This window comes from Vibrio porteresiae DSM 19223 (assembly GCF_024347055.1).
In the GTDB taxonomy this organism is placed as follows: domain Bacteria; phylum Pseudomonadota; class Gammaproteobacteria; order Enterobacterales; family Vibrionaceae; genus Vibrio; species Vibrio porteresiae.
Window position 1 is genome coordinate 2,475,681 of record NZ_AP024895.1, and the last position, 115,343, is coordinate 2,591,023.

General features: G+C 45.3%; 102 protein-coding genes, 1 tRNA gene and 1 pseudogene. 37 read left to right on the forward strand and 67 right to left on the reverse strand.

The genetic code is table 11. The features are described from left to right. Positions 1-90: 90 nt before the first annotated feature. Genes lolE through lolC form a run of 3 tightly spaced genes read right to left on the reverse strand, consistent with a single transcriptional unit; the run spans position 91 to position 3,223 of the window. Positions 91-1,335, reverse strand: a complete 1,245-nt coding sequence (gene lolE, locus OCV11_RS11330) for a lipoprotein-releasing ABC transporter permease subunit LolE (protein WP_261892958.1) — start codon at positions 1,333-1,335, stop codon at positions 91-93. Further along, complete coding sequence (gene lolD, locus OCV11_RS11335; protein ID WP_261892959.1) at positions 1,336-2,022, reverse strand: lipoprotein-releasing ABC transporter ATP-binding protein LolD; 687 nt, start codon at positions 2,020-2,022, stop codon at positions 1,336-1,338. Beyond that, complete coding sequence (gene lolC / locus OCV11_RS11340) at positions 2,015-3,223, reverse strand: lipoprotein-releasing ABC transporter permease subunit LolC (protein WP_261892960.1); 1,209 nt, start codon at positions 3,221-3,223, stop codon at positions 2,015-2,017. The genes lolD and lolC overlap by 8 nt, the downstream gene beginning before the upstream one ends. Before the next feature lie 197 nt (positions 3,224-3,420). Here lolC and OCV11_RS11345 point away from each other — a divergent pair, with 197 nt between their 5' ends. The 4 genes from OCV11_RS11345 (at position 3,421) to OCV11_RS11360 (ending at position 8,916) form a co-directional block, all read left to right on the forward strand. Next, the gene (locus OCV11_RS11345; protein WP_261892961.1) at positions 3,421-3,987 is read left to right on the forward strand and encodes a PilZ domain-containing protein; all 567 of its coding nucleotides are present in this window, start codon (positions 3,421-3,423) and stop codon (positions 3,985-3,987) included. 12 nt (positions 3,988-3,999) lie between these two features. Beyond that, positions 4,000-7,464 (forward strand): transcription-repair coupling factor, encoded by a 3,465-nt coding sequence (mfd, locus tag OCV11_RS11350; protein ID WP_261892962.1) that lies wholly within the window; start codon positions 4,000-4,002, stop codon positions 7,462-7,464. Between the two features lie 67 nt (positions 7,465-7,531). Then, positions 7,532-8,323 (forward strand): peptidoglycan binding protein CsiV, encoded by a 792-nt coding sequence (locus OCV11_RS11355; protein ID WP_261892963.1) that lies wholly within the window; start codon positions 7,532-7,534, stop codon positions 8,321-8,323. Positions 8,324-8,376: 53 nt separating this feature from the next. Then, a complete protein-coding gene (locus OCV11_RS11360; RefSeq protein WP_261892964.1) occupies positions 8,377-8,916 on the forward strand; it encodes a GNAT family N-acetyltransferase in 540 nt (179 codons plus the stop codon). Positions 8,917-8,988: 72 nt separating this feature from the next. Here the strand turns inward: OCV11_RS11360 and OCV11_RS11365 are convergent, their stop codons facing one another. The 7 genes from OCV11_RS11365 to hinT form a co-directional block, all read right to left on the reverse strand. Beyond that, positions 8,989-10,278: an NAD(P)/FAD-dependent oxidoreductase gene (locus OCV11_RS11365; RefSeq protein ID WP_261892965.1), complete on the reverse strand. Its 1,290-nt coding sequence runs from the start codon at positions 10,276-10,278 to the stop codon at positions 8,989-8,991. Between the two features lie 354 nt (positions 10,279-10,632). Beyond that, a complete protein-coding gene (gene ycfP, locus OCV11_RS11370; RefSeq protein WP_261892966.1) occupies positions 10,633-11,172 on the reverse strand; it encodes an alpha/beta hydrolase YcfP in 540 nt (179 codons plus the stop codon). 89 nt (positions 11,173-11,261) lie between these two features. After that, positions 11,262-12,113: a phosphotransferase gene (locus OCV11_RS11375; RefSeq protein ID WP_261892967.1), complete on the reverse strand. Its 852-nt coding sequence runs from the start codon at positions 12,111-12,113 to the stop codon at positions 11,262-11,264. Positions 12,114-12,147: 34 nt separating this feature from the next. Next, on the reverse strand, positions 12,148-12,738 hold the full coding sequence (gene lpoB / locus OCV11_RS11380; protein WP_261892968.1) for a penicillin-binding protein activator LpoB: 591 nt from the start codon (positions 12,736-12,738) through the stop codon (positions 12,148-12,150). 25 nt (positions 12,739-12,763) lie between these two features. Beyond that, positions 12,764-13,153, reverse strand: coding sequence for a YcfL family protein (locus OCV11_RS11385; protein WP_261892969.1), 390 nt, complete (start codon positions 13,151-13,153; stop codon positions 12,764-12,766). Next, a complete protein-coding gene (locus tag OCV11_RS11390; RefSeq protein ID WP_261896289.1) occupies positions 13,153-14,538 on the reverse strand; it encodes a COG3014 family protein in 1,386 nt (461 codons plus the stop codon). The genes OCV11_RS11385 and OCV11_RS11390 overlap by 1 nt, the downstream gene beginning before the upstream one ends. A 70-nt stretch (positions 14,539-14,608) precedes the next feature. Further along, on the reverse strand, positions 14,609-14,959 hold the full coding sequence (hinT, locus tag OCV11_RS11395; protein WP_261892970.1) for a purine nucleoside phosphoramidase: 351 nt from the start codon (positions 14,957-14,959) through the stop codon (positions 14,609-14,611). Between the two features lie 368 nt (positions 14,960-15,327). Between hinT and OCV11_RS11400 the strand changes: the two genes are divergently transcribed. After that, entirely contained in the window at positions 15,328-16,491 is a 1,164-nt protein-coding gene (locus OCV11_RS11400) for a DUF1887 family protein (RefSeq protein WP_261892971.1), read from the forward strand. A 78-nt stretch (positions 16,492-16,569) separates the two neighbouring features. Here OCV11_RS11400 and fadR read toward each other — a convergent pair whose 3' ends face one another. Next, the gene (fadR, locus tag OCV11_RS11405) at positions 16,570-17,409 is read right to left on the reverse strand and encodes a fatty acid metabolism transcriptional regulator FadR (protein ID WP_261892972.1); all 840 of its coding nucleotides are present in this window, start codon (positions 17,407-17,409) and stop codon (positions 16,570-16,572) included. A gap of 729 nt (positions 17,410-18,138) precedes the next feature. Between fadR and nhaB the strand changes: the two genes are divergently transcribed. Next, positions 18,139-19,728, forward strand: a complete 1,590-nt coding sequence (nhaB, locus tag OCV11_RS11410; RefSeq protein WP_261892973.1) for a Na(+)/H(+) antiporter NhaB — start codon at positions 18,139-18,141, stop codon at positions 19,726-19,728. An 81-nt stretch (positions 19,729-19,809) separates the two neighbouring features. Continuing rightward, positions 19,810-20,328: a disulfide bond formation protein DsbB gene (gene dsbB / locus OCV11_RS11415; protein WP_261892974.1), complete on the forward strand. Its 519-nt coding sequence runs from the start codon at positions 19,810-19,812 to the stop codon at positions 20,326-20,328. Between the two features lie 86 nt (positions 20,329-20,414). On the opposite strand, the gene OCV11_RS11420 is transcribed toward dsbB, so the two are convergent. Then, complete coding sequence (locus OCV11_RS11420) at positions 20,415-23,252, reverse strand: DNA translocase FtsK (protein ID WP_261892975.1); 2,838 nt, start codon at positions 23,250-23,252, stop codon at positions 20,415-20,417. Positions 23,253-23,435: 183 nt separating this feature from the next. Beyond that, positions 23,436-23,930 (reverse strand): leucine-responsive transcriptional regulator Lrp, encoded by a 495-nt coding sequence (gene lrp, locus OCV11_RS11425; RefSeq protein WP_261892976.1) that lies wholly within the window; start codon positions 23,928-23,930, stop codon positions 23,436-23,438. Positions 23,931-24,085: 155 nt separating this feature from the next. Here lrp and ald point away from each other — a divergent pair, with 155 nt between their 5' ends. Further along, positions 24,086-25,204, forward strand: a complete 1,119-nt coding sequence (gene ald / locus OCV11_RS11430; RefSeq protein ID WP_261892977.1) for an alanine dehydrogenase — start codon at positions 24,086-24,088, stop codon at positions 25,202-25,204. 37 nt (positions 25,205-25,241) lie between these two features. On the opposite strand, the gene OCV11_RS11435 is transcribed toward ald, so the two are convergent. Further along, a complete protein-coding gene (locus tag OCV11_RS11435; RefSeq protein WP_261892978.1) occupies positions 25,242-26,462 on the reverse strand; it encodes an SAM-dependent methyltransferase in 1,221 nt (406 codons plus the stop codon). Positions 26,463-26,525: 63 nt separating this feature from the next. Beyond that, positions 26,526-27,500, reverse strand: coding sequence for an HTH-type transcriptional regulator CysB (gene cysB, locus OCV11_RS11440; RefSeq protein ID WP_261892979.1), 975 nt, complete (start codon positions 27,498-27,500; stop codon positions 26,526-26,528). A gap of 303 nt (positions 27,501-27,803) precedes the next feature. On the opposite strand from cysB, the gene OCV11_RS11445 reads away from it, so the two are divergent. Together OCV11_RS11445 and miaE are read left to right on the forward strand one after the other, a co-directional pair. Next, positions 27,804-28,568 carry a DNA repair protein gene (locus tag OCV11_RS11445; protein ID WP_261892980.1) on the forward strand — a complete coding sequence of 255 codons (765 nt, stop codon included), beginning with the start codon at positions 27,804-27,806 and terminating at the stop codon, positions 28,566-28,568. 78 nt (positions 28,569-28,646) lie between these two features. Next, positions 28,647-29,417 (forward strand): tRNA isopentenyl-2-thiomethyl-A-37 hydroxylase MiaE, encoded by a 771-nt coding sequence (gene miaE, locus OCV11_RS11450; RefSeq protein WP_261896290.1) that lies wholly within the window; start codon positions 28,647-28,649, stop codon positions 29,415-29,417. 71 nt (positions 29,418-29,488) lie between these two features. Here miaE and pyrF read toward each other — a convergent pair whose 3' ends face one another. The 14 genes and pseudogenes from pyrF to tig all read right to left on the reverse strand — a co-directional run bounded on the left by pyrF (position 29,489) and on the right by tig (position 44,558). Next, complete coding sequence (pyrF, locus tag OCV11_RS11455) at positions 29,489-30,184, reverse strand: orotidine-5'-phosphate decarboxylase (RefSeq protein WP_261892981.1); 696 nt, start codon at positions 30,182-30,184, stop codon at positions 29,489-29,491. Between the two features lie 131 nt (positions 30,185-30,315). Next, positions 30,316-30,785 (reverse strand): annotated as a pseudogene (gene tnpA, locus OCV11_RS11460) (IS200/IS605 family transposase). 187 nt (positions 30,786-30,972) lie between these two features. Further along, entirely contained in the window at positions 30,973-32,142 is a 1,170-nt protein-coding gene (lapB, locus tag OCV11_RS11465) for a lipopolysaccharide assembly protein LapB (protein ID WP_261892982.1), read from the reverse strand. 25 nt (positions 32,143-32,167) lie between these two features. Then, positions 32,168-32,443, reverse strand: coding sequence for a LapA family protein (locus tag OCV11_RS11470; RefSeq protein WP_261892983.1), 276 nt, complete (start codon positions 32,441-32,443; stop codon positions 32,168-32,170). 138 nt (positions 32,444-32,581) lie between these two features. Then, the gene (gene ihfB, locus OCV11_RS11475) at positions 32,582-32,896 is read right to left on the reverse strand and encodes an integration host factor subunit beta (RefSeq protein WP_261892984.1); all 315 of its coding nucleotides are present in this window, start codon (positions 32,894-32,896) and stop codon (positions 32,582-32,584) included. A 206-nt stretch (positions 32,897-33,102) separates the two neighbouring features. Further along, a complete protein-coding gene (rpsA, locus tag OCV11_RS11480; RefSeq protein WP_261892985.1) occupies positions 33,103-34,773 on the reverse strand; it encodes a 30S ribosomal protein S1 in 1,671 nt (556 codons plus the stop codon). Between the two features lie 110 nt (positions 34,774-34,883). Continuing rightward, the gene (cmk, locus tag OCV11_RS11485; RefSeq protein WP_261892986.1) at positions 34,884-35,567 is read right to left on the reverse strand and encodes a (d)CMP kinase; all 684 of its coding nucleotides are present in this window, start codon (positions 35,565-35,567) and stop codon (positions 34,884-34,886) included. Positions 35,568-35,743: 176 nt separating this feature from the next. Further along, positions 35,744-36,037, reverse strand: a complete 294-nt coding sequence (locus OCV11_RS11490) for a ComEA family DNA-binding protein (RefSeq protein WP_261892987.1) — start codon at positions 36,035-36,037, stop codon at positions 35,744-35,746. A 143-nt stretch (positions 36,038-36,180) separates the two neighbouring features. Then, positions 36,181-38,031: a peptidylprolyl isomerase gene (ppiD, locus tag OCV11_RS11495; protein ID WP_261892988.1), complete on the reverse strand. Its 1,851-nt coding sequence runs from the start codon at positions 38,029-38,031 to the stop codon at positions 36,181-36,183. A gap of 152 nt (positions 38,032-38,183) precedes the next feature. Next, a complete protein-coding gene (locus OCV11_RS11500; RefSeq protein ID WP_261892989.1) occupies positions 38,184-38,456 on the reverse strand; it encodes an HU family DNA-binding protein in 273 nt (90 codons plus the stop codon). Between the two features lie 193 nt (positions 38,457-38,649). Next, a complete protein-coding gene (lon, locus tag OCV11_RS11505) occupies positions 38,650-41,001 on the reverse strand; it encodes an endopeptidase La (RefSeq protein ID WP_261892990.1) in 2,352 nt (783 codons plus the stop codon). 120 nt (positions 41,002-41,121) lie between these two features. Further along, positions 41,122-42,402, reverse strand: coding sequence for an ATP-dependent protease ATP-binding subunit ClpX (gene clpX / locus OCV11_RS11510; RefSeq protein ID WP_261892991.1), 1,281 nt, complete (start codon positions 42,400-42,402; stop codon positions 41,122-41,124). Positions 42,403-42,521: 119 nt separating this feature from the next. Continuing rightward, positions 42,522-43,148 carry an ATP-dependent Clp endopeptidase proteolytic subunit ClpP gene (gene clpP / locus OCV11_RS11515; RefSeq protein WP_261892992.1) on the reverse strand — a complete coding sequence of 209 codons (627 nt, stop codon included), beginning with the start codon at positions 43,146-43,148 and terminating at the stop codon, positions 42,522-42,524. A 105-nt stretch (positions 43,149-43,253) separates the two neighbouring features. Then, positions 43,254-44,558, reverse strand: coding sequence for a trigger factor (gene tig, locus OCV11_RS11520; protein ID WP_261892993.1), 1,305 nt, complete (start codon positions 44,556-44,558; stop codon positions 43,254-43,256). Positions 44,559-45,085: 527 nt separating this feature from the next. On the opposite strand from tig, the gene OCV11_RS11525 reads away from it, so the two are divergent. Together OCV11_RS11525 and OCV11_RS11530 are read left to right on the forward strand one after the other, a co-directional pair. Next, entirely contained in the window at positions 45,086-46,912 is a 1,827-nt protein-coding gene (locus OCV11_RS11525; RefSeq protein WP_261892994.1) for a sensor histidine kinase, read from the forward strand. 9 nt (positions 46,913-46,921) lie between these two features. Continuing rightward, positions 46,922-48,268: a sigma-54-dependent transcriptional regulator gene (locus tag OCV11_RS11530; RefSeq protein WP_261892995.1), complete on the forward strand. Its 1,347-nt coding sequence runs from the start codon at positions 46,922-46,924 to the stop codon at positions 48,266-48,268. A 108-nt stretch (positions 48,269-48,376) separates the two neighbouring features. Here OCV11_RS11530 and OCV11_RS11535 read toward each other — a convergent pair whose 3' ends face one another. The 4 genes from OCV11_RS11535 to OCV11_RS11550 form a co-directional block, all read right to left on the reverse strand. Then, on the reverse strand, positions 48,377-49,738 hold the full coding sequence (locus tag OCV11_RS11535; protein ID WP_261892996.1) for a TRAP transporter large permease: 1,362 nt from the start codon (positions 49,736-49,738) through the stop codon (positions 48,377-48,379). 2 nt (positions 49,739-49,740) lie between these two features. Next, positions 49,741-50,406 (reverse strand): TRAP transporter small permease, encoded by a 666-nt coding sequence (locus OCV11_RS11540; protein ID WP_261892997.1) that lies wholly within the window; start codon positions 50,404-50,406, stop codon positions 49,741-49,743. Positions 50,407-50,466: 60 nt separating this feature from the next. Then, entirely contained in the window at positions 50,467-51,465 is a 999-nt protein-coding gene (locus tag OCV11_RS11545; protein WP_261892998.1) for a TRAP transporter substrate-binding protein, read from the reverse strand. 244 nt (positions 51,466-51,709) lie between these two features. Continuing rightward, positions 51,710-53,164 carry a protein adenylyltransferase SelO gene (locus OCV11_RS11550; RefSeq protein ID WP_261892999.1) on the reverse strand — a complete coding sequence of 485 codons (1,455 nt, stop codon included), beginning with the start codon at positions 53,162-53,164 and terminating at the stop codon, positions 51,710-51,712. A gap of 127 nt (positions 53,165-53,291) precedes the next feature. Between OCV11_RS11550 and OCV11_RS11555 the strand changes: the two genes are divergently transcribed. From OCV11_RS11555 to OCV11_RS11570, 4 genes are all read left to right on the forward strand, one after another. Then, positions 53,292-54,659, forward strand: a complete 1,368-nt coding sequence (locus tag OCV11_RS11555) for an L-serine ammonia-lyase (protein WP_261893000.1) — start codon at positions 53,292-53,294, stop codon at positions 54,657-54,659. Positions 54,660-54,789: 130 nt separating this feature from the next. Beyond that, positions 54,790-56,331: a bifunctional GNAT family N-acetyltransferase/carbon-nitrogen hydrolase family protein gene (locus tag OCV11_RS11560; RefSeq protein ID WP_261893001.1), complete on the forward strand. Its 1,542-nt coding sequence runs from the start codon at positions 54,790-54,792 to the stop codon at positions 56,329-56,331. A 269-nt stretch (positions 56,332-56,600) separates the two neighbouring features. Further along, entirely contained in the window at positions 56,601-57,092 is a 492-nt protein-coding gene (locus OCV11_RS11565) for an oxidoreductase (RefSeq protein WP_261893002.1), read from the forward strand. A 33-nt stretch (positions 57,093-57,125) separates the two neighbouring features. Next, positions 57,126-59,048, forward strand: a complete 1,923-nt coding sequence (locus tag OCV11_RS11570; protein WP_261893003.1) for a putative bifunctional diguanylate cyclase/phosphodiesterase — start codon at positions 57,126-57,128, stop codon at positions 59,046-59,048. Positions 59,049-59,138: 90 nt separating this feature from the next. On the opposite strand, the gene grxB is transcribed toward OCV11_RS11570, so the two are convergent. Next, a complete protein-coding gene (gene grxB, locus OCV11_RS11575) occupies positions 59,139-59,837 on the reverse strand; it encodes a glutaredoxin 2 (RefSeq protein ID WP_261893004.1) in 699 nt (232 codons plus the stop codon). Between the two features lie 96 nt (positions 59,838-59,933). On the opposite strand from grxB, the gene OCV11_RS11580 reads away from it, so the two are divergent. Beyond that, positions 59,934-60,554: a LysE family translocator gene (locus tag OCV11_RS11580; protein WP_261893005.1), complete on the forward strand. Its 621-nt coding sequence runs from the start codon at positions 59,934-59,936 to the stop codon at positions 60,552-60,554. A gap of 84 nt (positions 60,555-60,638) precedes the next feature. Here OCV11_RS11580 and OCV11_RS11585 read toward each other — a convergent pair whose 3' ends face one another. The 5 genes from OCV11_RS11585 to OCV11_RS11605 all read right to left on the reverse strand — a co-directional run bounded on the left by OCV11_RS11585 (position 60,639) and on the right by OCV11_RS11605 (position 68,092). Beyond that, complete coding sequence (locus tag OCV11_RS11585; protein ID WP_261893006.1) at positions 60,639-63,404, reverse strand: beta-glucosidase; 2,766 nt, start codon at positions 63,402-63,404, stop codon at positions 60,639-60,641. A gap of 17 nt (positions 63,405-63,421) precedes the next feature. After that, positions 63,422-63,661 carry a hypothetical protein gene (locus OCV11_RS11590; RefSeq protein WP_261893007.1) on the reverse strand — a complete coding sequence of 80 codons (240 nt, stop codon included), beginning with the start codon at positions 63,659-63,661 and terminating at the stop codon, positions 63,422-63,424. 411 nt (positions 63,662-64,072) lie between these two features. Continuing rightward, complete coding sequence (locus OCV11_RS11595) at positions 64,073-65,008, reverse strand: glycoside hydrolase family 43 protein (protein ID WP_261893008.1); 936 nt, start codon at positions 65,006-65,008, stop codon at positions 64,073-64,075. 12 nt (positions 65,009-65,020) lie between these two features. Continuing rightward, the gene (locus OCV11_RS11600) at positions 65,021-66,412 is read right to left on the reverse strand and encodes an MFS transporter (RefSeq protein ID WP_261893009.1); all 1,392 of its coding nucleotides are present in this window, start codon (positions 66,410-66,412) and stop codon (positions 65,021-65,023) included. 369 nt (positions 66,413-66,781) lie between these two features. Next, on the reverse strand, positions 66,782-68,092 hold the full coding sequence (locus OCV11_RS11605; protein ID WP_261893010.1) for a CitMHS family transporter: 1,311 nt from the start codon (positions 68,090-68,092) through the stop codon (positions 66,782-66,784). 595 nt (positions 68,093-68,687) lie between these two features. On the opposite strand from OCV11_RS11605, the gene OCV11_RS11610 reads away from it, so the two are divergent. Next, entirely contained in the window at positions 68,688-69,464 is a 777-nt protein-coding gene (locus tag OCV11_RS11610; RefSeq protein WP_261893011.1) for a recombinase family protein, read from the forward strand. An 80-nt stretch (positions 69,465-69,544) separates the two neighbouring features. Here OCV11_RS11610 and OCV11_RS11615 read toward each other — a convergent pair whose 3' ends face one another. Together OCV11_RS11615 and OCV11_RS11620 are read right to left on the reverse strand one after the other, a co-directional pair. Continuing rightward, complete coding sequence (locus OCV11_RS11615) at positions 69,545-70,756, reverse strand: MFS transporter (RefSeq protein WP_261893012.1); 1,212 nt, start codon at positions 70,754-70,756, stop codon at positions 69,545-69,547. Between the two features lie 444 nt (positions 70,757-71,200). Then, positions 71,201-72,109 (reverse strand): LysR family transcriptional regulator, encoded by a 909-nt coding sequence (locus tag OCV11_RS11620; protein ID WP_261893013.1) that lies wholly within the window; start codon positions 72,107-72,109, stop codon positions 71,201-71,203. A 150-nt stretch (positions 72,110-72,259) separates the two neighbouring features. Here OCV11_RS11620 and OCV11_RS11625 point away from each other — a divergent pair, with 150 nt between their 5' ends. Genes OCV11_RS11625 through OCV11_RS11635 form a run of 3 tightly spaced genes read left to right on the forward strand, consistent with a single transcriptional unit; the run spans position 72,260 to position 75,154 of the window. Then, the gene (locus OCV11_RS11625; RefSeq protein ID WP_261893014.1) at positions 72,260-73,441 is read left to right on the forward strand and encodes a M20 aminoacylase family protein; all 1,182 of its coding nucleotides are present in this window, start codon (positions 72,260-72,262) and stop codon (positions 73,439-73,441) included. Positions 73,442-73,481: 40 nt separating this feature from the next. Beyond that, positions 73,482-73,694 (forward strand): DUF3311 domain-containing protein, encoded by a 213-nt coding sequence (locus OCV11_RS11630; protein WP_261893015.1) that lies wholly within the window; start codon positions 73,482-73,484, stop codon positions 73,692-73,694. Beyond that, the gene (locus OCV11_RS11635; protein WP_261893016.1) at positions 73,691-75,154 is read left to right on the forward strand and encodes a sodium:solute symporter family protein; all 1,464 of its coding nucleotides are present in this window, start codon (positions 73,691-73,693) and stop codon (positions 75,152-75,154) included. Before OCV11_RS11630 ends, OCV11_RS11635 begins: the two co-directional genes overlap by 4 nt. Positions 75,155-75,270: 116 nt before the next feature. On the opposite strand, the gene OCV11_RS11640 is transcribed toward OCV11_RS11635, so the two are convergent. The 3 genes from OCV11_RS11640 to OCV11_RS11650 all read right to left on the reverse strand — a co-directional run bounded on the left by OCV11_RS11640 (position 75,271) and on the right by OCV11_RS11650 (position 76,708). After that, positions 75,271-75,624, reverse strand: coding sequence for a hypothetical protein (locus tag OCV11_RS11640; protein ID WP_261893017.1), 354 nt, complete (start codon positions 75,622-75,624; stop codon positions 75,271-75,273). 177 nt (positions 75,625-75,801) lie between these two features. Continuing rightward, on the reverse strand, positions 75,802-76,416 hold the full coding sequence (locus tag OCV11_RS11645) for a TetR/AcrR family transcriptional regulator (protein ID WP_261893018.1): 615 nt from the start codon (positions 76,414-76,416) through the stop codon (positions 75,802-75,804). Positions 76,417-76,498: 82 nt separating this feature from the next. Next, positions 76,499-76,708 carry a DUF2986 domain-containing protein gene (locus OCV11_RS11650; protein ID WP_261893019.1) on the reverse strand — a complete coding sequence of 70 codons (210 nt, stop codon included), beginning with the start codon at positions 76,706-76,708 and terminating at the stop codon, positions 76,499-76,501. Positions 76,709-76,996: 288 nt separating this feature from the next. On the opposite strand from OCV11_RS11650, the gene OCV11_RS11655 reads away from it, so the two are divergent. Continuing rightward, entirely contained in the window at positions 76,997-78,196 is a 1,200-nt protein-coding gene (locus OCV11_RS11655; RefSeq protein ID WP_261893020.1) for an MFS transporter, read from the forward strand. Between the two features lie 86 nt (positions 78,197-78,282). On the opposite strand, the gene OCV11_RS11660 is transcribed toward OCV11_RS11655, so the two are convergent. Beyond that, positions 78,283-78,359 (reverse strand) — tRNA-Arg (locus tag OCV11_RS11660). 201 nt (positions 78,360-78,560) lie between these two features. On the opposite strand from OCV11_RS11660, the gene folD reads away from it, so the two are divergent. Next, positions 78,561-79,421 carry a bifunctional methylenetetrahydrofolate dehydrogenase/methenyltetrahydrofolate cyclohydrolase FolD gene (gene folD / locus OCV11_RS11665; RefSeq protein ID WP_261893021.1) on the forward strand — a complete coding sequence of 287 codons (861 nt, stop codon included), beginning with the start codon at positions 78,561-78,563 and terminating at the stop codon, positions 79,419-79,421. Positions 79,422-79,489: 68 nt separating this feature from the next. On the opposite strand, the gene OCV11_RS11670 is transcribed toward folD, so the two are convergent. From OCV11_RS11670 to OCV11_RS11680, 3 genes are all read right to left on the reverse strand, one after another. After that, positions 79,490-81,145, reverse strand: a complete 1,656-nt coding sequence (locus tag OCV11_RS11670; RefSeq protein ID WP_261893022.1) for a subtype B tannase — start codon at positions 81,143-81,145, stop codon at positions 79,490-79,492. 181 nt (positions 81,146-81,326) lie between these two features. Continuing rightward, positions 81,327-82,301: a lytic murein transglycosylase gene (locus tag OCV11_RS11675; protein WP_261893023.1), complete on the reverse strand. Its 975-nt coding sequence runs from the start codon at positions 82,299-82,301 to the stop codon at positions 81,327-81,329. Positions 82,302-82,384: 83 nt separating this feature from the next. After that, positions 82,385-82,666 carry a YcgL domain-containing protein gene (locus OCV11_RS11680; protein ID WP_261893024.1) on the reverse strand — a complete coding sequence of 94 codons (282 nt, stop codon included), beginning with the start codon at positions 82,664-82,666 and terminating at the stop codon, positions 82,385-82,387. Between the two features lie 200 nt (positions 82,667-82,866). On the opposite strand from OCV11_RS11680, the gene minC reads away from it, so the two are divergent. Genes minC through minE form a run of 3 tightly spaced genes read left to right on the forward strand, consistent with a single transcriptional unit; the run spans position 82,867 to position 84,632 of the window. Further along, positions 82,867-83,529 (forward strand): septum site-determining protein MinC, encoded by a 663-nt coding sequence (gene minC, locus OCV11_RS11685; RefSeq protein ID WP_261893025.1) that lies wholly within the window; start codon positions 82,867-82,869, stop codon positions 83,527-83,529. A 20-nt stretch (positions 83,530-83,549) separates the two neighbouring features. After that, a complete protein-coding gene (minD, locus tag OCV11_RS11690) occupies positions 83,550-84,362 on the forward strand; it encodes a septum site-determining protein MinD (protein ID WP_261893026.1) in 813 nt (270 codons plus the stop codon). A gap of 6 nt (positions 84,363-84,368) precedes the next feature. Next, positions 84,369-84,632 carry a cell division topological specificity factor MinE gene (minE, locus tag OCV11_RS11695; RefSeq protein ID WP_261893027.1) on the forward strand — a complete coding sequence of 88 codons (264 nt, stop codon included), beginning with the start codon at positions 84,369-84,371 and terminating at the stop codon, positions 84,630-84,632. A gap of 70 nt (positions 84,633-84,702) precedes the next feature. On the opposite strand, the gene OCV11_RS11700 is transcribed toward minE, so the two are convergent. The 9 genes from OCV11_RS11700 to OCV11_RS11740 all read right to left on the reverse strand — a co-directional run bounded on the left by OCV11_RS11700 (position 84,703) and on the right by OCV11_RS11740 (position 94,470). Continuing rightward, positions 84,703-86,550, reverse strand: coding sequence for a M3 family metallopeptidase (locus OCV11_RS11700; RefSeq protein ID WP_261893028.1), 1,848 nt, complete (start codon positions 86,548-86,550; stop codon positions 84,703-84,705). A gap of 89 nt (positions 86,551-86,639) precedes the next feature. Next, complete coding sequence (rnd, locus tag OCV11_RS11705; RefSeq protein ID WP_261893029.1) at positions 86,640-87,755, reverse strand: ribonuclease D; 1,116 nt, start codon at positions 87,753-87,755, stop codon at positions 86,640-86,642. A 128-nt stretch (positions 87,756-87,883) separates the two neighbouring features. Continuing rightward, positions 87,884-89,569: a long-chain-fatty-acid--CoA ligase FadD gene (gene fadD, locus OCV11_RS11710; protein WP_261893030.1), complete on the reverse strand. Its 1,686-nt coding sequence runs from the start codon at positions 89,567-89,569 to the stop codon at positions 87,884-87,886. Positions 89,570-89,650: 81 nt separating this feature from the next. Then, positions 89,651-90,523: an alpha/beta fold hydrolase gene (locus OCV11_RS11715; RefSeq protein ID WP_261893031.1), complete on the reverse strand. Its 873-nt coding sequence runs from the start codon at positions 90,521-90,523 to the stop codon at positions 89,651-89,653. Further along, positions 90,523-91,071 carry a Slp family lipoprotein gene (locus OCV11_RS11720; RefSeq protein ID WP_373332827.1) on the reverse strand — a complete coding sequence of 183 codons (549 nt, stop codon included), beginning with the start codon at positions 91,069-91,071 and terminating at the stop codon, positions 90,523-90,525. The genes OCV11_RS11715 and OCV11_RS11720 overlap by 1 nt, the downstream gene beginning before the upstream one ends. A 31-nt stretch (positions 91,072-91,102) precedes the next feature. Further along, the gene (locus OCV11_RS11725; RefSeq protein ID WP_261893033.1) at positions 91,103-91,399 is read right to left on the reverse strand and encodes a chromosome partitioning protein ParA; all 297 of its coding nucleotides are present in this window, start codon (positions 91,397-91,399) and stop codon (positions 91,103-91,105) included. 52 nt (positions 91,400-91,451) lie between these two features. Then, positions 91,452-92,153, reverse strand: coding sequence for a tRNA (adenosine(37)-N6)-threonylcarbamoyltransferase complex dimerization subunit type 1 TsaB (tsaB, locus tag OCV11_RS11730; protein WP_261893034.1), 702 nt, complete (start codon positions 92,151-92,153; stop codon positions 91,452-91,454). Positions 92,154-92,161: 8 nt separating this feature from the next. Next, positions 92,162-94,090 (reverse strand): ATP-dependent DNA helicase, encoded by a 1,929-nt coding sequence (locus OCV11_RS11735; RefSeq protein ID WP_261893035.1) that lies wholly within the window; start codon positions 94,088-94,090, stop codon positions 92,162-92,164. Positions 94,091-94,260: 170 nt separating this feature from the next. Further along, entirely contained in the window at positions 94,261-94,470 is a 210-nt protein-coding gene (locus OCV11_RS11740) for a hypothetical protein (protein ID WP_261893036.1), read from the reverse strand. Between the two features lie 232 nt (positions 94,471-94,702). Between OCV11_RS11740 and purU the strand changes: the two genes are divergently transcribed. The 3 genes from purU (at position 94,703) to ansA (ending at position 98,957) form a co-directional block, all read left to right on the forward strand. Then, entirely contained in the window at positions 94,703-95,536 is an 834-nt protein-coding gene (gene purU, locus OCV11_RS11745) for a formyltetrahydrofolate deformylase (RefSeq protein WP_261893037.1), read from the forward strand. 336 nt (positions 95,537-95,872) lie between these two features. Continuing rightward, positions 95,873-97,726, forward strand: a complete 1,854-nt coding sequence (gene sppA, locus OCV11_RS11750; RefSeq protein ID WP_261893038.1) for a signal peptide peptidase SppA — start codon at positions 95,873-95,875, stop codon at positions 97,724-97,726. 217 nt (positions 97,727-97,943) lie between these two features. After that, on the forward strand, positions 97,944-98,957 hold the full coding sequence (gene ansA / locus OCV11_RS11755; RefSeq protein ID WP_261893039.1) for an asparaginase: 1,014 nt from the start codon (positions 97,944-97,946) through the stop codon (positions 98,955-98,957). 82 nt (positions 98,958-99,039) lie between these two features. Here the strand turns inward: ansA and OCV11_RS11760 are convergent, their stop codons facing one another. After that, entirely contained in the window at positions 99,040-99,330 is a 291-nt protein-coding gene (locus OCV11_RS11760; protein WP_261893040.1) for a YeaC family protein, read from the reverse strand. 127 nt (positions 99,331-99,457) lie between these two features. Between OCV11_RS11760 and OCV11_RS11765 the strand changes: the two genes are divergently transcribed. After that, positions 99,458-100,312: a DUF2989 domain-containing protein gene (locus OCV11_RS11765; RefSeq protein ID WP_261893041.1), complete on the forward strand. Its 855-nt coding sequence runs from the start codon at positions 99,458-99,460 to the stop codon at positions 100,310-100,312. A gap of 122 nt (positions 100,313-100,434) precedes the next feature. Here the strand turns inward: OCV11_RS11765 and msrB are convergent, their stop codons facing one another. Further along, positions 100,435-100,839 carry a peptide-methionine (R)-S-oxide reductase MsrB gene (gene msrB, locus OCV11_RS11770; protein WP_261893042.1) on the reverse strand — a complete coding sequence of 135 codons (405 nt, stop codon included), beginning with the start codon at positions 100,837-100,839 and terminating at the stop codon, positions 100,435-100,437. A 334-nt stretch (positions 100,840-101,173) separates the two neighbouring features. Between msrB and gapA the strand changes: the two genes are divergently transcribed. The 4 genes from gapA to OCV11_RS11790 all read left to right on the forward strand — a co-directional run bounded on the left by gapA (position 101,174) and on the right by OCV11_RS11790 (position 104,782). Continuing rightward, positions 101,174-102,169, forward strand: a complete 996-nt coding sequence (gene gapA / locus OCV11_RS11775) for a glyceraldehyde-3-phosphate dehydrogenase (protein ID WP_261893043.1) — start codon at positions 101,174-101,176, stop codon at positions 102,167-102,169. Between the two features lie 142 nt (positions 102,170-102,311). Beyond that, the gene (locus OCV11_RS11780; protein WP_261893044.1) at positions 102,312-103,196 is read left to right on the forward strand and encodes a D-hexose-6-phosphate mutarotase; all 885 of its coding nucleotides are present in this window, start codon (positions 102,312-102,314) and stop codon (positions 103,194-103,196) included. A 100-nt stretch (positions 103,197-103,296) separates the two neighbouring features. After that, positions 103,297-104,139, forward strand: a complete 843-nt coding sequence (gene rlmA / locus OCV11_RS11785; protein WP_261893045.1) for a 23S rRNA (guanine(745)-N(1))-methyltransferase — start codon at positions 103,297-103,299, stop codon at positions 104,137-104,139. Between the two features lie 256 nt (positions 104,140-104,395). Next, on the forward strand, positions 104,396-104,782 hold the full coding sequence (locus OCV11_RS11790; protein ID WP_261893046.1) for a hypothetical protein: 387 nt from the start codon (positions 104,396-104,398) through the stop codon (positions 104,780-104,782). Positions 104,783-104,882: 100 nt separating this feature from the next. Here OCV11_RS11790 and OCV11_RS11795 read toward each other — a convergent pair whose 3' ends face one another. Further along, complete coding sequence (locus OCV11_RS11795) at positions 104,883-106,244, reverse strand: sensor domain-containing diguanylate cyclase (RefSeq protein WP_261893047.1); 1,362 nt, start codon at positions 106,242-106,244, stop codon at positions 104,883-104,885. A gap of 392 nt (positions 106,245-106,636) precedes the next feature. Here OCV11_RS11795 and OCV11_RS11800 point away from each other — a divergent pair, with 392 nt between their 5' ends. After that, the gene (locus tag OCV11_RS11800; protein ID WP_261893048.1) at positions 106,637-108,175 is read left to right on the forward strand and encodes a methyl-accepting chemotaxis protein; all 1,539 of its coding nucleotides are present in this window, start codon (positions 106,637-106,639) and stop codon (positions 108,173-108,175) included. Between the two features lie 19 nt (positions 108,176-108,194). Continuing rightward, on the forward strand, positions 108,195-108,926 hold the full coding sequence (locus OCV11_RS11805; RefSeq protein WP_261893049.1) for a substrate-binding periplasmic protein: 732 nt from the start codon (positions 108,195-108,197) through the stop codon (positions 108,924-108,926). Between the two features lie 222 nt (positions 108,927-109,148). Here the strand turns inward: OCV11_RS11805 and tnpA (OCV11_RS11810) are convergent, their stop codons facing one another. Together tnpA (OCV11_RS11810) and OCV11_RS11815 are read right to left on the reverse strand one after the other, a co-directional pair. Beyond that, positions 109,149-109,610 (reverse strand): IS200/IS605 family transposase, encoded by a 462-nt coding sequence (tnpA, locus tag OCV11_RS11810; protein WP_261893050.1) that lies wholly within the window; start codon positions 109,608-109,610, stop codon positions 109,149-109,151. Positions 109,611-109,991: 381 nt separating this feature from the next. Continuing rightward, the gene (locus OCV11_RS11815) at positions 109,992-110,435 is read right to left on the reverse strand and encodes a YcgN family cysteine cluster protein (protein WP_261893051.1); all 444 of its coding nucleotides are present in this window, start codon (positions 110,433-110,435) and stop codon (positions 109,992-109,994) included. 171 nt (positions 110,436-110,606) lie between these two features. On the opposite strand from OCV11_RS11815, the gene OCV11_RS11820 reads away from it, so the two are divergent. Next, positions 110,607-110,855 (forward strand): YkgJ family cysteine cluster protein, encoded by a 249-nt coding sequence (locus tag OCV11_RS11820; RefSeq protein WP_261893052.1) that lies wholly within the window; start codon positions 110,607-110,609, stop codon positions 110,853-110,855. A 92-nt stretch (positions 110,856-110,947) separates the two neighbouring features. Here OCV11_RS11820 and recR read toward each other — a convergent pair whose 3' ends face one another. The 5 genes from recR to OCV11_RS11845 form a co-directional block, all read right to left on the reverse strand. Next, a complete protein-coding gene (gene recR / locus OCV11_RS11825) occupies positions 110,948-111,547 on the reverse strand; it encodes a recombination mediator RecR (RefSeq protein ID WP_261893053.1) in 600 nt (199 codons plus the stop codon). Between the two features lie 18 nt (positions 111,548-111,565). Continuing rightward, positions 111,566-111,895 carry a YbaB/EbfC family nucleoid-associated protein gene (locus OCV11_RS11830; RefSeq protein WP_261893054.1) on the reverse strand — a complete coding sequence of 110 codons (330 nt, stop codon included), beginning with the start codon at positions 111,893-111,895 and terminating at the stop codon, positions 111,566-111,568. A 77-nt stretch (positions 111,896-111,972) separates the two neighbouring features. Next, positions 111,973-114,078 carry a DNA polymerase III subunit gamma/tau gene (gene dnaX / locus OCV11_RS11835; RefSeq protein WP_261893055.1) on the reverse strand — a complete coding sequence of 702 codons (2,106 nt, stop codon included), beginning with the start codon at positions 114,076-114,078 and terminating at the stop codon, positions 111,973-111,975. Between the two features lie 21 nt (positions 114,079-114,099). Continuing rightward, positions 114,100-114,645: an adenine phosphoribosyltransferase gene (gene apt / locus OCV11_RS11840; RefSeq protein ID WP_261893056.1), complete on the reverse strand. Its 546-nt coding sequence runs from the start codon at positions 114,643-114,645 to the stop codon at positions 114,100-114,102. A gap of 143 nt (positions 114,646-114,788) precedes the next feature. Continuing rightward, positions 114,789-115,178 carry a YbaN family protein gene (locus OCV11_RS11845; protein WP_261893057.1) on the reverse strand — a complete coding sequence of 130 codons (390 nt, stop codon included), beginning with the start codon at positions 115,176-115,178 and terminating at the stop codon, positions 114,789-114,791. Between the last annotated feature and the right edge of the window lie 165 nt (positions 115,179-115,343).

Sequence of the window (115,343 nt, forward strand, 5' to 3'; positions counted from 1 at the left end):
CAAAAAAGGACCGAATGGTCCTTTTTTATTTTGCCTTTGCCCCAGCGAAATGGTTTGGCTAGGGCACACTGAGAGGGTATTTACAGTGAGCTATTTTCCGCTCAATACGCTAGCCGGATTCAACTTACTCGCTCGCTTAGCTGGATACCAAGTGGCTAACAGGCTTAGCATAATGGCCGTTCCCGAAACCAAAATCACATCGGAGAACGCCACTTGAGAAGGCAAGAAATCAACAAAATAGATATCGCCAGATAAGAAATGATGCCCGATCAGGCTCTCAATCAGCTTCACAATCTGGGTGAGATTCATGGCTAAAACAACACCAAGAATACTCCCCACTATGCTTCCAAGGACACCGGAAAACACACCTTGCCAGACAAATATCCGTTTGACTAACCCATCGGTTGCCCCCATGGTGCGTAAAATGGCGATTTCGGCAGCGCGATCTTTCACCGCCATCATCAAAGTAGAAACAATATTGAAGCTTGCTACGCCAATCACCAACACCATCACGAGATACATGATGGTTCGCACCATCTCAATATCACGATACAAATAGCCAAACTTTTGCTTCCAACTACGCAAGTAAACAATTTCATTTAACTGCTTACCCACCCGGCGAACAATGTCGGTTGCCATAAACACATCATCAACCTTAATCGACACCCCAGTCACTTTGTCGCCTAGATCGGTATATTGCTGGGCATCTGCCATAGGTAACAAAGCAATATTGTGGTCGATCTGGCCATTAAGTGTCAGAAGCCCAACCACTTTAAGGCGTACTCGTTTCGGCGCTTCTACCTTACTTTCACTATTCACTCGAGGGATCATTAAGGAGATAAAGTCACCGACTTTGACACCCAGTTTATCCGCAACCCCTTTACCAATAATCACTTGTTGCTGATTTGGTTGGAACTGTTGCCACACCTCTGCTGGGATAAACCGTGAAAGATCCGACACCTTATCTTCTTGCTGAGGGTCAACACCACGAACTTCTAGCGCTTTGAGTTGCTTACCTCGCTCGGCGAGTGCTGTAAATCGCACATAAGGAGCGGCACCAATAACACTAGGGTCGCTTTCAGCTTGAGATACCATTTGTGGCCAATCTTGAATTGGCGCACGTACCCCTTCAAATTCACCGTGAGGAATGACCGATAGCACTCGATTTTTTAACTCACGTTCAAAACCATTCATCGCTGATAAACCGATGATGATGACCGCAACACCAACCGCAATGCCAATGGTGGACGAAAGCGAGATAAACGAGACCATTTTGTTACGTTGCTTGGCTCGGCTAAAACGACCACCGATAAAAAGAGAAAGACCGCCTAACACTTAGGCCTCCTTATTTTCCAGCAACAGGCCGTCTTGCATAAACATGCGACGGTCCATTTTACCCGCTAACTCATTATCGTGAGTCACCACGAGAAATGCCGTACCTGATTCTTGATTGAGTTGACGCATCAAGTCGTAAATCGACAATGCTGTTTGGTGATCGAGGTTACCAGTCGGTTCATCAGCCAACACGAGATCGGGTTTGTTCACCAAAGCGCGGGCAATAGCAACACGCTGACGCTCGCCTCCCGATAACTCGGCAGGACGGTGCTCAATCCGATGTCCAAGGCCAACACGCTCGAGTAACTCTTTTGCCGCTTGCTTAGCTTCCGCTACCTTTTTACCACCAATCAAAAGTGGCATCGCAACATTCTCTAACGCAGTGAAGTCAGCTAACAAATGATGAAACTGATAAACAAAACCAAGATGGGTATTACGGATTTTTGCTTGGCGATTCGAGCTTAAGCTCGCCATGTCATGGCCTAAAAACTCAACCTGACCTTCGCTCGCATCGTCCAATGCGCCAAGAATATGCAATAGCGTACTTTTACCAGAGCCAGAAGAACCAACGATAGAGACCAACTCGCCCGGTTTAAGGGCAAAGCTGACGCCTTTTAATACTTGGGTTGTAAACTCGCCTTCTTTATAGGTTTTGCATACATTCTGACAAGACAACAAATTATTCATAACGTAACGCCTCAGCGGGTTTTACAGAGGATGCTCGATAAGCAGGGAAAATAGTGGCTAATAAACTTAACGCGATCGCTAGCAAAATCACCACTGTGATTTGCAGAGGATCAATAACAATCGGAAGTGAACTACCTAAAGCAAAAAAGGCCACGCCTAGTGCACTGAGTATGGTATTGAGATTATCGGCAACCACCACGCCCAATAAGCCACCGACCAGAGCGCCAATTACGCCGCTGCTCGCCCCTTGCACCATAAAAATGGCCAACACTTGACGATTGGTCATGCCTTGGGTTTTCAAAATAGCGACTTCTGCTTGCTTCTCCATCACCACCATAATTAAAGCGGAGATAATATTAAATGCAGCAACACCGACAATCAGTCCCAGCATCAGCCCCATCATGTTCTTTTCCATACCCACGGCTTGGAAAAGTTCACCGCGTTGGTCTCGCCAATCGCTCCAATGCCAACCGTCTGGCAACGACTGATGGGACATTTCACCGACAACAAAAGGATCATCAAAGAACAGACGCCAACCAGAGATAGTGTCTTGGCTGTAATGAAGTAACCGGCCAGCATCAGAAATATGTGTGATGATAAGCTGACCATCCACATCCGAGCCCGTATTGAAAATACCTGCGACAAGGAAATTACGTTGACTAGGGATTCGGCCAAAGGGGGTATATTGACTTGCACTCGTGACCATAAGTCGAACTTTATCACCGACGGTGACATTCAGTTCACGAGCCAGCATCTGCCCGATAAAGACTCGGTAGCTATCCGGTTGTAAATAACTGATTTTTCCGCCCAAAAGATATTGTTCAATCGGGTCATCTAAACGAGGCTCGATACCAATCATCAAACCTGCAGTTAATTCGCTGGAACTTTGAATCACCGCTTCGCTACGCACAATTGGCTCAGGAGCACGTGCCGTAGAAAGTTTTGCAATAAATTGTGGGGGGGTCGCGCTAGCGCGCGTCTGGTCATGATTTTGGCTAATCACAGCCTGTGGTAACACGCCCAATATACGGTTTTTCAATTCGCCTTCGAAACCGTTCATCACGGACAATACTGTCACCAGCGCCATCACTCCTATGGTGATGCCAGCAGTAGACATATACGAAACAAAGCGGCTAAACCTATCACCGGAGCGACCACGCAAATAGCGTAAACCAATAAAGGTTGAAATCGGGTGAAACATAATACAAACCAAACAACTAGAATGGCGCTACTGTAGCGGGAATCGTACGAAGGTTGTAGTTTTTCTTTGCTAAAACTGTGTAAGAATCGGATCATCTCACGTTTATTGACGGGTATTTCACTGGGATAACACTGAGATACCTTGATTACTGCACCAGTATGACGATAATCATCTCAAGCGTAACAAGGAATCAGATTATGACTGACCAAGAGTTTTTTTCGGTGCATCATGCACTCACGATCAATGTGCAACCCTTAGAGGACAGTTTTGTTCTGCCTTCCACTGAAGAATTTGCACGTGAAATACCCGCACCATTTATCGTTGCCAGTGAGTTTAGTCAGTTAGATCTACTTACCGATCAAGCGAAATCAGAAATGAAAAGCAATGATTTTCGCCATGTATGCCAGTTACTCGATACCCAAAACGCCAAACTGAACTTGATATTGAGCTTCTTGCTTTCTCAAGAAGATAGCCAAGCACATCGTTACAGAAGTTACTCATTTGGCGCCAGTCAATTTGCCTACTACGCACCAACAGAGATGAGTGTCGGAACAAAAGTACGCGCCAAACTCTTTATGGAACATCCTGCTGCCGCTATTTATTGTTATGGCAGCGTAATTTCATGTGATACGCAGGACACTGAGCATCTGGTCACGGTAAGATACGATTTGCTACGCGATGTTGACCAAGACCTGTTAATTAAAGCCGCGCTTTATCAACAACAAAAGTTGTTACGCCAACGTTCACTGGATCGAGAAAAATAATAAGCCTTACCGATGACGACACAGACATTACTTCCTCTGGCTGCTGCAACCAAAGCTGGAGATAAAAAAATCAATGGTAATTTGCCTGGCGCCAGTTTAGCCCTCGCGATTGCCGAACTCGCTAATCAGCATAAAAGCCATACGATTTTGGCCGTGCCCGACCCGCAAACTGCGTTGCGTTTACTCAATGAAACAGAGCAGTTTATTCAAGGTGAAGTGGCGATGTTCCCTGATTGGGAAACCTTACCTTACGACCATTTTTCTCCGCATCAGGAGATCATCTCTGAACGTATTGCTCGGCTTTATCAATTACCGAATCTGGGCAAAGGGCTTACTATTGTTCCAGTAAGTACCTTACTACAGCGCCAATCGCCACGTTCCTTCTTGCTGCAACACACTTTGATGGTGAAGCGAGGCGATCGTTTCTCATTAGAGAAACTGCGCCTGCAATTAGAACATTCTGGCTACCGCCATGTGGATCAGGTCTTTAGCCCTGGTGAATACGCTAGTCGTGGTTCCATTTTGGATCTGTTCCCAATGGGCAGCCAAGTGCCCTATCGTTTTGATTTCTTTGATGATGAAATTGATACGATTCGCACCTTTGATCCAGAAAATCAGCGCTCAATTGATGAAATCGATAATGTCTGTCTGTTACCTGCTCACGAATTTCCGACGGCAGAATCGGCGATAGAAGAGTTTCGTAGCCGCTGGCGGCAACGCTTTGAAGCTCGCCGCGAACCAGAATCGGTTTACATGCAAGTCACCAAAGGCACCTGGCCTGCGGGTATTGAGTATTGGCAGCCACTCTTTTTTGATCACACCGAAACTCTCTTTGACTATCTGCCTGCAGATAGCCAAATCATTACTGTCGGCAATTTGGAACCAGCGATTGATCAATTCCTTACTGACACCGCTTATCGCTACGAGCAGCGCAAAATCGATCCACTGCGCCCACTCTTGCCACCAGCAGAATTGTGGCTCAAGAAAGATGAACTGTTTGGCTTACTTAAAACCGTTGCCGTTATCCAACTAGAACGCGAACGTATTGAAGAGAAAGCCGGACGCGTTAACATGCCAATTTTGGCGCTGCCTGATTTAGCGGTAAAGCATCAGCAAAAAGAACCATTGGCGGCACTGCGCCAATTCACAGAACAATTTGCCGGCAAAATTCTCTTTTCGGTCGAGTCTCAAGGTCGCCGTGAAGCACTGTTGGAACTGTTACAGCCGCTCAAACTCAAGCCCAAAACAGAAGCCAATTTCCAACAGGCATTAGCAAGTAACAGCAAATACACTCTTGTTGTCGGTTCGGCTGAACACGGTTTTATCTTTGGTGATAATCAAGTCGCCTTGATTTGTGAGAGCGACTTGCTTGGCGATCGCGTTCTACAACGGCGTAAGAAAGATCGTAAAGTCACAACCAATAGCGATGCAGTTATTCGTAACCTTGCCGAGCTTAAACCCGGACAACCGGTCGTGCATATCGAGCACGGAATTGGGCGTTATCTCGGTTTACAGACTCTGGAAGCGGGCGGCATCACTACTGAATACGTGGCATTGGAATACCAAAATGAGGCAAAACTCTACGTTCCCGTCTCATCTCTTAATCTCATTAGTCGTTACTCCGGTGGCGCAGAAGAGTCAGCACCGCTGCATAAATTAGGCGGTGAAGCTTGGGTTAAAGCGCGTCGCAAAGCAGCGGAGAAAGTTCGCGATGTTGCAGCAGAGCTGTTGGATGTCTATGCCAAACGCGAACTCAAGCCTGGTTATAAGTTCCACTTGGATCGGGAACAGTACGCTACGTTCAAGAGTACCTTCCCATTTGAAGAGACCGACGACCAAGCGATGGCGATCAATGCCGTGTTATCTGACATGTGCCAACCCAAAGCGATGGATCGACTGGTGTGTGGGGATGTAGGCTTTGGCAAAACCGAAGTGGCAATGCGCGCTGCGTTTGTCGCCACCGATAATGGCAAACAAGTGGCAGTGTTAGTTCCAACCACCCTACTTGCTCAACAGCATTTTGAAAACTTTCGCGATCGCTTTGCCAATTTGCCGATTCGTGTTGAGGTGCTATCCCGCTTTAAATCAGCCAAAGAGCAGAAACAGATTCTGCAAGAAGTGGCCGAAGGTAAAATCGATATCGTTGTGGGCACACATAAACTGCTCTCCAGTGATATTCAATTTGCCGACTTAGGTTTGTTAATTGTCGACGAAGAACACCGTTTTGGCGTGCGTCAAAAAGAAAAAGTGAAAGCGATGCGCGCTGATGTGGATATTTTGACCTTAACCGCAACGCCAATTCCACGTACGCTCAATATGGCGATGAGTGGCATGCGCGATCTTTCGATCATCGCCACCCCACCAGCAAGACGCCGCGCGGTAAAAACCTTTGTTCGACAAAGTGAAGAGAGCGTAGTGCGTGAAGCCGTATTGCGCGAAGTGGCTCGTGGTGGACAAATCTATTTCTTACACAACCAAGTCGAAACCATCGACAAAGTGGCTGCCGATTTGGAAAAACTGGTGCCAGAAGCTCGCATTACCGTCGCACACGGGCAGATGCGCGAGCGTGAGCTAGAAAAAATCATGAATGATTTCTACCACCAGCGTTATAACTTGCTGGTGTGTACCACCATCATAGAGACCGGTATCGATGTGCCGACCGCTAATACGATCATTATTAATCGAGCGGATAGCTTGGGCCTAGCACAATTGCATCAATTACGTGGTCGTGTGGGGCGTTCACACCATCAAGCCTATGCCTATTTGCTTACGCCACCACCTAAAGCGATTACCAAAGATGCGATTAAACGGCTTGAAGCCATCGCCTCACTCGAAGACCTCGGTGCTGGTTTTACCCTAGCCACTCACGACCTTGAAATTCGAGGTGCAGGTGAACTACTCGGCGAAGAGCAGAGTGGTCAAATCCAATCGGTCGGGTTCACGCTCTATATGGAGATGCTTGACCAAGCAGTTGAAGCACTAAAATCCGGTAAAGAACCGACACTCGATGAACTGCTGCGCGAGCAAACCGAAGTAGAAATGCGTATGCCTGCTCTATTGCCAGAGGATTACATTCCTGACGTCAACACTCGCCTATCCATGTACAAACAGATTGCCAGTGTCGCGAGCGAAGATGAGCTAGTAGAGCTGAAAGTGGAATTAATCGACCGTTTCGGTAAATTGCCTGATGCGGCGCAAAACCTACTCGCCATAGCGCAACTTAAGCTGGATGCAGGCCAACTAAAAGTGCGTAAAATTGAAGCACATGACAAAGGCGGGTACATAGAGTTCTATCCAAATGCTGACATTAACCCAATGTTTTTGGTTAAACTACTGCAAGCACAACCTAAGCAATTTGCGATGGATGGCCCGACCAAATTCAAATTCACCTTGCCATTAGTGGACAGGCGCGAAAGAATGAGTTTTGTCGCAAACATGCTAAACGAATTTGAGCAGAATCTTCTGCCAGCAGCCTAATGCTGTTTTTTGAGCAACCTCTGTTGCAATCATACTGATAGCCTTTGGCACACATGACGGAGTCATAATGAAAAAGCTGATCCCTTTACTTCTTCTTTTGGTGGCAATGCCTAGCTTGGCACAGCGGCAATTTGACATCGAGGTGATTATTTTTAAACGTGCCGTAGACGCGGAAAAAGTAAGTGAATCATGGCCAAATACCTTGCCAACGATTAACGTCGATAATACAGGTAACTTTGCCGATAACGCTTATTTAGAGAAAAAGGGCGTGACTTTATTGCCAAGCAGTGAATATCAATTAAACGCTCAAGAGCAAACGCTAAAAGACCACGCAGGTTTCGAAGTTCTGTTGCATACGGCTTGGCGTCAAGGCGATGAGGGTAAATCGCAAGCACCGATTTTCCATATCCAAGCCGGTAAGAATTACGCTGATTCATTTAATCCAGATGGCAGTGCTCGCCAGCCGCAAAGTGACGCACCAGCGCCAGTTGAAGGTGTTGTTGAACAAACCATGCCTGCTCCAATTTATGAGCTCGATGGAACCTTGCAAGTCTATGTGCAGCATTATTTGTACGCAGAAACGACTTTGGATCTGAAAGAGCCAAGTACCCGTGATGTGGTTTTGAAAGACAAACAGCTGGAGTTGGAAGTCAGTCCTGATGATCAAGATGCCAATGTGCAACTCGGCCATTTAGAGTCGGTTTCTCCAACTCAAGAAGTAGAGACATTCCTCAAAAGCTATCGTATGGAACAAAAACGTCGCATGCGCAGTGGTGAAACCCACTATCTTGACCACCCTCTCATGGGTATGATTATTCAAGTACGCCGTGTCGACGATTCGACTCAAGCTGCACAATAATAACTGAGTGGCACCTAAGGGTGCCTCTCTCTTTTGTGCATAAAGGATTGGTGATGACACCTGATTTTCATATTGTGACCCCGCGATTGATATTACGCTTGATCGTATTGGATGAATCCGATCAACTAGAGCACTGTATTCAATCCTCCCCTTCTCTCCATCGCTGGATTGATTGGTGTCATAAGGATTTTTCTCATAATCAAGCAGAACGCTTTATTTTGGCGACGCGCTTAAACTGGGTCAAAGCAGAAGCCTACGGATTTGGGGTCTATCATCGCCGTACGAAACAGTTAATTGGTATGGTGGCGATCAACGAATTCTATCCCACGTTCAATATGGCAAGCTTAGGTTATTGGATTGGTGATGAGTTTCAGCATCAAGGCTATGGCAAAGAAGCGTTAAATGCACTGGTAGAGTTTAGCTTTAGCAAGCTTTCCCTTACCCGCTTAGAGATTGTTTGTGACCCAGACAATGAGCCAAGCCAAAAACTTGCCTTAGCCTGCGGAGCGGAGTTTGAAACCTTGGCTCGTCATCGTTTTCTCTACAATAACGAACCTAAAGTAGGTGCGGTTTATTCGATCATCCCTGAATAATCTAGGTAAAGCTGTTCAAGACAAAAAAACCGCCGATAGGCGGTTTTTTCATGTCATGCACTTTCGTTACTCTTAGTGTAACTTCAAGTTTGGACGTAATACGCGGTTAATGCGACCAACCAACATCATTAAGCCAGTTTTGAACATGCCGTGTAGCGCCATTTGGTGCATACGGTATAGAGAGATATACACCATACGCGCGATACGACCTTCAACCATCATCGATCCCTTAGTAAGGTTACCCATCAAGCTACCGACTGTAGAGAAGCGACTAAGAGAAACAAGAGAACCATGATCTTTATAGATATACGGTTTCATCTCACGACCATTTAGCTTAGCGATGATGTTTTTAAACGCTTGAGTCGACATCTGGTGTGCTGCTTGTGCGCGAGGCGGAACAAACTTACCGTCTGGTTGAGTACATTGCGCTAGGTCACCGATAACGAAAATGTCTTCGTCACGTGTGGTTTGCAATGTCTCTTTCACCACTAATTGGTTGATACGGTTAGTTTCCAAACCAGCGATATCTTTCATGAAATCAGGCGCTTTAATACCCGCAGCCCAAACCATGATTTTCGCGTGAATTTTCTCACCATCTTTGGTCGTTAGACCGTCAGCTTCCGCTTTGGTCACCATGGTAGATGTACGTACGTTAACGCCAAGCTTAGTCAATTCTTGATGAGCTGCAGCAGAGATACGTGGCGGAAGTGCAGGAAGAATACGCTCACCCGCTTCCACTAAGTTCACGTTCAATTTGCTGGAGTCTAAGTCACCAAAGCCGTAGTTACGCAGCTCTGCAACCGCATTATGCAATTCAGCAGAAAGTTCAACACCCGTTGCACCACCACCGACAATAGCGATATCGACAGTGCCGTTACCTTGATTGGCGTGCAGTTTTAGAAACTCATTGTTCATTTCAGTGCGGAAACGGTGTGCCTGTTCAGGACTGTCTAGGAAGATACAGTGCTGACGAACACCTTCGGTATTGAAATCGTTTGAAGTAGAACCAATCGCCAAAACAAGAATATCGTATTCAAGTTCACGTTGTGGCATCAGTAACTCACCTGCTTCGTCGTGCTGTTCCGCTAACACGATTTTCTTCGCGTCACGGTCGATCGACTGTAAGCTGCCGAGTTGGAATTCAAAGCTGTGATTACGCGCATGAGCACGATAGCTCAACGCATCAACACCTTCATCAAGAGAACCTGTTGCTACTTCATGCAGCAATGGTTTCCAAAGGTGGCTAGATTTACGATCAACAAGAGTAATTTTTGCGCGTTTTTTTCGGCCAAGAGTACGACCTAATTTGGTTACCAGCTCAAGGCCGCCAGCGCCTCCGCCTACAACAATAATGCGTGTCACTTTACAAAGATCCTCAAAAAATAAACATTAGTAATTTTTTTTCCATTCGACTTAGCCAAACAGAAAGAATTTTGTCAGGTGTGGTAAGAGCCACACTCTTATGAGGTTCATAAACAACCGATTGATACTGAGATGCCGTAACAAAGTTAACTAACATCAAAGTTTAGGCGAGTTTTTCGCTCGCTCTTAATTTTTTTTTGATATCTATCAATTTTTTTTGATGGCAGTCATTATATAGAGCAAATCGGGTCACGCAACTAAAGAATTCGTCGATTCTGTCTCTTTTTTAGGCAAACCCACAATAAAAAAGCGGCTATCAATGATTGCCGCTAATTACAAAACGCTAAGTTATGATTACGCGTTTTTGAACGCCTTTAACAACTGAAGATGGTGAGAAATTTTAGGGAATTTATGCGGCTGTTTTTCATCCCACATGATGGAATAGTAAGGTGAGAGTTCCGCAGCAGAGTCACGACTATTAAGAATGCCATCGTCGCGAGACAAAAAGACCAAACACCGGCTTGCATTATTATTACGAAAGCCCGCAATACATTTCGTCGCGATATCTTCATACTCTTCAGGACGATCGATTTTGTCACCCATGGTCAATTCTGGATGGAGATTGGGGTTAAACAAGGCTTGCTTTATCCCACACAGAAAACCGACTCGTTCTGACCAATAAGCCCCTAATCCAACACCACAGATTAATGGTGAGGGATCATCACTGGTTTCAATCGCTTTTTGTACTTCATTTAGCAGATGTTGCATATCATGTTTAGGATGCTGAGTGCTGTAACTAATGAAACGCACATCGTCATCGATAAACTGTAACTGCATTATTTTTTCGTGGTTACCAGGGCTGGTAGAATCATACCCGTGTAAATATAAAATCATGGCACTTCCCTGCTTTAACGTTCAGATGGAAGTCAGATCTGAGCTGACGCTCTTTTAATCTACCTGACTTTCATGATGAAACAGTGATCCTACTTACATAAATTCTCTTTGATTTGAATGGCTTGTTGCTCATATATGGGATCACCACGTAAATGAAATGCGAGTAAATACCACAGCAGTGCCAACATTTGCACCCGAATGGACCATTGCGTCACGCCTTCGATCCAAGCGTCAACAGTATCTATGTCGCGCAACTGACAATAACGAGCAATATGAGCGGGATTGAGTTTATCTTCTGTGGTCAACAGCATCGCAAGATCCAAGCGAGGATCAGCAATTCCCGCGTATTCCCAATCGATGACACGCAAGCCTTGCGCCGTTTTGACTAAGTTGTGTGGCCCCAAGTCAAAATGGCATAACGTCAACTCTTCAGGTTCGAGGGTCGGAACTGAACGCCAGCGCTGATATAACACCTTTAACGCCTCATCCTGAACCGATGCCGGTAATTGCATCCAGTAATGATCAACGCGAGCGGTATAGTTAAAAGGAGCGACTGGTATTCGCTTTTTATCAAGCAAATGGATGCGTACTAAGGTTTTCAGCTGAAGATCAAACTCAGCATCATTGAATTGGTCACCATCAATCCACTCAACGAGCAGGCCTTTCTCATTAATAAACACTGCCTTCGGGCCAATCACATCGTGCTCGATAGCTTTAAGAATTTGATATTCTTGGAAACGAGAAATGGTAAAAGCGTTGGTTAACTCAGAAATCGGCCGCCACACATAATTGCCTTTATGCGGCGCCACAATTTTCCAACAGCGGTTAGTTAACCCACCAGCGAGTGTTTCTGCAAACGCTGGCGGGACATCAAAGAAACGAGTCAATGACGATAAAGTAGGATCCAGCTGACACGCTTCTACCCATGCTATCTTAGCCATCACTCGTCTCCTTAAAGGGGGCTAGCGGAATCAATTACAAGCCAAATAGGCTCTTCTGTTCTTGCTTACGAATTTCAGTTTCGTCGGCCCATTCGATAAGACCTGTTTTGAGGTCCATTAGGCGCATGGTCATCTTGTAGTACACATCTTTGTCGCTACCTGCATTTTTCACAATGCTCGATAGGTTACCGTATAACATGTACTGAGCGCCGACCATTTTACCAAACTGAATTGCTGAGTTTTGATCGACCAATTCGTCGTTGTTTTGGAATTTAAGCTGTTGACGAACGGATTCTACTCGGTCCATATCAACAAAACGGAACTTACCAGAGTTCAACATTTTTGTACTGATTGAGTCGGTGATAGATTCAGTATCGATGTGCTCACTGGTTTTGTTTTTGATCCGTTCAACAAACACGATTGGACGTTTATCGTGTGTAATCGCAGCAACCGAACCTGACATCATCATGCTGTCGACCATATCTGCGGCAATTTTTTGCAAGTCAGTTGAACCAAAGTCAGCCGTCACAGTTTCGACGCCCTGTGCATCACCATAAGTGACTTTATTGGCACAACCACCAAGTAGGACAGTTAATCCCAGTACAGCCCATAAACCTTTGTTCATTTTTAAAACCTCAAACTATGTCAATTCATTGATTAAACTGGCGAATTTGCACACGAAATTGCGTACCGTTAGGTTTGATTGATACTTCAGACAAGGTCAGATCCTCTCCGCCACGGACAATCGCTTGTTGCCATGCACTTGGCTGAGTATTCACTTCTAAACCTTGGGCATCGTACCAATAAAAACGATACTGAATAAATTGGTCACCCTTGTAATGACTGGTTAGCCTCACCACGCCTCGTGTGTGACCATTAAGTTGAGTCGTCGTGATCTCATCAACTTTCAGTCTGTCACCTAAAACATGGTCACCAAACAACACGCGTTGATTTGCGCCATCGACTTGCAAACCTGCGGTATTTTCAGCACAACCGGCAAGAAGCCCGATTGCGAGCACTGCACCCAGCCATTTTTTCATCACAATTTCCCTAGTTGTTTATGCCAAATAGTGGCGTTGTCACCTTGGCGTGATAACCAAACCAGCGTCGTCCCTTCATCAGGCACGTTAAAAGTATAACTCTTTTGCCCGACCTGCAGCGTTTGTTCCCCAGCAGAAACCACATGACTCATCGCATCGACCTGCGCGGGCAAAGTTAACCAACTGCGGGTATCCGGCTGCTCAGTGAGCGTGTTCCAGATGTTAAAGACCAGACTACCAATATCGTTGCCTTGGGTGGTGGTCTTACGTAACTCATCTTTCGCGATCACTCGTAACACCTGTCGGACAACAAGTGCGGGCATACGTTCACTTAAATCACGTTTTGCCATATTGTTCACATCCGCCAGCAACGAACCAGCAATCACTTGTTGATTTAATACCAAGTCCGCTTTTTCATGATGAGGCCGAGGTGGGTAATAAGGCAAAGCAACAGAGTACAACGCCGCTTGCCCGCGACTGTCATACAAAGGTAAAGATAATCGCCAGCCATCTAATGCATCGACAACTCCTTGTTCATCGATAATGATGACACGGCCTTGGCCCTTTTTCAGTGCCGTATTGTTGCCATAGCGCTTCACGAGCAAACCTAGGTCTTCGTTCATGCCTAAAGCTTTGGCTACACGAATCGTCCCATCAATCACAGCCCGGTTATTGGGTGCAACGGCTAAAGCACGGCGATAATCGACGTAGGCATCATTTAAATCGTGTGAAGTCTCGTAAAGTAATGCGGAGAGAAAGAAAAGATACCCATTTTGCACCGCAGACAATTTTTTACCTGCATCGGGATAGTGGGATAACACCGCGCCAAGATTAGGACTCACACCTTCATCTTCCATCTGCTGCTGAGCATTTTCTAAGTCAGCTTCACGGCTTTTACGAGCTGCTTCTTGCACTTGATTGGCACGACGCATTTCAACTAAGGCATCTTCGAACTTTTGTTGTTGAAGATAATTTAAACCAAGGTAGAGATGCAAAAAGCCCAGCTCATAGTCGGGAGCAATGTAGTCTTTGAGATTGTCATTGACGGCGAGCGAGCCGACACTATTAGCACTGCGGCTAAGCGAGATAGTGGCTTCATCTTGCTGCTGTTTAACAGCTTCATCCGATTTTTCAAATGCGGCGAAGCTTTGTGGATACTGAGTATCGAGAAAGTAAACTCGTCCCTTCTCCATGTTATCGAGAACATCACCAGCAACAAAATCATTAAAATGGTCAGTCGCCTCTGTGTAGTTACCATCCGCAACTGACTGGTAGAGGTCTTTATTTTGTGCACTGTAGTGGCTAAATAAGTTGCCGGCAGTAAAGTTAGCGCAACCACTGAGCAGTAAACTGCACAGGGCTAACGAAACGTAACGTCGATGCATCGTCACCCGTCACTCCGTCCTTTCATATTTGCTATCGACACAGTGCCCGTAAACCGGGCACTTTAACCAATTAGCTCATCAATAATGGGCCAAGTGGACGACCACCAAGCAGGTGCATGTGGATATGGTAAACTTCTTGGCCACCAAAAGCGTTGGTGTTCACAATCAAACGATAACCGTCAGCCGCGATACCTTCTTGTTCTGCGATTTTTTTCGCCACAGTAAACATACGACCAAGCGCCAGTTCATCTTCTTCGGCAACATCATTGACCGTTGGAATCAGTTTATTTGGAATGATCAAAATATGGCTTGGCGCACGAGGGTTAATATCACGAAATGCAGTAACAAGATCATCTTGATACAGAATATCGGCAGGGATTTCTTTGCGGATAATTTTACTAAAAATGGTTTCTTCAGCCATGAATTCACTCCATTAGAACACTAGGATTTAACATGTTGCCAAAGAGTATGCGCTAAGGGGTTGTAAAGCTCAATAAAAAACAGTGTTCTTGAAATTTCATACCACGGATGAACTATTTATATGGGTGCGGTCTAAACTAGCGTTCGAGAAAAAATAAGATCAACAACTTGTTACAGAATGACGTACGTCGTTACCTTTTGTACTACTTATTGTTAATACCCCGTCAAAACACGCGGTTACAGTCAGTATTCTCACAAGAGAGTCTTGTTTTTTACTCAAGCCACCATTATATGAGTAACAAGCGCTTGCATCCTACCCTTTCGATACCTTCAGATTTTTGCAAGCCACACATGAGGATAATAAATTAGATGAGCATTCATGTTGGCATTATTGACCAAGACCCAGTGCGATTGGTCACGCCGCTACTCGACAGTCGCATCGACTCTTCACACATCATTTTTGTTGGCGATAGTAGTCAAGAAGCCATGTATCTTCGGTTGCATACAGTTCTTAGTCAACGCGGTATCGGCTCGGAGTTATTTGAGATCCCATCAGGCACCAACATAGCGGAAATTAAACGCAGTGTTCGCGGACTGGTCGAGAGCTTAAAAGAACGCAAGCAAGAAATTCACCTTAATGCGAGCTGTGGTCTGCGTCACCGCTTATTGGCAATATATGAAGTTTTTCGCTCTTATCATTGGCCTATTTTCGTCGTAGAACCTTGCAGCGACCAATTGTGTTGGCTTTATCCTGACTCCAACGAAGATACTCAAGTACAAGACCATATTACCATCTCTGACTACCTCACTATTTTTGGTGCTCGTGGTGAGTTTGCTGAACAAACCATTTCGCCTCAGCTTGATCAAAAACTGTACGAACTTGGCGAACGTTGGGCGGGTAATGCCTTGGAGTTGGGCCCAGGTCTAGCCACTCTCAACTACTTAGCAACCACGTGTCGTAAAGAGCAAAGATTGGATGTTGAGCTCTCTGATAAACAGCAAGGCTATCGTGAACTTAACCTGCTACTGAATGATTTAGTTGAAGCGAACATCGCAACCTACGAGAACGGCATTTTGACCTTCGCTAATGAAGATGCGCGCCGTTTCTCTAACGGTGAGTGGTTAGAAACATTGGTGCACAGTACCGTTAAACAGATTCAAGATGATATGCCCACTATTCAAGACCGTTCGCTGAACGTCCAAGTGTATCGTCAGCTCGGCGAACGTGAAGTACGCAATGAGCTGGATGTAGCAACGGTGGTGAATAACAAGCTGCACATTATCGAATGTAAAACCAAAGGGATGCGTGATGACGGTGATGACACTTTGTATAAACTGGAATCATTGCGCGACTTACTCGGCGGCTTACAAGCTCGTGCAATGCTTGTGAGTTTCCGTCCGCTGCGTCATAACGATATTACTCGCGCTGAAGACCTTGGTCTGGCGTTGATAGGTCCTGACGAACTCAAAGATCTAAAACCTCATCTTGCTCGCTGGTTTAAAGAAGCTGGCGGTCGCGAAGAAGAGTTATGATTGAATCGAAATAGCCATAAAAAAACAAGGCCCGCATTGAGCGGGCCTTATGCTATTTAATCCAGTAAAAACGTTAGATTAACAATCGTCTTCTGTGAAATTCGATGGCAATGTCTTTTTCATCTCATTCCACAAATGGGCACTCGCAATACCATAGTGACGAATCACATTAGGAAGTTGCTCGCTTGAGCCACTTTGACAAACTGACAACAGCTCTTTGTAGAAGTTAAGGGCTAACTCACAAGACTGTGGATTTGAAAAATAGTAGCTACCAACACGATCGTACAGTTTCTTCAAGCCATTAAAGATCAAACCATAAATCTGGTTACCTGAATGAAACGCTAAACGTTGAAACAGCATGTAATCGTAAAAGTTAAAGGTTTTAGCCACCAAAATTTGTTGACGTTTCTCTTCATCTTTTTCGCCATCGTCTTTCACTTCTTGTGCGATTTTATCCGCATAAGGTGATTGAGAGACAAACGCATCCCAAGATTCTGCACGGAGCAAAGCTTCACAGGAATCAATAACGTTTTTGATAGTGCGCTCAGCGTTATCGCGATTCACTTTAAAGGCATAACGCATAAAAATTGGACTGATATTAGTACGAGCAGCAAGAAGGTCTTCCACAATGCTCGTGGCATTGTCGGCGTCCAAAGTCATCAAGGTATCCAAAATATGAAGTCCAGAGGTTTCCATAAATTGGTTTACTTTAGTAGGCTTGCCGTGTTGGATGGTTAACCAACCATCTCGTGCCAATCGCTGTAATACTTCACGAAGTGTTGTACGAGTAACACCAATTAATTCTGAGAGTTCGCGCTCGGCTGGTAAAATTGAGCCAGGTGGAAAACGTCCATTCCAAATGCTTTCAATAATATATTTTTCTGCAAAACCTGCTGGGCTTTTTGCCTTAATGACCATTAAGTACTTTTCCGGTTTCTTTTAATTATCTATCGAATGAACTCATCATACCACTATAAGCCAACTAGCGGAAACGGCCCATCGATAAAGTTGTCAAAATGTCACACCCGTCATTGACAGATCTGATGATTTATTGCGATATTGTTAGTCTATGTAACTAAAATATAACGTATTTTTATGTTTCAAAATATTACACATTCACCGTTATGTGTTTACACTATAGACAACATTCACAATAACGCACCTATAAAAATACGATAACTCTCTCTAACTTAAAAAGTTTTTTGTGACATCAATCATAAGGATTGGATGCAAGATCACCAAATCGGTTTGGCGTGAACCGGCGGTTCAGTTTGTGATATGCTCGAAGTACTTTAGCAATGCTGTAGATAACAACAAAACGCTATAAAGCGGTTTTATTGTTGATTTTCTAGTCATTTCTCGCTCTTCGCGACGATATGTTCTACGTTTTATATAGCATCGCTTTTAGGGGTAGCTTGGGGCTAATCACTTCACATACACACTCAGGCTATTAATAGACCATTATTGTTTAGCAAACACACCGCTGATGTTGATGTACTATGCTTCGATATCTTTGGGTATTGCGTACGTTAGATGCTTCGCCAATGCGAAACGTCGCGGTGATATTCAACGATTAACGTCTCATCGAGTTCTCATAGTCAGTATTTAAGCAGTGTCTATTCATAACAACAGATAAGAGTAATCATCATGCCAATATCCCTAGGAAACGCTTTTATCAAGAATTTCCTTGGAAAAGCACCAGATTGGTACAAAGTTGCCATTATTGCATTTCTAATCATTAACCCTATCGTATTTTTCTTTATCAACGCCTTTGCTGCTGGCTGGTTACTGGTGGTGGAGTTCATTTTCACGTTAGCAATGGCGTTAAAATGTTATCCACTGCAACCTGGTGGCCTGTTAGCGATTGAAGCGATTGCTATCGGTATGACCAGCCCAGAACAAGTAAAACATGAGCTGGTTGCCAACATTGAAGTTCTTCTGCTGTTGGTCTTCATGGTGGCCGGTATCTACTTCATGAAGCAGCTACTGCTGTTCATCTTTACAAAGATTCTGCTTGGAATACGCTCAAAAATCGCTCTATCTGTCGCCTTTTGTGTGGCAGCCGCATTTTTATCGGCGTTCCTTGATGCGCTAACCGTTATCGCAGTGATCATCAGTGTGGCTGTCGGTTTTTATTCGATTTATCACAAAGTAGCATCGGGGCAAGGTACCAGTTCTAGCCACGACCATACCCATGATGAATCAATACCAGAGCTTACCCGCGACGACTTAGAGCAATACCGTGGTTTTCTGCGTTCTTTGTTGATGCACGCTGGTATCGGTACCGCGTTAGGTGGTGTAACCACCATGGTGGGTGAGCCACAAAACTTGATCATTGCAGACCAAGCAGGATGGCTCTTTGGCGAATTCTTGCTGCGCATGTCCCCTGTTACCGTGCCCGTTTTCATTTCTGGCTTATTGGTCTGTATCTTGGTCGAAAAATTCCATTTGTGTGGTTATGGTGCACAACTACCTGTTGCGGTACGCCAAATACTGAATGACTTTAACCAAGAAGAACGTAAAAACCGGACTAAACAAGACGTGGCAAAACTCATCATTCAAGCACTGATTGCTATTTGGTTGATTTTGGGTCTTGCGCTGCACGTCGCTGCGGTAGGCTTAATCGGTTTGTCTGTCATTATCCTTGCGACAGCCTTTACGGGCGTAGTTGAAGAGCATTCTCTGGGTAAAGCCTTTGAAGAAGCGCTACCATTTACCGCGTTGCTGGCGGTGTTCTTCTCCGTCGTTGCCGTGATTATCGACCAAAACCTGTTTACGCCAATTATCGATTGGGTATTACACATCGAGGATAAAGGTTCGCAGTTAGCGCTTTTCTATGTAGCAAACGGCCTGTTATCGATGGTATCGGACAACGTTTTCGTTGGTACGGTTTACATCAATGAAGTAAAAGCAGCGTTACTGCATGGGGTGATCGACCCAGATCAATTTGCCCTCTTAGCGGTTGCGATTAACACTGGGACAAACCTTCCATCGGTCGCTACGCCTAATGGTCAAGCTGCGTTCTTGTTCCTGCTGACCTCTGCGCTAGCGCCATTAATTCGCCTCTCTTACGGCAGAATGGTGATCATGGCATTGCCTTACACCATCGCACTTACTGTGGTTGGCTTGCTATCTATCGTCTTTTTTGTGGAACCGGCAACGGCGTATTTCTACGATTTAGGATGGATATCACACCACGCTATGCAAGCAGTAGGCACAGCAGTATCAAGTCATTAAAATTTGCCTTGGCAATGAAACTATTTCAAGATAAAAAGCTCTGAGATTTCAGAGCTTTTATTTTTAACCAAGGATGATCCTGTGAACATTCTCTCCACACTCAATACTTTTTCACGTCAGCGCAAAGCCTGGTTACTGTTACTCCTGTGCATTATTATTTTTGAATCTTGTGCGCTGTTTTTTCAACATGTTATGATGCTTGCACCTTGTGTGATGTGCATTTACGAACGCTTAGCGATGCTCGGTATAGGCTTAGCAGCTATAGTTGGTGCTATCGCTCCACAAAACAGCTTTTTCCGTTGGATAGGTTTGGCAGGTTGGGGCGTTGCAGCGATTAAAGGGTTAACCTTGGCGATGCAACATGTCGAATACCAGATGAACCCATCGCCATTCCATACTTGCGATCTCTTCGTTACTCTGCCTAGTTGGCTACCATTGAATCACTGGATGCCTTGGATGTTTGAAGCTTACGGCGACTGCAGCCAAATCGTATGGCAGTTTTTAACCTTATCTATGCCACAATGGTTAGTGGTTATTTTTGCGGGTAACTTAGTTGCTTTAGCTATCATCATCATCGCTCAATTTAGTCACAAGCGTTAATTGCAATAAGCCCCTACAAAATAAAAAGGGCGTTTATCTTCAAGATAAACGCCCTTTTATGTTTCTGAGTTTTAGCTTACAGACACTTAATCACGCATGGGTGCCGGAGCCAATACTTCTCGGTTACCGTTATGCCCCGGAGCACTTACTATCCCCTGAGCTTCCAGCTGCTCGACAATACGAGCGGCTCGGTTATACCCGATCTTAAAGCGACGCTGCACGCCAGATACTGAACCACGACGAGTTTCCACAACATGCTCTACCACTTGGTCAAACAGAGGATCAATCTCTTCATCTGATTCCATTCGCTCGCCCGGCAGCATCATCTCTGGACTTTGATCGCCGGATGTAATTTCATCGATGTAATTAGGTTTGCCGCGCGCTTTCCAGTTATTAACCACTGCATGCACATCATCATCCGATGCAAATGCACCGTGGACACGGATGGTATGGCTAGAACCTGGTGGTAAATAGAGCATATCACCCATACCAAGTAGCGATTCAGCCCCACCCTGATCAAGAATGGTTCGTGAGTCAGTTTTGGTTGAAACAGTAAACGCAATACGCGCTGGAATGTTGGCTTTAATGAGACCAGTGATGACATCTACCGATGGACGTTGAGTTGCCAAGATTAGGTGGATACCTGCCGCACGTGCTTTCTGAGCCAAACGTGCAATCAACTCTTCCACTTTCTTACCAACGACCATCATTAGGTCAGCAAATTCGTCAACGACCACCACGATATATGGCAGCTTTTCAAGCAATGGTGGCTCAGGATCCATACTGTCCCCTTCACGCCACAATGGGTCATGAATTGGATGACCGGCTTCTGCTGCCATTTTGAGTTTTTCGTTAAAGCCCTTAAGGTTACGTACACCCAATACAGACATTAACTTATAGCGACGCTCCATCTCGCCTACACACCATCTTAGTGCGTTAGACGCATCTTTCATGTCGGTTACAACTTCCGCCAAAAGATGGGGAATCCCCTCATAAACGGACAGTTCCAACATTTTCGGGTCAATCATGATAAAGCGAACATCTTCCGGCGTTGATTTATACAACATACTCAGAATCATGACGTTAACACCAACCGATTTACCTGAACCTGTGGTACCCGCGACTAACACGTGTGGCATTTTGGACAAATCGGTGACGACAGCATCACCGGCGATATCCTGCCCAAGTACCATAGTCGTGGGTGATTTAGAGCGTTCAAACTGTTCACTTGCAACCACATCTGATAGATAAACGGTTTGACGTGTGATATTAGGAAGTTCAAGACCAACGTATGGTTTGCCCGGAATCACTTCAACAACACGTACAGCAATTGCTGACAATGAACGCGCCAAGTCCATCGACAAACTCGAAATACGACTTACTTTCACACCCGGTGCTAAGTCGAGTTCGAAGCGAGTAATGACGGGACCAGGGAAAATATCCACCACTTTAGCTTGGATTTTGTAGTCGGCCAGTTTTGACTCAACCAGACGTGCGATTTCTTCCAACGCAGCACGGTCGATGAAATCTTCACGCTTTTCTGGGTGATAAAGTAGTTCAAGAGTTGGCATAGGTTCTGCGGGTTTCGGCAATACCGTCTGCTTTTGCATCAAAAATGGGTTTTGACTCGCTGCGGCATTGGTTTGTGCTTCTGCCACCAAGTTTTGGAAAGCTTTTACATCTTGATCCGGCTCGTCATCATCATCCGCTTGGTCTGCAATGTAGAAATCCGAGTCACTATCATCATCGATATCAAGATGGGAAATACTAGGTCCCACATCGTCATCGGCATCGATAGAAAATTCAGTTTTAGCAAGCTCATCCTCGTCGTCATGCCAAGGCATCTCTTCATCATACTGATTCGTTTGAGATTCGACTTGTTGAAGAGATTCAACAGCATAGTCATCGTGCTCACGCGCATCCATATCCAGTTCAGCGATAGTGGCATTGAGCTGCTTACTACGTGGCATCTCATCCTCATCGTCCTCATCATAGGTGTAAGTAGGCTCAGGTTGAGCATGCTGTGGCTCAACAACGGCTCTCTCTCTACGTTCAGGAACATGAATATTAAATCGACGCGCCGTCTGCACCACTTCTGCATACTCATCTTCATCAGCAACTGGAGCGACGCCATCCCCCTGCCCTTGCGCGACAAGTTCAGGTTCATCATCAAGATTGGCAGCGATAAGCGGATCATGTTCTGCAGGCGTATCAATAACAGCAAGGTCACCTGCAATGTTAGGTTCAGCAAGATGAGGGGTAATAACTTCTTCTTTTTCACCACGCATGCGATTGGCTAACCATTGGAAACCGCTGATGCATTTTTCACCGAGACGCTCAACAATACGTAACCAGGAAATCCCCGTTAGCAAAGTAAAACCTGCTCCCCATAAAAACAGCATGGCAAGCGTCGTACCTAAAACGTTCAGCGTTGGAATCGAGAGGCTGGTAATGACATCACCAATCACCCCCCCAGAAGAGAAATACCAAAGGTCATCAAAGTTGATGTCAGCTAGTGCGCAACTGGTTAGCATGAGCACAATCAGCCCCAGCAAACGGGTGCCCCAGAGCATCAAATCAACAGGTTCATCCACCGACCGTTTACGCAGAGTAATCCACGCACCTAATGTCAGCAGAAATGGAATTGGATAGGCCAGTGATCCAAAAACAAAAAACAACGTGTCCGCCACCCACGAACCTAGCAGGCCACCTGCGTTGTGGATATTGCTTCCCCATGCAGTTTGCGACCAAGAAGGATCGGCGGGGTTAAACGTAAATAGGGATACGGCCAATAGAACTGACGCCAATACAGCTAGAATCAGTCCACACTCTTTTAATCGTTCGACACCATTAAGACGAAAGATCGGTGATAGCTCACCGGTTTTCACTATGGTCTCTACTTTTTTCTTGTTCTCTTTGAACATAAACCAACTTGATTATGACTTGAGCCAATATGGTAAACAATATACGCATATTCTGGGTGTGAAAACAGTCCGAGCGGCCGAAGCCGCTCGATTTGTCAAAAGATTTAACCATACCTAGGTCAAAAACCCAATTAGCCAAAGTCAGAATGTGGCAAGAAGTTGCACTTTTTAGGGCAACTTCGCTTAACGAGTTTTAATTACCAGTTGGTTGGATTGTTTGACTTCTTCCATTACCACGTAAGTACGAGTGTCGTTCACGCCAGGCAAACGCAGTAGCGTATCCCCAAGCAGTTTACGATACGCACCCATATCTGATACGCGTGTCTTTAAAAGATAGTCGAAATCACCGGAAACAAGGTGACACTCTTGAATATCATCCAGCTTTTGCACTGCCGTGTTGAATTGTTCAAACACATCTGGAGCACCACGGTTCAGAGTAATTTCAACAAACACCAGTAACGAAGCATCCAGATATTGTGGATTCAGTAATGCTGTATAACCTGTGATATAACCTTGACGCTCAAGACGTCGTACACGCTCCAAACACGGTGTAGGTGAAAGCCCCACGCGCTTGGATAACTCTACGTTTGAAATACGACCATCTTTCTGCAACTCATTGAGTATATTGCGGTCAATACGGTCTAAATCCTTGGACGGCTTCTTATAGTTGTCTACCATTTTTTATTCCACCTTATTACTTCCTTGCAAACATATATGCTACAACTTATTAAAATTTAGCATCAAATATAAACAACCAGCAACTATACTAGTGTTAAATTCGTACTAACACTCTATAAATAGTTAATACAACCATACTTTTTCGAGGGGGCAGAATGATCATTGGCGTGCCGAGAGAAATCAAGAACCACGAATACCGAGTCGGAATGGTTCCTGCTAGTGTCAGAGAACTGGTCTCACACGGTCACCAAGTGTATGTAGAAACAAATGCCGGTAACGGCATCGGCATTTCAGACGATGACTACATCGCTGTAGGTGCATCCATTCTACCCAAAGCTGCAGACGTCTATGCGCTCGCAGATATGATTGTAAAGGTTAAAGAACCTCAAGCTATCGAAAGAACTTTGCTAAAAGAGGGGCAAATATTATTTACTTATTTGCACCTTGCTCCAGATTTTCCACAAACTGAAGCGCTTATCAAGAGCAAAGCCATCTGTATAGCCTACGAGACTGTAACAGATAATATGGGTCGGCTACCACTACTAGCCCCAATGTCCGAAGTCGCTGGAAGAATGTCCATTCAAGCAGGTGCGCAAATCCTTGAAAAATCCCAAGGTGGGCAGGGATTGCTACTTGGTGGTGTTCCCGGCGTCGCACCAGCCAATGTCCTTATTCTTGGCGGTGGGGTCGTTGGAGCTAATGCAGCACGAATGGCTGCGGGTTTGCGTGCCAACGTCACAGTACTCGATCGCCATCTTGACACATTACGTCGGTTAGACCAAGAGTTTCAGGGGCGAATTCAATTACTTTATTCCACAAAAGAGGCAATTGAGCAACAAATACTCGGTGCGGACCTCGTCATTGGTGCGGTTTTGATACCTGGAGCGGCAGCACCAAAACTTATCACAGCAGATCATATCCGCCAGATGAAGCAAGGAGCAGCGGTTGTCGATGTAGCAATTGACCAAGGTGGGTGTTTTGCAACCTCCCACCCGACAACCCACGATAACCCGACATTCATCGTTGACGGTGTCGTACATTACTGCGTCGCCAATATGCCCGGAGCTGTGGCAAAAACATCCACCTATGCACTTAACAATGCCACGCTCCCCTACATCATAAAGTTGGCAAACTTAGGCGTGAAAAAAGCTCTATTGCAAGATGAAGGATTACGTAATGGACTGAATGTCTATTTAGGACATATCACATGCCAAGAGGTCGCCGTCGGCGCTAATTTACCTTATGTGTCAGCATTAGAACTGCTCAACAATTAAAACGAACCAAAAGCTCCTGATAGCGACTCACTGCTTATCAGGAGCGTTTTATCCCTTGAATGAAAAAATTGCGCGGGGTAATGGCACGTGAGCAAAACTCACTGACCGTGACATCGTAACCATGCTCGTCAAGGAACAGCATGCGATCGAGTACTAACCACCACTCCAATAAACGACGAAATGCCCCTTGCACTGCACTCAACTTTTCCATCAATTGGAATTGCTGCTCGCCAATGCTTTGGTAATGACACCAATCCACTGCTGCAGGCAATGTCCAGCCTTTCTCATCACAAGCCCATCGGCAAAAATGCGTAAAGCCTAAATCGAGCAATGATTTTTTGATACTGGGGACTGTTTCATAATCGCCAAAACCAAGCACATCTTTGCCTAGTGCTTGAAACCCTAGGCGATACACCATTTCCGTTTGGCGATGACGCCGTACACGCTCTCCCCCAGTTACCGTCTCTTGTAGGGGAATACGTAATTCATTGCGCGACAGTAACAAAGCACTTTGCTGCGCCGTCACAGATAGGGGTTGATAGGATTCGCTCTTAATCAAATGGTAACAGCACGGAGAAAACGAGATTGCTTGACAGTGATGCTCAACCGCATGTTTGAGCATCACCGTATGTAAATCGCCACAAGCGTGCAAAGCGACAACGTGTGCTTTAGATTCAAAGAGTGTCTTGGCATTCGCATCAAATGCATCACCTTGCACAAAGCACATCGGCAAATGCTGCTGATCAGCAAATGCTTGCCCATCGTTACATAATGCTTGCTGAAATTCGAAACTGACTACCGGAGCTTGATAACGATAAGCCAGTAATCGGCCAAGATATCCTTTGCCTGAACACCACTCAAGCCATGGTCCTTTAACGCCAGATTGGCGATCAATTTCTTGAGTGATCGCCAGAATCTGAGCCATTTTACGCCCTGGAACACCGGTCAATAATCGAGACTCAGCACCCTGTGGCTGTTGGGCTATTTCTGTCGGCAAAACAAAACTGTTCAGAGAGTGTTGCAACTCAACTATTTCAGGAAAAAACGGACTTAACTCGGCAATGTGAAGTTTTGCGTCATCTTGTAATGCTTCAACGTGTTTGAGATCAAGCTTAGTGAGCCAATCGATCAATTGAGGCATGTTCTGCTGCCATGCGCTAGGATAGCCGAAATGCAGAGACTGTAAAAAAGGTTCAAAGCGCCAAAAATCTTGTTGTCGCAGCAAAAACTCAGTGAGTTGGTTAAAAGTCGCTTTCATACCGCCCCCAAAACGTCAGTGGCGGTATTCTAGAAGTCAGAAAAAAAAACTCAATCGAAATTGCTAGCGGGTCGGTAAAACAATGTCTTTAAACATCTCATTAATTTCTGAGTTTGATTTGAGTGTTATCGCTTGTTCAACCACGGGACGAGTTAAATGCGGCGCAAACAACTGCATAAAATCAAACATATAAGAACGTAAAAAGGTGCCACGACGAAATCCAATACTCGTAGTGCTATCACCGAACATATGCCGAGCATCGATAGCGACTAAGTCGCTGTCGGCAACCTTATCGATTGCCATACTGGCAACAACACCCACACCAATGCCCATGCGCACGTAGGTCTTAATGACATCAGCATCTGTCGCAGTAAATACAATGCGTGGTGTTAACCCTTCGCGATGAAATGCAGCATCCAACTCCGAACGCCCAATAAAACCAAAGACATAAGTGACTAAAGGGTATGCAGCTAAATCGGATATGGTCACTTTTTCTTTGGTAGCAAGAGGATGGTCTTTAGGAACCACAATCGAGCGATTCCAACGGTAACATGGGAGCATAACGGCATCTTCATAAAGGTGCATTGATTCCGTTGCAATCGCAAAGTTAGCTGAACCTTTAGCAATCGATTCAGACATTTGCGCTGGCGTTCCCTGATGCATGTGCAGTGACACGCGAGGATATTGATGAGTAAATTGTTTAATGGCGGAAGGAAGTGCGTAGCGGGCTTGAGTATGGGTGGTAGCGATGTGAAGTGACCCCATTTGCGGATGGGTGTGCTCTCCTGCGACAGACTTGATGCTCTCCACTCGTGACAAGATTTCCGTCGCTATCCGTACTATTTCATCTCCAGCATGCGTGACTTGCGTGAGATGCTTGCCGCTTCGTTCAAAAATCTGTATCCCCAGTTCATCCTCTAACATCCGAACTTGCTTACTAATACCCGGCTGAGACGTATAGAGACTCTCGGCCGTCGCTGAGACGTTTAGGTTATGATTAACCACCTCAACAATGTATTTTAATTGTTGTAACTTCATGAACTATCCCGATTTTCCCTAAAGTGGACACAATACTTATGACACCGTATTTATATGAAATAGTTATATCGTGTTCATGCTGCTTTTCAAAGGATAAACCGCAATTAGTTGCAACAATTCTTAATCTTTTTATGCATCCTATGGAAAAATTGCCAAGTGTCGCCCAAACTCAACATTCAGATACGGCTTTCTGTTGATAAAACAGTAATAATGAAAAATGTAAATTTGTGGGTGTGTTGATTAGCACGGATAGTGTATCCTTGCTAGTTGTTGGTCATTCGAAATAATGAAGACTTGGATTATATGAATATTGGTTTAATCATCGCTCTAGTTGCTGTATTGCTCATATTGGTGCTAGGTTACAACATTATGCTCCAGTATAAAGTGCGTCTAGAAACCACAAAGAAGCAGGAAGCGGCAAAATACATTGCTATTATCGATGCAACAGAAGATTTGATCGGTAACGCGCATCACATGCCATTTAGTAAAGATCTCCTCGTTTGTCTGAACACCAGAATATTGGATGCTCTCGAGACGATGTATGAGATAGATCCCAAAGACAAAAATTTGGAACAACGAATTGCCAATATGCGCAATCAAGTGGACCAACTAAAAGCGAATCATCCTGGCGGTGAAAGCACCTCGTTCAAAGTCCCAAGCAGCGATAAACAAGCGCTATTGATGCTGAAGTTGGTAAAACGCCTGCGTGACACCATTCGCAGCGAACACAATAAAGGTCGTTTTGATACTCAATCGTTCGTTGCTGAAAACGCACGTCTTGAAAACATTCAGATCAAAATCAACATTGAGAACGTCATCAAACGTTCCAATGATGCGATTGTGCGTGGCCAACCAGGAACTGCGTTACAACTGCTACGTAAAGGTATTGACGTATTGAGCGCAAAAAATGACGCTTACTCAAACCAAGCACGCGAAAAACTTCAGACGATGTATGACGAACTGGAAAAACGTCGTCAATCTAAGAGCGAAGCAGAACTTCACCAAATCGAAGCCAATGAACACGATAGTGACATGGAAGCGCTCTTCGGTGAGAAGAAAAAATGGTAACATTAAGCCTCGTTTAACAGGCATCATCACTTATTTAAAGGCCGTCAACGACGGCCTTTTTTACTGCTTATTATTATGATTATTCAAGAAGACGCTATCCAACAATTGCTCCAACCCATCAATCAGTTTTTGCAATGCTCAACCCCTGATGAATGGATCACTGAAGCGCGAAAACCAGAAAACTTACGTGTATTACTGCTCGATCACTTGCTGTGTGAACTCAAAGCAGGTCAATCCGCCATGTACCTTATTCGTAAATACGCTGTTGATCAGACCAGCCAACATTCATTGTTAGATTGGTTTAAGCCTTATGAGGATTTCGCCTACCGTGATTTAGGCTCGATTGAAACATTGAAAGGGAAAAGCCAAATATCCAAAGCTATCATGGCAAAATCGGATTCGCCCTATAGCCAAGATTTGATTGATAAAATGGTATTACTCATCAAAGAGGAGCTTCACCACTTCTATCAAGTACTTGAGATTATGGAGCAACGTGGTATCGCGTACGAATCGATTCCTGCAAGCCGATACGCTAAGGGCTTACTTTCTCATATGAAGACTCATGAGCCACAAACACTTATCGATAAATTGATAGTAGGTGCTTACATTGAAGCTCGTTCTTGCGAGCGATTTGCTAAGCTTGCCCCTTATCTTGATGAAGATATGGCACGATTTTATATCTCTTTGCTACGCTCAGAAGCTCGCCACTATCAAGACTATTTGACCCTTGCAGAACAAATCGCAGGAAAAGATATTAGTGAACGTATTGCTTATTTCGGACGTGTAGAAGCAGAACTCATTTCAACTCCCGATCAAGAGTTCAAATTCCACAGTGGTATCCCCGCATAATTTGCGAAGCACACCAATGAAAAAAGGGCAGTATGAATACTGCCCTTTTCGTTTAGTAATCAATACGAGAGTTACACTAGCGTTGCGTTAATATCAAGCAACACTTGGGCAGGGTTTGCTGCTTGAGTAATTGGGCGACCAATCACAAGGTAATCTGACCCTTCTTGTACTGCATCATATGGGGTCATAATACGGCGTTGATCACCAGCTGCAGAGCCTGCTGGGCGAATACCAGGGGTAACAAGCTTAAACTCTTTACCAAGCTGACTTTTCAGCAATGATGCTTCCTGGGCAGAACACACCACACCATCGAGGCCTGCGTTTTTAGTTAATGTCGCCAGTGTAATCACCTGCTCTTGTGGCAAACGGTCGATACCAATACCTTGCAGATCAGACTGTTCCATACTCGTTAGTACGGTTACACCAATAAGCAGAGGGCGATCTTTACCATACGGCTCTAAAATTTCACGTGACGCCGCCATCATGCGCTCACCGCCACTAGCATGCACGTTCACCATCCACACACCCAATTCAGCCGCAGCACGAACTGCTTTCGAACAAGTATTGGGAATATCATGAAACTTCAAATCTAGGAATACTTGAAATCCACGACGATGTAGCTCTTTAACAAAATCTGGACCGAATAAGGTGAACATCTCTTTGCCCACTTTAAGACGACAGGTCGCTGGATCGATTTTATCAACAAAGGCAAAAGCATCTGCTTGATTATCATAATCTAAAGCTACAATTACTTTTGGATCGTTCATTTGTACTCCTAACTTATTTACACTAAAAAAAATATCCTCCGGCATAGCCGGAGGTTTTTCATATGCGCCTATAAGGCTCTCCTACCAGCAGCGCCCTAGCAGGCGCATCGTGATCTGACATTTGCATATGACTATTTCTTGCGACCCGTAAACGGGTTACCTGAATATGGGATCGACAGTTGCTCTCCCATTTTATCTTGATCTAATTGATGCTTGATGTAACTTTGGATCTGGCTTGTATTTTTGCCGACTGTATCAACGTAATAACCCCGGCACCAAAATTCTCGATTTCGGTATTTGAACTTCAAATCCCCAAATCGCTCATAGAGCATCAAACTACTTTTACCTTTTAAATATCCCATAAAACCTGAAACACTCAACTTCGGTGGGATTTCTAAAAGCATATGAACATGATCTTTACAGCATTCAGCCTCGAGTATATTCACGTCTTTCCATTCACATAGCTTTCGCAAGATTTCTCCAACTGCTCGACGTTTTTCACCGTAGAACACCTGCCTTCTATATTTGGGTGCGATTACACGAATACTATATGATATTTACAGTTCCATCTTGTGTGAGCTAAGCTCTTCTCGTCCCCCATATTGGGACCCCCTTTCAATTTCTGATTAACTCTTGTAGTTGCCAGACCACAAGGTATTTCTAACAAATTGAAAGGGGTTTTATAACTGACTTATAGCTATAAGCTCAACGGAACCCCCCAGCCAAGCTGGGGGTTTTCTCTGTACAAAAAAATGCAGCCCATAGGCTGCATAATAATTTCAATACCATTATTCCCCATCCAATCCACGGATAGGTTTGATGCATCCCCAGCTCTTACATGAAGGGCAATGCCAATAAAGTGAATGTGTTGAAAAACCGCATTGACGGCAACGGTAATGCGGCTTCGCTTTAAGTTGTTCACCAACCAATTTTTGCAGCGTTAACAAACTCTCTTTGGCACGACCCTCTTCTGCCTCAGCAATGTGGTAATCAATCAGACGGTAGAACCCCTTCATCGTCGGGTTCTTAACTAACTGACGAGTCAACAGATCCTGAGCAGAAGCTGTGCTTTCATGCTTCGCAACCAAATGCGCTAACATCAGTTCCGCTGATACACCCGCATTATGAGCAATACATTCACGCAAGAAGCGAACTAACTCATGTTCTTGGCCTAAGTGATAATAACAGTCAGCCATAATCGGCAACACTTCCCCAATAAAATCGATATCTTGGGTTACCACTTGACGCAAATATTCCACGGTGTGCGAGTAATCTTCGTGCTCTAGATACAATTTACCTAAAGAGATACTGGCGCGCACGCACATAGGATCGATTTGTAACGCTTTCTTAAAGAGTTGAATCGCTTTGTCATGATGCCCTTCCCCTTTCTCTTGCATGGCAAGTTCACACCAGAAATGCGCGATATTGGTTTTGTTTTTATCTCGCCCCATCTTAACTAAGGCTTGAGCGCACTCAATGGCTTTATGCCATTCACGAGTCTGCTGATAAATCGCTGTGAGCTGCTGCAGAGCCGATTCACGATGCTCTGGTTCATCAACCAATTGTTCAAAAATGCGTTCTGCACGGTCCAAAAAGCCCGAAACCATATAGTCCTTAGCCAATTGTTGTAGCGCTAAGTTCTTTTGGTCAATCGTAAGACCGGTACGTGAAATCAAATTTTGGTGAATGCGAATGGCACGGTCAACTTCACCGCGGGACCGAAAAAGATTGCCTAATGCAAGATGGGTATCGATGGTATCGTTATCGACTTGCAAAAGTTCAATGAAGTGATCAACCGCCTTGTCCGATTGATCAGACAATAGCAAGTTCAACCCCGTCACATACTGACGAGAGATTTGGTGAGATTGTTTCTGTTTATCTTGCTGAGCACTGCGGTGCCCCATATACCAACCATATGCAGCAGCGATTGGTAATAACAAGAACAGTATTTCTAACATTAAAAAACAGCCTTATCCTATCAAATCAGTTCTGATCTGCAGAGACATCGTTCTTGGCAGTCTGCTTTTTTAATTGTTTATTCAGTTTACGAATTTTAAATTTTGATTTGAGATGCACACCCACAAAGAGTATCCACGCCAATACAAACCCAACAACAAAAACGCTTCCAAGTAATGTCGAAAGATGGAACTGTCCCTGAGCCAACAAATAGTTAAAAGTGACTACTTCTTGGTTTTGAGCTCCCAACGCTAACGCGATCAGAAACAGAGCCAGAATGAGTACAATTTTTATAATTTTCATACGCGTCACCTATTCAGGAATGAGCCCCCATGATTATGCAGGAAAATCGCGCCACAAACCACGTCTAATCGGCATTCATGCTATAAAAAAGCGGCACGCTTGTAATAGCATGCCGCTTTTAAGAAATGCGTTTAGTAATCAGAGACTTTCGTTTACACGTTCGCGCAATTCTTTGCCAGGTTTAAAGTGTGGAACGTACTTCCCTTCCAACTCCACTTTGTCACCAGTTTTAGGATTGCGGCCAACACGAGGCTCACGAAAATGTAAAGAGAAACTACCGAAACCACGAATTTCGATGCGCTCTCCATCTTCCAACGTAGATGCCATATGTTCAAGAATGTCTTTCACCGCATCTTCGATCTCTTTTGCAGACAAGTGAGTTTGTTCAGCGCAGAGTCTTTCGATCAATTCAGACTTAGTCATAGTTTCCCTCTTTGAGTTGTTCACACTCATTATAGTAAGTAATGCCAATTCCAACAAACACTTGAGAGCTATTGGTTAAAAACTTCACGCTTTGATATTGGAATTTTGATCCAGTTTACACAACTTTGCTAAACACGTGTGTAAAAAATGCGCAAAAGTGATGTAAGAACAGGAATTACTTCTAAATTATAGACAAAAAAAAGGAGCCAGGATGGCTCCTTTTTCATCAAGGTCGATTATTCGCCTTTAGCAGCTTTGAAAGCGTCAGCCATAGCGTTACCGAACGCAGCATCTTCTTGCTTGTTCAGAGTAGCCATAACTTCTTGCTCTTCAGCTTCGTCTTTCGCTTTGATAGACAGGTTGATTACGCGGTTTTTACGGTCAACGCCAGTAAATTTCGCTTCAACTTTGTCGCCAACGTTAAGAACTAGAGTTGCATCTTCAACGCGGTCACGTGAAGCTTCAGAAGCGCGGATGTAACCTTCAACGCCATCTTCAAGTTCGATAGTTGCGCCTTTAGCGTCTACTGCAGTAACAGTACCGTTAACTAGAGCACCTTTCTTGTTGTCAGCAACGTAAGCGTTAAATGGGTCGTTTTCCATTTGTTTAACGCCTAGAGAAATGCGTTCACGCTCTGCGTCTACTGCTAGAACTACTGCAGAGATTTCGTCGCCTTTCTTGTATTCACGTACTGCTTCTTCTCCAGGAACGTTCCAAGAGATGTCAGATAGGTGAACTAGACCGTCGATGCCGCCTTCAAGACCGATGAAGATACCGAAGTCAGTGATAGACTTGATCTTACCAGTAACTTTGTCGCCCTTAGCTTGCATTTCTGCAAATGATTGCCATGGGTTAGCTTTACACTGTTTTAGACCTAGAGAGATACGACGACGTTCTTCGTCGATATCAAGAACCATAACCTCAACTTCGTCGCCAACATTAACAACTTTAGAAGGGTGGATGTTCTTGTTAGTCCAATCCATTTCTGAAACGTGAACTAGACCTTCAACGCCTTCTTCGATTTCAACGAAGCAGCCGTAGTCAGTTAGGTTAGTTACGCGACCAGTCAGTTTGTGACCTTCTGGGTAACGAGCTGCGATTGCAACCCATGGATCTTCGCCAAGCTGTTTCAGACCTAGTGATACGCGAGTACGTTCACGGTCGAATTTAAGAACTTTAACAGTGATTTCATCACCAACGTTAACGATCTCAGATGGGTGCTTAACGCGTTTCCAAGCCATGTCAGTGATGTGTAGAAGACCGTCAACACCGCCAAGGTCAACGAACGCGCCGTAGTCAGTAAGGTTCTTAACGATACCTTTAACTTCAGTACCTTCTTGTAGAGTTTCAAGAAGTTCGTCACGCTCAACGCTGTTTTCTGATTCGATAACAGCACGACGAGAAACAACAACGTTGTTACGTTTCTGGTCAAGCTTGATAACTTTGAACTCTAGCTCTTTGTTTTCTAGGTGAGCTGTGTCACGGATAGGACGTACGTCTACTAGAGAACCTGGTAGGAACGCACGGATACCGTTAAGTTCAACAGTGAAACCGCCTTTAACTTTACCGTTGATGATACCAACAACAGTTTCAGCTTCTTCGTATGCTTTTTCAAGAACGATCCAAGCTTCGTGACGTTTTGCTTTCTCACGAGAAAGTTGAGTTTCACCGAAACCGTCTTCTACAGCGTCTAGAGCAACATCTACTTCAGAACCTACTTGAACTTCTAGTTCGCCAGCAGCGTTTTTGAACTGTTCAGCTGGGATAGCAGATTCAGACTTAAGACCTGCGTCAACAAGAACGTAGCCGTTTTCGATAGCTACTACAGTACCTTTAACGATAGTACCTTGTTGGAATTCAGTCTCGTTTAGAAACTCTTCAAAGAGTTGAGCAAAAGATTCAGTCATTTAAATAATCTTCAATTTAAGTAAACGTCCACGGGTATCCTACCTCATGGGGTTATTAACTTCGCTAGTCATCATCCTTGCGACCAACGCTCTTTACTTCCCCGATGCAATTAGGCTCGTGGAAGCTTAGATTCAATGTAATTCAGTGCTTGAACCACCACTTCGTCAATCGACATTTCTGTGGAGTCAAGTACTAGCGCATCCTCTGCGGGGCGTAATGGAGCCACCGGGCGATTACGATCACGATCGTCACGCTCTTGGATTTCGCTTAAAAGGGCGTCAAATTTAACATCTAAGCCCTTAAGTTGCAACTGCTTAAAGCGTCTGCGCGCACGTTCTTCTGCACTTGCATCAAGAAATATTTTGACTTCCGCAGCAGGGAAAACCACTGTTCCCATGTCACGGCCATCAGCGACTAAACCAGCACCATCAGCAAAGGCACGTTGGCGGCGAAGTAGTGCTTCACGAACACGTGGCAATGCGGCGACTTTTGACGCTGCCATACCGGTTTCTTCTTTGCGTAGTTCACCAGAAACGTCTTCACCTTCTAAGATCACACGCACAAGATCGCCTTCTGCGATAAATTGCACATCCAGGTGAGTCGCTAATGGAACCAACGCCTCTTCTGATTCAGTATCCACACCGTGGTGAATTGCGGCCAAAGCCAACACGCGATAAATAGCGCCAGAATCGAGCAGATGGAAACCAAGTTTTTTTGCCAATAACATACAGAGCGTACCTTTACCCGCTCCGCTTGGTCCATCGACGGTCACTACCGGTGTTTGAGAGGACATGTTTTACTCCACTTAGTGTTAATTACGCAGCCTCAACTGACAGCGTTTTACCGGCCCGAAATTATAATAACAATCGCGTCTATGTGCCAGTTTTGAATCATCGCAGTGATAGATTTTGTCAGATAAAAAAAGCCCAATCACAATAGATTGGGCTTTCTGTGTCAAACCGCTCAACATTACAGCAAAATGCGTTGCTCGTTTTTCTTGATGATCGATTTACCGATACCTTTCACTTTGGCGAGGTCATCCTTGGTTTTAAATGGACCGTTTGCTTCACGATATTGCACTATCGCTTTGGCTTTCGACAAACCTACACCTTTGAGTAACGTCGATAGCTCCTCTGCAGAGGCTTTATTCACGTTGACCGTGATCTGAACTTGTTCGCTTTTTTGTGTGCTATTGGTCGCGGCTTGAACACTCGGAATACCTAATAGCAACAAAGTACTGAGCAGTAAGTGTTTGTGGTTCATTGTTTGTTTTCCCTATTGTGTCTTAATGGACGAATGCATCCTACAAACAAGATGGAAACTTACCGACTTAGCCTGCTAGAAAATACGACGGGCTCCATTAGGAGCCCGTCTTTCATCACATCAACAACATAATATGCTGGGAATTACTTCACATAATATTTGATGTCAGTGTTAGCACGTAGAATGGCTAGAATACCTGCCATATCTTGCTGTACCGAAATTTGGGTCAATTGCTGACCAATTTGTTTTTGGTACTTGCTGTCTGCATGCGTAGTGACTTTTTCCAGCTTAACTACAACAATGTTGTGTTCTGCATCGGTAGCACGAGTGTATGTCGCTTTACCCTCTTCTGGTTTAGCCATCGCAAATACAGATTCAGCCAATGGTGAATTACGGTCGATCGTTTCCACATCACTGAAATTCAACTGATTCGCTTTTAACAGTGCATCATCACCCTTAGTCAAAGCAACAACTAACTGATCCGCTAATGTAGCCGCAGCTTCATTCGCTTTAACATCCGTTAATTGCTTAACCACTTGCTCTTTCACTTGTGTCAGCGGAAGGACTTGCTCTGGACGAGATTCTTCAACACGAACCACCACAACATGTTCAGGAGCAATCTCAATTACTTCTGAGTTAAGGCCGTCTTCTTTCACTTCAGGTGTTGCCAGTGCCTTCTGTACGTCGTCGCCTTGCAGTAGCTTTGGTGCATCTTGAGCTGAAACGAAATCAGTCGTCACCACTTTGCCGCCAACCGCTTTTGCTGCTTCGTCTAAAGAGTCTGGTGATTCAAATGCCACTTTTTCCAGCTTACTTTGCAAGTCGTAGAATTTATCCACTGCTTTTTGCGTTTCAAGCTCGGTGCGAATTTGAGCCGCAACGTCTTTTAGTGGTTTAACTTGACCAGCTTTAACTTCATCTAACTTGATGATGTGGTAACCAAATGCCGATTTCACTACACCTGAAAGCTCACCGACTTTAGTCAGTGCAAATGCCGCTTTCTCAAACTCAGGGTCCATAGTGTCATGTTCAATCCAACCTAAAGAACCACCATCCGTTGCGCTACCAACATCTTGAGACTCTTTCTTCGCTAACGTAGCAAAGTCCGCACCCGCTTTAAGTTGGCTTAACACTGACTCCGCTTTCTTCTCATCATCTTTGATCAAGATGTGGCTAACTTTACGCTGCTCAGCGGTCGAGTATTTGTCTTGGTGCTCTTTGTAGTACTGTTGAACGTCTTGATCAGTCACTTTAATCTGAGATTGAAGTGCTTGTGCAGAGAGTTCAACGTAAGAAATTTTTGCTTGCTCTGGACGAGTATAAGCTTCTGGATGTTCTTTGTAGTACTGATTGATTTCGTCATCGCTCAACTTAACTTTTTTCGCGAAATCGGCTGTTTTTAGCGTAATCGTACGAACATCACGAGTTTGGTTAATCAACGCAGCCTGTTGGTCAACTTCACCTTTTAAGCTGAAAGCACTGCCCTGCAGAGCTGACATCAGTTGGTTACGAACAAGGTCTTGGCGTAGATACTCAGCAAACGAGTCTGGCGTAAAGCCAACACGACGCAGTGCTGATTGATAAAGCTCTTGGTCGAATTTACCATCTTTTTGGAAAGCTGGGATTGCAAGCAATTGTTGACGCACTTGGTCATCACTTACACGCAAGCCAAGTTTTTCAGCTTGTTGTTCTACCAAAAGATTGTTGATCATGCGATCAAGAACGGATTTACGGAAAGAGGCAACGTAAGCAGGGTCACCCAGAAGATTAGAAAAATAATCGCCTAATTGCGCTTGCATGCGATTACGTTCGTTCTGATATTCCTGTTCAAATTCAGTACGACTGATTTGGCTGTCCCCGACTTTCGCCGCTGCATTGTTGCTACCAGTGACTAAGTAGCTACCGATGCCAGCAAAAACGAAGGATAGGATGATGAGTCCAAGAATAACTTTAATCGCGATGCTATTAGCGCCTTCGCGTAGTCGATCCATCATAGTGTTACTGCTCTCCGGATTAAGAAGTGAGATACTTCGTTCAAAATTGAATAGCGCGATAATAACAGAAAAAGAAATGCGCATCAGTAGGATGCGCATATTTTAAAAAGGTTCGATTTATTTGCTAGGAAAGGTAACTAGCATCAGTCGAATTAGTTGCAAGCGTCTTTAAGTGCTTTACCAGCTTTGAATGAAGGCACTTTAGCTTCTGCGATTTGGATTTCGTCACCAGTTTTTGGGTTACGACCAGTGCGAGCTGCACGAGTACGAACCTGGAAAGTACCGAAGCCAACAAGAGCAACTTGGTCACCTGATTGAAGAGTATTAGTTACTGCTTCGATGAATGCGTCTAGGGCACGACCTGCAGATGCTTTAGAGATATCAGCATTCGCTGCGATTTGTTCTACTAATTGTGTTTTATTCACTGTGATTCCCCTTTGGTCACCAATTATTATTTTGTTCGGTGCCTGTTCGTTCCATTATTTTCCAAAAAGCGGCGCAACCCTTGTCATTAAAGGGCTTGCGCCACAGGACTTAACGTTAGCTGGCAAAAAAAACGCTGACAAGCCTTTTTTTGACTGATCAGCGTAATCTTTTACTTATTTTTGCTGCACATCACTATTTTACAGGCTCTAACTCAACGCCTGTTGGGTCTTTAACCAGTGCAACTTTCAAAACTTCATCAATCCAACGCACCGGACGTACATCCAGATCAGCGATAACATTGGCTGGAATCTCTTCCAAATCACGTTCGTTATCTTTTGGAATTAGAACCGTTTTGATACCACCACGGTGTGCGGCAAGCAGTTTTTCTTTCAAGCCACCAATTGGTAGAACTTCACCACGCAGAGTGATTTCACCAGTCATCGCTACGTCAGCTTTAACTGGGTTGCCTGTTAAGCTCGAAACCAACGCTGTACACATCGCAATACCCGCACTTGGACCATCTTTAGGTGTTGCACCTTCTGGTACGTGCACGTGAATATCACGTTTTTCATAGAAGTCAGCATTAATGCCAAGCTTATCTGCGCGAGAACGTACTACTGTCATTGCTGCTTGGATAGACTCTTGCATCACATCACCCAATGAACCAGTTTGGGTCATCTTACCTTTGCCTGGCATCGATTGTGCTTCAATAGTCAGTAGGTCACCACCGACTTCTGTCCAAGCTAGACCAACGACTTGACCAATACGGTTATGCTCATCCGCTTTACCGTAATCAAAACGTTGTACACCTAAGTAATGTTTTAGGTTTTCCATGTTCACAGTCACGTGCGAAATCTCTTTGTTCAGCAGAATATTCTTCACTGCTTTACGACAGATTTTTGAAATCTCACGTTCCAGGCCACGAACACCAGCTTCTCGGGTGTAGTAACGAATGATGCCGACAATGGCGGAGTCTTCAATGGTAATCTCTTTTTCTTTCAGACCATTGCGCTCAATTTGCTTGCTCACTAAGTGACGTTTGGCAATGTTCAATTTTTCATCTTCTGTGTAACCAGAAAGACGAATCACTTCCATACGGTCAAGCAGTGGACCAGGGATGTTCATTGAGTTAGAAGTCGCAACAAACATCACGTCAGACAAATCGTAATCCACTTCTAGATAGTGGTCGTTAAACGAGTTGTTCTGCTCTGGATCAAGCACTTCAAGCAATGCTGAAGCTGGGTCACCACGCATGTCAGAAGACATTTTGTCGATTTCATCCAATAGGAACAGTGGGTTTTTGACGCCAACTTTCGCCATTTTCTGAATCAACTTACCTGGTAACGAACCAATATAAGTACGACGGTGACCACGGATTTCTGCTTCATCACGCACGCCGCCCAGTGCCATACGTACGTATTGACGACCGGTTGCCGCTGCAATAGAACGGCCAAGTGAGGTTTTACCTACACCTGGAGGACCAACAAGACAAAGGATCGGGCCTTTGAGTTTGTTGATACGACTTTGCACCGCGAGATATTCAAGAATACGTTCTTTCACACGTTCTAGACCATAGTGGTCTGAGTTTAAGATCTCTTCTGCTTTAGACAGATCTTTCTTCACTTTCGAACGTTTATGCCAAGGAACGCTCACCATCCAATCGATATAGCTACGAACTACCGTGGCTTCGGCAGACATAGGTGACATCATTTTCAGTTTTTGCAGTTCTTGCTCAGTTTTTTCACGAGCTTCGGCTGGCATTTTTGACGCTTCGATTTTCTGCTTTAACGCTTCGAATTCGTCTGGAGCATCGTCCATCTCACCCAGTTCTTTCTGAATAGCTTTCATTTGCTCATTCAGATAGTACTCACGTTGAGATTTTTCCATCTGCTTTTTCACTCGGTTACGAATGCGTTTTTCAACTTGCAGCAGATCGATTTCAGATTCCATTTGACCCATGAGGAATTCAAGACGTTCTGTTACGTCCAGAATTTCCAACACTTTCTGTTTATCGGCCAATTTCAACGGCATATGCGCAGCAATCGTGTCAGCAAGACGCGCGGCTTCGTCAATTCCGTTAAGCGAGGTCAATACTTCAGGTGGGATTTTTTTGTTGAGCTTGATAAAGCCTTCGAACTGATTAATCGCACTGCGAACAATCACTTCTTGCTCTTTATCATCAAGTTCTGGCGTGATTAAAAAGTCTGCCTCAGCAAAGAAGTAATCACCTTCGATGAATTTCTCGATTTTGGCGCGTTGTTGCCCTTCTACAAGAACCTTTACTGTACCGTCTGGTAACTTAAGTAATTGCAAGATTGTGGCAACGGTACCAACTTCAAACAAATCAGATACTGTCGGCTCATCAGTCTCCGCCTGCTTTTGTGCGACAAGGAGAACTTGCTTGTTGTTATCCATCGCCGCTTCAAGGCATTGGATGGATTTTTCACGACCAACAAACAAAGGGATAACCATGTGTGGGTAAACCACTACATCGCGCAGAGGTAGTACGGGGATCTCGATACGCTCGGAACGTTCCAAGTTCATATTTTTCTCTCTTCCGCTTCAATTCATATGGCAGTATATGGGGGCTAACTCACTGGAATCAATGACAGAACATAAAAAAAGGAGGTATTTCTACCTCCTTTGCTATTTTCTTAACCGAAGTTACTCAGCGCCAGCAGCTTGGCTGTCTTTACTTGAGTAAATCATCAATGGTTCAGATTCACCGTTAATGACGGATTCATCAATCACCACTTTACTTACGTCGGTCATGGAAGGAAGTTCGTACATTGTTTCCAAAAGTACATTTTCCAGAATAGAGCGCAGACCACGAGCACCTGTTTTGCGTTTCATTGCTTTAGCAGCAATCGCTTTCAATGCGTCTTCACGGAATTCCAAATCTACGTTTTCTAGTTCGAACAACGCGCCGTACTGTTTAGTCAGTGCATTCTTCGGTTCACATAGAATTTGGATAAGCGCAGCTTCGTCCAGTTCAGTCAGGGTTGCCGTTACAGGCAAACGACCGATGAACTCTGGAATCAAACCATACTTCACTAAATCTTCAGGCTCAACTTGAGTAAATAGCTCACTCAATGATTGACTCTGATCTTTAGAGTGCACTTCAGCAGCAAATCCGATACCCGTTCCTTTTGATACACGTTGTTCAACCACTTTATCTAGGCCAGCAAACGCACCGCCACAGATAAATAGGATCTTAGATGTATCAACTTGAAGGAACTCTTGTTGAGGATGTTTACGGCCACCTTGTGGTGGAACAGATGCAACCGTGCCCTCAACAAGCTTCAATAGTGCTTGTTGAACGCCTTCACCAGAAACATCACGGGTGATGGATGGGTTTTCTGCCTTACGAGAAATCTTATCGATTTCATCGATATAGACAATACCACGTTCAGCTTTAGCCACGTCGTAGTCACATTTTTGAAGAAGTTTTTGGATGATGTTTTCAACGTCTTCACCCACGTAACCTGCTTCAGTCAATGTTGTTGCATCGGCCATCGTAAACGGTACATCTAGGAAACGCGCTAACGTTTCAGCAAGAAGTGTTTTACCACTACCGGTTGGACCGATAAGCAGAATGTTACTCTTACCAAGTTCCACGCCTTCACTAGTAGTGTCACCGTTACGTAAACGCTTGTAGTGGTTATAAACCGCAACCGCAAGCACCTTCTTAGCTTGTTCTTGGCCAATCACATAGTCATCAAGGTGTTCACGAATCTGACGCGGCGTTGGTAATGCCGACGATTCCTTCTTAGGAAGAACATCTTTAATCTCTTCGCGAATAATGTCGTTACAGAGATCGACACACTCGTCACAGATGTACACTGATGGACCTGCGATTAGCTTGCGAACTTCGTGCTGGCTTTTGCCACAGAAAGAGCAGTAAAGCAGTTTACTACTACCACCCTCTTTGCTTTTATCTGTCATTCGCTAACCTCTTAGCCTTTACACATATAGGTCTGAGTGTATAACAATTTTATTCAAATTGCGTGAAGCAATTTGCAGAACTGCTACACACCAGACATCAAGTCTTTTACTTGCTATTTTTACTCACCACGGTGAGTTAGTACAGCATCTACCAAACCATATTCTACTGATTGAGTCGCTGACATGAAGTTATCGCGATCGGTATCACGTTCAATGACTTCAATAGACTGACCAGTATGCTCTGCGAGCAACTTATTGAGTTTCTGTTTGATAGAAAGAATTTCCTGAGCATGGATTTGAATATCGGATGCTTGCCCTTGGAAACCACCTAGCGGCTGGTGAATCATTACGCGAGAGTTTGGTAACGCATAACGTTTACCCTTCGCGCCACCCGCTAGTAAGAATGCGCCCATTGATGCGGCTTGTCCCATACATACTGTGCTAACGTCAGGTTTGATAAATTGCATGGTGTCATAGATAGACATACCAGCAGTAACGCTACCACCAGGAGAGTTGATGTAGAGGAAGATGTCTTTATCAGGGTTTTCAGATTCTAAGAAGAGCAGTTGAGCCACGACTAGGTTCGCCATGTGGTCTTCAACTTGACCCGTTAAGAAAATGACACGCTCTTTTAACAGACGAGAATAGATATCATAAGAACGTTCACCGCGAGACGTCTGTTCTACTACCATAGGTACTAGCGCATCAATAATTGGTGACATTGCATTTTTTTCTTGGTAGCTCATAGTCTTATATCCCTAAAATAAATGGCCCGGATGACGAATATCATACGGACCATTGTTAGCAGAAGAGTCAACGTTTCGTCAACCTTCTACGCTACATATTGCTTATTAAGCAGCAGTTTGAGGGTTCATTAGCTCATTAAAGCTAACTGCTTTCTCAGAAACTTTTGCGTCAGCAATGATCGCGTCGATTGCCTGATCTTCAAGAGCCAGGTTACGCATGTTGTCCATCATTTGTTGGTTTTGCTCGTAGTAAGCAATCACTTCTGATGGGTCTTCGTATGCAGTCGCCATTTCTTCGATAAGAGCTTTTACTTTCTCTTCGTCAGCTTTTAGCTCTTTCGTTTTAATGACTTCACCTAATAATAGACCAACTACAACGCGACGTTTTGCTTGTTCTTCAAATAGTTCGCGTGGAAGTTGTGCAGCAGCTTCTACGTTGCCACCGAAACGTTGTGCAGCTTGACGACGTAGAACTTCGATTTCTTGGTCGATCAGTGCAGCTGGAACTTCGATGTCGTTTTCTTTTACTAGGCCGTCGATAGCTTGTTGTTTGATGCTAGCTTTAACCGCTTGTTTCAGTTCGCGTTCCATGTTTTTACGAACTTCAGCTTTAAGTGCGTCAACACCGCCTTCTTTCACGCCGAATTTCGCAACGAATTCGTCGTTAAGTTCTGGAAGTTCACGAGCTTCAACTTTGTTTACTTTGATAGCGAATTTCGCTGCTTTACCTTTTAGATTTTCTGCGTGGTAATCTTCAGGGAAAGTCACTTCGATGTCGAATTCCATACCTTTAGTTTTGCCAACGATACCGTCTTCAAAACCAGGGATCATACGACCAGCGCCCATTTCTAGAGGGAAGTTTTCAGCTTTACCGCCTTCAAATTCTTCACCGTCGATAGAACCAACGAAATCGATAGAAACACGTTTGCCTTCGCCAGCAGCTTCGTCAACTTCAGCCCAAGTAGCTTGTTGTTTACGTAGAGTTTCTAGCATTTCTTCAACGTCTGCATCTTGAACATCAGCAGCTGGTTTTTCAACAGCGATGTTAGATAGACCTTTCAGTTCAACTTCTGGGTAAACTTCGAAAGTCGCTGCGAAAACAACGTCTTTACCTTCAGCAACTTCAACAGGAGCAAAAGTAGGTGCGCCAGCTGGGTTGATTTTTTCTTTTACGATTGCTTCGATGAAGTGACGTTGCATAACTTCGCCTAGAACGTCTTGACGAACTGCTTTGCCGTACATTTGAGCAACCATTTTCATTGGCACTTTGCCTTTACGGAAACCATCGAAACGACGGTTTTTCGCGATGTTGCGTAGTTCAGCTGTCACTGCATCTTCAACGTTTGCAGCAGGAACAGTAATGTTAAGACGGCGTTGTAGGCCTTCTAGCGTTTCAACAGTAACTTGCATTATATTTAAACCTCAAAACTTGCCCATTTCGGTGGGCATCGTGAGCCAAAACTTGGTTTGGCTGCATCCATGTAGTGTGCCCAAACGAGCACATAAATGTTTCAATTGAGTGTAGATATACACACCACAAGGGATCGTATATCGGACTAATGAGTGATATCTTGGCCAGCCCAAAGGCGGGGTAAAGGTATCTCCGATTAGTCTCAGAACCAAAATTTAGAGACGCGACATTCTAACGAGCTACGCTTTTCCTGTCGAGCGTCCACCCAAGATGAAGTGTTTTAAGTCCTAAAAACCCAATCAAGTGCTAAAAAAAACACCAAACTGACATGGCATGCGTTTAGAAATGGGGGCGCATTGACCTAATTCAAGCCACCTTACGCGTTTTTTTAATGAAAAATTGGTGAAATGTTTAAAAAGAGATCTCGCTCAGGTTTTAATCCGCAAATTCAGCACCTTTTCGCCAACGTTTCATGGCTTTGCAGTTATGCTTATTGCACACAGGAATTCGCAGTTGAGGCATCAGGATGCTGCCATTACGTCGTTTTAATGTCTATTTTGTGCTTATCTATCTGTTTGTGGCTGCACTTTCAGCGCATTGGGTGTGGCATTACAGTTATCAATCCTTACTGCGCGATCACACCGCTCAGTTGGAGCGTTTTTCTGCTCACATTGGCGCGAAACTCGATAAGTACGCGACCATACCTCGTTTACTCTCTAAAGATAGAGAGCTTATTGATGCGCTACTCAACCCTGCTAATTCTGCGCAGATTGAAGTCACCAACCGCTTTTTAGAACAGGTGAACGATGTGATTCAAGCCTCGGACACTTACCTACTTGACCAGCGGGGAACCACGGTTGCCGCCAGTAACTGGTCATTAGATCGTTCATTTGTCGGGCGTAACTTTGCTTGGCGTCCCTACTTTTATGAAGCCATTGTCGGTGAACGCAGCCAATACTTTGCCTTAGGCTCGACCTCTGGTGAAAGAGGTTACTACTACGCTTACCCTGTCATTTACGCCGCAGAAATCATTGGTGTGGTGGTAGTTAAAATGGATCTCGCGGCGATTGAAGACAATTGGCAAAGCCAAGACAGTTACTTTGTAGCGACCGATGCGAACAATGTGATCTTCATGTCTAGCCAGCCCAAGTGGCTATTTAAGAGCGTTTCTGATTTATCGCCGACGATTCGAGAAAAAATTCGAGATAGCCGTCAATATCTTAACAACACCATTCCGTCGTTAGGCTTTGTTGCCGACCTCACCGTCTCTCCATCTGAATGGACCAATCCTAAACAAGGATGGTTGACGGGCGATATGATCGTTACCAGCCGTCCAGTACAAGAGCTGGCACTCAACATCCGCGTGCTGACGCCTAAAATAGATCTGTTTTGGACTACCTTTGGCGCGGTGCTGATCATCACTATGATTTTTGCCATCGTGTATCTTGCTTTATTGCTCATTTATCACCGGTTAGCACGTCAACGACAAATCGAGCAAATTCAGCAGGAAGCGAAACAAAAACTGGAATTTTTGGTCATGGAACGAACTTCTGAGCTACACGCAGAAATTGAAGAACGCATTCGTGCTGAAGAGGCATTGCGTCAAATGCAAGATGAGTTGATTCAAGCGGCTAAGCTCGCCATGCTTGGGCAAATGTCTGCGAGCATCAGCCACGAGCTCAATAACCCTTTGGCAGCAATTCGTGGTTTTGCTGACAATGCCAGACGCTTTATCGCGAAAGGACAAATTGAGCGCGTTGACGATAATCTGGCTCGCATCTCCTCTTTAACAGATCGCATGGCAAAAATCAGCGACCAGTTGAAATCATTTGCGCGCAAATCGGATGCTCAAGAGCTGGTAACAGCACAACTGCTCCCCGTTATTTTGTCAGCTAAAGAGTTAGTGCAACCTCAATTTAAAGCGCATGAAGTGGATTTAGCGATTCACGCACCAGACCATCCATTGTGGGTCAGTATCAATCCTATCCAAATCGAGCAAGTACTGATCAATCTTCTCACTAATGCTCTACAAGCAATGGAAGAACAAGAGGTTAAACAAGTAGATATTCATTTAGAAGAGTATCACGGACAAGTATTGCTGTTTGTAGACGACAATGGCCCGGGTGTACCAGAAGATAAAAAGGTTCACCTATTTGACCCGTTCTACACCACCAAGAAAAACGGCTTAGGTTTAGGGCTCTCGATCTCGCATCAAATCATTACCGGACTCAATGGCAAACTGACCGTAGCCGATGCGCCTTTAGGCGGCGCTCGGTTTGTCATTGTACTGCCTTTAGTTGAAGTGCCAATCACCCTTTCATCCCCCGCTCCCCAAACTGAAGATCAACACTGAGGAGTCGTTATGTGTGACGTATTTTTTATTGACGATGAAAAAGATTTACGCGTGGCAATAGAGCAGAGCTTTGAGCTTGCTGACATTGACGCCCGTTTTTTTGCCTGTGCCGAGGATGCTCTCTTAGCACTTAAAGAGGGTGAAGCACCCGCGGTGATTATTTCTGATATCTGCTTACCCGGCTTAACTGGACATCACCTTCTTGCCACGTTAACCCATCAAGAACCTGATATACCTGTCATTTTGATCACCGGTCATGGGGATATTTCCATGGCAGTGCAAGCAATGCACGATGGCGCTTACGATTTTATTGAGAAACCTTTTGCCACTGAACGCTTAATTGAAACCACGCTCCGCGCGATTGAAAAGCGCTGCTTAACCATAGAGAACCAAAAACTCAAACGTAGCCTTAAAGCAAGTCAAACCCTAGGACCACGCATCATCGGTGAAACCTTGTGTATTCAACAGCTGCGCGAAACAGTCACCCACATTGCCGACACCAATGCCGACATTTTGCTGTTTGGCGAAACTGGTACGGGCAAAGAGCTTATTGCGAGATCACTCCATGAACAGAGCTCGCGACGCGAAAAAAACTTTGTTGCCGTCAACTGCGGTGCTGTGCCAGAAAACCTGATTGAAAGTGAGTTATACGGCCATGAAAAAGGCGCCTTTACTGGCGCGGAAGCGAAGCGCATTGGTAAATTTGAACATGCCCAAGGCGGCACGCTGTTTCTCGATGAAATAGAATCGATGCCAATGCAAGCGCAGATACGTTTACTGCGGGTATTGCAAGAACGAGTCATCGAGCGAGTGGGTTCTAATGAACTCATTCCTCTTGATATTCGCGTGATTGCGGCCACCAAAATCGATTTAAAACAGGCCGCAGCAGAAGGCAGATTTCGCCAAGACCTCTACTATCGACTCAATATTGTCACCCTCGACATTCCTCCGCTCCGTGAACGAAAAGAGGATATCCCGGCCCTATTTCATCACTTTCTGTTGGTTGCAGCGGCGCGTTACGGCAAAGCGGCACAATCACTGTCGCGCCATGATTTGCAATCGCTGCTCAATCATTCTTGGCCGGGCAATGTGCGCGAACTGCGTAACGCGGCGGAACGTTATGTCCTTTTAGGGAAACTCAGCCATCTTACCGATTCCCCTCTCGCCATGCCCGCACTCAACAGTCTTGCCGATCAAGTGGCGGAGTTTGAGAAAACCGTGATTGAGGAGGCGCTGATCGCCTGTGGTGGTCGCATCAATGAAACCATGGATAAACTGGCGATTCCGCGTAAAACCTTATATGACAAAATGCAAAAGTATCGCCTCGATAAAGATTTATACAAATCTGTTGAGTAACAACGCCATTCAAAAACACACCGCGCCGCGAATTATAACGTTAAGCTTATAAAAAAGCGCCTCATTGAGTGAGGCGCTTTCTTTTTCTCATTAGAGAAATAGGCGTGGTTATTTAGTGATGATTTCCGGCCCCATCAACATCGTTGGTAACCATGTTGAAATCAGCGGAACGTAAGTCACCAAGATGAGGAACAAGAACATAATGCCAACCCAAGGCAGCGCCGCTTTCACAACCCCTAGCATCGACATTTTCGCCACACCTGCCGTCACAAAGAGGTTCAGCCCCACAGGCGGTGTGATCATCCCTATCTCCATGTTTACCACCATGATGATACCGAGATGGATTGGATCAATGCCAAGCGCGATAGCAATTGGGAACACTAATGGTGCCACAATGATCAGTAGACCTGATGGCTCCATGAACTGACCACCAATCAGCAGCAACACGTTCACCGCAATTAGGAAGGTAACAGGTCCAAGCCCTGCATCCAAAATCGATTCGGTGATCATTTGTGGAACGCGTTCTTCCGTCAATACATGTTTTAAAATCAAAGCATTGGCAATGATAAACAGCAACATGATCGTCAGTTTACCAGCGTCAACTAAAGTCTTTTGTGTATCCTTATGAACTAGCGAGTGCAGCACTTTGACTAACGCATTGCTGTGATTCTGCTTATCGGCAAACGGCCCCATATCGCGGTAGATAAAATTGGCAATAAAGAATGCGTAGACCGCTGCCACCGCTGCTGCTTCCGTTGGCGTGAATACCCCGCCATAAATACCGCCGAGAATAATCACCACCAGCAATAGCCCCCAACTGGCATCTTTACCTGCCGCAAGCGCTTCTTTCCAGCCGACAAAAGGTTGCTTCGGCAGTTTTTTCACGCGCGCCGCAATATAAATAGCGACCATCAGCATTAATCCCGCAAGCAAACCGGGAATAACCCCGCCGAGGAACATGCGCCCCACGGAAACGTCGGTTGCCGCTGAATAAACCACCATCACGATTGAAGGAGGAATCAAAATTCCCAAGGTTCCTGCGTTACAAATCACGCCAGCCGCAAACTCTTTGGTGTAACCATTTTTGACCATCGCGGTAATCACGATACTCCCGATCGCCACGACAGTTGCAGGCGATGAGCCCGACAAAGCGGCAAACATCATACACGCGACCACTGACGCCATCGCCATCCCACCAGGGAACCAGCCTACCATCGCAATCGCAAAGCGAATAATGCGCTTTGCCACACCGCCGGTAGACATAAAACTCGAGGCCAAAATAAAGAATGGAATTGCTAAAAGCGTGTAATGCCCTTCAAAAGCGTTAAACAGGGTTTGCGCAACAGAAGCCATCGACGCTTCTGAATGCCACATCAAGAACACAATACTCGACAAACCCAAAGAAACAGCAATTGGCACACCAATCAACATAAAGCCAATAACCATTAGGAAGAGAATCAAAATTGCCATGGTTATTTCTCCTTACTTGTCGGCGAATGGGTCGTGAATGCCTCACCGGCATCGGCTAACTCGGCTTTCAGTTCGTCGAGGTCTTGTTCCGCTTCATGACCAGCAATTAAGCGGTCTGCACCACAAAATAGAATCATCCACGCAGCCTGAGCAAAGCGAAACGTCAGTAAAGCCATCCCTAGTGGTAAAGCGGTATAGGGAATAAAGCGCGGCAATTTTTCGTAGGCCTCTCCTTCATTCAACCAACCTTCGAAAAAACGCAAAATGTCTGGCATAGGAATATCGTCTGTTTCATACCAAGCTCGCTCGGAGACAAACGGATACCAGTAGTTCCAAGAGCCCACTAACAAGGTAATCGAGAACGCAAGGCAGCTTAGCGCTGAGAGTATCGCCAGCGTTTTACGCCACCCAGGGGAAACCATGTTGATCACCACATCAACACCAATATGAAAATGCTTTTTCACACCGTATGACGCGCCAACGAGCACCATCCAAGCGAACATAAACACGGTCAGCTCAACCGCCCACAAAATGTTGTCATTAAACAGGTAACGCATAATGACGTTGATAAACGTCAGCAGGGTCATCGCCCCAAGAAAGAACGCAATTAAGGTTTCTTCTACCTTATCGGTTACTGCGCCGACGCGACTAAAAAAGGATTTTTCCATGAGATACATCGCTCAATTGGTCATGGGGAATGTGGCCTTTCGCAAAAGGCCACCGAATGCCTATTTCTTGTTGGAATCCAACGCGGCTTTGATCAGGTCAGAACCGATGTCTTTTTCAAACTTCTTCCACACCGGTTTTAACGCATCCACCCATTGTTGACGCTGCTCTGGAGTGAGTTCGCGCACCACGCCACCCGCATCAATCACATACTGACGGTTCATCATTTCCACTTTGTTTGATTCAGCGTTACGCGCTTGCGTTACTTCAGTAATGATCTGCGTTAGCTGCGTGCGAACATCGTTAGGTAACTTGTCCCACCATTTCGATGAGGTCACGACTAAGTAATCGAGAATGCCGTGGTTGGTTTCAGTCGTACCATCTTGAACTTCAAAGAATTTTTTACCGTAGATGTTGGACCAAGTGTTCTCTTGGCCATCAATCACTTTGGTTTGCAGGCCGCCATACACTTCAGCAAACGACATTTTCTGTGGGTTAGCACCAAGCTGCTCAAATTGCGCCACCAGCACATCCGAGGCTTGAACGCGGAACTTCAATCCTTTCGCGTCAGCAGGAACCAAAATGGGTTTATTGGCTGAAATCTGTTTCATCCCGTTGTGCCAAAAAGCGAGGCCTTTAACACCACGACGATTCATCGCATTTTTCAGTTTTTCGCCAGCATCAGAGTTTTGGAAACGGTCTACGGCATCAACATCATCAAAAAGGAAAGGAAGGTCGAAAATACGGAACTTTTTGGTGAATTGTTCAAATTTAGACAGAGAAGGGGCGGCCATTTGCACGTCGCCATTGAGCAGAGCTTCCAATACTTTATCGTCATCATAAAGAGTTGAGTTAGGGAACACCTGCATACAGGCTTTACCATTCATCTCTTCGTTCACACGTTTTTCTAGCAGCGCAGCAGCAATCCCTTTAGGGTGTTTATCAGTATTGGTTACGTGACTGAACTTAATCACAACCTCACCTGGATCGCAGGCGGCCAGAGAGGAAAAACTGGTGGTCGCTAAGATGGAGGCAGTGAGTAGGGTAATGGGTTTTAACATTCTTATTCTCCTTAATGGTGTTTGCGTCAGCCCCATCACTGGGGTCTGCATGCCACTAAAGGAGCAATAACCAAGCCAACTTGAAACATTTTTATAACATTTGTTTCATTTCAATAACTTAGAAATTTATCGAAAGAAGTCAGCCAGTTAAACCCATTTTTCCTCATCCAAGCGGGTGAAAAAATGGGTGGGAATTGACCCACGAATTGATGTAAATGAGTCATTTCCCGCCGTGGGATTAAGGTTAAGAGGAGCAGCTGATTTCGAGTTTTTTACCCCACTCGGGAGGCAGTTTGGCCAAATGAGCGTGCTCATCATGTTCAGCGAACGGCGTGGCAAGCACTTTAGCCAGCAGTAATACATCACTCATGTCGCCTTGTTCGGCTTTTTCAATGGCTTGTTGCGCCAAGTAATTACGCAGCAAATACTTGGGGTTGACTTGACGCATTGCCGCACAACGGGTTGACCAATCCACATCCTTTTCTTTTTCACAACGTTGTCGATACGCGTTGAGCCACTGCTGAGCTTGAGTTCGATCGATCACCAAATCGAGGATTGGTTGTTCTCCGTCTCGATCAAGGCAGGATAATTGGCGTAAAAAGCGCGTGTAATCGGTGCGATTGGTCGACAACATCTCAAAGAATTGATCAAACAGTGCGCTGTCACCCAACTCTTGAGTCGTGAGCCCTAACTTTTGGCGCATCAAAACGCTGTACTCTTGATTTAATGTGGGTTCATAAAGCGCCAACGCAGCCTCTAAATCCTCCCGCTCAATGAGTGGCGAAAGAGCGTGAGCTAGCGCAGATAAGTTCCACAGAGCAACGCGAGGTTGGCGATCAAATCGGTAACGGCCTTGATAATCGGAGTGGTTACAGATGAGCTCTGGGTCGTAATCGTCCAAAAAGCCAAATGGCCCATAGTCAAAAGTTTGCCCTAATATCGACATGTTATCGGTGTTCATCACGCCATGAGCAAAGCCGACCGCTTGCCAGTGCGCGATCATCGCCGCAGTAGAGGTCACAATCTGATCAAACATGGCAGCGTAGGGTTTCTCAGCAGCCTGTGCCGTAGGGAAATGCCATTGCAATACACTGTCAGCCAACAAGCGTAGCTCTTCCAATTGATTGGTATAGAAAAAATGCTCGAAATGACCAAAACGAATATGCGTTTGCGCGACACGCAACAGCTGCGCACCACACTCTTGGGTCTCACGATACACCGGAGTTTGACTGCCAATCATCCCCAATGCACGCGTAGTTGGAATGCCTAACCCAGCCATCGCTTCACTGCAAAGATATTCACGAATTGTTGAACGCAAGACTGCGCGACCGTCGCCCATGCGTGAATAAGGCGTTAGTCCTGCACCTTTTAAATGCAGGTCATACACTTCCCCATCTTGAGCTGCAATTTGCGTTAGCAATAAGCCGCGCCCATCCCCTAAATCTGGGTTATAGACACCAAACTGATGGCCAGCATATTTCATCGCTAATGGGGTTAACTTGTCATCTGACACAAGCCCGGTAACACTCTCAAGCAGCGCAAGACTGGGTGACTCAGGCAGGCCCAATAGTTTGGCTAACGGCGCATTCCACACTAGCCATTCCATCTCATCAAGTGGCTGGGGTTTAATACGAGTGTAAAAAGCGTTAGGTAATTGACTGTAACGCGAAACTAATTGGACGGAATCCCAAATCGACATACTGCATCTCAACTCATGAACGAGATCCAAACGGTAGCAAATACCTGAGCAAAAGACTAGGTTTTATAAACTGAGACTATACTTCACTTACATGAGTTCAAAGTGACTCTCTTTACGGAGCGAATGTATGCTGTCGATCTTCGATATATTTAAGGTAGGCGTTGGCCCTTCCAGTTCCCACACTAATGGGCCAATGGTTGCAGCTGCCGATTTTGCCGACCAGCTCAGCTCTCTCCCCAGAGTCCATCGTATTCAAGTCGAACTGTTTGGTTCATTAGCCCTTACGGGCAAAGGACATCACACCGATCGTGCGGTGATTTTAGGTCTGCAAGGTCTACGCCCTGACACCCTCGACAAAGCGTCTGCTCAGCAGGCCTGGCTACGTGCTCAGGAGCAACACGAGTTGGTTCTGCCGCACCAAGGCTCCGTTTCTTTCTCCTACCAAAGCGATCTGCTTTTTGATGGCCATGCCTTACCTCTGCATGAAAACGGCATGCGTTTTCGTGCTTTTAATGAAAAAAATGCTCTGCTCCATGAGTATGTTGCCTATTCAATTGGTGGCGGTTTTGTTGTTTCCGAGCAAGAGATGCTTAACCCAGTACCGCGGTTAAGCGCCAATGTCCCCTATCCATTCAATAGTGCAAGTCAACTGCTCAAACAAGCAGAAACCCATGGGCTGAGTTTATGTGGCTTAGTGCTTGCGAACGAACACGTCGTTCGTTCAGCGCAAGAGATTGATCTTCAAGTCGACCATCTATGGCAGGTGATGCGTAACTGCATGCAAAGAGGCTATGAGCAAGAGGGCATTTTGGCCGGAGGATTAAACGTGATTCGCCGCGCCCCGGCACTGCTGAAAAAGCTCGAAGCTAACATTACCCTCGAAAAAGATCCCATGGCCATTCTCGATTGGGTCAACCTGTTTGCCTTTGCGGTAAGTGAGGAAAATGCGGCTGGCGGACAAGTGGTCACTTCCCCAACCAATGGCGCCGCTGGCGTTATTCCTGCGGTCATGATGTATTTTCACCAATTTGTCCGGCCACTGGATACCAAGCAAGTGCGTGATTTTTTCGCCGTTGCTGGCGCGATCGGTATTTTGTACAAAACCAATGCCTCCATCTCTGGAGCGGAAGTTGGATGCCAAGGGGAGATTGGGGTCTCCTCGTCAATGGCCGCCGCCGGGCTCACCTCATTATGGGGAGGCAGTAACGAACAAATCTGTATGGCAGCAGAGATCGCCATGGAGCACTCCCTCGGCATGACTTGCGATCCGATTGGCGGACTCGTGCAAGTGCCGTGTATAGAACGCAACGCCATGGGAGCCATGAAGGCGATAAACGCTTCACGCATGGCGATAAAACGCACCAGCAAAGGATTAATTTCACTAGATAAAGTCATTGACACTATGTACCAAACCGGCAAAGACATGAACGCCAAATATCGCGAGACGGCTTTAGGCGGCTTAGCCCTGCTCCATTTGGCGCCGCCTTGTGAGTAAGGCGCAGCTCGTTAGACGCGGAGCTAAATGGGAAACATGTCAGCATATCGTCATCATTTGCCGAACCGCTTGAATTGCCAAGCGAAGCGCGTCAATATGAAATAAGATTCGCAACAGAGGTAAAGGAGTAATGAGAAACCGAACCCCACGTCTTACGTTACGTGTAATAGAGAAAAGTGATTATCCTCAACTAGCAGAGCTCATGGATCTCGTATTTCCTGACGTAGGTGGAGCCTGGCCAAGAATGACCATCATGGATTTAATCCACCAGTTTCCTGACGGTCAAATTTGTATTGAAGATAATGGTCAAATTGTCGGTGCCGCACTGACTATCAAGGTTGATTACAACCGCATGTCCCTGCCCCACGTCTACACCGACATCGTAGATGAACACAACGTAATTCAGCACAAACGCAACGGTGATGCACTCTACGGTTTAGATGTGTTTGTCCACCCCGATTATCGTGGTTTACGCCTCGGTCGTCGCCTTTATGAAGCCCGTAAAGAAATTTGCCGCAGCAATAATTTGAAAGCCATACTCTCGGGCGGTCGAATCCCTCGCTATAAAGACCACGCCCACGAGATGACGGTGTTGGAATACATAGAAAAGGTGAAGCGCAAAGAGCTCTACGATCATATTCTCTCCTTCCAACTCTCCAACGATTTTGATGTTAAACGTGTCATGCGACACTACCTCCCTGAAGATGAAAGCTCCCACGGTTATGCCACCCTACTTGAATGGGATAATGTCTTTTATGAAGAAGACATCACCTCTATTCACGATGTAGAAAAATCGCTCATTCGTATCGGTATTGTGCAATGGCAGATGCGTGCGGTAGTCGGAGTTCAAGATCTCATGGAACAGGCCGAATTTTTCGTCAGTTCGCTCTCAAGCTACAAAGCCGATTTTGCCCTCTTCCCTGAGTTCTTTAATGCCCCGTTGATGGGCCTAAAACATGGTCAAAGTTCTGTAGAAGCGATCCGTTTCCTCGCCTCTTTCAGTGACCAAATCAAGCAGCGTTTTGCTGAGCTTGCCGTTTCCTACAACATCAACATCATCGCAGGCAGTATGCCAGTGGAAGAAAATGGCCAATTGTATAACGTCGCTTATCTACTGCATCGCGATGGCACCATTGATGAACAGAAGAAAATCCACATTACACCACATGAGCAGCGTGATTGGGTCATCGATGGCGGTAACCAAATTCGTGTGTTTGAAACGGATGCGGGTCGAGTTGGGATTTTGATCTGTTATGACAGTGAGTTTCCTGAATTAGGCCGTATGTTAGCCGAACAAGATGTGCAAATTATCTTTGTTCCGTTCTGGACTGATACTAAAAATGGTTATCAACGTGTGCGTCTGTGCTCGCAAGCTCGTGCCATTGAAAACGAGTGTTATGTGGCCATTGGTGGTAGTGTTGGGAATCTCCCTCGCGTTGATAACGTCGACATTCAATATGCGCAGTCAGCCGTATTTTCGCCTTCAGATATCTACTTCCCTCATGATGCCACCATCACAGAAGCCAGTCCCAATACCGAGATGATTATCTTTGCCGATGTCGATTTAGATAAATTAAAACAGTTAAATACCGAAGGTTCGGTCACGAATCTAAGACACCGTCGCTTAGATTTATACGGTAATTTTACTCAGCCACAAGCAGTAAAAAAATAATCGCCAGATTCTCTTTATTCAATCTGTCTTCTTCTAATTAAGGCCCTGATTTTCAGGGCTTTTTAGCATGAACTGTAGATACTTTTCTCCAATATGCTATTTTAGGCATAATGATTCATAACTCTTCCGCCATCGCAATACCTCCAAAGAGTCAACAATGCTAAAGCGCTAGCGAAGTCTTGAATTGGCGCTTATTAATCAGATGATTAGTTAATCTGGCTATACTTAGCTTGTAGCAATTTAACTTACCTCGAAAAAGGAGCTTTACGATGGTTCATGCACACTTCAGCCGTTGGCTGTTGCTCTCAATTGCCACCTTGTTTTCAACGTCACTTTTTGCCCAAGCAGAGGACACAGTATTGACCGTGACTGGGATTCCCAAAACCCAAGAATTCAGTCTCGACCAACTGATCAAAAACGCCGATGAAGAGATTGTAACAGCGACGCCTTGGACCGACGGACAAACCAAATTTAAAGGCATTTCTGCGCAAAAACTGCTGTCACTAACCGGGGGCAGTAAAAGCAATTTGAAAGTGATTGCCCTCAATAATTACTGGGCGGTGATCCCTTATGCCGACATTGAAAAATACAATCCTGTATTTGCCGTTGAACGTAATGGCGAAGAGATGAGCGTACGTGATAAAGGCCCAATCTGGGTGATTTATCCACTCTCTAAATTCGACCAAGTAAGCAACGAACTATTACACAGCCGCATGGTTTGGCAGGTCAACCGTGTTGAACTGACCCAACAAACCAAATAACTCATCGAACTCGTTAAAGTGGTCTCACTGCGCATGAATAAGAGTTTTATTGGTTTCATTGTGATGATATTTGCTCTCTTTATCTTCACGATAATGACACTATTTAAATTCAACAGCGTCTACGACATGCTGACAAAGAACACGCAGTTGTCAGCGTGGTCGCTTGCGCAAATGGAAGTCGAAACTCTGGAACTAATGAACCAGTTAGACCGCTATTTGCTTGATAATAATGCGTCTAAGCGACGCCTAAACCTCAAGTTTGATGTGCTATGGAACCGCTACGAAACCTTTTTGACCAGCGATGAAATGGCACAAGTTCGTGAAAATTACGATTCAAAAGCCACTATCGTAAGAGCGTTTAATCTATTAAAAACGCATGAACAAGACGTAATAAAAGGAGATCGCGACAAGTTAGTCGTATTAGACCAACAGTTGCAAGCGATGTTGCCTGATATCCGTAACTTGATGATAGTGAACTTCACTGGGCGCCAATCGATTGAACATCGCCGAATCATCGAAGAGACCAAAACCCAGATCTACCTCTCGATGGTGTTTATTTTGCTGGTGTTAGCCTATCTATCACGTCGCTATTACAAACATAACCAGTATCAACAAGAGATGGCGTGGCAAGACCCTTTAACCAAACTGAAAAACCGTAACTTCTTATTCGTTGCCATTGAAGATCAAAAAAGGTCGCAAAAGCCGATGACCTTAGTACTGTTTGATATCAACGGCTTCAAAGACCTCAATGATACCTTCAGTTACGGTTATGGCGACAAAGTGCTCTTGGCGATTAGCGACAAGCTTCGTCAATCCTGTACGTTATACGAGGGTATTGATTGTGCTCGCGTTGGGGCAGACGAATTCGCTATCCTCACTACGAATAAGCAGCTCGATATGGCAAGCTGTATCGATAAATTGGCCAAAGAGCTGTCTCATCTGCTCAATGAAATGGATCCATCACATCGCGCGACGCTCTCGTTTGGTGTGGCCACATCGCATGAACTTTCAGATACCACTCAACAATATATAAAGCGCTCGGCCAATTTATTTAACAATGCCGATTTTGCACTCAATATTGCCAAACGAAACAGCAACGGCTCAGTCATTCATTACAGCCAAGAGATTGAAGATGAGCACCGTAAGAAACGGCAATTGGCTAGTGAACTGGAAGCCTTGCTCGATTCACCCAATCAAACTCAGTTATACATGTGCTTTCAGCCCATCATTTCTGTCGTTAACTCTAATAAGTTAGGGTGCGAAGCCCTGATTCGCTGGAATAACCCCAACTATGGTTTTATTAACCCAGAATATTTGATTCGTATTGCTGAAGAAGCTGGCTTTGCTAAACGCTTGGGCTATTGGATCATGCTGCAAGTAAAGTATGCGTTAACACACGATTGGGCCCCCTTTAGCCATCGGATCGAGGTCGCGATTAATCTGTCCGACTCGCTATTTGATGAAGAATTGCCCGAGATGATGACGTCGATATTTTCGGGAGAGGAAAACTACCTCAACTCCATTGTGTTAGAAATCACCGAAACCATGACCCTAGATGAGGTTGAACGCAGTACCAATATTATCAATCGTCTTGAAGAGATTAACATTCGCATGGCACTGGATGATTTTGGTACAGGCTGGTCATCGCTGTATAACTTAAATCACATGAAATTTAATAAGCTAAAGATCGACAAATCCTTCGTGGAAAACATCAGCCAGTATGACAATCAGCACTTTTTCATTTCGGCAATCGTGACCTTATCACATCAGCTGGGCATTAAAGTTGTGGCAGAAGGCGTCGAGCAGAAAAACCAGTTGGAACGTTTAACTGAACTGGGCGTAGATGAATTTCAAGGCTACTACTTTTCTAAACCCGTACGCAAAGAGGAATTTACCGAATTTGGTATCCGCTTTTTTGCTGGGCAGTATGAGCAACGCAGAAAATCGCTTCACTAGTTTTAACGTAACATCAAGACGACTAGAACATAGCAACAAAAAATGCCTCTCAAGAGGCATTTTTACTGTGCGAACATGCGAACAATAGGCTTAGTCAGCCATCATCACACTCACACCAGTTGCCACAGAACGGCGACGTAACCACGTCATGACACGTTCTGGCCATTCAATTTCAGGCAAACAAATCCAGCCACGTAATAGTGAATAGATCACTGCTTCATCAAGTAAACTGGTCACGCCATGCTCAGGGAAAAGTAAGGCTTCAACAGCAGCGATATGCTCAGTCACTTGCGCAGCAATCGCCTCTTTTTCTGCGATTAGGCGTTCAAAGTTGAGTTCTTCAGTCTCTTTGTTCTTTTGCCATAGCTGACGGCTATTCAGAGTCAAAAACTCCCCGAGTCCCAGTTGGTGCCAACGTGGGTAGCCTACTTTTTGCAGCAACGGAAACGCTTGAGATTGCCAGTTAGCTACTGCTTCACTCACCATTTGAGGTGCGACATCGGCCAATTTAAGCCCAAGCAAATAATGGATAATATCTAAGCTTTCACCCATTGCGCTACCATCGGCTTTCACCAAGATTGGCACTGCTTTTTTACCAATGAGTGCCGTTGGTGTGGCAAGGTCATCGTAAGCTAAAACCTTCTCTTCCACAGGAATATGCAAAAGGCCAGCAATGTAACGAACACGCGCACAGAAAGGACAATGTTCATAAATGTAAAGAGTTAACATGGAGATACCGTTCTTCAGTGAATATCGCGGCATTATGCCATAAGCAGTAGGGATATTCATGATTGCGCTCTTTTTCTTTCATGCCCTATTGCCACTTTCGTCACACACTATTATGGTGAGGGTCAGCTCAACAGTATAAGGATATGGAATTTCTCTATGAACACAGCAATATTAGGCATGTTCATCCCAACTTTCTTTTTTGTTTCAATCACTCCTGGGATGTGTATGACCTTAGCATTAACGTTAGGTATGAGTATTGGTTATCGCCGCACACTATGGATGATGGCGGGTGAAGTCGTTGGTGTTGCTGTCGTCGCGGTTTCCGCTGTGATCGGGATTGCCGCTGTCATGTTGCACTACCCTTGGCTATTTACTGTGTTTAAATGGATTGGTGCAACTTACCTAGCCTACCTAGGCATTCAAATGTGGCTATCCAAAGGGAAACTCGCCGTGAGTTTTGAAGACAAGCAACATTTTGAAGGCAGTGACCGCGATTTAATTGCGCAAGGATTCATTACCGCGATTGCTAACCCAAAAGGTTGGGCATTTATGATCTCCCTGTTGCCACCGTTCATTGATAATTCCATGAGCCTCACGCCCCAATTGGCGTTTTTAGTCAGCATCATCATGGTATCGGAATTTTTGTGTATGTCTCTTTATGCCACGGGTGGTAAGGGGCTACGTAAAGCATTAGGTCAGGCGAAAAACGTGCGTTTACTCAACCGCGTTGCAGGTTCTCTAATGATTGGTGTGGGTATTTGGCTCTTCTGCAGTTAAGGTTTCCTTCCCCATTCGAAAAAACGCCCACAACAATGTGGGCGTTTTGCTTTTCTCTTTTAGCGATTGCGCTAAGAGATTTGCTTAATAAGCGTAGGCTTCAGACTTATCAACTTGAACCGATAATTGCAGTGGTCCAGGCAGTGGGTTTGAATCCTTGGTGGTCAACGTAATGGTATCGTCCGCTTTCATCGTATTAGAAAGCAAGATGTTATCTGAGCTGTCACCAATTTCTACGCGGTAAGTACCAGGATCAACCACCCAGCTATCACTGTTTTGCACATAGTAAGCAAAGGAACGCGCATTAAGTGGAATAGACACTGTTTTGCTCGCGCCGGCTTCCAAATAAATTTTGCTAAAGCCTTTTAACTCATGCTCTGGGCGTTCAACGCTGGAGCTGAGTGGCGCAATATACAGCTGAGGAACCGCATAACCCGCTTTGCCACCGGTATTGGTCACAGTAAAGTTGGCGTACATGGTGTCATCTCCCAACACTTTGCTCGAAGAGAGTGACATATCTGAGAAAGTAAAATCGGTGTATGACAGGCCAAAACCAAATGGATAGAGCGGCTTATGGCTCGATGCTTCATAACCACGGTAACCAAAGAACAGCCCTTCAGAGTAGGTCATGCTGGTTTTCGCATCATCACCCACGTAGTCATCGGGATCTGAATAAGAGGCATAGCTCGGGTTAAATTTCACTTTTTTGTCCAAAGTGATTGGCAACTTGCCTGATGGGTTCACATCACCATACAGGATTTCCGCCAAAGCCTGACCACCGTATTGACCGCTGTACCAAGCATGTAGGATACCCGGAGCAGTGTTTGCCCATGGCATCATGTTCATTGCACCGCCACCATGCATCACAACGATGGTATTTGGATTAGCAGCGATCACTTTGTTCAGCATCACTTTTTCTTGATCTGGTAGATCAAAACCTGGGTCAAAGCCTTCCCCTTCATACTCGTAGTTACGACCTACCACAGCCACAACCGCGTCGTAATCAGCAAGATCGGTCGGTGGAACCAATGATGCCCAGCTAAACTGAATACCATTTAGCCCGCCAAGGTTCGATTGGAAATATTGCTCACGGCTGTATTCCAAACGGAATGAGTAAAGACGACCTGCCACCAGTTTCGGTGTTTTCACTGTTACCGGCACTGCGTTAGGTACATCTGACGCACGCGGTTCACCATCGCTTTCCATCATCAAATTGCCATTCATGTACAATTTGAATGGGCCATCGGCACGCACTTTAAACACATGCACACCATCGATAGTTGGACGCAATTTGCCGCGTAAACGAACAGAGAAAGCACCTTGAGTCGGTGAAACATCACTTATTTCACGTACCCCATCTTGTGCATCACTTGGAATCGAGGTGCAATCAAGACCACTGTCATTATCGCTATCATCATCGGTACATGGGTTCACGACTTCGTTGGTCATCGCAGTCCAGTCAAAGTTAATGCCTAACTCTTTACGAGTTAGCACTGGGTCACCAGAGAGATCGGTGTTATCGAAATACTCTGCGGTCACACCCACTTCACACTCATCATCTGCACTGGTGCAACTTGGTTGTACAAACAGCGCGGTACTTGGCGTAAGAGACATACTTTTGATAAAAGTGACATTATCTGAATTGGTATTCAGCTGCTGTAGACCCGCCAGTTCCGTTACATAATTATCGTCTGGATCTGAGTTAGCCGTACCGTAAGGAGAGGTTGGTGCTTGTTGTGCGAAATTGCCGATGACCGCAATCTTCGCCGATTTACTCAATGGCAGAATTTTCCCGTCATTGCCTGACTCGTTTTTCAACAACACAATCCCTTCACGGGCCGCATCTAACGAGGCTTCTTGACCATATTCTGGGTAATCCAAAGTATGAGCAGCATAGGTCGCTTCATCAAAGCCATAACGAACCAGTGCACGTAAGTTACGTTTCACTTTATCGTCAATCACGTTTTGCGTTAGCGCGCCGCTTTCCACGTAAGGCTGCAGAGTCGATTCGGTGAATTTCAAACCGGATGGCATATCTAAGTCAGTACCTGCCCATGCGCCTTCAAAACCATGTTGAATCGAGTTAAAGTCTGACAGAACAAAGCCTTGGTAACCCCACTCACCTTTCAAAATATCGGTGATGATGTGATGGTTTTCACAAGCGTATTCACCATTTATTTTGTTAAAGCCACACATGATGGACGCGATATCCGCGTTTTTCACTAGGGATTCAAATGGCACTAAATACATTTCACGTAAGGTGCGTTCGTCCACATTCACATCAAGATAATGGCGATTGGCTTCTTGCTCATTGGCGATGAGGTGCTTAGCACCCGCTTGAACACCCTGTACCTGAATACCATTAGTAATGGCTGGCGCCATAACCGCACAGAGGAATGGGTCTTCACCACAGATCGATTCTGCCGTACGACCATTGAATGGAGTACGGTATAAGTTCACCACAGGAGACAACACTTGCTCACCACCAGCGCTACGCGTTTCATAGGCCAGCGCCATGCCAAGTTGCTTCGCTCGGTTAATATCCCAAGTCGCCGCTAAAAGAGTTTGGGATGGGTAGCTTGCACCAAAAATGGTGCTATTGACGTACACTCCCATCGAAGAGTCATAGGCGACGGTACCATCGATACCAAAACGGGAGTTGGTTGGAATCATGTGACCATCGTCAACACGAATAAAACTGTATTTTTCTGACTGGGACATGTTATCCGCAATCGCACTGACTCGGGCTTCCACTTCTGCCCATGTTTTCCCATTGTAATCGGCCTGCGCTGCCACTGGCACCACCCAAATTGCTAATGAGACTAGCGATCCTAGCTTGCTTAATTTCATCGTCTTACTCATCACTCTTATTTGGTTTTAACGCTCAGTGAGTCGTCGTGTTTTGGAGAAACTTGCAACAACTGCTGCTGTTTTGTGTTGTTCTTTTCCACGTAATCACTCGCGTACGTAATGTTATCTTTTTTCTGTTCGTACTCTGCACGCGCTTGTGAATCACTCTCATTTTGAGTGCTCTGTGCATACACTGCCACAGGTTGAGCAACCATGAATGCGATACCCAAAAGGCTCCACTGCTTTTGAAAACTCATCACCATCTCTCCTTACTAGATGCTAGTGTCGTCAATCGGTTGGGCTTGTTCTTTGTCTAAACTAAACCAAACCGTACAGTTATATTAACCACGGTAAATTACTGTAAACAAGATGGAACTTCTTTTCGGGATGAGCTGTCAAATCGTACCTAAAGTATTCTGTCAGGTTGAAGACATCGTTGACGTACAGCTATATAAATCATTGAGTTATCTATGATTCGTTCGCATGCATACATTAAAACTAAGAGGCATTATGAAGGGATAACTGAGTGTTTTATCTACAAATGAGTACCATTATTGCACTAACCTAACACTCAGCTTGCAGAAAATTTTCATAATAAAATCAATTTATTGGAATCTGGATCTAAAAACCTCTTCGCGATGAAGAGGTTTTTTTTCCACTAATGACGACTATTCCGCACTACCAAAATCGGGCATCCCCTCTTTCCAAGAGAAGTATTTCATCCGAGTGTGACGGTTCGGGTCCCACAAAGGGTCACCTTCAATCTCGGTATAATCTCGCGCATGGTAAACCAACACATCACGTCCCTGTTCGTCTTTGGTAAAACTGCTGTGCCCAGGACCATACACTTTGGCTGGCCAATTAGTGCGAAATACCGGCACTGGTGATTTATGCCAATTCTCTGCTTGTAACAAGTCGGCATTTTCATCAACCCACAACATTCCCATGCAGTAGTTTTCATCTGTGGCACTGGCAGAATAGGTCAACCACACTTTGCCGTGACTTTGGAGCAAGTAAGGGCCTTCGTTAACCATAAATCCACGTGTTTCCCACTCAAACTCTGGAACAGAAAGTAGCGTTCCGGGCAATTTGAGCTGCGTCGGAGTGACCATTTCCGCAATATAAAGATTGGAGTTACCTGCAATACTCGGATCTTTTTGCGCCCAGATGTAATAGTCCTTGTCCTGATGGTGGAACACCGTTGCATCAAGGCAAAAAGCATCAATACCAGAATCCACCTGACCGACAAAGGTCCATTCTGGTGTCATCGGATCAGAGCTTAAGTTTTCGATGGCATACATCCGATGCTGAAACAGATCATCTTTGATTTCACGGCTTGGCGCTGCGGCAAAATAGATCATCCATCGCCCTTGCACGAAATGGATTTCTGGAGCCCAGACTAACTCTGAATAGGCCCCTTGATCCGGTTTATGCCAGGCAGTGATGATCTGTTCTGGTTCAGCCAGACCCGTTAAGGTTTTAGCACGGCGCAATTCAATACGATCATATTCCGGTACTGACGCGGTAAAGTAGTAGTAACCATCATCATGCAGATACACCTGTGGATCGGCACGTTGAGCTATGATGGGATTGTGAAACGTCATTGCGCTTTCCTTCTATTTCAATACGATATGAGAATGACTAGGATCCACCTCTTGAGTGCCAGAAGCTGACTCATCAGGCATGTTTTCCATCATTTTGTGGTAATAGGCATCAGTAACTTTGTATTTGAACATCAGTGCGCCCATCAAGAAGTGGAACACCCCTGGAATGATGGTCAACATAAGAGCAATACCAGTTAATGCCATTGCACTTTGTTCTTGGTTAGGTACGTAATCAAAGAAGGTCAATAGCCAACCGACAATCGCACCCGCAATCCCCATCCCAAATTTTTGAGCAAAAGAGATCCCACCAAAAGCAAGGCCAGAGACACGTTCACTTGAACGATACTGTCCGTAGTCCACCGCTTCAGCAATCGCTGACCAGAAGACCGGAGCGTGCAAATCCACCACAAAGCAGATGAGGAAGTAGAAAACAAAGGCTAACGTGACATCATCACGTCCAACCGTGAGATACATCAGAGCGCTCAATACCATGACCAAGATTTGGCTATAGCGGAACAATTTGACTTTACAAAAGCGTTTCGTGATCCAAGTTGATGCCACCATAGCAAGAATGGCCGCAGTCACCCCAGTAGCAAGAAACGCAGAGATCATACCGGCGTCACCACCAAGGTAATATTTGGCGTAATAAGCTCCAACCGAGCCACGAATAACGTAACCTACCGTGCCCGTTACACAGACCAAAAATAGAATCACCCATTGGTCATTTTTAAATAGCAGACTCATCTGACGCCATAATGGCAGCTTTTCTACTTGATGTTCTAGGCGTTCTTTAGTGGTAAAGAAACAGAATAAGAATAATAGTGTCCCCATTAACCCCATCAGTCCCATCGCATATTTATAACCAGCTTGAACACCACCTTCGCCCCAAGACGCAGCTAATTGCGGAACTATAATTGTCACCAGAAAAGCGGCAATTTTAGCAAAGAACAGACGATAGCCATTGGCGGATAAACGTTCCTGAGGATCATCGGTTAATACACTAATTAAGCTAATATACGGAATAGTGACCGCGGTGAACATGATGGTAACTAAAATATAAGTCGCATAGGCGTAAGCCAGTTTTTCGTTATATCCTACGTCTGGTGTGCTAAACGTTAAAAATACAGAGAGACCAAACGGAATGGATATAAACAACATGTATGGACGATAACGTCCCCAGCGGGTATTTACTTTATCAGTGATGAGCCCCATTACTGGATCAGTTACGGCATCGATAAGGCGCACCACAATAAACAGCATCGCCAAATCTTGAGCATGAATACCAAAAATATCGGTGTAGAAGAAGGTAATGATCAGCATCATGGATGAAATAACGACGTTGACCGCCATATCACCAGAGCCAAATCCCACTTTTTCCAGAACGGAAAGTTTGTATTTATACATAGAGTACCTCTTTGAAAGGCAAGACTTTTTATAATGTTTCTTACTTATAAAGAGTTACTCAACAGTTTGATGTTAACCTATTCCAACTCGAACAATTACAGCCATTTTGTCCATATATTCAGCGAATACTACAACGCATAAGATCACAATTTAATGGCTTACTTTAAAAAGGGATTTAATTTAATGTGGTTAATTCTCTAATTGAAAAAGTATTTCCCGATATAAAAAACGACACGCCTTAATGCGTGTCGTTTTTCTTAATCAATACATCGTTTTTAGACGTAGCATAACTCTATATTCAAATCAGTGCCTTACCTAAGCGCGAATGCATTCTCGCTGAAACAGCATCTTGAGTTGACTGGGCTACAACTAAATGATTCCAATTAGGAAAGCAAAGACCAACATAACAAGTCCTACAATCCATAAACCTAAAAAGCTGTAGCGAATATGCTCTTTGAGCTCCACATTGGCCAAACCTATACCGAGGAATGTCGCAGGGACAAGAGGGCTAATCAACAGCGCTAGGTTTTTCCCCACCAACATGGCGATCGCCATGGTTAGACCTGAAATGCCGTAGTTTTTGCCAACTTCAATTGCCAAAGGCAACAGACCGTAGAAGTAAGAGTCGGTGCCAAGCATAGTGCCTAATGGGAAAGCCAAAATCCCCATTATGATGTGTAGATACTGCGCAATCGAGGCTGGAATAACATGCAACAGTGGCACTGCCATCGCTTCCAACATGCCTGATTTACTCAATACACCAACCATGATCCCTGCAGCTAACATCACCGAGGAGACGTCAATCGCCGCTGGAGCATGCGCCATCATACGAGCTTTCTGCTGTTTCATGTCTGGATAGTTGATCAGCAAAGCAACGCAGCACCCCACCATGAATACGAAATAAGTTGGGAAGACATCGATGACCAACACAATCAGCATCAATAACAACACACCCATATTCACCCAAGCAAGATGAGGGCGTTTTAGACGTAAGGCTTCTTCATCCACCTCTTCAACTTTCACCACGCCTTGTTCATCTTCGATAAGAGAAACTTGGCCAGCGCCATGAAATTTTTTCTCTTTCAGCGCCATGAAAACCGCCAAAGCAAGAGTGGCAACGATACCAGCGCCTTGCATTGGCAACAGAATGTGCCATAAATCACCCGCATCCATTTTCAGTACAATGGCTTCACGCATAACGGGCCCACCCCACGGCAATAGGTTCATAACCCCCATGCCACACCCAACAATCATCAGCAATAAATGCGGACGAATGTTCAGTTTCTTATAGATAGGTAACATCGCAGGAACCGTCACCAATACCGTGGTCACGGTCGCACCATCTAAGTGAGAGAAGATACCAATGATCGCCGTAGCAACCGCCACCGCCACCACATTGGTGCCCGCTTTGCTCACCAGCTTATTCACCAAGCCATCAAACATGCCCGCATCAGACATGACACCAAAGAAGGTCACAGAGAAAATAAACAGCACAGCCATCTTGCTGGTTTTGGAAATGCCATATTCGACAAAACCAACCACATCATGAATGGAAAATCCAGCGGCGAATGCTGCGATAACCGGAATGGTGATAAACACCACGACAGGAAGTGTTTTACTTTTGAACAGCAAAAACAGAATTGCAAATAGCATTAAAAAGCCACAAATAGCCAGCAGCATAGATACCTCGTTAACATCCGTTGTTATTTTTATATCGCCAAGGAGGTTAGCATTGAATATTTATTTCGTTTTTTTCAATAAAGCAGATTTGTGACATCACGCAGAAACAATCCTTAGAATGTTAAAAACCATGACATAATTGTATAAAATATGTTTTTAATTAATTGATTTTAATGACGCATATGATCGTTTTTATACCAATTACGATCTCGTTATAAATTATCATTATATGAGAATTCAACTAAATTGCATTTGATAAGCAGATAAAATATGCAATAAAAATTCATAATTTGAATAAAAGGCAAAGACTATCGAAAGATAAATTTCACACTTTCATGCTCCATGGTCTCAATCTCGCTTACCTAGCTAACGGGAAATATTGCGCACTTTTCAACCTGTTTGCATTTCTTTACCTTACCTAAACAGCAAAAAAATTAGTCAATATGATCAATCTATTGCCCTATTTTTGAGTGAATCAACCAGCCTATGCTCATTAAAAAGGTTCATTAAAAGGGTTCATTTGGTGTTTGACTTTATTTATGAACCAATCTAAATTATGAACCATAACATCAAATGAACAATAAAAGGTCCTCAAATGACAACTTACCTATACACCAAATTTTCACCTAAAAATGAACATTTCGAAGCTCAACTGGAAGAGCTGAATCAACAGCATCCACAAGCCACATTATTTAAAGATGTGGTAAAAGGGCGCATTCCAGCGATGGAACGACCTGAATTCGCCACGCTGTTTGCCAAACTCGTTGAGCAAGATACCTTAGTGGTTTACTGGTTAACGGCATTTTCTAAAGAGATGAGCCAATGCCAAGAAGTAATGCAAGCACTGCTCGCGAAGAAAGTCACTATCCAAACCATCAAACCTGCACTAACGATTGCACCAGAAAGTGAAGCAAGCAAGATTGTATTAAATATGCTCGAAGGCTTTGCTGGCGCAGAAACACGCCATCGCTTACGCGCAGCCCATCAAGGACGTGAAGCCTTGCGTGGTGATAAAGCAGCGTGGAAGGAAAAATTCCGTGGACGTCCAGCAGATCGTGAAAAACATCAGCAGATTGCCACTGGCTTACTTGACGGTAAAACCTTAGAAGAAGTCGCACAAGAGTGTGACTGCAGCTTATCGACGGTGAAACGCGTAAAAGCAAAAATTGCCGAGCACGATGAAATGGGTGGATTGCGCCATCGTGGTCGCGGGCATCATGGTGAAGGCCGTCATGGTCGCTCGGGTGAAGGACGCTCGATGAGAGGTCATCATCGCGGTGAACGTGGTGAAGGGCGAGAACAGGGTCGCGGCAAACTGGGACGTGGCAATATGGGCAGAGGGAAACCAGAAGACAATACCAGCGCACAATAGTCACTCTCCCGATAGAGATGACTTTCCCACACCAACACAACTAACAACAAAAGGTGCATCACTGCACCTTTTACTTTTAGTTAATCCTGAGCAAACGCTTCTTTGACTGGTTGTGCAACATGGACTCGGCAGGTCAGCACAAACAGTACCAACATCGCGACCATAATCCAACCTGATAAGGTAAAGAGGAAGGTGTAACCCGTTTTCACCGCAATCATGCCGTAAATAATTGCCCCTAACCCATTACCGATATCCAGCATGTTATAAAACGTTGCGCTGGCTGCACTGCTTTTTTCAGCAGGAACTCGAGTCAATATTTGGGTTTGTAACGCTGGGAACAAAGCACCTAGCCCAAAGCCGTAGGCTAAAGAACAGAGTAAGAACAGTGTCTCGGTATGAATATGAGCAATCCCAAAGAATGCCACCATAAACAGAACTGTCCCTGGAATAACGACATAAGGCGCACCCAGTTTATCGTAGATACGACCGGAGAATAGACGCGAGATAAACACGCAAATCGTCGATAGCAGGAAGAACAAACCAGGGCTACCAATGCCATTTTGCTGTGAAAAAATGGAGACAAAATTCAGTACACAGCCATAACCAATACCAAAGAGAAGTGTCAACACTGCTGGAATACGCGCCCCTTTCACTGCAAATTGGTCAAGGTAGGAAATCGCCATTTTAACCGTGGATGTTTCCTTAGGCAGTTGGTTTTGGAAACGACAAAAATAGGTCCACACTAAGGCAATCACTTGGCTAGCTAATGCCACATAAAAGACATAGTAATAATCAAAATCCAGTGCCAGCCACAAACCAATGGCAGGAGCCACTGCCATGGCAACGGTCGTGCCTAGGCCAAAGTAGCCCATACCTTCACCTTTACGATGCGCGGGAATAACTGCCGCCGCTAACGTGGCATAGAAAGTAGTTGCGATACCAAAGCCAACCCCATGCAGTAAACGAACCTCTAATACCCCATTCACTGACTGACACAAACCGTAGCCAACAACACAGATCAGCGAAATAAGAATCCCAACAAACAGAGAACCAATCGTGCCAAAGCGTTTTTTTAGTACATCAGAAAAGAGACGAATAATGATGGCAGAAAAGACAAAAATGCCAGCAACCAATCCAACTTGGGTAGCACTCGCCCCCATTTTGGAAACATACAAAGGCAAAATAGGCAGTAATAAGTGAAAACCACCAAAAAACAATCCATTGGTGACAATCAACGCAACAAATTTAGCATTCCACAGTGACTGCGAATGCTCTGATTGAACATTAGACATAACGAATCCTTGCGATCCTCGTTGCTATATCGCGTGCTGGCGTCTTGGCGACAAGATCGAACCAACCGTCAGATATCCAACAAGAATAAACAAACCATATAATGAAACGAGAATGGGCAGAAAAACGGACTCTCGTGATTTGCGCTAAGCTGGCCAATCTAATCGATGAGGAACAAACATGATTGGTGTAGCGCGAAACTGAATAACATCAGTGAAAGGAAAACAAGGAGACGATCATTTCAGCTTGGGAAACTGTCATGATTGACACCTGAGTAACTCAGCATGAAACCTCCAAAATGTAACCTGTACACGACAATATTGTAAAAATAAGCTTGAACAAGCAGTTTTATTATTGGAAGAGCGCCCACATTGGTCAATATCAAAAAATGAAGCATTCCTATCCAATAATAAAAACTGTTATGCAACTAGACTTTTAATTCAACTCTAGTTTGCCACCACAAATTGCCGTGAAAGCAATTCTTTAGCAACGGTAATCATATGATTGAGTGTTGGGTTTTCTGCATCTTTGCGCCACACCAGTTGAAGATCTAAAGAGAGCTTTTTTAAATCTTCTAGCTCTAATACGGTAAGCCCTTCCGGTGGTTCACTGATGGTTGAGCTAGGCACAATGGTACAACCGACACCAGAGTTCACTACCGATAACATAGTGACACTGTCGTTGCCGGTCTCGACGATGTTGGGCACAAATCCGTGTTGATTAAAATAGCCAATGAGTCGGTCGTAATAGTTGGGGCTATTCTCTCTATCAAACCAAACAAAATCATAATCTTTAATATCAGCTAAGAATCGAGGCGGATTTTTTACCATGGGAGAATCATCTGGAGCCACCAGCACTAGATGGTCGCTATAAATGTTGAGCCGACCAAAATCAGCACTTTCAGGAGGGAAAATTAATATTCCTAGATCAATCACTCCCTCTTGGAGCGCCACCACTTGCGGCCCCGATAACATGGTATTGAGTTTGAGCATGACGTTAGGATAACGACGACGAAATTCTTTCAGTAGAACGCTCAGCTCATTTACCCACAGCAGCATCACTGTGACCCCAAGTCGTAACTCCCCACGCATTCCTTTTTCGGTGCGTAAGGCATTACTTTTTGCCTCATCTAAACTGTTCAGTACTTTTTGCGCGTCTTGGACAAACGCTTCTCCCGCTGGCGTCAGCGTTACACCACGAGCTTGTCTTTCTAATAGTTGTACGCCTAATGACTCTTCCAACGCACGAATTTGCCGCGTTAATGCCGGTTGAGCAATGTGAATACGCCGCGCTGCTGCGGAAAAAGAACGTTCTGCTGCGACCGCTAAAAAATAGCGAAGTTGTCTGATTTCCATTTCTGAGCTCCTGCCATGCCAATCCGGTATGGCTTCTCTACTTATTTAATATTTTTCAACTGAGGTGTTGGATGTAACACTGACTTAAGGAGATCGACTTAAATCATAGGCGGTTAGTTACCTATGGTAATGCCACACAAGGAAAGTGATATGAAAGGTTTTTTCGCTCAACATCAAGAACAATTCACCGCATTAAGAAGAGAGTTGCATAAGCATCCAGAGCTTGGCTTTGAAGAATTTGTCACGGCAAAAACAGTACAAAATACTCTGACTCAACTCGATATCCCGTTCACCACAGGTATTGGACATACTGGTATCGTCGCCACCATTACCGGGAAATTACCTGATAATGGCCGACGCATCGGTTTACGCGCCGATATGGATGCGCTGCCACTGCAAGAGAAATCTAACCATCAACACCGTTCGCAAATCGATGGATGCATGCACGCCTGTGGTCATGACGGACACACGACAATTCTTATCGCCGTTGCGCATTATCTTGCGCAACATAGAGATTTCGCCGGCACTATCTATTTAGTATTCCAACCAGCGGAAGAAGGCCGTGGTGGCGGTGACCAAATGGTCAAAGATGGCCTATTTACACAATTTCCAATGGATGAAATTTACGGTCTGCATAACTGGCCATATCTTGCGGCAGGCAAAATTGCCGTATTGGATGGCCCGGCAATGGCGGCAGGCGATCGCTTATCGATCACGGTAAAAGGGAAAGGCGGTCATGGCGGAGCAACACCGCATCTCACCATTGATCCTATTCGTATCGCAGCGCAGCTGATTACTGCTTTGCACTCGATTGTGAGCCGTGAAATCGCAGCGAGTGAACAAGCCGTATTGAGTTTATGTGCTATAGAATCTGGCGATTTAGAGGCATTTAATGTCATTCCAGATACGGCACAGATTAATGGCACGGTGCGCACCTTCCAACCAGAGGTGCAAGATCGCATGGAGCAAGCGATCCGCCGTGTCTGTGCTGGGATCGCCACCACCTTTGGCGCGGAGATCATCGTTAACTACGAACGGATCATTCCAGCCACCGTCAATGATCTGGCATGTGCACAATTTGCGCGAGACACGATCGAACGTGTTTTCCCACAAGGTACATTAGATCGAGAAACTCCAGCCACTTTGGGAGGCGAAGACTTCTCCTTCATGCTCAATCAATGCCCCGGAGCATATCTATTCTTAGGCAGTGCTCGACACCCTAATGATGAGCCTCTGCATAGCCCTAATTTTGACTTCAATGATGAAGTCATCGGTATTGGCGCTGAATTACTCACTTCAATCGCACTTAACGCAGTTAGCCAAACCAAATAGCGAAATCACTACTCGATGGTCAACACTTATGGAGGGACCCATGAAGAACCGTCAATTACCTATGCATCCTTTGATGATGCTTTATTTTGCTGTCTGTGCTCTAGCCATGATTTGGCCAGGCGCAACCTTAGCCAATAAAATCGAACCTATGGTGATGGGCTTGCCCTTCTTCCTCTTCTGGTATTTAGCTTGGTTGATGGTCACTTTTGTTGGCCTCATCATTTGCTATAAAACCGAGGAGGATGACGCATGAACAATTCATCACTGCTCATTACTGGCATCACAGTCGCCTATCTCATCATTATTTTGCTGGTCGGGATCAGCGCTAAACGCGGTCAGAAATCGACCCTAGAACACTACATCGCAGGTGGACGTAAAGTCGGTTTCGTCGTGTTATTTTTCATCTTTGGCGCTGAATGTTTTTCCGCCTCAGCCTTTTTAGGAACGCCAGGCTGGGCATACAGTAAAGGCATGCCCGTGCTTTATATCATCGCCTATCTCACCTTAGGAATCATTGTTTGGTGGTTGATGGGACCGATTATTGCCAAATCTGGGCGCAAAAAAGGGCTATTGACCCAAGCTGAGTTTTTTACTGACCGCTATCCGAACAAGGCACTGGGTGTGTTTATCGGTATCATCAGTTTGTTAGCCATGATTCCTTACCTAACGGTTCAAATTGCGGGTGCAGGCATGCTATTTCACAGCGCAACTGGCGGCATCGTGCCTTTTTGGCTTGGCGCACTGGTCGCCACAGCGGTCGTTGCCATTTATGTGTTTATCAGTGGTCTCAATGGGATTGGATGGACCAACCTATTACAAGGGATCATGATGGTGGGCATTGCGTGGTATATCGGTATCGCCACACCAGAGCATTTCTTTGGTGGTATTGGCCCGATGTTTGAACAACTTAAAGACAAAGCTCCAGAATTCCTTACGATGCCGGGAGCGAAAGGCATGGGTTGGGGCGCCTTCTCAACCGCGATTTTGGTCAGCACGCTGGGTATTGTGATGTGGCCGCACATCTTTATGAAGTTTTATACTGCGGAAAGCGGACGCACTTTAAAACAAGTGTTTGTCTTCTATCCACTGTATGGCCTCATTATGGTGCCACTGTTGTTCATTGGTTTTGCTGGGATCTTGGTATTTCAAGATGCGCCATTAGCCAAAGCAGATGACGTGTTATTGGAATTGGTGGTGAACAAAGTCGGATTCTCCGATTGGGTTATCGGTATCGTGCTGTCAGGTGCACTTGCGGCAGCAATGTCTACTGCATCGAACTTAGCGCATACCAGTGCTTCTATTTTCGCCCGCGACGTTCTTGCGCCCTTCCCTAAGTTCAGCAAAATGAGCGAAAGCCAAATGCTGCTAACAACGAAAATGGGCGTTATCGTTGTTTCCCTTTTGGCCTATGCCCTAGCGCTGATGAACATTCCAACCTTGGCTGCGCTGCTGCTTGCCGCTTACGGCATTATCGTGCAGCTCTTCCCTATGTTGGTTGGCGCTCTGTGGTGGAAAAAAGCGACTACTCCAGCTGCCATTAGCGGTTTGATCATCGGCTCAGCACTCACCCTTTACTTTCAACTGTCTGGTAACTCACCCTTTGGTTGGAACGGAGGTTTTGTCGGCTTGATTGTCAATGCCATCGTATTTGTGGCAATCAGTTTAAAACAACCGGCGGTTGTCGCTGAAAAAGCGGTCGTTCACGACGCTTAATCAAGCTCATTAGTGCATTCGTTCATTAGTGACAAGCTACAACAAAAAGCCCCTGCCATATCGGCAGGGGCTTTGTTTATTCTGTATTGACGGCTTACTGTTTTAAACTAGCGCGATTAATGCTGATAAACTCGGTTCGCAATCTGGGTAAGCAAAATGCCCGTTAATCCACCAAGGATATCGACCATCACGTCCATGGTTTCTAAACCGTGGTGATGACCCCAAATCTCACAGATTTCATGGCCCAATGGGATCATAACGATCAATAAGCAGTGCCAACGCCAACTTAATCTTGATAGCGCCCAAGTCGTGACAACACCAACCAAACCGAAAGCGAGAAAGTGCAGTTCAAAATGCCAAGGGCCAGCGGCCTGACCTACTGCTGGAATGTAGGCACCAATGAAGAGCACTGACAACATGACGCTAAAAAACAGCACACGCCATGGATGGGATACGGATGATAAGTACATGTTGCCCCCAAAAATAATAAACGTATTGAATATAGCTACACTGTCACCGATCAGCCATCAAATCGTAACAATGACTGGTCATCACTCGGTCTTTTTTGCGTCAAAATTGCAAAATTGACACACTTAATTGGAAAAGAGATGAGGACAATGCGCCCAAACTTTCATGCAAATGGCCTTTTAATCACAGCGACACGCGTGACAGTCCCAAATGGTCATAATGAAATCGAGCGCTTGAGTGAGTGTCGCTAAGGTGGCGCCATCTCGAATCTCTATTGAAAGTCCTTTGAGAAACGAATCGAACACCATGGCGAAACTCAATACATCCGTCGTTGCGCTGAGTTCTTGCTGGTCAACACCGCGTTGCACACAGCGTACAAGTGCTTGGCGAGTCTGCTGACGTGCTTGTTCCGCCACTTTGCAAATGGCTTGATTATCATCGTCACAGTTAAGCCCCGCCAAAACCGCCATACACCCTTTCGGTGTGTGGCTGTCTATCTGTAATTCAATCGTCTGTTTTAACATGGCATACATAGCGCTGCGAGCACTGACTGCTGTGTCTTCAAGCAGTTGATTTAACTCGCCGCAAGAGGCCATGTACTTGGCTAAGCACTCTTCAAAAAGCTGTTGTTTAGACCCAAAAGCTGCATAGAAACTTGCCGATGAGAGATTACCCAAGTGGGCTTTTAGTTCGGCCAAAGACGTAGGTTCATACCCTTTTTCCCAAAAGAGATGCATCGCTTTGGTGATCGCTTCATCACGATCAAAATTTCTTGGCCTACCCGCTCGTGCCATGTGCTTTTTTCTCCCTTGCGCTTAAGTTGGGCGAGACGTTAATCCGTTACGCTCTCCCTACAGACTTAATTAGTTTGCTTGATCAGCCATTAACTTGGCTAGATTCCTGCGCTTCATCTGCCTCAATAAGCTCAACAATTTCACCATTTTCTTGTTGTTCTGCTTCTTGAGTAGCTAATAACTCGCGTTCTGCTTTAGAAACGTAGCGAGGTTTGTTGCTACGATGCAGACGTGAGTTCATCTTCTTTTGCTTCTGCTTATAGATCTGGTTGATCTTTTTCTTGCGGTTCATTATGAGGCATCCTCGGGTAAATGGCGCAGTAAAATAGCAGAAAGCTTCTGCTTATTCTACGGATCCTTTTGGTCATCAATCTTAAACAGGATTTATGAATAGCGCTCACGACTGCTACTCAAATTATCCTCATTATGCCATCCCCTATTTGGCTTACACTCGCCAATCATGCACGTACTGTTTTAACTACTTACGCACGCAGCGCAACATCATTCGGGTCACGTAACTCTCGATTAAACGTAACGCAATCAATACCCAACTCTTCCCATTCCCGATACGAGTTCACTCATGAAACAAACACAGATTTCCTATGCCGGAGCGGCTCTCTCTTTAATGACCACCTATTTAGCATCCGGAACCCCGATTCCCCTCTATGGGCGCTATCAAATGGAAAACGGTGTCAGCTATATGGCACTGTCGCTCAGTTCCGTATTGTATTTTGTTGGTGCCGTCACCGCGCTGCTCTTTTTCGGCCGAGTATCCAACTTTTTGGGTCGCAAACCCATCGCGCTTGCCACCATACTGCTCGCGGGCGCATCCACCTTATGTTTTATGACAATTACTGGGGCTACTCCTTTAATCATAGGTCGGTTATTACAGGGGCTAGCATCGGGTTTAGCCTCGACTGCCATGGCAGCTTGGGTGGTTGATAATACCCGCGCAGTGCCGCGCTGGTTAACCCCTGCGATCTTGAGCTGTGGCCCAATGACAGGACTGACTATTGGCGGTGTGGGTTCTGGTGTGCTGGTTGAATATGGCCCTGATCCGCGCCACTTCCCTTTTTATATCGTATTGGTGCTATTGCTATGCTGCCTTGCTTTACTCGTGATGAGCACCGATTCCGTTATTCATAAGTCTGGGGCATTAACATCACTCAAACCCCAATTAGCGCTACCTAGCTCAGCGCGAAGCGCCTTTCCCGTCGCGGCTTGTACTTTTGTCTGTACTTGGGCTTTGGGTGGGTTCTTTCAAGCATTTGGCCCTGCGATGGCACAGCATAACTTACACTCATCAAGCGCGGTCGCTGCTGCTTTTGTCTTCGCCGCCATTATGGCACCAAGCTCAATTGGGGCTTCCCTCGCCGGTCGAGTTTCAGCCATCACGGCACAAAAGGTAGGAATGTACAGTTTCACGCTGCTATTGGGTGGGATTTTGTTTTTCCTCTACCAAGGCATGCTCATTCCCTTTGTGATCACCAGTATCTTAGCTGGCATTGCCCAAGGGGGTGTTCTTACAGGAAGCATTCAAACCTTAGTCACCGATTTGAAGCAAGACGAACGTGCGAGTGTCCTATCGCTTATCTACACTTCCTCCTACATCGGAGCGGCAATTCCAACCCTGATTGCTGGACGAATGTCTGAATCCTATTCGCTCTTTACTGTGGCGTGTGGCTATGGGGTGTTGGCGCTACTTGGCTGCATTTATGTCTATGCTTTTCATCGACAAAAGGCAAAAACACTCGCCACACAGGAGAGTCATTACTCATAAGACTGCATAGTTAGTGACATCAGAAATGAGATAGGTAAAATGAAAAAACCCCGAAAACTCAAAGAGTTCTCGGGGTTTAAATTTGATGGCACGCCCTACAGGATTCGAACCTGTGACCACCTGCTTAGAAGGCAGGTGCTCTATCCAGCTGAGCTAAGGGCGCGCTACAGGGACAGGATTATACGAGTTAAAGAGGGTAAATCAACGGATTTCTCTAACAATCTGTTTCAAATGACGAATTTTTTACCAATAAATGCTAATCCGATTAAAAACACCCCAAAGCAAACGTTTGCCTATGGATGTTCGCTAAATTATCTGCGACAATGCGCGCAAAAATTTCACGACCCAAGTGTTAAGGAAAGTCATGACTGCCCAAAATATTGATGGAAAGCTCATATCTCAAACGGTTCGCTCAGAAGTTGCTGAGCGTGTTAAAGCACGTCTTGCCCAAGGATTGCGTGCTCCGGGCCTTGCTGTTGTCTTGGTAGGTGAAGATCCTGCATCACAAGTTTATGTCGGCAGTAAACGCCGTGCTTGTGAAGAAGTCGGTTTCATTTCTAAATCATACGATCTGCCTGTAACCACAACCCAAGACGAGCTACTCGCTTTGGTTGATGAATTAAATAACGACCCAACCATCGACGGCATTTTGGTGCAGCTGCCACTGCCAAAAGGCGTCGATTCAACATCAGTGCTAGAACGCATTTCTCCAGCAAAAGACGTGGACGGTTTCCACCCTTATAACGTTGGCCGCCTAGCGCAGCGTATTCCAGTGCTACGCTCTTGTACGCCAAAAGGGATTATCACGCTACTTGAACGCTACGAGATCGAACTACGTGGTAAACACGCGGTGATTGTTGGGGCATCCAATATCGTTGGTCGTCCTATGACGCTAGAGCTGCTGCTTGCTGGTTGCACTACCACCACTTGCCACCGCTTCACTCAAGATCTAGAACATCATGTTCGCCAAGCCGATCTACTAGTGGTTGCAGTAGGTAAACCGCATTTCATTCCTGGTGAGTGGATTAAAGAAGGTGCTATCGTGATCGATGTCGGTATTAACCGTCTAGAATCAGGCAAGTTAGTCGGTGATGTGGATTATGATATTGCCCGTGAAAAAGCGAGCTTTATTACTCCAGTACCTGGCGGTGTTGGTCCAATGACAGTCGCAAGCTTGATTGAAAACACCTTAATCGCTTGTGAGCTTAACGAGGCCCAAGGCTAAGTTTCCCCCAATGCTCCTAAAGATAACGGCAGTCCAATGACTGCCGTTTTTTTATCCTTATCTGATAGCTAGCGTTGATAACCAGTGATTTCACGCACCCAATCTATTGCTCCTTGAGGGTCAGTATCGGCGCAGTGCCCCCCTTCCCAGAAATAGGCCGCATTCACTTGCTTACCATGTTCCACTAAGCCAGCAGCAAGGTTGGCTAATACCGTAGGTGAGGTATTGTTATCTTTTGCCCCTGTCCGTAACCACCAATATTGCGCTACGCCACTCTGTTTGTTTTTCAACAAAAACGTCATCGGGTTCATCATCTGCGTTAACTGCACCATTTGTGGTGTCAGTGCCGCATGGGTGTTATTAGTCGCTTGGCGCAGCGCGTACTCACTAAAATGGTTCGCATCCACATATTCAGAACCAAACAGTTTGTTCTCTGGCGCACTTAAGTCCAGTGTATCGAAAGCTGGTAGCCCTTTTAGCCGTCCCATATCCGCGACAAAATCTGCCCACGTAAACTGCGCATGCTGACCATCCCAACGAATCCACGGGTGGAGATCGAGATAGATTTTTTGATCATCATGAGTTAATCCGTTGAGATAGCGCTCTAATGCAGGAATGAGGTAACGCGATTTCAAGTATTGGCGATAATTGGCAGTGGTTAAGACACCAAAACCTCCCACACCTTGTAATTGGAGACGGTCAAGATAGTTGCCAAATTGCTTTACCAACTCTTTCGATGGTTTTTGATTGACCAGACTCCCCTGCAAAGGCTCTTTACCAAACATCCACTCATAGGCTCCGTCAGCATGTTCAAGGTCTGTTATAGGGCTATAGCAAGCAGAAGCGAAAATGGCATCGCTCGCCTTCGCTGCCCCAATCTTATCAAGATAAGCTTGATATTGGTTTTGGTTACCGGAAGCGCCCAATAACGCCGATAGTGCCCCACCAGCGCTGCAACCGAATGAGATAATCCAGTTTTCATTGCCCGGAATGGTTGCCGAATTGTAGTGAAGGTAGCGAACAGCTGCTTTTAAATCGACTATCGCCACTGGGGCTTTGCCAAAATATCGCCCATCGACAGATTGGTTATCCCAACCACGAACGCCAGGTGTCACAACGACATAGCCTGCCGCTAATGCTAAGTTGGCTTTATCCGACCCTATGCCAGGGAATACGGACTGCTCGCTCCTAGCCTTGTGGCTGGGCGGCATCTGATGGTCATCCATTGGCTCCATCGCATCTTGTGGCCTTGGTTGCACCATTCCCAAAGGCGGACCCATTCTCCGATCCAATGGCGTACCCGGTGGCATTTCGCCGATAGGTGGACGAGGAGGGTGTTGGAAATGGGCAATTGGCGAATGTTGCGCTTTGCCAAGCGGCTGATTACTGGCTGACATATAACCGCCAACGGTAATGTTAAGAATCACTGGCGCTTGCGCTACATTGACGCTTTGGCGATCAATCTCCACGGGCACGTCTATATTCAAGCTTTGATAGCGCAGATCGATTGGCTTAGTGACATAAGGGATCGATTGGTAGTGATGAACGACTATGGTTCGCTCTCCATGTTCCGTGTGGACATGGATTGTTTTGACCTGATAGTCCTGCATAGGAAAAGCAAGCGAAGTCTCGGCCAATGCCGGTAACGAAATTGAAGCAAAGCCAAGCATAACGCCAATCGCTAAGGCCACTTGACCAATGGAAACAGAGTGAGAATGATTCATATGAGACACCTAAATCAACTTATGCGTCGACTATAGGTGAAAGTGCATCAAGAGAAAGGCGGGATTACGGAGCTTTACACTCCCATGCAGAGGATTTACGTCGTAGAAACAGATTGAAATAACCAATCGGCCTACCCAAAGGTAAGCCGATTGAACTGTGTTATGACAATGACAAGAGCAGTTAGAACACCATTGCATCTGCTAGATGAGAAACAGCCAAAGCAAAGTAGTACGAGCGGTTCCATTTCATCAAGACGTTATAGTTGCTGTATACCAAGTACACGCGACCTTTTTCGTCATCAGGAATAATCAGCCACGCTTTAATGTCATCGTTTAATTTTGGCAACGGATGACCATCATAGCGAGTCACACCTAACTCGTTCCACTCATGCAAATATTTGCCTTTATCCGCTTCGCGTCCAGCAAGATTCACATCAAACCCGTGAGGCAATTTTACTTGGCGTCCCCACGTGCGACGATCATTCCAGCCAGATTGACTGAGGTAATTTGCTGTTGATGCAAACACATCGACTTTACTGCCCCAGATATCCTTTTTACCATCGCCATTACCATCAGCCGCGTAGGCCAAAAATGAGCTTGGCATAAACTGACATTGCCCCATTGCCCCTGCCCAAGAGCCTTTCATCTCTTTAGCATCAATATGACCCTGCTGCAGGATTTTCAGAGCTGCCATGGTTTCATTGCGGAAAAAGGCTTCACGGCGGCCATCATAGGCCATGGTCGACAACGCATCGATCACGTTATAACCACCGGTTAGAGAGCCAAAGTTACTCTCAACCCCCCATAGGGCGACAATAAACCTTGGCTGCACACCATACTTTTCACCAATGGCTTGCAAATCGTCATAGTACTTTTTATAGAGATTTTTCGCCTGTTCAACCTTCCAACTAGGGACAGCACGAGGAATGTATTCGTCTAAAGTCAGTTTTTTCTCTGGTTGATTGCGATCAGCGACTACCGCTCGTGGGCGGTATTGAACGTCAGCGAAGGCATCCTGAATCACTTTATCAGAGATACCCTCCTGTTTTGCTTGCTGTTTTAAACCTTCGATATACTGTTCAAAACCCGCATTGTCTCCGGCTAACACTGGTGAGGCGAGTGTTATACCTAAAATAATCGAAAGTAATTTTCTCAAGATCTCCTCCTTGAGCGGTGAGGCATTTGAAGAGCGCTGCCCCAGCTACCACCAATCCTGGATACTTCTCAAAACAGTTGGTGCTACTTAGCTTGCTGACGCGCCCTCTCTTGTTTATATTTTTCTAGTAAGTTCTCTGGTGGTGGCGGCAGTTGCAGGAAAAAACCTTGCTCATTTAAAGCGTTTTTCACTTTTTCCACGTCAACGAGCGCCAATTGGCGTTTTTCCAGATTGACTAGCATGACAAAACTAGGTTTACCGAACATCTGCATCAGAGTGTCAGGTACTTGTGAAAAATCGTCTCGTTTTGGCACATAGAGATAGGTGCCTTCTTTCTTAGAACTTTTATAGATAGAGCAAAGCATGACAAGCCTTTTATTGTAAATAAGCCGCTTTTATCGCGTTTTTGTACAGAAACCGTCAAGTTTCAATAAAATTGCCAGCAAATCACTTAAAAGGTTGTAAGATAACTTGCTGTGGTCTGTTATGGAATATAACATGACAACCCTAGTCTCAGGCAACGCCCTTTCTTAATTAGCCATGAGTTTATGAGGTCAAAGTAACGATGTCTAATATACCTGACCTAAAAGGTAGTAGTTTTACTTTGTCAGTATTACACCTTTCTGACAATCAGGTCGCCAATAGCGTAGAATTTTTAAAACAGAAAGTGGAACAAGCCCCCGCTTTCTTCGCCAGCGCACCTGTCGTTATCAATATCGCTAAAGTGACGAGTGATATTGATTTTAGTGCATTGAAACAAGGGATTGCTGACGCAGGATTAATTCCTGTCGGAATTACCGGATGTCATGATAAACGCACGCAAAATTTGGCAAAAGAAGCTGGATTTGCAGTGATGACCACCAGCAACTCTCCCACCAATGCACCTGCACACATTGCACCGACCAAAGTGATTCACACGCCGATTCGCTCCGGTCAACAGGTGTACGCGAAAGATGGAGATTTAGTCATCCTCAATCACGTTAGCCCTGGCGCTGAAGTGATTGCCGATGGTTCAATCCATATTCATGGGACCTTGCGCGGCCGGGCAATTGCTGGAGCGAGTGGTCAAAAAGAAGCAAAGATTATCTGTCAAGATTTACAGGCTGAACTAGTCTCTATTGCAGGGAACTATTGGCTTAGTGACCAAATTGAAAGTGAGTTTTGGCAAAAGAAAGTGATGCTTAGCATGAATGAAGAATCACTTCATTTTGAACTACTTACTATATAAGTTTGAAAGGAAAAGAAAAAATGGCACGCATTATTGTCGTCACGTCAGGAAAAGGCGGTGTAGGTAAAACCACCTCTAGCGCAGCGATCGCGTCGGGTTTAGCATTGAAAGGCAAAAAGACGGCGGTGATCGATTTCGATATCGGCCTACGTAATCTTGACCTGATCATGGGCTGTGAACGACGCGTTGTTTACGATTTCGTTAACGTAATCAATGGTGAAGCAACCCTAAACCAAGCGCTTATCAAAGATAAACGCAACGAAAATCTCTACATCCTGCCAGCTTCACAAACTCGTGATAAAGACGCTCTTACCAAGGATGGCGTTAAACGTGTTTTAGACCAGTTGGACACCATGGGTTTTGATTTCATTATCTGTGACTCACCAGCGGGTATCGAGCAAGGTGCATTGATGGCACTCTACTTCGCCGATGAAGCGATTGTGACCACCAACCCTGAAGTCTCTTCTGTCCGTGACTCTGACCGTATTCTTGGCATCCTAGATTCGAAATCATTGCGCGCGGAAGAAGGCAAAGAGCCGGTAAAACAGCACCTGCTGTTAACTCGTTACAACCCTGCTCGTGTTAACCAAGGCGAAATGCTGAGCGTCAACGACGTCGAAGAGATCCTACACATTCCTCTACTCGGTGTGATTCCAGAAAGCCAAGCGGTATTGAATGCATCAAACAAAGGTATCCCTGTTATTTTTGACGATGAGTCAGATGCAGGCCAAGCTTATGATGACACCGTGGAACGTTTACTCGGTCAGGAGATCGAATTCCGTTTTCTGACTGAACCTAAGAAAGGAATTTTTAAACGACTGTTTGGAGGCTAATGACGTATGTCACTACTTGAATTTTTCCGTCCACCGAAAAAAACAACGGCCAGCTTAGCCAAAGAGCGTTTACAAATTATTGTGGCTGAACGTCGTAGTGGGAGCGATCCTGCGCCGACTTACCTACCACAATTAAAAGAAGACATTCTGAAAGTGATCGCCAAATACGTTGCGATTGACCCAGAAATGGTTGAGTTGACCTTCGATCACAAAGATGACGATATCTCGGTGTTGGAACTCAATGTCAAACTACCTGAAGAAGAACGCTAAACTCCGTTTCTTAGTTAAGTAAAAATGCCAGTCAGTGACTGGCATTTTTTATGGTTACCGTTTCAGCCACTTAGCTAAAATAGTGCTCAGCAATGTATTGCTCAAACTCATCGCACATGGTTTCCATCGATTCCACGTTCGAAGCCAACTCTTTCGCCCCATCCACAACACGAATGGTCGCGTTCAAATCAGCAGGAGCAGACTGCTCTCGAGTTGCCAATGCGGCGATTTTTTTCTGTTGCACTTGCCATGCTTCTGCAACGGAAAGGTTACAGGTATCCGCTAAGTATTTAGCGTTAAAGCCTTCACCCGTCAGTGCGACGATGGTGTCGTTGTGAGATAGGCTATTACCACGACGCCAGTAGTGTTCAGCCAGCAAAGGACCAATTTCTGGGTTATCGGTGAGATAACCAAAACGCTGCAGGAAGTAAGCACGAGTTTGGTACACCGCCATATGCGCCAGCAAGTAACCATGATAAGCACACGCTGATTCATCAGAGAGCAGATGAGGAATCGCCATCAACGGACGCGGACTGCACGCCAAACCGAGAATTTTTTGTTCACATTCACGGGCTAATGCGGTTGCACGTTCAGGTGTTAACTCATCGTCACTCAGTTGATACAGCGCACGTTCAAAGTAAGGCACCACTAAGATGCTGCGCTCTTCATACGCTTTAAACGGCTGGCGACTTTGAATCATCGCTTGAATCACTTCGTCTGGTACTGGGGTGCCATTCACATCCAATGCGTAGGTTTTTAGCCAATCTGCATCGGTCAATAAGCTGTCGCAGAACATGGATTGAGTTTCAGCGTAAGCCATTGACGTCGGTGCAAACTCTTGAGAAAAACATGGCGCATTCAATTTCACGTTGGCAAAGTGCGCAGCATGGCCACCTTCATGGAACAAGGTGTTGATACCGTCGTAGCCACTACCCACTTGGTCTGGTTTAGCGTTACTGGTGAAATTCACCTTTGCCGCTACCCATTGGTCTTGGTCATAAAATGATGGAATTGGACCATGGCAGAAACCGTTAGGGTATTTACCTTTACGATCAAGAAGATCCAGTGTCAGTTCTGCACCAGAATAATCAATGTGTAAACGACCAAACGATTCAGCCCAACGGCGCAATGATTTAGCAAATGGCACATAAGGGTCCAGTTCACGCATCACATCGCCAGCAAACGAGTACACAAAGTTATGACCAGCTAACGCAGTGTCCCCTTTCTCGGCTGCTAGAGCGGCTAAACTGCGCTGATGTGCAGAGCGAGTACGCTCTTCAAAATCATCGAGGATAGTGAACAACTGCTCACTGGTCATCTTTTCGCCTTTGGCGACAGAGTAGTCGAAGAAGGTTTTAAAACCTAAAGAGCGAGCAAACTGGTTACGCAATTTAATCAGCTCAATAAAACCATTGTTTAGCGCCCATTGCTCCAAATCCAGCAAGGCCTGGTGGGCACTTTTACGTACTGATTCATGGTTGTTAGTTCGCACAGTTGAACCTAATGAGACCAGAGACGCTTCGACTGTCTCACCTTTCTCATTTTGATAGCTCATCGCGTAGGCTTTTTTCTTTTCAAACAGATCAGCTTCAAACTGAATCAGTTGATCTTTGAGTTCTTGAGCCTGCTCAGATTCAATGGCGTGCGCTTCAAACATCGCTAGCCAGCCTTTTAGCCCTTGAACGGTTTGCGCTTTTTCTGCTGCATCGCTGATATGTTCAGCTTGCGCTAATTGGTCACGAACGTCTTGAATTTGCTGGGCAGTGCTGAGGAATTTAGTCCACGCGGTTTGCGCTTTGGCTGAACCTTCATGGTCATCGCTGATGCCCATATAGGTTTCCCAGAAAAAATCTTCCTTGACGCGGTGAATGTTCAAATAACGGTGGTTAAGATCGTTAAGGTATTGGGTTGCAGTCATGACTATCCTTCTTTTTGTTTCCTTGTGGGCCTTGAACATCAAGGCCAAAACGACAATAACCGCTCAAAGAGCGGTTATGTGCTAAAGCATCATACTTTCTGGTTGAGCTTATCGCCAACCAAGGCCAAACGCCAACCTTGCATAATATCGGGCAGTTTGGCTGGATCGCGATCTTTTTTCCACACCCAACTCAAAAGCTGATTGAGTTGTTTTTTCGATGCGACGAATTCCGTGGCGAGCCCTTTACTTTCAGCCGCTGCTTTAACGATATCTTTCAATTGCTTAAACAGTTGCTTATAACCTGGATAATCCATCAAGGGCACAATCGCTTCAGGGTATTCTTCCGCTGGAATCGCAAGGGAAGTTTTGACAATCGCGGCCAATTTGGCACCATGGCGACGAATGGCATGAGGATCGATTCCTGCTTCTTCCATCGCTTTCGGTGTTCTTAAAAGCTCTTTCGCGATCAGCAGCATTTCGTTTTCACGCAGCACAAAGTTCAGCGCGAGATTACGTTTAATCGCCTCTTGGTGACGCCATGTGGCTAACGGTTTCAATGCGGCTAACTCTTTTGGCGTTAATTGCCACGCCCCTTTGACATCTAAGTAAGCATTTTCTGGATTGGCAACACGCGTACGTTTCATGCACTGTAAATGCGATTCTTGCCACGCTGCTTCTAACCAACCCGCTTGTTCAACCTTCACGCGCAACGCATCATAGATGGGCATTAAATAAAAGACATCGGCTGCTGCATAATCAAGCTGCTTTGATGTAAGTGGTCTAGCTAACCAATCGGTACGAGACTCGCTTTTATCCAATTCCACCCCAACGTATTCACTCACTAATGCAGCAAATCCCGTTGATAAACCGTAGCCCAAAAAGGCGGCCATGATTTGAGTGTCAACCATAGGTGTCGGTACACAACCAAATTCATTGAAGAACACTTCAATATCTTCACCGCAAGCGTGCAGCACTTTGAGCACAGCGGTATCTTGCAGTAACGCCACAAATGGCGTCATATCGGTAATGGCTAGAGGGTCGATCAATGAGGCATTTTCGCCATCAAACAGTTGGATTAAGCCCAATTGAGGGTAGTAAGTTCTGACTCGAACAAACTCCGTATCCAACATCACGACATCGGTCTCGCGCGCCACTTTGCAGATACGTTCTAATTCGCTATTGGTTGTTATTATCTGATATTTCACTCAAAGCTCACTTCTGTGAATTGGGGACTGGCACTGAAATAACAATGCCGGCGTCTTCTGCCGGCATTGTAACACTGTTTGCTCTGGATAACTGCTCTGACAGGCAGAGTGTACTCACCCAATCTCGATTAAGCGGATTTTTGCTGCTGCTCGTTCTCTTCACGCAGCACCCGACGCAAGATTTTACCTACGTTGGATTTAGGCAGCTCGCTACGAAATTCGACAATTTTCGGTACTTTGTAGCCGGTTAAATGTTCGCGACAGTGAGCAATCACCTCTTCTTTAGTCAAGCTTTTATCCCGAGCAACGATGTACACTTTGACCACTTCACCAGAAATTTCATGGGTTTGACCAATCGCAGCTACCTCAAGCACTTTATCATTGAGCGCGATGACATCTTCAATTTCATTTGGATAGACGTTAAAGCCCGAGACGAGAATCATGTCTTTCTTGCGATCCACGATGTACATCATCCCTTGATCGTCAAAGCGCACGATGTCTCCCGTCGATAGCCAGCCATCTTCGGTCAGCACTTCACGAGTGGCATCCGGTCGCATCCAATAACCTTGCATTACCTGTGGGCCACGCACTTGTAGCTCACCAACTTCATCGTGACCAACCACTTCACCTTGCTCATTGACAAGACGTGCTTCTGTTGACGGCACAGGCAAACCAATCGCACCAGAATAATCGGTCAGATCATAAGGATTACCTGCGACAAGAGGGGAACATTCGGTTAAACCGTACCCTTCCAGTAAATGGATTCCCGTGATCTTTTTCCATTTATCGGCCACCGCACGCTGCACCGCCATGCCGCCACCTACTGATAACTTCAAATGGCTAAAGTCCAAGGTATGGAAATCCATATTGGACACTAACGCATTGAAAAGCGTGTTAACGCCGGTAATGGCGGTCACATCATGTTTATCAAGTTCTTTGATAAAACCGGGAATGTCGCGCGGGTTGGTAATCAGCAAGTTTGCCCCGCCCATTTCAACAAACAGCAAGCAGTTCACCGACAGTGCAAAAACATGGTAGAGCGGCAACGCTGTCACCACCAGCTCACGGCCTTCACGCAATACAGGCCCGTAGGCGCCTTTGGCTTGGAGTACGTTCGCCACCATATTACGATGAGTCAGTACTGCCCCTTTAGCGACGCCGGTAGTACCGCCGGTATATTGCAAAAAGGCAATATCATCACCGGATAAATAGGGTTTCACATACTGCAGGCGACGGCCTTTGCGAATCGCTTGGCGCATCGAGATCGCCCCCGGAAGGTGATATTTCGGCACTAGGTGTTTAACGTACTTCACCACAAAATCGACGATAGTGCCTTTCGCGCGCGGCAACATCTGCCCAAGGCTCGTCAAGATAACGTGTTTCACTGGGGTGTGAGCAACAATCTTTTCCAAGGTGTTGGCAAAGTTCGACACAATCACAATGGTTTCGATGTTGGCGTCTTTAAGCTGATGTTCCAGTTCACGCGGGGTATAAAGCGGGTTAACGTTCACCGCCACTAAACCGGCACGCAAAATACCAAACAGTGCAACAGGGTATTGCAGCAAGTTGGGCATCATAAGAGCGACACGATCGCCCTTTTTCAGCTTCAATTCATTTTGTAGATAAGCAGCAAAAGCACGGCTACGCTCTTCCAATTTACGGAAAGTCATCACCGTGCCCATGTTGATAAATGCAGGTTGGTCAGAAAATTTTCTTACCGATAACTCAAACATCTCAACAAGTGACTGATATTGATCGGGATCGATGGTTTCAGGTACATCACTTGGGTAACGTGAAAGCCAGGGTTTATCCACTGTATACTCCTCGTCATTGGCATTAATTTGCTTTATTATTTTGATAATACTATCAGCATAGCCAATTGGCTTGAGTATCTGTTACTCAAGCCCTTCGTTAATTTTGTTAACCAAGCCAAGAATCAGTTCAGCGACCTGTTGCGGTTGCTCCAGATGGCAATGGTGTCCACCTGCAATGGTAAACACTTCCGGTTTTTTCTCCGTCAATTCGGTGCATTGTTGATGTAAATAAGGATATCCTTCCTCACCAAGAATGACTCGGTCGACACAAGTCACCTGCTTCATAATCTGTTTTGCATGGGCCGGACTCATCCGGTACAAGGCATCACATTTTAATTTTGCATCACAACGCCAATACCACAGGTCACCAACTTGACGCATCCCACGCTCAATGACCGGAGCAATCAAGGCGGGAGGAATCTTGTTGACCTGAGAACGATGACGAATCGCCGTTTTCACACTGTCATAACCACGGGCTGGAACACTGCGATATTGGTGGCGGCTAATTACCCCCTCACGCATTCGTGCTACACAAGCATCTGGGTCTTCAAACAGTGGCGCATAACCCTCAATTTGAACTAATCCTGCGACTTGCTCAGGAAAGGCGGCACTATAGCAAGCCGAGATTAAAGCACCAAGAGAGTGACCTACCATAATTCGTCTATTTGGCGAAAAATGTGGCATTAATTGATAAATGTCGTCCACATAATCGTGAAACAGATAGAAATTGCTACCTGCTTTATTCGTGGATAACCCGTGCCCAGGGAGATCGATGGCACATAAATGGTATTGAGGGGCGAGCTGATGAAAAGCTTCCATGATTGTAAAAAAACTGGCAGCGTTATCTAACCATCCATGTAAAAACACGATGGTGGTATCTGCACTTTTTGCATCGCCGATTTCGACGGCAGCAAGCTCACCATCAGCCAGTGCATACTTCGTTTCAGTCAACATTATTTAACCGTTTGAATTACGCGACCTTCATTAGAATCTTTTTCGAAGTGTCGACAGTAAAACCCCCGACATGGATAAAAGTAAGGACCGACATCATCCATAATGACGCGCTGTTCCACTTTCCACAGGTGATAGCCTGACGCTTTCATGGTAGGGAAGGTGTAAGCATAATCTCCGACTTTTCCTTGCTCACTAGCTGCGGTTTTGCCAACGAGGGTCACCAAGCGGCCAGGAGCATAAGTCACTGGGTCGAGAAATCCTTTTACATAAGCAACAAACCGACCTTGCGGTTCTTGGCTGATGTCTGGGCGTCCTGCTTTATCTATAGGGAGATTAACAATTTCCAAACGAGTGCTATTCGCCTGATTGGAAATTCCCGCAATTACTCCCCCTAAACGGACTTCACTATCGGCAGACGGTTTCGTTTCGGTCCAGGTTGAGTAATCTGTAATAACAGCCGTGTCGCTTGACGCCAATTCAGGCGGTAAAGAGGCACACGCTGTCAACAATACGATTGGAAATAAGCTTAGGAGACTTCTCCATCTCATCATATACATAGTTAATCCTCTAACTTGCTGATTAGATGTATATATCGACGCCTAACATCTGAGCAAGTTCCTCTTTTTTTGCTCGATTCATGACATCCATATACTCTTCCATTGCTTTTCGGGCTCGGCCTTCCGGCAAATCATAATGCAGTTGAGCACCGCGAATATCCGCCTCATCAACATGGCGAATAGATTGAGAAACGGCGGTAGCCAGTTTCGAAGGAGCCGCTAATTCGGTGCTTTCACTCTTCTTGCCTTGGCCCTTTTTCGCTTTGGAGGCACGATTAGGACCGGGGATGGAAGGCGGTAAACCGTTAATTGATACCATACAGTTCCTTTAGAGGTTGAGACGAGGTGTGAACCACCTCATCTCAACGAGGTTATTCACGTCCTGGCAACTTTTTCCAAGCTACGTTATCACGTAAATAAACCGGACTGGATTCTTCCACCGGAACAGTGTTGCCTTTTTGCCATTCAAATTTAGCAAGGAAAGCAATATCGCGCGATTCTGGATACAAAACATCGGTGGTAGAACGTTGAAGCCCGATCTCTGCCATCTCAGTTTGGTAAGCATCCCAACCTGTGCCAACTTGTGCCCAAGTGTTGCTATCGTGACGCAAATGCGCTGCTAAGTCACTTGGTGGTATCACACATTCATCGTCAAGTGTGATCCAGCTACCATCTTGCTGACGTTGATATTGAGCCCAGTAGACTTCATTCATCCGCGCATCGATGGCACAAGCGACGTTTTCCACACCATGCAGACGATAAGCACCTTGTGCCATAGCTGCTAACGTGGAAATACCAATCATTGGCAGATCAGCTCCCAACGCTAGGCCTTGGGCGATGCCGATGCCAATTCGAACCCCGGTGAAGCTACCAGGACCACGACCATAGGCTAACGCATCAACTTCAGCCAAAGTTACACCGGCTTCTTTCAACACTTCATCCACCATAGGTAGAATCTTTTTCGTGTGATCGCGCGGAGCTATTTCACTACGGGAGAAAATCTCATCCCCCACCATTAATGCAACGGAGCACATCTCTGTTGCGGTATCGATGGCAAGAATTTTTGCGCTCATGGATATCTCTAATTTGTTTCTGTTTCTGATAATGTACGAAGAAAGTCGGAAATTACCTGCAAATCTCGCGTGCGCGGAATCGGCGGTAAACTGGCGAGGAAGATACCGCCATAATCCCGAGTCACCAAGCGGTTATCACAAATGATTAATGCGCCACGGTCTTTCTTATCTCGAATAAGTCGTCCTACACCCTGCTTTAACGTAATGACCGCTTCGGGTAATTGTACTTGAGCAAAAGGGTCTCCCCCGCGTAACCGACAATCCTCTATGCGAGCTTTCAGTAACGGGTCATCAGGAGCGGTAAAAGGAAGTTTGTCGATGATAACACAGCTTAGGGTATCGCCTCTAACATCAATTCCTTCCCAAAAAGCCCCCGTTGCAACGAGCAAAGCGTTACCTAACTCTAAAAACTCTGCCAACGTCTTCTGTTTGCTGGTTTCACCTTGCATCAACACTGGAAGCGTCAACCGCTCACGAAACTTCTCACCTAAATCACGCATCATGCTGTGCGACGTACACAAAAAGAAGCAGCGGCCTCGGTTCTCTTCAATCACTGGCGCGAGCATACGCACCAATTTATCCGCCAATCCTGGGCTATTAGGCTCAGGCAAATAACGAGGGACACAGAGTTTGGCTTGATGTTCATAATCAAACGGACTTGGCAGTGAGAATTGCGCTTTCGGTTTAATGCCTAAACGCTGGGTAAAATGGCTAAAATCGTCGTTCACGGCAAGAGTTGCCGAGGTGAAAATCCATGCGCCCTGCTTTATCTCTATCTGTTCGTGAAACTTATCCGCGACCGAGAGCGGCGTAATGTGCAACGAAAAATGGCGGGGTGTGGTATCGAACCAGTAGGAATAACCGGTGATCGACACATCGCAAACGCGTTCTAACCGAGCTTTAATCAAGCAGGCACGCTCATAAGCCGTATCGAGCAGTTGACTACGACCCAAAGCCATCTTTAATACTTCGATGGCGAAATCTAAGCTCTCTTTGAGACGTTCCACTTCTCTTGATACCGAAGGCGACACAATGGCATCGCGCCAGTTGCCCCGATAACCGGGCTCTCCAAGCACAATACGTAAATCCATCGCGCTATTTTGGAGCTTCTCGGCCATCTTCTGGAGTTGGCGCATATCTTTCGCTTCGGTGCGATAGCCAATCTCGATATCTTTCGCCAGTTCCTGAATTTGGCGGCTCGACAAGGATTGGCCAAAATATTGGCTGGCGATATCAGGAAGCTGATGCGCTTCATCGAAAATAAAAACGTCGGCTTCAGGGATCAGTTCGCCAAATCCTGTCTCTTTGATCGCCAAATCGGCAAGAAACAGATGGTGGTTTACCACGACTACATCCGCGTCCATTGCCTTACGGCGGGCTTTAGAGACAAAACAGTCTTGATAACTTGGGCACTCTTTACCCAAACAGTTGTCGTTGGTTGAGGTAATCGAAGGGATGATCAAACTGTCTTCAGGCAGAGAGTCACACTCGCCCAAATCACCAGTTTTGGTCTCGGACGACCAACTGCGCACTTTGACTAATTGACTGAGCAGTGTTGGGTCAGATTCATTGGTATGGCTTTCGATCATCTGCCGACTCAAACGGTCAAGACAAAGATAGTTTGAGCGTCCTTTCAGTAATGCCGTTTTACCTAAAAAACCTAACGCATTGACCATTAGCGGTAAATCACGATGGTATAGCTGTTCTTGCAAGTTTTTTGAGCCGGTACTAATGATAATTTTTTTACCACTTAGCAGCGCAGGAACCAAATAAGCGAAGGTTTTTCCGGTTCCGGTTCCCGCTTCAACAACGACTTGCCCATCAGTGCGAATCGCTTTCTCGATGGCTTGCGCCATGTCAATCTGAGCTTGGCGAGGTTGGAATCCGGGAATCGCTTGCCCTAAAGCGCCCTGTTGAGAGAAGGTTTTAGCGATCATTGCCTATTCATGGTGGAAAAAAAGATGGCGAGATTATGGCAGGTTTCTGTTGACGGCGCGACTTCGATTACATGCCGCCAACAGTCAATCAATGGCTAACTTAAAATAAATTATTCACTATCTTGAGGCTGACAACCTCTGTTTTTCGTTCGTCATCGTTTTTCATAGAGTCACTTTCTGTTGAGGTAACGGGTTAACCAAGCGGGGGCATCAAAACCGATTCCCTGCTCTTGTTGCATCAGCAGCACTTTGGCCGCAGCACTGGGCGAAGCTTTGGCTTCCCACATTTGGTCAAGCAATTCGTAGTCTATGTTGTTATCTCCCATGAGAGCACTAACACGTTCGATGTAGAGTTTATGAGCGAGTAGATCTTTGTCCATAACAGTCACCTTGAGACAGCGTAATATTACCGTTTTGTCTGATTTAGACGGCATTTTCCTTACCGACACTTCAGGTCACCTAACGTCACGACGAATGCTTTTTTCTATAGAGGTTGAATCTATTCTGATTATGGATTAATTATAGTGGCTATTCTCGAGCACGCCTCTGCCGTTTAGGCCACTCGATTTATTTTTTAACGATAAAAAAATTCTTTCACGGAAGTCGTATTTGATGGAAAAGAAAACCCTGCTGACACACTGCAGCGATGAGCCAGGGCTCATCTCAAAAATCACCAACATCTGTTACAAACATCAACTGAACATCATTCATAACAGTGAGTTTGTAGACAACACCTCTAGCCAGTTCTTTATGCGTACCGAGCTTGAAGGGTATTTCAATGACGAAACCTTCTTAGCCGACCTAGACCAGGCGTTACCTAAAGGTGCACAGCATCAGTTGGTCAGTTCAGGGCGTAAGCGCATCGTTATCCTTGTGACCAAAGAGTCTCACTGCTTAGGTGATATTCTGATGAAAAACTACGATGGTAGCTTAGACGTTGAAATTGCAGCGGTTATTGGTAACTACGATAAACTGCAAACGCTGACTGAACGTTTTGATATTCCTTACCACTTTGTGTCACACGAAGGTTTGACCCGTGATCAACACGATCAACAAGTGCTTGAAGTGATCAATCAATATCAACCAGATTACTTGGTATTAGCGAAATACATGCGCATTCTGACGCCAGAATTTGTTAACCAATACCCACATCGCATCATTAACATTCACCACAGCTTCTTACCAGCGTTCATCGGTGCGAAACCCTATCAGCAAGCTTATGATCGTGGTGTGAAAATCATTGGTGCGACAGCACACTTTGTGACGAGCAATTTGGACGAAGGCCCAATCATCAAACAGGATGTCATTCCTGTTGACCATACCTTCAGCGCACACGATATGGCGCAGGCCGGACGTGACGTTGAGAAAAACGTCTTGAGCAAAGCCTTGGGTAAAGTGCTCAATGATCATGTTTTTGTGCTGGGTAACAAAACCATCATTCTGTAAAGCTTCCACGCCCAGCCTCGCTGGGCGTTTTTGCATCATTTCTCATCATACCCGCTATCATTGACATAAAACTGACTGACATTCCTAACCAACCCTAATGCCGGACGTGGTTGTTTGGGTATACTAGATCACGTAGGATATTCTTATCTCAACTATTATACCCAAATGACCTCAAGATGCAGACTTCAGAGCTTCATCAACGAGCACAGGTCAAGCTCAATGACGGCAAGAATGGCATTCCCTTTCAACGTCATTGGGCGCAGAAATGAGCTTGTTGAGGTTACTTAGGTATATTTACTATTCGTCACTCACTAACCTCCTAGTGATGGAGCACTAATGAAAAAGTTATTTCGATTTATCGGCCTGATTTTTAAAGGGATATGGAAAACCATTACCTTTATTCGAGTCGCCCTGCTCAACCTGATATTTTTCGTCATTTTGGGCGCTATCATTGTCGCCTATAAACAGGCTTCTGGACCAACTGAAAGCGTAACTTCAACCCCCTCTGCATTGGTTCTCAATTTGTCTGGCCCGATTGTCGAACAGAGCACCTATCTCAATCCGATGGATTCACTAACTGGCAGTGTCTTAGGTAATGAGATGCCAAAAGAGAACGTTCTGTTCAAGGTTGTCGACACGTTACGTTACGCGAAAAACGATCCGAATGTGACCGGGTTAGTGTTGGCGTTACGCGATATGCCAGAAACCAGTTTGACCAAATTGCGTTATATCGCGAAAGCGATTAATGAATTTAAAGCGTCAGGTAAACCGGTCTTTGCTGTCGGCGATTTTTACAACCAGAGCCAGTACTATCTTGCCAGCTATGCGGACAAGATCTTCCTAGCTCCGGATGGCGCAGTGATGCTGAAAGGCTATAGTGCGTATTCGATGTATTTCAAAACCTTACTCGATAAGTTAGACGTCACAACCCATATCTTCCGCGTTGGAACTTATAAGTCAGCGGTAGAACCTTTCATGCGCGATGATATGTCTGATGCGGCTCGTGAATCCGCCTCGCGCTGGTTGGGGCAATTATGGGGCGCTTACATCGATGATGTTGCCAATAACCGCCATATCAAAGTCGATACGTTAACCCCAGATATGAAGCAATTCCTAGCTCAATTTAAAGCAGCCAATGGCAATCTTGCAGAACTCTCTCTCAAAGCAGGGTTGGTTGATAAGCTTGCCACACGTGCACAAATTCGTACCGAATTGGCGAAGACTTTTGGCAGCGATGGGGTCGATAGCTATAACGCCATCAGTTACTACGACTACTTAGGTCAAGTCCCTAACGTGCCAAACACCGCTAAAGATCGTGTTGCCGTGATTGTGGCAAGTGGCACGATTATGGATGGCTCGCAGCCACGTGGCACTGTTGGTGGCGATAACCTTGCCGCACAACTGCGTGATGCACGTAATGACAAACACGTGAAAGCCGTTGTTCTACGTGTCGACAGCCCTGGAGGCAGCGCATTTGCTTCGGAAGTGATTCGTAATGAACTGGAAGCATTAAAAGCCTCTGGCAAGCCTGTCGTCGTTTCAATGTCGAGCCTTGCCGCATCCGGTGGTTATTGGATTTCCATGAGCGCCGATAAAATCGTTGCTCAGCCGACTACACTCACCGGTTCTATCGGTATCTTTAGTGTGATTACCACCTTTGAAAAAGGGCTATCTAAGATTGGGGTCTCCACTGACGGTGTGGGCACGACGCCATTTTCTGGTGTAGGGGTCACGACAGGTCTGAGTGATGGAGCCAAACAAGCGCTGCAAATGGGTATTGAGCATGGTTATCAACGCTTTATCTCATTGGTAGGTGAAAACCGTCATCTCTCGCTGAAACAGGTAGATAGCATAGCTCAAGGCCATGTTTGGACCGGCCAAGATGCGCTACGTCTTGGTTTAGTCGATAAACTGGGTGATTTTGATGATGCTGTAGCGTTAGCGGCACAATTGGCAAAATTGCAACATTATCAATTGGATTGGATTGATGAACCATTGTCACCAACCCAACAGATTCTGCAAGACATCCTCAGTGAAGCCCATGCTAGCCTTGGTGTGAATATCGAAAGTTGGATTCCTGCGGCGTTGAAGCCAGCCGCGAAACAGCTAACGGAGAGCGCGAGCATCCTGAGCAGTTTTAACGACCCACAAGGACAATACGCGTTCTGTTTGCCTTGCCAAGTAGAATAAGGATTGACAAAATGTCGACACTGCCGCCACTTGGCGGCCGTTTTCTTTTCTCACTTCACCACGACGCAAACGTTTAACTAATTTGCATAATTATGCACCAATAATCGCTATTCATAAGCAAAATAAAATCATGCGCTTTTTCTAGCACCTATTTTTATTCTGAAACTTTTCGCTATAATCCCCACTCTGTTCCCTACTACATGAGTGATTTCTAGCAATGGCCAGAAAACATATCTATATCGCCTACACAGGCGGCACCATCGGTATGACAAAGTCAGATCATGGCTATGTACCGGTAGCTGGATTTATGGAAAAACAACTGGCAAGCATGCCAGAATTCCACCGTCAGGAAATGCCTGAATTTACCATTCATGAATATGATCCGTTGATTGACTCATCAGACATGACACCGGAAGATTGGCAAAAAATTGCTGACGACATCCGTGATAACTACGATAAATACGATGGTTTTGTCATTTTGCACGGCACGGATACGATGGCGTACACCGCGTCAGCTCTATCATTCATGCTGGAAAATCTTGGCAAACCAGTGATCGTTACTGGTTCACAAATTCCACTTGCGGAATTGCGCTCAGATGGTCAAGCCAACCTATTGAACGCACTACACATCGCAGCAAATTACCCAATTAACGAAGTGACCCTGTTCTTCAATAATCACTTGATGCGCGGTAACCGCAGCGTGAAATCGCATGCCGATGGCTTCAATGCGTTTACTTCACCAAACTTGCCACCGCTACTTGAGGCGGGGATCAACATCCAAGTGGCTAACTTCGTGAAAGTAGATGACAAGCCACAAGGCGCGTTCCGCGTACATAACATCACACCACAACCTATCGGTGTGATTACCATGTACCCAGGCATCTCCCATGAAGTGATTCGCAACACGCTACTTCAACCAGTTAACGCCATGATCCTGCTGACGTTTGGCGTGGGTAACGCACCGCAAAATCCTGAACTGCTTGCTCATTTACATGAGGCTTCAGAGCGTGGCGTGATCGTGGTGAACTTAACCCAATGTCTAGCGGGCAAAGTAAACATGGGTGGCTACGCAACAGGTTGTGCCCTGCATGACGCAGGCGTGATCAGTGGTTACGATATGACACCAGAGGCCGCTCTGGCGAAATTGCACTACTTGCTAAGCCAAAATCTCACTTACGAACAAGTCAAAGAGCAAATGCAGCAAGTTCTGCGTGGTGAAATGACACTCTAAGTGTTGGTTGCTTTACGAAAACGAAGCCCCGTGATGACGGGGCTTTTTATTGAGTAACGCCTTTATCTGGTTAAAGTTTGCGCTATCGCAAATCGCTATTTGGATTTACTCTTATTATATCTTCTTGATTAGATTGAAAACGTTTTTTAAGCTCAGCTTTGGACTTGAAGACGATTTCACCCTCAGTGCTGATACTCATGTGATCGGGATTCACATTGTGTTTTGCTTGATACAACATCACAGCTTGCATACAAGAATCTCGCTGCTCAACAGAAAGTGGTGTACCTTCAGGCCACTTCCCTGTTTCAACGGCGTATAGCAAACGCTCGTAAGCTTCTGGGGTAATCGCATTAATCAATTGATCTCTGTCCATGACGTGTTCTCACTTTACGAAAGGATGAGCCCTACCGCTCAACTCTGATGAGTAACACCATATCTCGCTGGAAGTTTGAGTCAAGAAAGGCTAAATAGTTAAGTGTTATCGATCACAAGCGAACTCTATGAATAGCATAAAATTTGCAGCACTTGTGCTTGTCACCGCGAGCATGAGTGGGTGCTTTGAAAACCGGAACAACACAGACAAGCTCTGTGCTGAAAATCCCAACTTGCGGTGTGAACGTCTCAACATCTCCGATGGCCAATGCCGCGTAGCACGGACGGATTTGATTTGGCATCGTTTCGAAGTATTGAAAAACGATACCGTGGACAATAAAATTTCTGAGTTCCACTACCTTGCTAAGTACAAAAAGTGTATGGAATTGGCATCGCAAATTCGAGCGATCGACCAAACCGAATTAAAGCAAATTCGTTTTCAAGCAATGCAAAATGCCGCTGAAGATCAACATGACTTGATTGAAGCCATTCGCCAAAGTAAAACCCCCCAAGCGTATTACTTCCTTTGGAGCCAGATTGGCGATAAAAGTGCGCAGCGAGAATTTTTGCAGATGGAAGGCAAACCGCAGCTAGAATCCACTGAAATGCAATACGCACTAGCGACCTTCTATACTCAGCGTGACCATAAAAAAACGATCATTTTACTCAATCACGCGCTAGAGCTGGCGCCAGACGATAACGTGAACATCGACATTTTCAAATCGCTCGCGAGTACGCATCAACTGCTTAACCAGAGAGAATATGCCTACATTTGGGCCAAGGTGAGCCAACACTATGGCGTACAAATTGCCTCAGCTAAAGATCTGCAACTGCTCTATGGCTTTAGTGATGATGAATATGGTGAATTAGATAAAATCGCCGACAATGTGGTTGCCGCATTGAAGGTTGGTCAATACCACGCCTCAATGATCAAAAATCAGTTAGCGGCTCTAGCAACACCCGATCCTGCGCCTAACGAATAGTTTGAACACGAACTAGTTTTGCATAACAGCCCTCACCTCTGGAGTGAGGGCTTTTCTTTTCACCACACAAAATCATGGTTGCTACAACACATGTAACGTGCTGCAAAAGTGAAACAAAAAGATCATTTTTTGTTAAAAACTAACGAAACTGAGTTCACACAATACCGTTCACCTGTGGTTTGCGGACCATCAGGAAAAACGTGGCCTAGGTGGCTATCGCACGCTGCACATCGGATCTCAGTACGCACCATTCCGTGACTGAAGTCATCTATATAGCGAATCGCCTCAGCACTGATCGGCGCATCAAAACTAGGCCAGCCACACCCTGAGTCATATTTGTTCTCAGAAACGAATAACGGTGCCTGACAGCACGTACAGTGGTAGATCCCCGTCTCTTTGTTATGCAACAAGGTCCCAGAGTATGGCATCTCCGTTCCTTGCTCGCGGCACACTCGGTATTGTTCTTCTGTTAAGAACTGACGCCAATAGTCATTTGATTTTAATTTATTTTCTTCATTATTGTTCACGTATAACTCTCTTATTCTGGCTGATGGTTTTGTCAATTTTTTCTAATAAAACTTGCATCACAAATGATTTGTAGCACATACTTTTTGACTATGCTATGGCAGATGATTTATTGACAAATTACCTAACATAACATGACATTTTTCGTTAGCTGGCAGTCTATCTTTCGTTGTCACGTGCAAAAAATAATCAGTCGTGACAGATTGTTAAAAAAAGCACCGCTTTTTTTTGACTTTAAACAAGTTAAGTCGGATTATCTGTTGCAGACAAAAGCTGGATTCTGTAATTTTACTACCAGTTATCTTTAATCAGAAATTAAGTTGTGGAGCAACTATAATGACTATCAAAGTAGGTATTAACGGTTTTGGCCGTATCGGTCGTTTCGTATTTCGTGCAGCACAAGCTCGTACTGACATCGAAGTTGTAGGTATCAACGACCTTATCGACGTTGAATACATGGCTTACATGCTAAAATATGACTCAACTCACGGTCGTTTCAACGGCACTGTTGAGATCGAAGGCGGTAACCTAATCGTTAACGGTAAAACTGTACGTGTAACTGCAGAACGCAACCCAGCTGACCTTAAATGGGGCGAAATCGGTGTTGACGTTGTTGCTGAAGCAACTGGTCTTTTCCTAACTGACGAAACAGCTCGTAAACACATCGAAGCTGGTGCGAAAAAAGTTGTTATGACTGGTCCTTCAAAAGACGCAACTCCTATGTTCGTTATGGGCGTAAACAATGAAACTTACGCTGGTCAAGACATCGTTTCTAACGCTTCTTGTACTACTAACTGTCTAGCACCTATCGCTAAAGTTCTAAACGACAACTTCGGTATCGTTTCAGGTCTTATGACTACAGTTCACGCAACAACAGCAACTCAAAAAACTGTTGACGGTCCTTCTCATAAAGACTGGCGCGGTGGTCGTGGTGCTTCTCAAAACATCATCCCATCATCAACTGGTGCAGCTAAAGCTGTAGGTAAAGTTCTTCCAGAACTAAACGGCAAACTAACTGGTATGGCATTCCGCGTACCAACTGCTAACGTTTCAGTTGTTGACCTAACTGTTAACCTAGAAAAAGCAGCTTCTTACGACGACATCAAAGCAGCTATGAAAGCAGCTTCTGAAGGCGCTCTAGCTGGCGTTCTTGGTTACACTGAAGATGCAGTTGTTTCAACTGACTTCAACGGCGACACTCGCACTTCAATCTTTGATGCTGCAGCTGGTATCGCTCTAACTGACAAATTCGTTAAAGTTGTATCTTGGTACGACAACGAAATCGGTTACTCAAACAAAGTTCTAGACCTAATCGCTCACATTTCTAAATAATGTAGGCTGTTAGCTTAGCACTATTAAGAGGGCAGCATTTCGCTGCCCTTTTGTCATTTCAGAACCAACATCAACGAGTACACAGACTGATGTAATTGACATAAAAACGTTCCGAGCGAGCGTTACATTAAGGTACTGATATATGGACTTACAAAAACTTCCTGTCATCTCTACACTTTCCGATCATATTGACGTCGTACAACACGACCAAGTCAAATTTCTTCGTATTACCCATCCTAAACTTACCGCGGGTATTTCCCTGTACGGTGGCCATGTTGTTTCATTTAAACCAACCGGTTTTCAAGACCTTATTTGGATGAGCGACGAAGCTATTTACGATGCAAAACTACCATTACGTGGTGGTATTCCAATCTGCTGGCCTTGGTTTGGCCCAATTGCTTCACCTTCACACGGGTTTGTGCGTAATCAACAATGGCAGCTTGTAGAACACCGTGAAAACGAAAATGGCGTTGTGGTATGCCTTGGTCTTCAAGATAACGCGGATACCCAAGTCATTTGGCCATATCGTTTCGATGCCAAACTCTACGTCGAAATGGGTGAAACACTTAAAGTCACCTTAGATGTGAAAAACACCGATGAAAAACCTTGGACCTTCTCCGGAGCGTTGCACTCTTACCTAAACGTGGGCGACATCCATCAACTTGCCATTACTGGCATGGGTGATCGTTACATCGACAAGCTGCAAGACAGCAAAGAGTGTGAAGGCCCCGAAGTACTCAAATTGACCGCGGGTATTGACCGTATTTACACTCAACCAGCAGCTGTGATTAATGTCTCAGATCCGGAATTTGATCGCCAACTGACCATCGAAAACCAAGGTCATAACTCAGCGGTGCTTTGGAACCCTTGGGCCAATGGTGCTGCAAACATCAAAGACATGAGTAACAGCGGCTATCTCACCATGATGTGTGTTGAATCGACCGTATTCGCACCTTGTATCTCTGCTGGTATCACACTAGCACCGGGTGAATCACATCAATTGATCACAACCATCGCTCAACACTGATGGCTTGATGCGCTATTTGATAAAGGACAGCTGCGCTGTCCTTTTTATTTTGAGCTTGAACCGTTAAACTAGCGCCTTTCTTTTTTAGACCGAGATCTTTATGGCTTATCAATGTCCATTATGCCAGTTACCTCTGGCGCAAGCCCAACAAGCCTATGTATGTGCAAACAATCACCAATTTGATGTAGCCAAAGAGGGTTATGTCAATTTGATGCCTGCTCATCATAAACGTTCTAAAGATCCTGGTGACAATAAAGAGATGACTCAGGCGCGTCGCCGCTTTTTAAATGCCGGGCACTATGACCCAATGCGTAACCGTGTTGCAGAGCTCTGCTCTCAATATCTTAAAGAGAGTGGCCACCAGCTACTCGATATTGGTTGTGGCGAGGGCTACTACACTACCTTTGTCGCAGAAGCATTAACCCAGCAATACCCAGAAGCACAAACGTTTGGCTTAGACATCTCTAAAGTGGCGGTTCGCTATGCGGCAAAACGTTACCCCAATTGCCAATTTGCCGTGGCATCAAGTCACCGCCTTCCGTTTGCCGATAACTCGCTTGATGGAGTATTACGTATTTACGCACCATGCAAAGCAGAAGAGCTGGCACGTTGTGTCACCGCTAATGGGGTTGTCATTACCGTGACACCTGCGCCGCATCATCTTTATCAATATAAAGAACATATCTACGAAACCGTGCGCCTGCATGATGACAAACCAGAAGAGATCGCGGGATTTCAATTAGTTCATAGTGAACAATTGCGTTATACCATGGCGCTCAGCAGCCAAGATGCGCTGGATTTGCTGCAGATGACACCTCTTGCATGGCATGCCAGTGATGAGTTTCGTCAATTCCTCGCTCAAGTGGACTCTTTCGAGAGTGAGGCGGATTTCACGTTACGTGTTTACCAACGTGCGGCAGATGAACCACAAGCTGCTGAATAAATTCGATTATTTCTTAGCGACTACCCCACCAGGTGGCGGTAGTCGTTGATGTAACACTCAGTTTTGTCACTCAAAAGAAAGATTCATATCACAATTTTCTTTCCCCAATCTCTCTCCGCCCAGAAAACTCCTCCGGTTTCAATTATTTCGGCACAATGTTTGCTGGTAAAATTTATGCTCAGATAGTGTAAAAAGTTCGCAAGTTTTCTGCTTGTCGGTCGATAAAGCTAACTGAGGATAGACTTAGGAGAGAAGTATGAACCCAGTAGGAGCAGGATCAGCAAATCTGTATTCCACCCAAACGGTGAAATCTCATACATCGACTCGCCCTGGTAATACCACCACGGCTACAGCGAATACATCACTTATCGAACGCAACGAAGGCAGCGACAAAGTTACTCTCTCTTCGGAAGGAAAAGCTTTGCTTAAAACCTTAAAGCATATTGATAAAACGGGAACGCTGGAAACTGTGGATAAAGAAAAAACCATCGGCGATAAGGTTGAATCCTTCACTTACGGAGCACTCGGGTTAGAAAAACCTGAACAAAAGGCGGAAGAAGAAGATAAAGATAACTCTTACTCAGCTGGACGTTACCTGTCTGCCGCTGCCACTATTGGCGGCCTCATTCTAGCGATTGTCTAACTGACAAAGATATTCTCTGTTCTTTGGTCTAGCTTCAAAACAAAAGGCACATTGAGTGCCTTTTTTATTGCTCATATTTACCCTTTTTACCCAGTGAGTCCTAACTCGCTTGGCTAAATTGTTGCTTAAATTGCGCTTTCTTCTGATACATATTGTGGTCAGCTTGGGCGAGTAAATCATCAAGGCTAATCCCCTGCCCCATAAATACTGCATGACCAACAGAAAATGAACCGTGGAGGCAAATATCACCCCATAAGAATGGGTTACGTTCAAACTGCCGCGTGATTTTATAATTGATGATTTCAATTTGGTCACAAGATGACACGCCACGAATCACAACGATAAACTCATCTCCTCCCATACGCGCCACCACATCCGTTTTGCGTACACTACGAGTTAAGTTGTCGGCGATGTATTTCAGATATTCATCCCCGACGTTATGACCATAGGTGTCATTAATCTTTTTAAAATCATTAAGGTCGATATTAAGTACCAAGAACGTGTCATCTGTCGAACGTCTATCAATCAATTGCGTCACATAATTCAGCGCATAACGACGGTTTGGAAGACGAGTCAGATCATCGTGCATAGCACTTCGATGGGTAAACAGATAATGACGATAAAGCAATGTACAGACAAAATAGATCAATAGACAGATGCAGATAACGCTTACTTGAATCAAGCGCTGAAACATCACCACTTCAGGCGCTGCCGCAAAGTTAAAGTAGGCATAAAGTGTCCAGCCACCGCTGAGTAAGCTCACATTCAAATGGAAATCATTGTGGGCAACAAGATCCGGATTACCATAGAACACCCCTTTTGGGGCACTAAGCGCAATTTGCGCGTTGGGAATCGACGCTATCCCCGCATCCACAATCAGTTTTTGATAATCGATAACCACACTGACCGTACCCCAGTAATCGCGGTTATAAGGAAAGTCAGTGAAAATCGGATAACGGGCAATGATCGCTTTGCCCCCTTGAACCAACTCAAGTGGGTGCGTGATATAAACACTGCCCTGCTCTCGAGCTTGTTTAACACTTTCATATTGAGCGGGAATATTACGAAAATCGACTCCAAGTGCCTTCTCATTTCCTTTGATCGGATAAACTCGCGTTATCACATCGTTTGGTGCTAAAGCGATGTTTCTGACATAGGACGATTTACTCATCAGTTTTTGAGCAATCATATCCCAATGTTGCATTGAGAAATCAGGGTCGATGGTGACCATCATTGCCAAGCTGTCGGCTAGATAAGTGTCCATATACACTTGAGATTCTATATTGGAGCGCACGACAGAAAGCTTATTCATCGCGGTTTCTTGTTCAGCGCGCACATGCCGTTCAACCAGTAGGTCAGAGATCAACAGCACCATCACAATGCTGATAATTAAGTAAACCATTGAAAAAGAACTAATAGTTACTTTTTCTTGATGTGTAAGTCGTTGAGATATTTTTGTCATCAAATTGTCTTTATTTTGGTACCTATTACTGATCGAATCACAATACAATCAAGGCAATAATTGATGTTTTAAGTATAGTCGAATGTGTTCGACAATCCGCAATTTCGCTCGTCCTTTGAAATGTGATGCCAAACACAAATCACTGCTTATACCTCCTTTGCGTTTTCTTATTGAACCTGAGGTTGCTCTCCTTTTTTTAGCCACTGCACTCCCTTTCCTGACAAATCGATAACTTAGTCTATTATTTAAACAATCTTGGCGAGTTTGATGACTTTCCACTGACTTCATAACAATACGGCAGTGACTGCCGAAAATCTCTGTCTGGTATGGCTGATCCAAATAGAACAAGACTTATGCCACCTAGCATAAGCTATTGAAAAATAGGATTATCTATGTTGAAAAGTGCCAAAACCATTTTCATCATCCAATTGATACTTGCCATTTCCATCGTGCTGGGAATCACAGGCTACTTGGATTACAAAAGCTCTAAAACGGATCTTTACGACAAGCTTAATGTCGCGATTGATAACGTAGAGCATCGATTAAGCTTGAGCTTACCAGCCTCTATTTGGAACTTTAACTTAGACGCTGCCAAAATGAGTATCGCTTCAGAGCTGCGCTCCTCAGACCTAAGAGCGGTCAAAGTCCTCAATCCACAAGGCCAAGTGGTGCTGTTTGTGGCATTAGACCCAACCGACCCAAACAAACTGATCGATATTCCCAACAAAGAAGATCCGTTCAGTCAGGATTTAATGGCCACAACCGAGTTGGTCTATAGCGAATACGGCACCGAAAACAAGGTTGGCAATGCGACGGTTTACTACCATGCACATAACGTTGAAGCGCAGCTAGAAAGCAGCTTGAGGTACAACATCTACCAGGTGATCATTTTGGACCTCGTGATGGTATTTATTCTTATTTTCTCTTTATCCACTACCTTGCTACGTCCACTTAAAGAACTGACTTATCGAATATCACAACTTGCATCAGGAGACGGTGATCTTTCCCATGTGATTCCTGCAGCCCGTTATCTTGAGTTTCAACAAATCACCGACAGCATTAATCAATTTACTCGCTCGTTACGGGAAATCGTCGCTGACGTGTCTAGCTCTTCAGTGCAATTGAAAGATTCTGCGGAAAGTACCGAGCAGATGGCTTTGGAAGGCGCACGACAAATTGACTCACAGCAAAATTCGCTATCCCGTGTAGCCGCAGCGGCAACACAAATGAACCAATCCATTGCCACCGTAGCAGACACCGCTACCATCGCCGCTACCCAAGCCACAGATGCAGCTCATCTGATTCAATTAGTGATTAAAACCATCGACGAGTCTTCTACTGAAATTTTCAACATGCGTTCAGAGATGAATAACGTGAATGCTGAGATGCATAAGCTACTCGAAGAAGGTCGCAAGATTTCCACTGTGGTGAATGTGATCAATGAGATTTCAGAACAAACCAACTTATTAGCACTGAATGCAGCGATAGAAGCCGCTCGTGCGGGCGACCATGGGCGAGGGTTCGCTGTGGTAGCCGAAGAGGTGCGTAACCTATCGCAAAAAACCAGCGAGTCCACAGAGCAAATCCAAAGCAACATTCGTGCTCTTAGCGGCGCAACCGAATCTGTAGAAAAAGAGATTAACCGTATATCGACACTGCTTGAAAAAACCGCTACCCAAGTATCGGAATCACAGCAATCGGTTGTTCAAGTTACGGATAGTATTTCGGAAATTGCTCAGCAAAACAGCCAAATATCACAAGCCACAGAAGAGCAGCGCTTAACCATTGAGGATGTAAGCCGCGCAATTGTGGAGGCCTCAGAAGCGACCCATGAGCTTGCATCAGGTGCCAAAGAGACCGCAAGTCGAACCAAGGATGTGCTGCAACTCAGTTCTGCCATTCGCAGCCACATGCAGAAGTTCAAAATATAAATCACACTGGAGAGTGAGTATGAAATTTTCTTTGGGTTTAATCCTGAGCTGGTTGCTCGCCATACCGATGAGCTTCGCTGCTACCATTACTGCATCGCAAGATCCGTGGCCACCCTTCATTACGAGTGACCCCAATATGCCGGGTATTTCAGTCGAAGTGGTCACCGCAGCGATGAAGACCCAAGGCTATGATGTACAATTTAAAATCATGCCGTGGGCACGTGCCTTGGACGAAGTGAAAAACGGCCGTGTCGATTTGCTGCCCGCAACCTGGTACACCAAAGAGAGAACGGCTTATCTAAGATACAGCTCTCCCTACATCGAAAATGAGCTGAGCTTTATTAAGCTGGCAGATAACCCTTTTGAATACGACGGATTAGCCAGCCTTAAAGGATTAAACGTGGGTATCGTGCGTGGTTACGGTTATGACGGTGAATTTATGGCCGACACAGGGTTCAACCGTCCAGAATCTGGCGACCTTGCCACTAACTTGAAAAAGCTTTTATCTAAGCGTATCGATTTAACGGTCAAAGATAAAATTGTGTCGCTATCGATTATGAAAGAACAAGGTATCGATTCTTCTCAGTTTGCTTTCACCCAAAAATCCATGTCGCGCAATCCTGTGCACGTGACCTCTGGCATCGCCAATCCTAATTCTCAAAAATACATCGACGCATATGAGAAAGGAATTGCTGAAATCAAACAAAATGGAACGTTCGATGCCATATTGAAAAAATATGGTATTAAGTAGCGCTAGTTTGCAGCCGGTTAGCGAAATAGAAAAATGCTAACCACAACGAAAAGAGAAGCCTTGGCTTCTCTTTTTGCTTTTCACTATTTAGACACACAGACACATGAGTCCAAGGAAAAAAAATATCCTCCGGCATAGCCGGAGGTTTTTCATATGCGCCTATAAGGCTCTCCTACCAGCAGCGCCCTAGCAGGCGCATCGTGATCTGACATTTGCATATGACTATTTCTTGCGACCCGTAAACGGGTTACCTGAATATGGGATCGACAGTTGCTCTCCCATTTTATCTTGATCTAATTGATGCTTGATGTAACTTTGGATCTGGCTTGTATTTTTGCCGACTGTATCAACGTAATAACCCCGGCACCAAAATTCTCGATTTCGGTATTTGAACTTCAAATCCCCAAATCGCTCATAGAGCATCAAACTACTTTTACCTTTTAAATATCCCATAAAACCTGAAACACTCAACTTCGGTGGGATTTCTAAAAGCATATGAACATGATCTTTACAGCATTCAGCCTCGAGTATATTCACGTCTTTCCATTCACATAGCTTTCGCAAGATTTCTCCAACTGCTCGACGTTTTTCACCGTAGAACACCTGCCTTCTATATTTGGGTGCGAATACTATATGATATTTACAGTTCCATCTTGTGTGAGCTAAGCTCTTCTCGTCCCCCATATTGGGACCCCCTTTCAATTTCTGATTAACTCTTGTAGTTGCCAGACCACAAGGTATTTCTAACAAATTGAAAGGGGTTTTATAACTGACTTATAGCTATAAGCTCAACGGAACCCCCCAGCCAAGCTGGGGGTTTTCTCTGTACAAGAAAAATGCCCACAGGGGTGGGCTTAGGTCAACGATCACTATCCAATCAGCAACCTCAAAGAGGCAAATCGAGTAACAAGTCTACTTTAAAGCTAGTCGAGGATAGTGCGGTGGTAAATATTGAAGAACACTTTTTTCACCTTTGATAAAAATGGTGAATTCATTTCAACATCAATAATAGAAATTGCGACTATTTATGAACCTAAAACCGGGGTTTAATAACCCAGTTCGAGTTTAATGGCCCAAATTCGGGTGGTTCAAAATGTGGTCCTCCCAATCGATCACGTCAATTTCGTAAACCACTTTATTACGTACGCTTTCGCCACAATGATGCATCGCGTCTTTTGAGCCAGTGATAAGTGGATGCCATTCTGGTAGCGGTTCTTTTTGTGACAACAAACGATAAGCGCAAGTTTCTGGTAACCAGTTAAACTCATCGATGCGCTCACGTGTGAGCTTGGTGCATTCCTCACCTGAGGCAAAGCGATTTGGGTAATCTTTACAACTGCAAGTTTGATTATCTAGCAGGCTACACGCGACGTTGGTGTAGTAAACCTCGTCGGTATCTTCATCCATCAACTTATGCAGACAGCATTTACCACAACCATCACATAGAGATTCCCACTCTTCTTCCGTCATCTGTTCTAGAGATTTGGTTTGCCAAAAAGCGTGTGTCATAGGAATTCTCGTTTGATTAAGGTAAAAATTTGGACGGCATTTATACCCGTCCTCGCGTGAAAGTGCAACCATCTTGCCAGAACAGTCGCAAGTGCATATCGATCCTGTCCTCATTTTCTGGTAGGATTTGCGCCCTTTGATTCTCAGATCGCATTCAAGTATAGGTATAAGATGGATTGTCGACTTGGCTGTGGTGCATGTTGTATTGCGCCTAGTATTTCATCCCCAATTCCCGGTATGCCTAATGGCAAACCTGCTGGCGTGCGCTGCATTCAACTGAATGAAGAAAATCTGTGCAAGCTATTTGGTAAACCAGAGCGTCCCGCAGTCTGTCACCATTTCAAAGCCGATCCCGATATCTGCGGTAGCTCTAATCAACAGGCGATAACCATCATTACCGAGCTGGAATCGCTGACGTAAATCTACTGAGTTTGCAAGGTCTGCAGAAATAGAAAATCCTCCACTTGGGAGGATTTTTAGTATTGAGTCTCTCAATAATTGGCGCATCAAACTCAGAGTTTATGACGACCTAAGAGAGAGTGAGACAAGGTTGTACCATCCACCAGCTCCAGTTCACCACCCACAGGAACCCCGTGAGCAATACGACTGGCCGTCACACCGTGTTCACGACACAGTTCAGCGATATAGTGAGCGGTTGCTTCCCCTTCTACAGTTGGGTTAGTCGCCAAAATCACTTCGCTAATACCACCTTGTTGCAAGCGAAAATCCAAGACATCCAAACCGATGTCGCTAGGGCCAATACCATCAAGTGGCGATAAATGCCCCATTAGCACAAAGTAGCGCCCAGAATATTGACCCGTTGCTTCTAATGCAGCGATGTCGGCGGGACTTTCCACCACGCAAAGCTGACCGTTTTCACAACGTTTTGGATTATTACAGATATTGCACACTTCTTCTTCGGTGAACGTTCGGCATTCACGACAGTGACCAATTTCCACCATCGCTTTACTTAACGCATCCGCTAACTGAAGTCCGCCTTTTCTATCGCGCTGTAACAAATGAAAGGCCATACGTTGCGCCGACTTGGGGCCAACCCCAGGTAGACAACGTAAAGCCTCCATCAATTGTTCCAGCATAGGACTGGTTCGCATGAATAACCTTCGCTGTTATTAGAAAGGTAGTTTCATGCCTGGTGGCAATTGCATGCCGCCAGTCACAGAGGCCATTTTTTCTTTTTGAGTCTCTTCAACACGACGAGCAGCATCGTTAAATGCAGCTGCGATCAAGTCTTCTAACATCTCTTTGTCGTCTTCCATCAAGCTTTCATCGATGTTAACGCGACGTACACTGTGACTACCAGTGATAGTAATTTTTACAAGACCAGCACCAGATTCACCGGTGACTTCCATGTTTGCAATTTCTTCTTGAAGCTTTTGCATACGCTCTTGCATTTGCTGGGCTTGCTTCATCAGGTTGCCCATTCCGCCTTTACCAAACATTCTATTCTCTCTGGTTTCGTCTTGAATTGTTGCACATTAAGTGGGGGTGATTATTGAAAAAAACAACCCCACTCCGGTTAAACAGGTCGCACACTCTCTTTATCTAGCACCGCTTGAAAGCGTTGCTCAATAAAGTGGACATTCGGGTCACTGGCTAGGCTATCCATCGCTTGGGATAACTTACCTTGGTACAAACGCTCTCTCAATTCTAGAGGGGTCTCACCTTCTTCACCAATGTTGACGCTCAAATGGCACTGCTCTCCAAGTTGGTCATTGATCGCTTGAAGAAGTTCACTTTGTGCTTTGTCATTATTGAGGTGAGCATGAGTTGGGCGCAATACAAGCTCGATTGACGTTCCATCCTTACGATAAAACGAATTCAGCGCCAGCTGTTCAACCAGCTTCGCCGTATCTAGCTTAGCAATGAGCGCTGCCCATTCACTCTGCTGTACGGACTCTTGAACCAATTTCTGTGCCATCGCTGGCGTCTTTTCATGTTCAAGAGCTCGTTTTAATTCAGTTGGTGTGAGCTCAGATTTTTTCTCAGTGCGCATTTCTGGTTGGGAAAAGCGCCACTGGTAATCTTGCTCATCCATGATCTCGTCTTGATCAACATCTGTATCGTCAAAGGCATAGTCTGGCGACACCTGAGTAGGTTGACTGACTTGTCCACGTTGAGCAACACGCTCAATGACCGTGGTTGGCTTGTCAGATGTCGCTTGAGCCTTTTTTGTGCCTGTCTCTCCTTTAGCCGCCAGTCCCTTACGTTGCGAACGTAACTGGTGACGCAGGCTACCAATCTCTGAAGGTCGCTGCTCTTCCGCTACCTTTGCCGGTTGAGGGGCTACAGGCGCTGGAGCTGGAGCTGGAGCTGATGCGTATGGAGGTGCAGGTACCGATTGAGGTGCCGCCATCGCAGGTTGTGGTTGAGCAGGAGCATTCAACGCAGGAGATGCCGAAGGCATCTGAGCAACCTGCGGTGCAGCCTGTGCCCCCGAATTCATCGGTGTTTGAGGTGCAGCAGGTCGCGCTGCAACTGGCGTAGGCGCCGTCACAGATGCGGCTTCAGGCTTAGCCACAATGGCTTGCGCGGTTGGAGATGCAGGACGAAATGCCATCATACGCAGAGCAATCATCTCGATCCCAATCCGTGCTGTTGGTGACAGCGGTAGATCTTGGCGACCTTTCAACGCGATTTGGTAGTAAAGCTGTACATCTTGTGGCGAGAGCATTTGTGCAATCGCACGCACTTTATCCGCATCTGGCAGATCTTTATCTAACGTCGATGGTAGTGCCTGAGCCATGGCCACACGGTGCAGTTGACTGGCTAACTGCTGCAGTAACCCATCCCACTCCACTCCGATTTCCGCGAAAGACTGCAGAGTGTCCATCACCGTTTGTGTTGAATAAGAGCCAATAGCAAGCAATAAATTCAGGGCTTGATCGGTATCGAGCGTGCCCAACATATGGGTCACAATATCCGCTTGAACGTTGCCATTACCTAACGCGATGGCTTGGTCAGTCAGACTCAAAGCATCACGCATACTGCCGTCTGCAGCATGAGCAAGCATCGCTAAAGCACGAGGCTCACTGGCAATGTGTTCTTGCGTTAAGATATGCGTCAATTGCTGTGAAATCGCATCCACACCAATTGGCTTTAAATGAAATTGCAAACACCGGGACAAAATGGTCACCGGTAACTTTTGCGGATCCGTGGTCGCAAGAAGAAACTTCACATATTCAGGTGGTTCTTCTAACGTCTTAAGCAAGGCGTTAAAGCTGTGACGAGAGAGCATGTGCACTTCGTCAATCAAATAGACTTTAAAACGACCACGCGCAGGCTTGTATTGCACGTTATCTAGCAACTCACGCGTATCTTCAACTTTAGTGCGAGACGCCGCATCGATCTCTAAAAGATCAACAAAACGTCCTTGGTCGATTTCTCGACACGTAGCGCATTGACCACAAGGATTGGCGGTAATACCTGTTTCGCAATTGAGTCCTTTAGCAAAGAGTCGAGCGATTGAGGTTTTCCCTACGCCTCGAGTCCCGCTGAACAGATAGGCATGATGCAGCCTATTTTGCGTCAGGGCGTTTTCTAAAGCGGTTAAAACATGGGATTGACCTACGACTTCACTGAATCGAGTTGGTCTCCATTTACGCGCAAGAGCGAGATAACTCATGAATACTTCCGTTTTGGGTGTTTAGTGGCCTTCGAATTCACAGATGCTGTAAACGTTTAAGCCTAAACTTTCCAAACGCTTGTCACCACCAATTTCTGGTAGGTTGATAACAAATGCAGCATGCTCTACTTCACCACCCAATTGGCGGATCAGTTTCGTTGTGGCTTCGATAGTACCACCTGTTGCAAGTAGATCATCAACGACAAGCACTTTGTCACCTGGCTTGATCGCATCAACATGGATTTCCAGTGTATCAGTACCGTATTCCAAATCGTAGGTTTGAGCGATTGTTTTCCGTGGCAATTTGCCTGGTTTACGGACAGGTACAAAACCCACACCCAATTCAAGCGCCAATGGTGCACCAAATAGGAAACCACGAGCTTCAGTACCCACAACTTTGGTAAAGCCCATTGCTTTATATTTGTCCACTAGCAATTGGATTGTCGCGCGGTAGGCTTCTGCATCTTCTAGCAGACTGGTTACGTCACGGAACAAGATCCCTGGCTTTGGATAGTCTTGGATACTTTTAATGCTTGATTTGATAAGTGAAAGAGTTTCGGTTGTCATAATTACATTAACTTCGATTGAGACAATGCTCCTGTGAATACTCACAACATTGCTGTTTAAAATTCTTCGCCCGTAATCTAAAGATTTCCAGACGCTGAAAAAACAAACGCCCACTCGAAGAGTGGGCACACTTCCTCATAATGCTAGTGATTTTCGCGCCTGTTAGCAACAAGCTCGTGCGTCGGTAGCTTAAGAAACCAGCTTATCAGAATCACAAAAACCACAAAAAGTAGCCCTTTGAGCCATATATTCGGCACAATATAAATGGAAAAACAAAAACTTAGTGAGATCATTATCGCACCGCGTTGTTTGACTACTTTTGATACAGCTCGCTGCTCTTGCCATGTGGTTAGAATGGGACCAAAGATTTTATGTTGATGTAACCAGCGGTGACATCGAGGGCTGCTCTTCATAAAGCAGTAGCTCGCTAAGAGCAAAAATGGGGTCGTGGGTAACAAGGGCAAAAAGATCCCAGCCACGCCAAGTAGGATGGCAATACTCCCCGCTCCAGTCAGTAACCATTTTTGAATCATTTGCTCTATACCAAGTTCTATCAATCACGTGGCTCATGCTAACCAGAGAAACAAAGAATGTCTTTAGACGGGAAAGATACAGTTACAATTGAGAGTTAGGGGCGGCGAATTCTGAGCGGTGACTCAGAATCGCGCCACAATAGATTAAACTTAGACAATAAATTG

What these genes read in the sequence shown, in the direction of transcription:
- lolD (WP_261892959.1), bottom strand. Translation starts at nt 2,022, where the DNA reads ATGAATAATTTGTTGTCTTGTCAGAATGTATGCAAAACCTATAAAGAA.
- lolC (WP_261892960.1), bottom strand. Translation starts at nt 3,223, where the DNA reads ATGTTTCACCCGATTTCAACCTTTATTGGTTTACGCTATTTGCGTGGT.
- OCV11_RS11345 (WP_261892961.1), top strand. Translation starts at nt 3,421, where the DNA reads ATGACTGACCAAGAGTTTTTTTCGGTGCATCATGCACTCACGATCAAT.
- mfd (WP_261892962.1), top strand. Translation starts at nt 4,000, where the DNA reads ATGACGACACAGACATTACTTCCTCTGGCTGCTGCAACCAAAGCTGGA.
- OCV11_RS11355 (WP_261892963.1), top strand. Translation starts at nt 7,532, where the DNA reads ATGAAAAAGCTGATCCCTTTACTTCTTCTTTTGGTGGCAATGCCTAGC.
- OCV11_RS11360 (WP_261892964.1), top strand. Translation starts at nt 8,377, where the DNA reads ATGACACCTGATTTTCATATTGTGACCCCGCGATTGATATTACGCTTG.
- ycfP (WP_261892966.1), bottom strand. Translation starts at nt 11,172, where the DNA reads ATGATTTTATATTTACACGGGTATGATTCTACCAGCCCTGGTAACCAC.
- OCV11_RS11375 (WP_261892967.1), bottom strand. Translation starts at nt 12,113, where the DNA reads ATGGCTAAGATAGCATGGGTAGAAGCGTGTCAGCTGGATCCTACTTTA.
- lpoB (WP_261892968.1), bottom strand. Translation starts at nt 12,738, where the DNA reads ATGAACAAAGGTTTATGGGCTGTACTGGGATTAACTGTCCTACTTGGT.
- OCV11_RS11385 (WP_261892969.1), bottom strand. Translation starts at nt 13,153, where the DNA reads ATGAAAAAATGGCTGGGTGCAGTGCTCGCAATCGGGCTTCTTGCCGGT.
- OCV11_RS11390 (WP_261896289.1), bottom strand. Translation starts at nt 14,538, where the DNA reads ATGCATCGACGTTACGTTTCGTTAGCCCTGTGCAGTTTACTGCTCAGT.
- hinT (WP_261892970.1), bottom strand. Translation starts at nt 14,959, where the DNA reads ATGGCTGAAGAAACCATTTTTAGTAAAATTATCCGCAAAGAAATCCCT.
- OCV11_RS11400 (WP_261892971.1), top strand. Translation starts at nt 15,328, where the DNA reads ATGAGCATTCATGTTGGCATTATTGACCAAGACCCAGTGCGATTGGTC.
- fadR (WP_261892972.1), bottom strand. Translation starts at nt 17,409, where the DNA reads ATGGTCATTAAGGCAAAAAGCCCAGCAGGTTTTGCAGAAAAATATATT.
- nhaB (WP_261892973.1), top strand. Translation starts at nt 18,139, where the DNA reads ATGCCAATATCCCTAGGAAACGCTTTTATCAAGAATTTCCTTGGAAAA.
- OCV11_RS11420 (WP_261892975.1), bottom strand. Translation starts at nt 23,252, where the DNA reads ATGTTCAAAGAGAACAAGAAAAAAGTAGAGACCATAGTGAAAACCGGT.
- lrp (WP_261892976.1), bottom strand. Translation starts at nt 23,930, where the DNA reads ATGGTAGACAACTATAAGAAGCCGTCCAAGGATTTAGACCGTATTGAC.
- ald (WP_261892977.1), top strand. Translation starts at nt 24,086, where the DNA reads ATGATCATTGGCGTGCCGAGAGAAATCAAGAACCACGAATACCGAGTC.
- OCV11_RS11435 (WP_261892978.1), bottom strand. Translation starts at nt 26,462, where the DNA reads ATGAAAGCGACTTTTAACCAACTCACTGAGTTTTTGCTGCGACAACAA.
- cysB (WP_261892979.1), bottom strand. Translation starts at nt 27,500, where the DNA reads ATGAAGTTACAACAATTAAAATACATTGTTGAGGTGGTTAATCATAAC.
- OCV11_RS11445 (WP_261892980.1), top strand. Translation starts at nt 27,804, where the DNA reads ATGAATATTGGTTTAATCATCGCTCTAGTTGCTGTATTGCTCATATTG.
- pyrF (WP_261892981.1), bottom strand. Translation starts at nt 30,184, where the DNA reads ATGAACGATCCAAAAGTAATTGTAGCTTTAGATTATGATAATCAAGCA.
- lapB (WP_261892982.1), bottom strand. Translation starts at nt 32,142, where the DNA reads ATGTTAGAAATACTGTTCTTGTTATTACCAATCGCTGCTGCATATGGT.
- OCV11_RS11470 (WP_261892983.1), bottom strand. Translation starts at nt 32,443, where the DNA reads ATGAAAATTATAAAAATTGTACTCATTCTGGCTCTGTTTCTGATCGCG.
- ihfB (WP_261892984.1), bottom strand. Translation starts at nt 32,896, where the DNA reads ATGAGTGTGAACAACTCAAAGAGGGAAACTATGACTAAGTCTGAATTG.
- rpsA (WP_261892985.1), bottom strand. Translation starts at nt 34,773, where the DNA reads ATGACTGAATCTTTTGCTCAACTCTTTGAAGAGTTTCTAAACGAGACT.
- cmk (WP_261892986.1), bottom strand. Translation starts at nt 35,567, where the DNA reads ATGTCCTCTCAAACACCGGTAGTGACCGTCGATGGACCAAGCGGAGCG.
- OCV11_RS11490 (WP_261892987.1), bottom strand. Translation starts at nt 36,037, where the DNA reads ATGAACCACAAACACTTACTGCTCAGTACTTTGTTGCTATTAGGTATT.
- ppiD (WP_261892988.1), bottom strand. Translation starts at nt 38,031, where the DNA reads ATGATGGATCGACTACGCGAAGGCGCTAATAGCATCGCGATTAAAGTT.
- lon (WP_261892990.1), bottom strand. Translation starts at nt 41,001, where the DNA reads ATGAACTTGGAACGTTCCGAGCGTATCGAGATCCCCGTACTACCTCTG.
- clpX (WP_261892991.1), bottom strand. Translation starts at nt 42,402, where the DNA reads ATGACAGATAAAAGCAAAGAGGGTGGTAGTAGTAAACTGCTTTACTGC.
- clpP (WP_261892992.1), bottom strand. Translation starts at nt 43,148, where the DNA reads ATGAGCTACCAAGAAAAAAATGCAATGTCACCAATTATTGATGCGCTA.
- tig (WP_261892993.1), bottom strand. Translation starts at nt 44,558, where the DNA reads ATGCAAGTTACTGTTGAAACGCTAGAAGGCCTACAACGCCGTCTTAAC.
- OCV11_RS11525 (WP_261892994.1), top strand. Translation starts at nt 45,086, where the DNA reads ATGCTGCCATTACGTCGTTTTAATGTCTATTTTGTGCTTATCTATCTG.
- OCV11_RS11530 (WP_261892995.1), top strand. Translation starts at nt 46,922, where the DNA reads ATGTGTGACGTATTTTTTATTGACGATGAAAAAGATTTACGCGTGGCA.
- OCV11_RS11535 (WP_261892996.1), bottom strand. Translation starts at nt 49,738, where the DNA reads ATGGCAATTTTGATTCTCTTCCTAATGGTTATTGGCTTTATGTTGATT.
- OCV11_RS11540 (WP_261892997.1), bottom strand. Translation starts at nt 50,406, where the DNA reads ATGGAAAAATCCTTTTTTAGTCGCGTCGGCGCAGTAACCGATAAGGTA.
- OCV11_RS11545 (WP_261892998.1), bottom strand. Translation starts at nt 51,465, where the DNA reads ATGTTAAAACCCATTACCCTACTCACTGCCTCCATCTTAGCGACCACC.
- OCV11_RS11550 (WP_261892999.1), bottom strand. Translation starts at nt 53,164, where the DNA reads ATGTCGATTTGGGATTCCGTCCAATTAGTTTCGCGTTACAGTCAATTA.
- OCV11_RS11555 (WP_261893000.1), top strand. Translation starts at nt 53,292, where the DNA reads ATGCTGTCGATCTTCGATATATTTAAGGTAGGCGTTGGCCCTTCCAGT.
- OCV11_RS11560 (WP_261893001.1), top strand. Translation starts at nt 54,790, where the DNA reads ATGAGAAACCGAACCCCACGTCTTACGTTACGTGTAATAGAGAAAAGT.
- OCV11_RS11565 (WP_261893002.1), top strand. Translation starts at nt 56,601, where the DNA reads ATGGTTCATGCACACTTCAGCCGTTGGCTGTTGCTCTCAATTGCCACC.
- OCV11_RS11570 (WP_261893003.1), top strand. Translation starts at nt 57,126, where the DNA reads ATGAATAAGAGTTTTATTGGTTTCATTGTGATGATATTTGCTCTCTTT.
- grxB (WP_261893004.1), bottom strand. Translation starts at nt 59,837, where the DNA reads ATGAATATCCCTACTGCTTATGGCATAATGCCGCGATATTCACTGAAG.
- OCV11_RS11580 (WP_261893005.1), top strand. Translation starts at nt 59,934, where the DNA reads ATGAACACAGCAATATTAGGCATGTTCATCCCAACTTTCTTTTTTGTT.
- OCV11_RS11585 (WP_261893006.1), bottom strand. Translation starts at nt 63,404, where the DNA reads ATGAAATTAAGCAAGCTAGGATCGCTAGTCTCATTAGCAATTTGGGTG.
- OCV11_RS11590 (WP_261893007.1), bottom strand. Translation starts at nt 63,661, where the DNA reads ATGAGTTTTCAAAAGCAGTGGAGCCTTTTGGGTATCGCATTCATGGTT.
- OCV11_RS11595 (WP_261893008.1), bottom strand. Translation starts at nt 65,008, where the DNA reads ATGACGTTTCACAATCCCATCATAGCTCAACGTGCCGATCCACAGGTG.
- OCV11_RS11600 (WP_261893009.1), bottom strand. Translation starts at nt 66,412, where the DNA reads ATGTATAAATACAAACTTTCCGTTCTGGAAAAAGTGGGATTTGGCTCT.
- OCV11_RS11605 (WP_261893010.1), bottom strand. Translation starts at nt 68,092, where the DNA reads ATGCTGCTGGCTATTTGTGGCTTTTTAATGCTATTTGCAATTCTGTTT.
- OCV11_RS11610 (WP_261893011.1), top strand. Translation starts at nt 68,688, where the DNA reads ATGACAACTTACCTATACACCAAATTTTCACCTAAAAATGAACATTTC.
- OCV11_RS11615 (WP_261893012.1), bottom strand. Translation starts at nt 70,756, where the DNA reads ATGTCTAATGTTCAATCAGAGCATTCGCAGTCACTGTGGAATGCTAAA.
- OCV11_RS11620 (WP_261893013.1), bottom strand. Translation starts at nt 72,109, where the DNA reads ATGGAAATCAGACAACTTCGCTATTTTTTAGCGGTCGCAGCAGAACGT.
- OCV11_RS11625 (WP_261893014.1), top strand. Translation starts at nt 72,260, where the DNA reads ATGAAAGGTTTTTTCGCTCAACATCAAGAACAATTCACCGCATTAAGA.
- OCV11_RS11630 (WP_261893015.1), top strand. Translation starts at nt 73,482, where the DNA reads ATGAAGAACCGTCAATTACCTATGCATCCTTTGATGATGCTTTATTTT.
- OCV11_RS11635 (WP_261893016.1), top strand. Translation starts at nt 73,691, where the DNA reads ATGAACAATTCATCACTGCTCATTACTGGCATCACAGTCGCCTATCTC.
- OCV11_RS11640 (WP_261893017.1), bottom strand. Translation starts at nt 75,624, where the DNA reads ATGTACTTATCATCCGTATCCCATCCATGGCGTGTGCTGTTTTTTAGC.
- OCV11_RS11645 (WP_261893018.1), bottom strand. Translation starts at nt 76,416, where the DNA reads ATGGCACGAGCGGGTAGGCCAAGAAATTTTGATCGTGATGAAGCGATC.
- OCV11_RS11650 (WP_261893019.1), bottom strand. Translation starts at nt 76,708, where the DNA reads ATGAACCGCAAGAAAAAGATCAACCAGATCTATAAGCAGAAGCAAAAG.
- OCV11_RS11655 (WP_261893020.1), top strand. Translation starts at nt 76,997, where the DNA reads ATGAAACAAACACAGATTTCCTATGCCGGAGCGGCTCTCTCTTTAATG.
- folD (WP_261893021.1), top strand. Translation starts at nt 78,561, where the DNA reads ATGACTGCCCAAAATATTGATGGAAAGCTCATATCTCAAACGGTTCGC.
- OCV11_RS11670 (WP_261893022.1), bottom strand. Translation starts at nt 81,145, where the DNA reads ATGAATCATTCTCACTCTGTTTCCATTGGTCAAGTGGCCTTAGCGATT.
- OCV11_RS11680 (WP_261893024.1), bottom strand. Translation starts at nt 82,666, where the DNA reads ATGCTTTGCTCTATCTATAAAAGTTCTAAGAAAGAAGGCACCTATCTC.
- minC (WP_261893025.1), top strand. Translation starts at nt 82,867, where the DNA reads ATGTCTAATATACCTGACCTAAAAGGTAGTAGTTTTACTTTGTCAGTA.
- minD (WP_261893026.1), top strand. Translation starts at nt 83,550, where the DNA reads ATGGCACGCATTATTGTCGTCACGTCAGGAAAAGGCGGTGTAGGTAAA.
- minE (WP_261893027.1), top strand. Translation starts at nt 84,369, where the DNA reads ATGTCACTACTTGAATTTTTCCGTCCACCGAAAAAAACAACGGCCAGC.
- OCV11_RS11700 (WP_261893028.1), bottom strand. Translation starts at nt 86,550, where the DNA reads ATGACTGCAACCCAATACCTTAACGATCTTAACCACCGTTATTTGAAC.
- OCV11_RS11715 (WP_261893031.1), bottom strand. Translation starts at nt 90,523, where the DNA reads ATGTTGACTGAAACGAAGTATGCACTGGCTGATGGTGAGCTTGCTGCC.
- OCV11_RS11720 (WP_373332827.1), bottom strand. Translation starts at nt 91,071, where the DNA reads ATGAGATGGAGAAGTCTCCTAAGCTTATTTCCAATCGTATTGTTGACA.
- OCV11_RS11725 (WP_261893033.1), bottom strand. Translation starts at nt 91,399, where the DNA reads ATGGTATCAATTAACGGTTTACCGCCTTCCATCCCCGGTCCTAATCGT.
- tsaB (WP_261893034.1), bottom strand. Translation starts at nt 92,153, where the DNA reads ATGAGCGCAAAAATTCTTGCCATCGATACCGCAACAGAGATGTGCTCC.
- OCV11_RS11735 (WP_261893035.1), bottom strand. Translation starts at nt 94,090, where the DNA reads ATGATCGCTAAAACCTTCTCTCAACAGGGCGCTTTAGGGCAAGCGATT.
- OCV11_RS11740 (WP_261893036.1), bottom strand. Translation starts at nt 94,470, where the DNA reads ATGGACAAAGATCTACTCGCTCATAAACTCTACATCGAACGTGTTAGT.
- purU (WP_261893037.1), top strand. Translation starts at nt 94,703, where the DNA reads ATGGAAAAGAAAACCCTGCTGACACACTGCAGCGATGAGCCAGGGCTC.
- sppA (WP_261893038.1), top strand. Translation starts at nt 95,873, where the DNA reads ATGAAAAAGTTATTTCGATTTATCGGCCTGATTTTTAAAGGGATATGG.
- ansA (WP_261893039.1), top strand. Translation starts at nt 97,944, where the DNA reads ATGGCCAGAAAACATATCTATATCGCCTACACAGGCGGCACCATCGGT.
- OCV11_RS11760 (WP_261893040.1), bottom strand. Translation starts at nt 99,330, where the DNA reads ATGGACAGAGATCAATTGATTAATGCGATTACCCCAGAAGCTTACGAG.
- OCV11_RS11765 (WP_261893041.1), top strand. Translation starts at nt 99,458, where the DNA reads ATGAATAGCATAAAATTTGCAGCACTTGTGCTTGTCACCGCGAGCATG.
- gapA (WP_261893043.1), top strand. Translation starts at nt 101,174, where the DNA reads ATGACTATCAAAGTAGGTATTAACGGTTTTGGCCGTATCGGTCGTTTC.
- OCV11_RS11780 (WP_261893044.1), top strand. Translation starts at nt 102,312, where the DNA reads ATGGACTTACAAAAACTTCCTGTCATCTCTACACTTTCCGATCATATT.
- rlmA (WP_261893045.1), top strand. Translation starts at nt 103,297, where the DNA reads ATGGCTTATCAATGTCCATTATGCCAGTTACCTCTGGCGCAAGCCCAA.
- OCV11_RS11790 (WP_261893046.1), top strand. Translation starts at nt 104,396, where the DNA reads ATGAACCCAGTAGGAGCAGGATCAGCAAATCTGTATTCCACCCAAACG.
- OCV11_RS11795 (WP_261893047.1), bottom strand. Translation starts at nt 106,244, where the DNA reads ATGACAAAAATATCTCAACGACTTACACATCAAGAAAAAGTAACTATT.
- OCV11_RS11800 (WP_261893048.1), top strand. Translation starts at nt 106,637, where the DNA reads ATGTTGAAAAGTGCCAAAACCATTTTCATCATCCAATTGATACTTGCC.
- OCV11_RS11805 (WP_261893049.1), top strand. Translation starts at nt 108,195, where the DNA reads ATGAAATTTTCTTTGGGTTTAATCCTGAGCTGGTTGCTCGCCATACCG.
- tnpA (WP_261893050.1), bottom strand. Translation starts at nt 109,610, where the DNA reads ATGGGGGACGAGAAGAGCTTAGCTCACACAAGATGGAACTGTAAATAT.
- OCV11_RS11815 (WP_261893051.1), bottom strand. Translation starts at nt 110,435, where the DNA reads ATGACACACGCTTTTTGGCAAACCAAATCTCTAGAACAGATGACGGAA.
- OCV11_RS11820 (WP_261893052.1), top strand. Translation starts at nt 110,607, where the DNA reads ATGGATTGTCGACTTGGCTGTGGTGCATGTTGTATTGCGCCTAGTATT.
- recR (WP_261893053.1), bottom strand. Translation starts at nt 111,547, where the DNA reads ATGCGAACCAGTCCTATGCTGGAACAATTGATGGAGGCTTTACGTTGT.
- OCV11_RS11830 (WP_261893054.1), bottom strand. Translation starts at nt 111,895, where the DNA reads ATGTTTGGTAAAGGCGGAATGGGCAACCTGATGAAGCAAGCCCAGCAA.
- dnaX (WP_261893055.1), bottom strand. Translation starts at nt 114,078, where the DNA reads ATGAGTTATCTCGCTCTTGCGCGTAAATGGAGACCAACTCGATTCAGT.
- apt (WP_261893056.1), bottom strand. Translation starts at nt 114,645, where the DNA reads ATGACAACCGAAACTCTTTCACTTATCAAATCAAGCATTAAAAGTATC.
- OCV11_RS11845 (WP_261893057.1), bottom strand. Translation starts at nt 115,178, where the DNA reads ATGATTCAAAAATGGTTACTGACTGGAGCGGGGAGTATTGCCATCCTA.